Genomic DNA, 115343 nt, shown 5'->3' on the forward strand with positions numbered 1-115343 from the left:
AGGAGGTGGTGCTCCATGGTGTCCACCGGCGAGGAGGCCGGGGCCAGGGAGTGGGTGACCGGGTCGGTGAGGAAGCGGCGGACGAGCTTGTCCACGTCGCCGTCGAGGGTGGCGGAGAACAGCAGGCGCTGGCAGTCGGCGGGGGTCTGCGCGAGCAGGGCGCTGACGACCGGGAAGAAGCCGAGGTCGCACATGTGGTCGGCCTCGTCCAGGACGGTCACCTGGACCTCGTCCAGGACGCACTCGCCCTGCTGGACGAGGTCGGTGAGCCGGCCCGGGGTGGCGACGACGATCTCGACGCCGCGGCGCAGCGCCTCGATCTGGCGGCCCATGGACATGCCGCCGACGACGGTCTTCATCCGCAGCGACAGGCCGCGGCCGAGCGGCTCCAGCGCGTCGGTCACCTGCATGGCCAGCTCGCGGGTCGGCACCAGGATGACGGCGAGGGGGCGGCCGGGGCGGGCCTTGACACCGGCGACGCGGACCATCGTGGGCAGGCCGAAGGCGAGGGTCTTGCCGGAGCCGGTCTGGCCGCGGCCGAGGACGTCGCTGCCGGCGAGGATGTCGGGGATGGTGGCGCGCTGGATGGGGAAGGGCGCCTCGATGCCCCGTCGGGCCAGGCCGGAGACCAGCGGCCGGGGCAGCCCCAGCAGGGTGAACTCGGACGGGCCGGCGGGGGCGCCGGGCTCGCCCTGGGTCTCGGTGATCTCGGGCATGGCGGCGTCGAGCATGGTCACGAAGAGTCGTGCCTTTCGATAGAAGGACGCGGCACGTCACTTCTGCGAAAGGACGAGCCTGGAACACGCGGCCCTCGGAAGGCCGCGGTCGAACTACGCCCACGTGGGGGGGCGGTGATGCGGTGCGAGTCGAGGCGCACCGCGGGGGCGGGTCTCGGACACCCGCGCGCAGTCGAACCACGGACTGGCGTACCTGGCCGTCGCAGTGCCAGGTCGATGACGGGGGCGCCTCGCACGAAAAAGGCGGGCGCCTACCCGACTATGGAGCCAACGCCCCGTGCCGGATGTTCATTCCCGGCACGGGGCATCCTCTCACACGATTCACACGATCCGGCCGCGACCCGGCACCCGGTGGGTGCGGGCCGCGGCCGGCGGGAGGGTCAGACGTTGAAGCCGAGCATGCGCAGCTGCTCGCGCCCCTCGTCGGTGATCTTGTCGGGGCCCCACGGCGGGAGCCAGACCCAGTTGATCTTCACGTCCGAGACCATGCCGTCCAGGGCCGAGTGGGCCTGGTCCTCGATGACGTCGGTCAGCGGGCAGGCCGCGCTGGTCAGCGTCATGTCGATGGTGGCGATCGGCGCGGCGCCGGTCTCGGCGGGGTCGAGGTTGACCCCGTAGACCAGGCCGAGGTCGACGACGTTGATGCCGAGCTCGGGGTCGACGACGTCCTTGAGGGCCTCCATGACCTCGTCAAGGGTGGTCTCCCCGTCGTACGACGCCGAGGTGGGCGTCTCCACAGGCTTGCTCACTTGGAACTCCTCATGACCGCGTCCTTGTAGGCCATCCAGGCCAGCAGGGCGCACTTCACCCGGGCGGGGTACTTGGAGACGCCGGCGAACGCCACGGCGTCGCCCAGCACCTCCTCGTCGCCCTCGATCTGTCCCCTGCTCTGCATGAGCCGGGTGAACTCCTCCACCACGGCGAGCGTCTCGTCCACGGTGGAGCCCTCGGTCAGCTCGTACAGCACCGAGGCGGCGGCCTGGCTGATGGAGCAGCCCTGGCCGTCGTAGGAGACGTCCTCGACCTTGCCGCCGTCGCCGAGCTTCACCCGCATGGTGATCTCGTCGCCGCACGTCGGGTTCACGTGGTGGACCTCGGCGTCGTACGGATCGCGCAGCCCCCGGCCCTGGGGGTGCTTGTAGTGCTCCAGGATCAGCTCCTGGTACATCGACTCGGCGATCATCTCAACTGCTCCGGCATTGCTAGGCGAACACCTTCCGCACGTGGTGGAGGCCGCGGACCAGGGCGTCGATCTCGGCCGGGACGGTGTAGAGGTAGAAGGAGGCCCGCGTGGTGGCGGGAATCCCGAACCTCAGGTGCAGCGGGCGGGCGCAGTGGTGTCCGACCCGCACGGCCACACCGAAGTCGTCATCGAGGATCTGCCCGACATCGTGCGGGTGAATCCCCTCCAGGGTGAAGGACACCGTGCCGCCGCGCATGTCGAGGTCACGCGGCCCGACCACCTTCAGCCCCGGGACGTCCGCCAGCGCCTCCAGCGCGTAGGCGGTGAGCTCCCGCTCGTGCCGGGCCACCGCGTCCAGGCCGATCTCCGACAGGTAGTCCACGGCGGCGCCGAGGCCGACGGCCTCGACGATCGGCGGGGTGCCGGCCTCGAACTTGTGCGGCGCGGGCGCGTAGGTCGAGCGGTCCATCCAGACCGCCTCGATCATCTCGCCGCCGCCGAGGAACGGGGGCATGGCGTCCAGCAGCTCGCCCCGGCCCCACAGCACGCCGACGCCGGAGGGGCCGACGACCTTGTGCCCGGTGAAGGCCAGGAAGTCGACGCCGAGCGCGGCGACGTCCACCGCCTGGTGGGGGACCGACTGCGAGGCGTCCAGCATCATCAGCGCGCCGACCTGGCGGACCCGGGCGAGGACCCGCTCGACGGGGTTGACGGTGCCGAGGACGTTCGACTGGTGCACGATCGAGACGATCTTCGTCCGCTCGTTGACCAGCTCCTCCAGGTTCCCGAGGTCCAGGCGGCCCTCGTCGGTGACCCCGAACCAGCGCAGCGTGGCGCCGGTGCGCTGGGCGAGCATCTGCCACGGCACGATGTTGGAGTGGTGCTCCATCTCGGAGATGACGATCTCGTCGCCGGGGCCCATCCGGAACCGGGGGTCGTCGTTGGTGCGGTTGCCGAAGGAGTAGGCCACCAGGTTGAGCGCCTCGGAGGCGTTCTTGGTGAAGACGATCTCCTCGCGGCTCGGCGCGCCGACGAACGCGGCGATCTTGTCGCGGGCGGCCTCGTACGCCTCGGTGGACTCCGCGCCCAGCGCGTGCATGGCCCGGCCGACATTGCTGTAGTGCATGGCCATGTGCTCGCGCATGGCCTCGACGACCCGGGTCGGCTTCTGCGCGGAGTTGGCCGAGTCGAGGTAGACCAGCGGCCGGCCGCCGGGCAGCTCACGGGAGAGGACCGGGAAGTCCTTCCTGATCCTCTCCGCGTCAAAGCCGGTCGTCATCAGGCCGTTGCCTTCGTGTACGCCTCGTAGCCCTCGGCCTCCAGCTTCTCGGCGAGCTCGGGGCCGCCCTGCTCCACGATCCGGCCGCCCGCGAAGACGTGGACGAAGTCCGGCTTCACGTAGCGCAGGATGCGGGTGTAGTGGGTGATGAGCAGCACGCCGGTGTCGCCGCCGGCGCGGAAGCGGTTGATGCCCTCGGAGACCACGCGCAGGGCGTCGACGTCGAGGCCGGAGTCGGTCTCGTCGAGGACGGCGATCTTCGGCTTGAGCAGCTCCAGCTGGAGGATCTCGTGGCGCTTCTTCTCACCGCCGGAGAAGCCCTCGTTCACGTTGCGCTGGGCGAAGGCCGAGTCGATCGACAGGGCGTCCATGCCGGCCTTGAGGTCCTTGGAGAACTGGCGGAGCTTCGGGGCCTCGCCGCGGGCGGCGGTGACCGCCGAGCGCAGGAAGTTGGAGACGCTGACGCCGGGGACCTCGACCGGGTACTGCATGGCGAGGAACAGGCCGGCGCGGGCGCGCTCGTCGACCGACATCTCCAGCAGGTCGGCGCCGTCGAGCAGGACCTGGCCGCCGGTGATGGTGTACTTCGGGTGGCCGGCGATCGCGTAGGCGAGCGTGGACTTGCCGGAACCGTTGGGGCCCATGATGGCGTGGGTCTCGCCGGCTCGCACGGTCAGGTTGACGCCGCGCAGGATCTCCTTGTCCGCGACGGAGACCTTCAGGTCGCGGATCTCGAGCGTGGAGCCCGCGGGGACCCGGGTCGAATCAGACACTTTATGACTCCTTCGAGAGCGAGACGAGGACGTCGTCGCCGTCGATCTTCACTTGGTAGACAGGGACGGGCCTGGTGGCGGGCGGCCCGGTGGGCTTGCCGGTGCGCAGGTCGAAGCACGAGCCGTGCAGCCAGCACTCCAGCGTCTCGTCGTAGACGTCGCCCTCGCTGAGGGCGACCTCGGCGTGGGAGCACACGTCGTGCAGCGCGAAGACCTCCTGCCCCTTGCGCACGAGGGCGACCGGGGTGTCCTCCACCTCGACGGCGATCACTCCGCCGTCGGGGATGTCGCCGAGCTTGCAGACCTTTTCGAACGTCACTTCTCCAGCTCCGCCTCAACCTTGGCGAAAACGCGCTCGCGGAGCTCGTCCAGCTCGATCTTCTCCAGGAGCTGGGCGAAGAAGCCGCGGATGACCAGGCGGCGCGCCTCCTCGAAGGGGATGCCGCGGGCCTGGAGGTAGAAGATGTGCTCGTCGTCGAGCCGGCCCGAGGCGCTGGCGTGGCCCGCCCCGGCGACCTCGCCGGTGAGGATCTCCAGGTTGGGCACCGAGTCGGCGCGGGCGCCGTCGGTGAGCAGCAGGTTGCGGTTGAGCTCGTAGGTGTCGGTGCCCTCGGCCTCGACCCGGATGATGACGTCGCCGATCCACACGGCGTGGGCGCCGTCGCCCTGCAGCGCGCCCTTGTAGACGACGTTGCTGCGGCAGTTGGGCTGGGAGTGGTCGACGAGCAGACGGTGCTCCAGGTGCTGGCCGGCGTCCACGAAGTACAGGCCGGTCAGGTCGGCGTCGCCGCCGGGGCCGGTGTAGGCGACCGAGGGCGACAGCCGTACGAGGTCGCCGCCGAGGGTGACCACGAAGCTCCTGAACGTGGCGTCCTTGCCGAGCCGGGCGTGGTGGTGGGAGACGTGCACCGCGTCGTCGGCCCAGTCCTGCAGGCTGACGACCTTGAGGGTGGCCCCCTCGCCGACGGCGAACTCGACGTTGTCGGCGTAGACCGCGCTGCCCCGGTGGTCGAGGACGAGGACGGCCTCGGCCATCGGCTCCACGTTGACGAGGGTGTGGCCGTAGGCGGTCCCGTCGCCGGACCCTGTGACGGTGATCACGGTCGGGACGGAGGCGACGGCCTCGCGCGGGACCGTGATCACGGTCGCCTTCTCGAAGGCGCCGTAGGCCTGGGCGCTGACGCGGTCGGCGGGGACGTAGGCCCGGCCGAGCCGCGGGTCGTCGCGGCCCACGGTCTCGACGGTGACCTCGGGGGCCGCCTCCACGGCGACCACGACGCCCCCGCCGGAGGCGGCGGCGCCGGTGTGCAGGCCCTTCAGGCGCGACAGCGGGGTGAAGCGCCACTCCTCCTCGCGGCCCGTGGGGACCGGGAAGTCCTCGACGTCGTAGGAGGACCTCTCGTGGAGGGTCGTCAGGGGCTTGGTTTCGAGACCCATCAGCCGACGGCCCCTTCCATCTGCAGCTCGATCAGGCGGTTCAGCTCCAGGGCGTACTCCATGGGCAGCTCACGCGCGATCGGCTCGACGAAGCCGCGCACGATCATCGCCATCGCCTCGTCCTCGCCCATGCCGCGGCTCATCAGGTAGAAGAGCTGGTCCTCGGAGACCTTGGAGACGGTGGCCTCGTGGCCCATGGACACGTCGTCCTCGCGCACGTCGACGTACGGGTAGGTGTCGGACCGGCTGATCTGGTCGACCAGCAGGGCGTCGCACTTGACCGTGCTGGCGCTGCCGTGCGCGCCCTCCTCGATCTGCACCAGACCGCGGTAGGAGGTGCGGCCGCCGCCGCGGGCGACGGACTTGGAGATGACGCTGGAGCTGGTGTTGGGCGCCAGGTGCACCATCTTGGAGCCGGCGTCCTGGTGCTGGCCCTCACCGGCGAAGGCGACGCTGAGGGTCTCGCCCTTGGCGTGCTCGCCCATGAGGTACACCGCCGGGTACTTCATGGTGACCTTGGAGCCGATGTTGCCGTCGATCCACTCCATGGTCGCGCCCTCGTAGGCGACGGCGCGCTTGGTGACCAGGTTGTAGACGTTGTTCGACCAGTTCTGGATGGTCGTGTAGCGGCAGCGGGCGCCCTTCTTCACGACGATCTCGACGACCGCGCTGTGCAGCGAGTCGGAGGAGTAGATCGGCGCGGTGCAGCCCTCGACGTAGTGGACGTAGGAGTTCTCGTCCACGATGATCAGGGTCCGCTCGAACTGGCCCATGTTCTCGGTGTTGATCCGGAAGTAGGCCTGCAGCGGGATCTCGACCGTGACGTTCGGCGGCACGTAGATGAACGAGCCGCCCGACCACACGGAGGTGTTGAGCGCGGCGAACTTGTTGTCGCCCACCGGGATGACCGAGCCGAAGTACTCCTTGAAGAGCTCCTCGTGCTCGCGCAGGCCCGTGTCGGTGTCGACGAAGATGACGCCCTTCTCCTCGAGGTCCTCACGGATCTTGTGGTAGACGACCTCGGACTCGTACTGGGCGGCGACGCCGGCGATGAGGCGCTGCTTCTCGGCCTCGGGGATGCCGAGCTTGTCGTAGGTGGCCTTGATGTCCTCGGGGAGCTCGTCCCAGGAGGCGGCCTGCTTCTCGGTGGAGCGCACGAAGTACTTGATGTTGTCGAAGTCGATGCCGGTGAGGTCGGAGCCCCAGGTGGGCAGCGGCTTCTTGCCGAACAGGCGCAGGCCCTTCAGACGCAGGTCCAGCATCCACTCCGGCTCGTTCTTGAGCGCGGAGATGTTGCGGACGACCTCTTCGGACAGGCCACGGCGGGCGGCGGCTCCGGCGGTGTCCGGGTCAGCCCAGCCGAACTTGTAATTCCCGAGGCCTTCCAGCTCCGGGCGGTCGGTGACAGTCACCTTCCGGTCTCCTTGCTCGTTTCGTCGGTGGTTTCTTGACGGGGTGCGGGCCGCTCGGACCCGGCCGCCCGCCGGAGCGCGTCCGGGCCGGGCGTCCTGCGCGGGCTCACGTGCGTGGTGCAGATGCCGTCGCCGTGGGCGATGGTCGCCAGTCGCTGCACCGGCGTGCCGAGGATGTGCGCGAACGCCTCCGTCTCGGCCTCGCACAGCTGGGGGAACTCCGCCGCCACATGGGCCACGGGGCAATGGTGCTGGCACAGTTGCTCGCCCCCGGATCCGGCCCCGCTGGCGGAGGCGGCGTAGCCGTCGTCCGACAGGGCCTCGGCCAGGACGCGCACCCGCTGGTCGGCGGGGACCTCGCGCATCTTGGGCAGCAGGCGGCCGACGAGGCCGGACACCTGCGAACGGGCGAACTCCGCCACCGCCTCCGATCCCATGCGGTCGGCGATGAAACGCAGGGCGTTGCCGGCGAGCCCGTCGTAGGCGTGCTCGAAGGCGCTGCGTCCCGCGTCGGTGATGGCGAACAGCTTCGCCGGCCGCCCGCGTCCGCGCTGACCCCGGGGCCGGGCCGTACGGGGCTCGATCATGCCCTCGGCCAGCAGGGTGTCGAGGTGGCGGCGGACGGCGGCGGGGGTGAGCCCGAGCCGTTCGCCGAGGGCGGCGGCGGTGATGGGTCCGTGTTCCAGGATGAGCCGGGCGACACGCGCGCGCGTGCTGCGCTCGGCGGACACGACGGACTGCCGCGCGGCGGCGGCCTCCCGGGCGTCCTGCATCTCGGTCACGTATTTCACAACATCAGTGTGGCGTAATTCCTTCCCGCCTGACAAACCGCGGCGTGCGGCCCTTCCGGTGCGATTCATCACGCAGGGAAGGCTTACCTAATCAGCGGAAGCCTCGGAAATGGCGCCGGTCGCGCCGCGGCGCAGCACGGTGAAGGCGGCGAGGGCGGCGAGCGCGAAGACGGCGAGCACGGCGGCCATCGGCAGCGCTCCCCCGCCGGCCAGCCCGGTCAGCGGCGCGGCGACCGCGCCGAGCGCGAACTGCAGCACGCCGGTCAGCGCCGAGGCGCTCCCGGCGACCTGCTGCGGCTGCCCGGCCAGGGCGAGCGCCCCGGCGCCGGGCATCACCAGGCCGCCCCCGCACATCATGACGAGCAGACCGGCGGCCAGCGCCGGCAGGGGCAGCCCGGCGAGGGCGGTGACCAGCAGCACGGCGGCGCCCGCGGCGAAGAGGACCAGGCCGATGACGATCAGCCGGGCAGGGGCGACCCTGCGCCCGGCCAGGCGCCCGCCGAGCTGCGCGGTGATGGTCAGCCCGCAGGCGTTCAGCGCGAACAGCAGCGAGTAGGTCTGCGGGGAGGCGCCGTAGACCTCCTGGATCACGAACGGCGAGGCGGAGATGTAGGCGAACATCGCGCCGAAGCCCAGGCCCGCGGTCAGCGCGCTGGACATGAACGACCGGTCGCGCAGCAGGTGCCAGAAGGTGACGAGGGTGTGCCGCAGCCCGCCCTCCTCGCGCCGGTCGGGCGGCAGCGTCTCGCGCACCCCGAACAGGGCCGCCGCCAGCAGGAGCAGCCCCGCGACGGCGAGCGAGACGAACACGCCCCGCCAGGAGGTGTGTTCGAGCAGCTGGGCGCCCGCGATGGGGGCGAGGATCGGCGCGAGGCCGCTGACCAGCATGAGGGTGGCGAAGATGCGGGCGATGGCCGCGCCGTGGTACAGGTCGCGGACGACGGCCCGCACGATCACCAGCGCGGCGCCGCCCGCCACGCCCTGCAGCAGCCGGAACCCGATCAGGCCGTAGACGCCGGGCGAGAACGCGCACAGCAGGGAGGCGACGGCGTAGGCGGCGATCCCGATCAGCAGCGGCGCCCGCCGCCCCCGCACGTCGCTGATCGGGCCGGCGAGGACCTGCCCCACCGAGACCCCGATCAGGCAGGCGGTCAGACTGAGCTGCACCTGGGACTGGCCGGCGTTCATCTCGGCGGCGATGGACGGCAGCGCCGGCAGGTACATGTCGATCGACAGCGGGCCGATCGCGGACAGCGCGCCCAGGATGAGCAGCAGCAGCCCCCGGCGCCGCGTGGCGGGCGCCTCCCCGGGCCCGGCCGGCGCCCCCTCGGGCGCGGCGGGCGCCCGCGCGGTCTCGACGGGCGCCTTCTCCGACTCGGCGGCTGCCGCGGTCATTCTCCAACCCCTTTTCCCTCACGGGCCACGATGGGCCCCTGAGGGCCAGGGGTTTCGAACCGCAATCAGGTCATCCGAATTCCCAAATTTCGGAAATGTGATGGAAAAAGTATCGGGCTCAGCCGGTCGCCTCCCGCGGGCCGACCACGGCGAACAGGGCCGCCTGCGGGTCGGCGACGACCGCCGCCCTGCCCGCCGGCGTCGTCGCGGGCGGCATCTCCAGGGAGCCGCCCAGGTGGACGATCCTCGCCACGGCCTCGCCGACGTCCTCGACGGCGAAGCAGGCCAGCCAGTACGGCGGCGCGCCGGGCGGGAGCGGCCCCCAGGCCGCCGAGGCCCCGGCGACGGGACGGCCGTCCACCCGCCACTCGACGCGGTCGCCGTCCGGCCCGCCGATCGCGTCGGTCCCGTCCGCGCCGCCGGTCCCGCCGTCGCCGCGGCTCCAGCCGAAGACGGACGCGTAGAAGGGGTCGCAACCGCGGGGGTCGGCGGTGACCAGCTCGCTCCAGGCGAACGCGCCCGGCTCGCCGGTCACCTCCGCTCCCCGGTGCAGGCCCGGCTGCCAGGCGGCGAAGACGGCGCCCCACGGGTCCTGGAAGGCCGCGGCGACGCCCTCGTCGAAGACCTCCGCCGGCTCGCAGACGACCCCTCCCCCGGCCGCGCGGACCTTCAGCGCCGTGACGCCCGCGTCGTCGGTGGCCACGTAGGTGTTCCAGACAGAGGGGACGCCGTCGCCCGAACCGGGGCCGACCCCGGCCACGGCCCTGCCGCCGAGTGTGAACCGGCCGTACCCGCCGGACTCCGGACGCGGGTCGAACACCGCCTCCCAGCCGAAGACCTCGCGGTAGAACCGGACCGACAGGGTGACGTCGGCGCTCGACAGCTCCACCCAGCACGGGACACCTGATTTGCAGCCACTCCGCTCGGACACGCCGAACCTCCTCATGTCGTGATTCGGGACAGGCACAGAGTGGCACGCGGCCCGCGGCGGACCCGGCGGCCGATCGGCCGCCTTGGCGGGATCCGCCCGAAGCCTTTACCGGACGCCGGGACGGCTCGCCGCCACGACGGGAACAACCGCAGGTCCGGCAGCGGGAGCATCCGGCGCAGTCCCTAAACTCGTGGTCATGGAGTCCCCAGCCGTCGAGATCATCGATCTGGTCAAGAGATACGGCCGTACCACCGCGATCGACGGCCTCACGCTCACCGCGGGCCGCGGCGCGGTCACCGCCATCCTCGGCCCCAACGGAGCGGGCAAGACCTCGACCATCGAGATCTGCGAGGGGTTCCGGCGGCCCGACGGCGGCACCGTCCGGGTGCTGGGCCTTCCGCCCACGCGGCCGGAGCTGCGCGCCCGGGTCGGGGTGATGCTCCAGGCCGGGGGCGTCCCCCCGGCGGCGCGCTGCGGGGAGTGGCTGCGCCTGATGTCGCGCTTCCACGCCCGCCCCCTGGATCCGGCGGCGCTGCTGGAGCGGCTCGGGATGACCGAGCACGCCCGCACGCCGTACCGCAGGCTGTCGGGCGGGCAGCAGCAGCGCGTGTCGCTGGCCGCGGCCGTCATCGGCCGCCCGGAGCTGGTCTTCCTCGACGAGCCGACCGCGGGCCTGGACCCGCAGGCCCGGCACGCCTGCTGGGACCTCGTCGCCGACCTGCGGACCGCGGGCGTGTCGGTGGTGCTCACCACCCACCACATGGACGAGGCCGAGAGGCTCTCCGACCACGTCGTGATCATCGACCACGGCGGGGTGGTCGCCGAGGGCACCCCGAGCGCCCTCACCGGCGCCGAGCGGCAGCTGCGCTTCCGCGCCCGGCCGGGCCTGTCACTGGACGAGCTGCTGGCCGCCCTGCCCTCCGGCAGCACGGCCAAGGAGTCCCCCTCGGGGCACTACATCGTCGAGGGGCAGGTCGGTCCGGAGCTGCTGGCCACCGTGACCACCTGGTGCGCCGCGGAGGGCGTCACGGCCGCCGACCTCAGCATCGAGCGCCGCACGCTGGAGGACGTCTTCCTGGAGCTGACCGGCCGGGAGCTCCGATGACCACCACGCCCCGCGGCGGACCGACCGGAAGAGCACGGAGAGCACAGTGACCACCCTCGACCTCACCCCGTCGCCCGGCGCCGCCCCGCTGCCGCGGATGGTGCTCGCGCAGGCGGGCGCGGAGATCAAGTCGACCCTCCGCAACGGCGAGCAACTCCTGCTCACCCTGATCATCCCGGTGCTGCTGCTCGTCGGCTTCTCCACCACGTCGCTGGTGAACGTCGGCCGCGGCTCCCGGGTCGCCTTCATCGCCCCCGGTGTGATCGCGCTGGCGGTGATGTCCACCGCCTTCACCGGCCAGGCCATCGCGACCGGCTTCGAGCGCCGGTACGGCGTGCTCAAGCGGCTGGGCGCCAGCCCGCTGTCCCGGGCCGGGCTGATGCTCGCCAAGACGCTCGCGGTGATCGCCGTGGAGGTCGTCCAGGTGGTCGTCATCGGCGCGGTGGCGCTGGCCCTGGGCTGGCGTCCCGCGGGCTCCCCCCTGGCCGCGCTGGTGCTGATCCTGCTCGGCACCGCCGCCTTCAGCGGCCTCGGGCTGCTGATGGCCGGCACCCTGCGCGCCGAGGCCACGCTCGCCGGGGCCAACCTGGTCTACCTGATCCTGCTGGGCTGCGGCGGGGTGATCTTCCCGCTGACGGCCTTCCCCGCGGCGGTGGAGCCGGTGCTGCGGCTGCTGCCGATCTCCGCGCTGACCGGCGGGCTGCGCTCGGTGCTGACCGACGGCGCGGCGCTCCCGCTGGGCGCCGTCGCGATCCTCGCGGTCTGGGCGGCGGTCTCGCTGGCCCTGGCCTCCCGCACCTTCCGCTGGGAATGACCCCGCCGGCCGGGAACGACCCGGCGGCGCCCCGCCCGGGTGTCCGGGCGGGCGTCCTCCCGTGACCGCCGGTGATCTCACATCCCGGATGCCGCTCGGCCGTCCCGGCCCCGGCGAGTAAGGTCTGCAAGTCGATACGGCACTGACACTAGGGAGTCTCATGACCGCCGAGGGGCTGCCGGGACCCGCGGAACCGTACCGGCGGGGCCTGCCGGGGCCGGGAGCGCTGCTGCGGACCGCCTCCGACGCCATTCCGCCGTCCGGACTGGTGCTGCTGGCCATCCTGTCGGTGCAGCTCGGCGCGGGTTTCGCCAAGGATCTGTTCACGCAGCTGCCGCCGAGCGCGGTGGTGTTCCTGCGCATCGCGATGAGCGCGCTGGTCCTGGGCCTGGTCGCCCGGCCCCGGCTGCGGGGCCTGACCCGGGCGGACGTCGCGGCCGGGGTGGCGTTCGGCGTGATCCTGGGCGTGATGAACCTGTCCTTCTACGAGGCGCTGGCCCGGCTGCCCATGGGCATCGCGGTGGCGATCGAGTTCCTCGGGCCGCTCGGGGTGGCGGTCGCCGCCTCGCGCCACCGTCTGGACCTGCTCTGGGTCCTGCTGGCCGGATCGGGGATCGTGCTGCTGGCCCCGTGGGGCGCGGCGGCCGGGACGAGCTGGGCCGGGATCGCCTTCGCGCTGGTGGCCGCGCTCTGCTGGGCCGGCTACATCGTGCTGTCGGCGGCCGTGGGCCGGCGCTTCCCCGGAACGACCGGCCTGTCCTTCGCGATGATCGTGGCGTTCGTGGTGATCGCGCCGCTGGGGGTCGGGACGGGCGGCGCCGACCTGCTGCGGCCGGAGGTGCTGCTGATCGGGCTCGGGGTGGGCCTGCTGTCGTCGGTCATCCCCTACTCGATCGAGCTGGAGGCGCTGCGCAGGATGCCCAAGCAGGTGTTCGGCATCCTGATGAGCATGGAGCCGGCCGCGGCGGCGCTGATCGGGCTGGTCGTGCTGGGCGAGGTGCTGGAGGCACGCGAGTGGGCCGCCATCGCCTGCGTGGTCGTCGCCAGCGTGGGCGCCACCCGCAGCGCCCGCTGACCCGCGCCCGGCGGACCCCGCGAACGGCGCCGCCGCGCGGCCTTCCAGGAACGTACGGCGCGCGGCCCCGGGCCTAGACGGCCCGGACCTGGTCGGTGCCACCGCGCGGCCTTCCAGGAACGTACGGCGCGCGATCCCGGGCCTAGACGGCGCGGACCTAGTCGGCGCCGCCGGCCCAGATGCCGCGGACGTGGCCGATGTGGCGGCGGATCAGCCGCTCGGTGCCCTCCTGGTCGCCGGCCGCCAGCAGGTCGAGCAGTTCGAGGTGCTCGCGGGCGGAGCCGGCCAGGCCGCCCCGGGCGCTGAGGGCGGGCAGGCCGTACAGGCGGGCGCGGCCGCGCAGGTCGCGCACCACGTCCACCAGGTGCGCGTTGCCGGCCAGCGCCAGCAGCTCCAGGTGGAAGCGGATGTCGGCGTCGACGTAGGCGATCAGGTCGCCGCGGTCGGCCGCGTCGACGATCTTCCGGGCCAGCGGGCGCAGCGGGTCGAACCTCGCGGCGCCGTCCGTACCGCCCGCGGAGGCCAGGCGGGTCACCGTGGGCACCTCGATGAGCAGCCGGATCTCGGTGAGCTCGTCCAGGTCGCGGTCGGACAGCTCGGTGACCCGGAAGCCCTTGTTGCGCACCGCCTCGACCAGGCCCTCCTTGGCGAGGTCGAGCATCGCCTCGCGCACCGGGGTGGCCGAGACGCCGAACTGGGCGGCCAGCACGGGCGCCGAGTACACGACGCCGGGCCGCATCTCGCCGGTGATCAGGGCGGCCCGCAGGGCGTGCGCCACCTGCTCCCGCAGGCTCTGCCGCTCACCCACCGCCGGCAGGTCGAGCCGGTCGTCCGCCGAAGGAGCCATCCTCCCGCCTCTCATCTCGTCGTCCGGGCCCGCAGCCACGCCTCGTAGGCGGCTCCCGCCACCACCAGGTCCTCCCACGCCATGCCCACGCTCTTGAACACCCGCGGCCCCGGGCCGGGGGACACGGCACCGGTGACCAGGTCCGCGAGGTTCCCGGCGAGATGACCGGAAGTGATCGTACCGTTCCGTATCGGGATGACCAGATCTCCCGCCTCGGCGAGGGCGGCGCGGCGCGCCTCGACGACCACGGTGGACCGCGCGACGAGGTCATCGTCGATCTCCCGGGCGTCCGGCTCGTGGGAGCCGACCGCGATCACGGTCACGCCGTCGCGGATCATCCTACCGTCGAACAACGGGGTCCTGGAGGTGGTACAGCAGGCCACGAGGCCGGCCTGTCCGGGATCGGCCAGGGCGGGCGCCGTTCCGGGCGGTGCTCCGTACCCGGCGGCGGGCGCCGTGGCGGGCAGGGTGTCCGCCCGCAGGCCCGCGGCGGCGCAGCGGGCGGCGAACTCCTCCGCCCGCGCCGGGTCCCGGGCGACCACGCTGACCCTCCGCAGCGGCCGGACCGCGCGCAGCGCCTCCACGTGCCCCCACGCCTGCGGCCCGGTGCCGAACACCGTCAGGTGCCCGGCGTCCTCGGCGGCCAGGTGCCGTACGGCCAGCGCCGAGACGGCCGGGGTGCGCAGCGCGGTGAGCGCGGCGCCGTCCAGCACGGCCAGCGGGACGAGGGTCTCGCCGTCCATCAGCAGGTAGGTGCCGCAGATCCGGGGCAGGCCGCGGGCAGGGTTGCCCGGCGCGACGCCGGCCACCTTGATCCCGGTGAAGCGGCCCCAGGCGGCGGGCATCAGCAGCAGCTGCCCGGCGGGGACCTCCACGACGGGCCGCTGCGGGCCGTCCTCGGGGTCGAGCCCGGCGAGCAGCGCCTCCTCCAGCACCCGGACGGCCGTGGCCATCGGCACCAGCTCGCGCAGCGCCGGCCCGTCCAGGTAGGGGGGCGCGCTCATCGGAGCGTGAACCCGGTGCCCAGCGGGTCGCGCGGGTCCAGGGTGAAGCGGTGCTCGCCGGTGCGGTAGGCCATGCCCTCGATCTCGGGGATCACGCCCGCCTCCGTCTCCTCGGCCACCCGCGCCCGGAAGGAGGCCCCCACGACGCCGTCGTGGACGAGCGTGCCGGTGAAGCCGTCGGCGTGCAGCAGCGCCAGCCGGGCGGCGGTGCCCGAGCCGCAGGGCGAGCGGTCCACCTCTCCGTCGGCGAAGACCGTCACGTTGCGCTGGTGGCCGGGGCCCAGCTCGTCGTAGAAGATGACGCCGTAGATCCCCGACAGCCGCTCGTCCTCCGGGTGCCGGGCGGCGGGGTGGCCGGCCAGGGCGGCCTTGACGGCCCGGCCGAGCGCGATCAGCGCGGTCAGGTGCTCGGGGGCCGCGGCGAGGCCGAACGCGGCGGCCGGGACGGAGGCGTAGATGGCCCCGCCGTAGGAGACGTCGGCGGTCACCCCGGCCAGGCCGGGAAGACCCGGGACGGACGAGGCGGGGCCGGCCGCGGCGGCGAGCGGGCCCAGCTCGACGTCCCGGGCGAGCACGTAGGAGGGGACGTTGCGGAAGGTGACGGCCTCGACGCGGCCCGCCGAGCGGCGCACCCGGGCCGTCACCCGGCCGGAGGGGACGTCCACCACGACGTCGGTCTCCCCGTCCGGGGCGGTCTCCACCAGGCCGGTGTCGGCGGCGTGGACGCCGAGCGCGATGGTGCCGTGGCCGCAGGCGGTGGAGTAGCCGTCCTTGTGCCAGAACAGCACGCCGAGGTGGGCTCCGTCGTCGTCGGGCGGGACGAGGAAGCAGCCGTACATGTCGGCGTGGCCGCGCGGCTCGTGGCAGAGCAGCCGCCGCACGGCGTCGATCTCCGGGGCCCGCGCCGCCTCGCGGCGTTCGAGGACCGTGCCGCCGGGGATGTCCGGCGTTCCGGCGGTGACGATCCGGAACGGCTCGCCGCCGGTGTGGTAGTCCACGGTGTGGATCTGCATGTTCTCCCGTTCTGTCGTTCCCGCCCGGCGGGGCCGCCCCGCGGACGCGGGACGGCCCCGTCTCGTGAGGGTCCTCTCGTGAGGCGCGGCCCCTCCGCCGCCCCTCTGCGGCGCCGTGCCCGCCGGACGCCGTCAGACGCCGCCCAGGTACGCCTCGACCACGCGGGGGTCGTCGCGCAGCTCGGCGGCCGGGCCGTCCAGCACGCGCTCACCGTTCTCGATCACGTAGCCGCGGTGGGCGATGCCGAGCGCGGCGGTGGCGTTCTGCTCGACGAGCAGCACCGCGGTTCCCTCGGCGTTGATCTGGGCGATCAGCTCCATCACCGAGGCCACCACCAGCGGGGCCAGTCCCATGGACGGCTCGTCGAGCAGCAGCATCCTGGGTCCGGTGACCAGGGCCCGGCCGATGGCGAGCATCTGCTGCTCGCCGCCGGACAGCGTGCCGCCCTGCTGGGTGCGCCGCTCCGCCAGCCGGGGCAGCAGCTCGTAGGCCCGGTCGATCCGCCTGCGCACCTCGGCCTGGTCGCGGACGAGGTAGCCGCCGAGCTGGAGGTTCTCGTGGACGGTGAGGGTGCTGAAGACCCGGCGGCCCTCGGGGACGTGGACCAGGCCCAGGGCGGTGACGCGGTGCGGCCTGCCGCCGGTGACGTCGTGGCCGTCGAAGACGACCGTGCCGCCGCTGGGCCGTACCAGCCCGGAGGCCGCCGCCAGCGTGGTGGTCTTGCCGGCGCCGTTGTTGCCGAGCAGGGCGACGATCTCGCCCGGCCCGACGGTGAGCGACAGCCCCCGCAGGGCGTGCACGCCGCCGTAGTGGACGTCGAGTCCGCTGATCTCAAGCATGGGTGTCGCTCCCGAGGTAGGCCTCGATGACGGCCGGGTCGCGGCGCACGTCCTCCGGGCGGCCGTCGGCGATCTCCTTGCCGAAGTTGAGCACGACCACGCGCTCGGAGACCTCCATGACCAGGCCCATGTCGTGCTCGATGAGGACGATGGCCACGCCCAGCGCCTGGATGCGGCGGATCAGGTCGAGCAGCTCGGTCTTCTCGCCGTGGTTGAGGCCGGCGGCGGGCTCGTCGAGCAGCAGCAGGTCGGGGCGGCGGGCCAGCGCCCGGGCGATCTCGACGCGGCGCTGCTCGCCGTAGGGCAGGTGGCGGGCCTCGCCGTACCGGTCGCCGCGCAGGCCGACGAAGTCGAGCCAGTGGTGGGCCTGCTCGGTGCACTCGCGCTCGGAGCGGCGGTAGCGGGGGGTGTGCAGCAGCGCGTCCAGGACGTTCTGCCGCAGCCACAGGTGGGCGCCGGCCCGCACGTTGTCCAGGACCGACAGCTCACCGAACAGGCGCAGGTTCTGGAAGGTCCGGGCGACGCCGAGCGCGGCGACGGCCGACGGCCGCAGGCCGCGCAGGCTCCGGCCGCGCAGCATGATCTGCCCCGCGGTGGGGCGGTAGAAGCCGGTGACGCAGTTGAAGGCCGACGTCTTGCCGGCGCCGTTGGGCCCGATGACCGAGACGACCTCCGCCTCGTTCACCGAGAACGTCAGCCCGTCGATGGCCAGCAGCCCGCCGAAGGACAGGCGCAGGTCCGAAACGCTCAGCAGGGTCGTCACGGGACCTCCTTGGACCGGGCGGGCCACAACCCCTGCGGGCGCAGCAGCATGACGGCGATGAGCAGGACTCCGAACAGGAAGAACCGGTAGTCGGCCAGGTCGCGGAGGATCTCCGGCAGGATGCTGATCACGATGGCGCCGATGACGACGCCGGGGATCGATCCCATGCCGCCCAGGACGACGGCCATCAGCACCAGGGCCGACTGCAGGAAGGTGAAGCTGCCCGGGGAGATCGCCGACAGGTGGGCGGCGAACAGCACCCCGGCCAGGCCGCCCCAGACGGCGCCGGCGATGTAGGCCGCGAGCTTGACGCGGTAGGTGTGCACGCCCATGGCCTCGGCGGCGTCCTCGTCCTCGCGGACGAACCGCCAGGCCCTGCCGATGCGGGAGCGGCCCAGCCGGGCGGCGCCGAGGACGGCCAGCGCGACGACGACCACGGTCAGGTAGTAGAACGCCACCGGGCTCCCGGCCAGGCCGGGGATGCCGTAGATGCCCGAGGGGCCGCCGGTGACGTCCAGGTTGTTGGCGGTGATCCGGATGATCTCGCCGAAGCCGAGGGTGACGATGGCGAGGTAGTCGCTGCGCAGCCGCAGGGTGGGCGCGCCGATGACGATGCCCGCCACGACCGTGACGACGATGACGGCGGGCACGGTGGCCACCAGCGGCAGGTCCAGGCGGGTGGCCAGCACGCCGCTGGTGTAGGCGCCGACCGCGAAGAACGCGACGTAGCCGAGGTCGAGCAGGCCGCAGTAGCCGACCACGATGTTCAGCCCGGCGGCGAGCATCACGAAGATGGCCGCGCTGGTCATGACCGACAGCGCGTACGGCGTGGCGTTGACGAACGGCGCGAGCAGCGCGACGAGCAGGCCGGCCAGTCCGGCCCAGCGGTTCTGCAGCAGCCGGGAGGCGCGGGTGGGGGGCCGGCCGGCGCCGCGTCGGCGGACCTCGGCGGTTTTCCGGACGGGGCCCGCGGTCGTGCTCTCGGCCGCGTCCGCCGCCGTGCCGCGGACCGTGTCCTCGGGGGCGCCTTCGGGGGTGGTGTCGGGGACGCGGGTCACACTCGCTCCGTCACGCGTTCGCCGAGCAGGCCGGTGGGCCGCACGGTCAGGAACAGGATCAGCACTCCGAAGGCGAAGACGTCGCGCCACTCGCCGCCCAGCCAGAACGTGCCGAACGACTCCAGCAGGCCGAGCACCAGGCCGCCGAGCATCGTGCCGGGGATGTTGCCGATGCCGCCGATGACGGCCGCGGTGAACGCCTTGAGCCCGATCAGGAACCCCATCAGGAAGTCGATCTTGCCGTAGTAGGCGCCCGCCATCACCCCGGCGGCCCCGGCGAGGGCCGAGCCGATGAAGAAGGTCCGGGAGATGACGGCGTTGACGTCGATGCCCATCAGCGAGCTGGTGGTCGGGTCCAGGGCGATGGCCCGCATGGCGCGGCCCTCGCGGGTCCGGGTGACCAGCAGGTTCAGCCCGATCATGAGGACCACGGCCACCCCGACCAGGACGAGCTGCGCGACTGTCAGCCTGGCCCCGGCGACCTCCAGCGAGGAGCCGCCGAGCCGCAGCGGGTAGACCCGCGGGTCGGCCCCGGCGGCGGCGCGCATGCCGTACTCCAGGGCGAAGGACGCGCCGACGGCGGTGATCAGCAGGGAGAGGCGGGGGGCGCGGCGCAGCGGCCGGTAGGCGATCCGCTCCAGCGCCACCCCGGCCAGGCCGGTGACGGCCATGGTCACCACCAGTACGGCCAGCAGCACGGGCAGCGCCATCGAGGAGGACACGCCGCCGACCGCGCCGAGGATGGCGAAGCCGGCGAACGCGCCGAGCATGTACAGGTCGCCATGGGCGAAGTTGAGCAGCTTGATGATCCCGTAGACCATGCTGTAGCCCAGCGCCACCAGGGCGTAGAACGAGCCGACGAACAACCCGTTCCAGATGAGCTGCGTCATTTCAGGGAGTCCTGCAGGGTGATCTTTCCGTCCTTGACGACCAGGATCTGGAATCCGCCGTTGGACAGGGTGTGCTCGGGGGTGAACTTCAGCGGCCCGGAGAACATCTGGAACCCGTCGATCGCCTCCAGCGCCGCGATGACCTTGGCGCCGTCGGTGCCGCCCGCCTTGCCGACCGCCTCGGCGGCCAGCCGTACGGCGTCGTAGGCCTGGTTGGAGTAGGGGCCGGGCTCGGTGCCGAACTTCTTCTTGTACGCCTCGATCCAGCCCTCGGCGCCCTCCAGGGTGTCGGGGGTCTGGGTCATGGTGGCGTAGACGCCCTCGGCGGCCTCGGGGCCGGCGATCTCGACGAGCTTGGGCGAGACCGAGCCGTCGCCGACCATGATGGAGCCCTTGTAGCCGGCCTGGCGGAGCTGGCGGGCGATCAGGCCGCCCTCCTGGAAGTAGCCGGTCCAGTAGACGAAGTCGGGCTTCTTGGCCAGCACGTTGGTGATGTTGGCGCTGTAGTCGCTCTCCTTGGGGGTGACCGCCTCGATGAGCGCGGTGTCGGCGCTGCCGGGAGCGTCCAGCAGGGCCTGGGTGCGCAGCGCGATGTCCTTGGAGTAGCTGGTGTTGTCGTGCATCAGCGCGACGCTCTTGGCGCCCTGCTTGGTCATCCACTTCTCGGCGGCGGCGGCCTGCTGGGTGCCGGTGCCGTTGATGAGGAAGACGTGCTTGAGCTTCTGGTCGACCAGCTCCTGGGAGTTGGCCGCCGGAATGATCATCGGTATGTTCGCCTTGCCGAAGATCGGAAGGGTGGGCAGGGTCGCGCCGGAGCAGTATCCTCCGACCGAGACGTCCACCCCCTCGGTGACCAGCTTGTTGGCTCCGGCCGCCGCGGACTGGGCGTCGCAGGCGTCGTCGGCGGTCTTGAGCTGCAGCTTGCGGCCGAGGACCCCGCCCTTGGCGTTGATCTCGTCCACGGCGAGCTGGGCCGCGTTGCTCATATATGGGCCGATCGCTGCCTCGCTGCCCGACTGGGGGATCAGCATTCCGAGGACGATCGGCTCGTTCGTCTTGGCGGTGTCGCCTCCGTCGCCGCCGCCGAGCAGCCCCTGGCCACATCCGGTGGCGAGCAGGGCCACGGCGGCCAGCGAGGCGATGGAGGTAAGGGGGGTGGCACGCATGTGCGGCTCCTCACGGCTAGTGATGTGTGACATTGCACTAGCGCGTGCCCTGGGCCGTCAAGGACCGAAACAAGACCGTTAGCCTTCTCGTCCCGAACCTTCACCTGCCCGCCCGCGCCCACCCGGATCGGGCGGGCGCGGGCAGGCCGGGTCAGAGCAGGAAGCCCGCGGGGAACGGGTCGCGCGGGTCGAGGAAGTACTGCGCGGTCCCGGTGACCCACGCCCGCCCGGTGATGGCCGGGACCACCGCGGGCCGGCCCGCCACCTCCGTCTCCGCGACGAGCCGCCCGACGAACCGGGTGCCGATGAACGACTCGTTGACGAAGTCGGTGTCCAGGCCCAGCTCGCCCCTGGCGTGCAGCTGCGCCATCCGGGCGCTCGTGCCGGTGCCGCACGGCGAGCGGTCGAACCAGCCGGGATGGATGGCCATCGCGTGCCGCGAGCGGCGGGCGTCGGAGCCGGGGGCGGTGAAGTGCACGTGGTGGCAGCCCCGGATGCCGTCGTCCAGCGGGTGGACCGGCTCGTCCTCCTCGTTGACCGCCTTCATGATCGCCAGCCCCGCGCCGAGGATGCGGTCCTTGGCGGCGCGGTCGAACGGCAGGCCGACCGACTCGATCGGCACGATCGCGTAGAAGTTGCCGCCGTAGGCCAGGTCGTAGCGGACCTCGCCCAGGCCGGGCACCTCGACCACCCTGTCCAGACCGACGCTGAAGGAGGGCACGTTGACGATGGTGACCGCGACGGCGGCGCCGTCCTCGACGCGCACCTCGGCGACGACCAGCCCGGCGGGGGTGTCGAGCCGGATGGTGGTGACCGGCTCGACGACCTCGACCATCCCGGTCTCCACCAGCACGGTCGCCACGCCGATGGTGCCGTGGCCGCACATCGGCAGGCAGCCGGAGACCTCGATGTAGAGCACGCCGTAGTCGGCGTCGGGCCGGGTGGGCGGTTGCAGGATGGCCCCGCTCATGGCCGAGTGGCCGCGCGGCTCGTACATCAGCAGGGTCCTGACGTGGTCCATCTCGGCCAGGAAGTGCTCGCGGCGCTCGGCCATGGTGGCCCCGGGGATGACCCTCACTCCCCCGGTGACGACCCGGGTGGGCATGCCCTCGGTGTGGGAGTCCACCGCGTGGAAGACCCGTTTCGTTCTCATCTCCCCCTCCTCGGGGACGTTCGTATCCCCCTCGGGGAAGCTGGGTTCTCCCTCGGGGGCGTTCGGTTTCCCCCTCGGGGACGCTCGGCTCCTCTAGGGGCGCTCGGTTCCCTCCTCGGGGCGTTCGGCGGACGCTCGGGACCCGCTAGCGCAGGCCCTCCGCCAGGACCTTCTCGGTCACCGCGCGCACCGCGGCCTCCTGCTCGGGGGTCAGCGGCGTGCGCGGCGGGCGGCAGGGGCCGCCCGGCCGGCCGGCCAGGTCCATGGACAGCTTGATGGCCTGGACGAACTCGGTCTTGGAGTCCCAGCGCAGCAGCGGGTGCAGCGAACGGTACAGCGGCAGCGCGGTGGCCAGGTCACCGGCCGCCGCCGCGGCGTACAGGGCCGCGCACGAGTGGGGCAGCGCGTTGGGGTAGCCGGCCACCCAGCCGACCGCGCCGGCCAGCAGCAGCTCCACCAGCACGTCGTCGGAGCCGACCAGCAGGTCCAGGCCGGGGGCCAGCTCGGCCAGCTCGTAGGCCCGGCGCACGTCTCCGGTGAACTCCTTGACGCCCACGATCAGCCCCTCCTCGTGGAGCCGGGCCAGCAGCCGGGGGGTGAGGTCCACCTTGGTGTCGAGGGGGTTGTTGTAGGCCACGATCGGCACGCCCGCCCTGGCGACCTCGCGGTAGTGCTCGAACACCGCCCGCTCGTCGGCCCGGTAGGCGTTGGGCGGCAGCAGCATGACCGCCCCGCAGCCGGCGTCGCGGGCCTGCTCGGCCCAGCGGCGCGCCTCCAGGGCGCCGTAGGCGGCGATGCCGGGCATGACGCGGTCGCCGCCGACCGCCTCGACCGCGGTCTCCACGACCCTGGCCCGCTCATCGGCGGTCAGCGTCTGGTACTCGCCCAGCGATCCGTTCGGCACCACGCCGTCGCAGCCGCCGTCGACCAGCCAGCGGCAGTGCTCGGCGTAGCGGGCGAAGTCGGGCGCCAGGTCGTCGCCGCCGAGCGGCAGCGCGGTGGCCACCATCACTCCGCGCCAGGGCTTCTCACGGGTCATCACGGTCATCCTTCCGAAGGGGGTGTTCCAGGCCGGCGAGGTCGCCGAGCCGGACGGGCTGAGCGATCGGGCGCCGCGGCGCGGCGGGGTCCTCGCCCGCCAGGCACGCCACGGCGTAGCCGCACATGCGGCCCTGGCACCAGCCCATGCCGGGCCGGGCCAGAAGCTTGACGGAGCGCGCGTCGGTGGCGCCCAGGCTGCGCGCCTCGCGCACGGCCGACAGCGGCACCTCCTCGCAGCGGCAGACCAGGGTGTCGTCGCGCAGCCAGTCGCGCCAGCCGGGCCGTACCGGGTAGGCCTCGTGCAGCGCCCGCGCGAAGGCCGCGAGCCGGTCCACGCGCCGCGCCAGGGCGGGCAGCGGCGGGACGCGGCGGCCCCGGTCGGCGGCGACGGTACGGCCGGCCAGGCGGCCCTCGGCCTCGGCCAGCTCCGCGCCGCCGACGCCGGTGGTCTCCCCCGCCGCGTAGACGCCGGGCACGCTGGTGCGCCGGCCCGCGTCCACCGCGACGACGGGGGTGCCGTCGGCGTCGCGGCGGGTCGCGCAGCCGAGCTGGACGGGCAGCTCCAGCTGGGGGACGAACCCGTAGCCGCAGGCGAGGGTGTCGCACTCGACCGTCCTCGTCGCGACCGGCCGCCAGTCCGCGTCGAGCCGGGCCACGGTGACGTGGGTCAGCGTGTCCTCGCCGTGCGCGGCGACGACCGCGTGGCGGCCTCGGTAGGGCACCCGGTGGCGGGCCAGGACGGCGGCGTAGCCGGCGGCCTCGGCGGCCTTGCCCGCGGCGAGCAGCGGGTGCCGGGCCAGGCCGAACCGGCCGCCCGCCTCGTAGACGCCGCGCACGTCGGCGCCGGCCCTGGCCAGCCCGGCGGCGACCGGCAGCAGGAAGGGGCCCGTCCCGGAGACCACGACCCTGCGGCCCGCCACGACCAGGGAGCCCTTGAGCAGTGCCTGGGCCCCGCCCGCGGTGAGCACGCCGGGCAGGTCCCAGCCGGGGAACGGCAGCGGCCGGTCGTGCGCGCCGGTAGCGATCAGCAGGGCGCGGGCGCGGACCGCGCGGGGCCGCTCCTCGCGGTCTCCGGCCAGGCACCGCACGGTCACCGTGGCGCCCGCCGTGCCGTCCACGGTGTCGCCGGCGGTGCCCGCCGCGTCCCCGCCGGTCCGCTCGACCGCCCAGACGCGGTGGCCGAGCAGGATCTCGGCGCGCGACCGCAGCGCCTCCCACTGCCGCATGAACCGCTCCAGGCCGTGGTGCAGCGCCCCGGGGCGCAGGGCGTGGAAGGAGTCGGGCAGGTGGCGGTGGTACTGCCCGCCGGGCCGGGACGCGGCGTCGATCACCACGACGTCCAGCCCGGCGAGGGACGCCTCCAGCGCGCCGGCGACCCCGGCGGGACCCGCGCCGATGACGGCCAGGTCGTACACGCGCGTCACCGGCCGCTCACCTCCGGGCCGGAGTCCGCCGCGGACGTGCGGACCCGGTCGCCCGGACGGGCCTCGGTCACGCAGGCCCGCAGGGCGGGGACGTCGTTGACGGTGACCAGGCAGTCGAAGCAGACCCCGATCCCGCAGAACAGTCCCCGGGGACGGCCCCCGAACCGGGTGGAGCGCCAGGAGCGGACGCCCGCGGCGTGCAGCGCGGCGCCGACGCTCTGGCCGGGGACGACGGGGACGGGCCTGCCGTCCACGCTGATCTCGAACGCGGGGTCGGGACGCGCCCCCACGAGCTCGTACGGTGGCCGCATCAGCCCTCCTTGGCGGGTGTGCCGGTGCCGGAACGGTCCGGGTCGAAGCGGTCCGGGCGGAAGGGGTCCAGGTCCAGGCCGGGCCGGGCGCCGGTCAGGGCCTGGGCGATCAGGTGCCCGGTGGCCGGGGCCAGGCCGATGCCGGCGCCCTCGTGGCCGCAGGCGTGGTACAGCCCCGGGGCCCTGGGGTCCTCGCCGATCACCGGGAGGTGGTCGGGGCAGTAGGGGCGGAACCCGCAGTAGGCGCGGATCACCCGGCGCGCGGCCAGTGCGGGGAACAGTTCGACGGCCTGGCGGGCGAGCCGTTCCAGGACCGGGATCGAGACCGTGCGGTCGAAGCCGACCCGCTCGCGGCTGGCGCCGATGAGGACCGGTCCGGAGGGGGTGCCCTCGACCACGGCCGAGGTCTCCAGGCCCGCCGAGTCGCTGGCGACGTTGGTGACGTAGGCGGCGGTGTAGACCTTGTGCAGCACGAGCGGCTCGTCCAGCGGCTCGGTGACCAGGATGAACCCGCGCCGCGGCAGGATCGGCAGGTGCACCCCGGCCAGCGCGGCGACCTCGCCGCCCCAGGTCCCGGCGGCGTTGACGACGGCCCCGGCGGGGATGTCGCCGCGGTCGGTCCGCACGCCGGTGACGCGCTCGCCGTCGCGGAGGAACCCGGTGACCGTGACGCCGGTGCGCAGGCTCAGCGTGCCGCGCCCGGCGCCCTGAACGCCCTGGGCGCCCTCCCGGAGCAGCGTGGCCGCGGCCAGCATGGGCTGGACCTGGGCGTCCTGGGGATAGAACACGCCCCCGGCGAAGCCCTGGGCCAGGTGGGGCTCGTAGTCGGTGAGCCGCCCGGCGTCGACCACGGTGTGCTCGACGCCCTGCCCCGCAGCCAGCGCGGTGAGGGCGGCCAGCACCTCGTCGTCCTCGGCGACGACCAGGCCGCCCTTGGGCTCGTACTCGAACCCGCCGAGCCCGGCCAGCTCGCGCCACAGCCCGGCGGACAGCACGGCCAGGTCGAGCTCGGGGCCGGGCTCCTTGTCGGAGACCAGCACGTTGCCCTCCCCGGCACCGGTCGTGCCGCCGGCCACCGGCCCGCGGTCGAGCACGACCACGTCGAGTCCGGCCCGCGCCGCGTAGTGGGCGCAGGCGGCGCCCACCACCCCGGCGCCGATCACGACGACATCCGGCACGGCCCACCTCGTTTCCTCGCCCGGCTCGCCGGTACTATGTCACATACCTCAAGGGCGATCAATGCCTTCACGTCCCGATTCCACCCCATGGCCGCCCTGGCATCGCGCGGCCTCCGGTCCGGCTCCCCTCGGCTTCCACCCCGCCGCCCCGGCCTCCGGCGGCCCGGGGGCGAAGGCGGGACCATCCACCGCGCCGCCTAGCATGTGAGCCGTGAACCACCTTTTCGACCAGGCTCGTCGCCGTGCCGTGGACCTGTGGCTGTCCGTGTGGTCGCCCACGACCGCCACCATGCGCCGCTGGGCGCTGGCCGCGGTGGTGGCCAACGCCGGCATCACCGTGACCGGCGCGGCAGTGCGGGTCACCAAGTCGGGTCTCGGCTGCCCGACCTGGCCCCGGTGCACCCCCGAGAGCCTGCTGCCGACCGCCCACTCCGGCATCTCGGCCGCCAACATGGCCGTCGAGTTCGGCAACCGGCTGCTGGCCTTCGTGGTCCTGGCCGCCGGCCTGGGCTGCCTGATCGCCGCGGCGCGGCTCGCGCCCCGCCGCCGGGTCCTCATCGGCCTGGCGCTGGCGCAGCCGGCCGGCGTGGTCGCGCAGTCCGTCTGGGGCGGCCTCGTCGTGCGCAGCGCGCTCAACCCGGTCACGGTGAGCGTGCACTTCCTGCTCTCCATCGCCCTGCTCGCCGCCTGCGTCGCCCTCTACGTCCGCGCCGGGGAGGGCGACGGCGCCCCCGAGTCGCTGGTCCACCGTGACATCCGGATCCTCGGCCACGCACTGGTCGCCGCGGTGGCGGTGCTGCTGGTGGTGGGCGTCGTGGTGACCGGCACCGGCCCCCACTCCGGCGACGAGATCGCCACCCGGTTCCCGTTCGACATCCAGGCGGTGGTCCGGCTGCACGCCGACATCGTCTACGTCGTCCTCGGGCTCACCCTCGCCCTGCTGCTCACCCTGCGGGTGAGCGGCGCCCCGGCCCACGCGCGGCGCGCGGCGCTGGTGCTGCTGGGCGTGGAGCTGGCCCAGGGGGTCGTGGGATACGTCCAGTACTTCCTGGCCGTGCCCGCCGTACTGGTCGGCGTGCACGTGTTCGGCGCGACGCTGGTGTGGATCTTCACGCTGCGCGCGGTGTACGCGCTGCGGGCCCGGCCGACGCTCGCCGTCCCCTCCGCCGGGCGGGAGAGGCTCGACCCCGTCCCGGCGTGACCGGGGGCCGTGACGGAGACCACGACCGGGGACCTGAGCGGACCGGCCACGTCCCGGCGTGAGCGGTGACGTGGCGGCGACCGCCGCCGGACCGGAGCGGACCGGCCATATCCCGGCATGATCGGGACAATCGGCGCACGCATCGGGACAATGGGCGTATGCAGCAGTCCCGCAGACTCCTCCGGCGTTCCTACCTGGCCGCCGTCCTGCTGAGCATGCTGGCGCTCGCCCCGATGACCTGGGCGTGGCTGGTCAGCTCCGGGCACCGGGCGGTCGCCGACACCTCCCCCGACTGGCTGTCGGAGGTCCCGCGGGCGCCGGTGGCGCTGGTGCTGGGCGCCAGGGTCAACGGCCGGACCCCCACCCCCATGCTCGCCCGCCGCCTCGACGTCTCCGCCGAGCTGTACCGGGCGGGCAGGGTCCGGGCGATCCTGCTGTCGGGCGACAACGGCCGCCCCGGCTACGACGAGCCGACCGTGATGCGCGACTACCTCCTCGCCCGCGGCGTCCCCGGCCGCGCTCTCGTCCTCGACCACGCCGGCTTCGACACCTGGGACTCGTGCGTGCGGGCCCGCGAGGTCTTCGGGGCCACCCGGGTGACCGTGGTGAGCCAGGTCTTCCACCTGCCCCGGGCCGTCGCGCTGTGCCGGGCGGCGGGGCTTTCGACCTTCGGCGTCGGCGACGACTCCTCGCGGCGGTGGGCCTCCACCACCTACGCCTACGCCGTCCGCGAGTTCGGCGCCTCGGCCAAGGCCCTGCTGGACGCGGCGCTGCGCTCCTCCCCCGTCTTCCCCGGGCCGCGCGAGACGACCCTGGACACCGCGCTCCGGGCCGCCGGCGCGCCCTGAGCGGGCCTGACCGGCGCGCGGGAGGACGGCGCGGAGAGTTCCCGTCCAGGTCGCCCGTACGGACGGCTCAGCGGCCGGGCGGGGACGTCCGCGCGGGCGCCGGGAAGGAGGCGCGGGCGCCGGCGATGCACCGCAGCAGCGCCTGCTGCTCCTCGTCGAACGTCCGCTCGTCGATCACGCCGCGCCGGGCCCGCTCGTGCAGCAGCCCCAGCTCGGTCGCGGCGAGCTGGAAGTCGCTCATCGCCCGCAGCCCGGCCCGGCCGCCGTGGTTCCTGGCCCAGTCGCGCGCCTCGCGGCGGGCCGGCAGCGACGACAGCATGAAGACGTCGTACGGGCCCACCAGGCCGGTCGGCTGGTAGGCGGGCAGGTAGGTCTGGATCAGGCCGACGATGCGCTTGCGGTCGCGGAAGACGATCACGATGAGCACCACCAGCACGACCATCAGCAGCAGGTAGGCCACGGCCAGGCCGGCGATGCCGGCGTAGGTGGTGAAACCGTTCCAGATGCCGTGCAGCAGCATCGCCCCGGCCCAGCCCGCCAGGACCACCCAGGTCCTGCCCGGACCGCGGCGCAGCGCGGCGTAGGCCACCGCGACGCCGATCATCGAGGTGAACAGCGGGTGGGCGAACGGCGACAGCACGCCCCGCAGCACGACCGTCACCGCCAGACCGTGCGCGCCGGCCTCCGACAGGGCGGCGATGTAGTAGCTGACGTTCTCGCTCATCGCGAAGCCCAGGCCGACCATGCTCGCGTAGATGACGCCGTCGGTGGGCCCGTCCAGCTCGGCCCGGCGGAACCGCAGCAGGCCCAGCAGCACCAGGCCCTTCATCGTCTCCTCGACCACCGGCGCGCCGAAGGTGGCCGCGACGGCGCGGGCCGCGCCCGGGCCCAGCTGGGCGGCGTTCTCGATGTAGAGCAGGTTGAAGGAGTTGATCAGGCCGGCGACCAGCACCGCCACGCCCGCGCCCCAGGCGAAGGCGAAGACGAGGTTGCTGCGCGGCTCGGGCTCCATGCGGTCCAGCGCCAGCACGGCCGCCAGCAGCACCGGCACGGGCGCCAGGGCCAGGGCGAGCGCGATGAAGAAGTACACCGGGTCGCCGTTGAGCACGTCGAAGGAGAACGACGCCAGCGCGCACAGCCCGGTCACGACGAGCCCCGAGATCAGCGCGACGGACGGGCGGTCCCTCAGCACCCACCGGGGGTCACGGCTCGCCATGTGGCAACCGTAACGGAACAACCACGACGTGTCCCAATCCCGCCCCCTCCGGGGGCCGCCCTGGCCGCGAGCGGTCATCTCCCCGGCTTCGTACGGTCACCCGGAGGCGGCCCCCGCCCCGGCTCCGTACGGTCCCGCCCCGTGCGGTCCCGCCCCGAACGGCCCGGCGCGGGCGGGCCGGATCAGACGAGCATCGAGTCGATGGCGACGGTGAGGAAGAGCAGCGCCAGGTAGGCGTTGGACCAGTGGAAGAAGCGCATCGGGCGCAGGTCCACCCCGGTCTTGCCGGCCTTGACCCGGCCGAGGAGGCGGTAGACCTCCCACAGGCAGGCGCCGCCGAGGACGGCCGCCACGGCGGGGTAGAGCAGGGTGGTGTGGGCCACCGGCCACAGCAGCAGCGAGCACAGCACCGTGGCCCAGGTGTAGGCCAGGCTCTCCAGCACCACGCGGCGCTCGGTGGCGACCACCGGCAGCATCGGGACGTTCGCCGCGGCGTAGTCCTCCCGGTAGCGCATGGCGAGGGTCCAGGTGTGCGGGGGCGTCCAGAAGAACACCACCCCGAACAGGACCACGGGGGCCCAGCCGACGTCGCCGGTGATGCCCGCCCAGCCGATCAGCACCGGCATGCAGCCGGCGATGCCGCCCCAGACGACGTTCTGCGGGGTGCGGCGCTTCAGGAGCATCGAGTAGACGAACACGTAGAACAGGTTCGCGGCCAGGGAGAGACCCGCCGCGAGCCAATTCACCGCAAAGCCCAGGCCAAGAGTGGACAGGACGCCGAGGACGACGCCGAAGACCAGCGCGTTGCGCGGCGGGACCTGCTCGCGGGCCAGCGGCCGGCGTCGGGTGCGGCGCATCGCCGCGTCGATGTCGCGGTCGATGTAGCAGTTCAGCGCGTTGGCGCTGCCCGCCGACAGGGTGCCGAAGACCAGGGTCGAGACGGCCGTCCACAGCGGGGGAAGGCCCCGCGCGGCCATGAACATCACCGGCAGCGTCGTGATCAGCAGCAGTTCGATGATCCGCGGCTTGGTGAGGGCGACGTATGCCTTCACGACGGCGCCGAACGAGCGCGGAGCGGCGGACGCCGCCGCGCCCGCGCGAAGCGGGGCCGTCGTCGGTTGCTTGTCGGTCAGCACCATCTAAGGCGCTTCCAGCACGTGCGGGGTCAACGCGTAACCTCTGATTAGAGCGGATCCGTGAATGCGGGCACCAGCCAGCCTTGAGGTCTCAACTGTAGTTGCTGAGAGGGGCGGTCCCGGCACAGGGTGCGGAAAGCGGCGTGAGCGGACGGCCGCGGGGAGTCCCCCGGGAGTCGTCCGCGCTGGTGAGCGCCCGGCGGAGCCGCCGCCGATCGGCCTGCGCGACGCTGAGGAGGCCGACCCGTTAGGGTCCGGTGTGGGCGGGAAAAGCCAAACCGGCGCCACCATCACACGACTAGATCCGGAGATCGAGCACTTGAGCAGCGAACTCGTGCCAACCCTTGAATGGAACGACCTCGACCGCAGGGCGGTCGACGTCGTACGGGCTCTGGCGATGGACGCGGTAGAGAAAGCGGGGTCGGGCCACCCCGGCACCGCCATGAGCCTGGCCCCCGCCGCCTACCTCCTGTTCCAGAAGGCGATGCGGCACGACCCCTCCGACCCGACGTGGGTGGGGCGCGACCGGTTCGTCCTCTCGGCCGGTCACTCCAGCCTCACCCTGTACATCCAGCTCTTCCTGTCGGGCTACGGCCTGAGCCTCGACGACCTGAAGTCGCTGCGGCAGTGGAACAGCCTCACCCCGGGTCACCCCGAGTACGGCCACACCGCCGGCGTGGAGACCACCACCGGCCCGCTGGGCCAGGGCATCGGCAACGCCGTGGGCATGGCCATGGCCGCCCGCCGCGAGCGGGGCCTGTTCGACCCCGACGCCCCCGAGGGCACCAGCCCGTTCGACCACATGATCTGGTGCATCGCCTCCGAGGGCGACATCGAGGAGGGCGTCAGCCACGAGGTCAGCGCCATCGCCGCCCACCAGAAGCTGGGCAACCTCGTCGTCGTCTTCGACAGCAACCACATCTCGATCGAGGACGACACCCAGATCGCGCTGAGCGAGGACATCGCCAAGCGTTACGAGGCCTACGGCTGGCACGTCCAGACCGTCGACTGGACCGGCGACGGCGAGTACAGCGAGAACGTCGAGGCGCTGAACCAGGCCCTGGAGGCCGCCCGCGCCGAGACCGGCAGGCCGTCGTTCATCCGCCTGCGCACCATCATCGGCTGGCCCGCGCCCAACAAGCAGAACACCGGCAAGGCCCACGGGTCGGCCCTGGGCGCCGCGGAGATCTCCGCCACCAAGCAGATCATGGGGATGGACCCGGAGAAGAGCTTCGACGTCCCCGCGGAGGTGCTGGAGCACACCCGCAAGGTCGTCGAGCGCGGCCGGGCGGCCCGCCAGGAGTGGGAGAAGGCCTACGCGAACTGGCGGGAGGCCAACCCCGAGCGGGCGGCGGAGTTCGATCGGATCAGCCACCGGCGGCTGCCGGCCGGCTGGACCGAGGCGCTGCCGACGTTCGAGCCCGGCGCGTCCGTCGCCACCCGCAAGGCCTCCGGCGAGGTGCTCAACAGCCTCGCGCCGGTCCTGCCGGAGCTGTGGGGCGGCTCGGCCGACCTCGCCGAGTCCAACAACACCACGATGAAGGGCGAGCCGTCCTTCATCCCCGAGGAGTACCAGACCAAGGAGTTCCCCGGCAGCCGCTACGGCCGGACGCTGCACTTCGGCATCCGCGAGCACGGCATGGGAGCGATCCTCAACGGCATCGCGCTGCACGGCGGCACCCGCCCCTACGGTGGCACGTTCCTGGTCTTCAGCGACTACATGCGGCCCTCGGTACGGCTCGCCGCGCTGATGAAGCTGCCGGTCACCTACGTGTGGACGCACGACTCCATCGGCCTGGGCGAGGACGGCCCCACCCACCAGCCGATCGAGCAGCTGTGGGCGCTGCGCGGCATCCCGGGCCTGGACATCGTCCGCCCGGCCGACGCCAACGAGACGGCCGCCGCGTGGCGCGCCGTGCTGGAGCACACCGACCGCCCGGCCGGTCTCGCGCTGACCCGGCAGAACCTCCCGGTCTACGAGGGCACCCGCGACCACGACAAGGTCGCCAAGGGCGCCTACGTGCTGGAGGAGGCCTCCACCGGCCAGCCCGCGGTGATCCTCATCGCCACCGGCTCGGAGGTCGAGCTGGCCGTCGGCGCCCGGAAGCTGCTGGAGGAGGAGGGCATCCCGGCCCGCGTGGTGTCCATGCCGTGCGTCGAGTGGTTCCAGGAGCAGGACACCGCCTACAAGCAGCTGGTGCTGCCCCCGTCGGTCCGCGCCCGCGTCGCGGTGGAGGCGGGAATCACGCTGGGCTGGCGGCAGTTCGTGGGAGATGAAGGGGAAGTCGTGGGACTGGAGCACTTCGGTGCCTCGGCCCCCTACAAGACCCTGTACGAGCAGTTCGGCCTGACCGCCGAGCGCGTGGCCGCCGCCGCCAAGGCGAGCCTCGCCCGGACCGGGGCCGACAAGGGCGAGACGACGGGAAACTGATCATGAGCGAGATCCTGAAGAAGCTCTCCGACCAGGGCGTGTCCATCTGGCTGGACGACATCAGCCGCGAGCGGCTGCGCACCGGCAACCTGAAGGGGCTCATCCGCGAGAAGCACGTGGTCGGCGTCACCTCCAACCCGACGATCTTCGCCTCGGCGCTGAGCAAGGGCGACGCCTACGACGCCCAGATCCGCGACCTCGCCGTGCGGGGGGTGGACCTGGAGGAGGCGGTGCGCGCGATCACCACCTACGACATCCGCTGGGCCGCCGACGTGCTGCGGCCGGTCTTCGACGCCACCGACGGCGTGGACGGCCGGGTCTCCATCGAGGTGGACCCGCGCCTGGCCAAGGACACGGCCAAGACGATCGCCGAGGCACGCGCCCTGTGGTGGCTGGTCGACCGCCCCAACACGATGATCAAGATTCCGGCCACGGTCGAGGGGCTCCCCGCGATCACCAAGGCCCTGTCCGAGGGCATCAGCGTCAACGTCACGCTGATCTTCTCCCTGGAGCGCTACCGCGCGGTGATGGACGCCTGGCTGACCGGCCTGGAGCAGGCCAAGGAGAAGGGCCTGGACCTCTCGGGCATCGACTCGGTGGCCTCCTTCTTCGTCAGCCGGGTCGACACCGAGATCGACAAGCGGCTGGAGAAGATCGGCACGCCCGAGGCCAAGGCCCTCAAGGGCAAGGCGGCGATCGCCAACGCCCGCCTGGCCTTCGCCGCCTACGAGGACGTGGTCAACTCCCCGCGCTGGCAGGCCCTCAAGGAGGCCGGCGCCCGCCCGCAGCGTCCGCTGTGGGCCTCCACCGGCACCAAGGACCCCAGCTACCCCGACACCCTCTACGTCGACCAGCTGGTCACGTCCGGCACGGTCAACACGATGCCGGAGAAGACCCTCGACGCCGCGGCCGACCACGGCCGGATCGAGGGCGACACGATCCGCCCCCTCTACGAGGACGCCTGGAACACCATGGCGGCGCTCAAGGAGGCCGGCGTCGACTACGACGACGTGGTCGCCGTGCTGGAGCGGGAGGGCGTGGACAAGTTCGAGGCGTCCTGGAAGGAACTCCTGGCCACGGTCGAGTCCGAGCTGCGGAAGGCGTGAGGCACATGACGGCATCCGTGACGATCGGCAACGAGCGGCTGGCCGAGCAGGCCGCCGAGGCCGTCAAGGACCTCGTCGCCGCGGGCTTCCACGTGGCGCTGTCGAACGGCGACCCCGGCCTGTGGGGCCCGGACGCGCAGGCCGAGGCGGCCGTCCGCCTCGGCTGGCTCGACCTGCCGCGGAACAGCAGGGAACTGCTGCCGGAGATCGGCAAACTGGTCGAGCGGGCCCGCGCCCAGGGCCTGGACCACGTGGTCCTGGCCGGCATGGGCGGCTCCTCGCTGGCGCCCGAGGTCATCACGACCACCGCGGACGTCCCGCTGACCGTGCTCGACACCACCGACCCCGGCCAGGTGCGCCGCGCGCTGGCCGACCGGCTGGAGCGCACGATCGTGGTGGTGGCCAGCAAGAGCGGCGGCACCGTCGAGACCGACAGCCACCGCAGGATCTACGAGCAGGCGTTCCGCGAGGCGGGCATCGACCCCGCCGAGCGGATCGTCGTGGTCACCGACCCGGGATCGCCGCTGGAGCAGGCCGCCATCGAGGCGGGCTACCCGGTCATCCTGGCCGACCCCAACGTCGGCGGCCGCTACAGCGCCCTGTCGGCGTTCGGCCTGGTGCCCAGCGCGCTGGCCGGGGCCGACATCGAGAAGCTCCTCGACGACGCCGAGGCCGTGCGCCCGCTGCTCGCCCAGGCCGAGGGCAACCCGGGCCTGACGCTCGGCGCCGCCCTGGGCGCGGCCGCGGCCGCCGGACGCGACAAGCTCGTCCTGGAGGACAGCCTCGCGGAGATCAACGGCCTGCCCGACTGGATCGAGCAGCTGATCGCCGAGTCCACCGGCAAGCAGGGCCGGGGCATCCTTCCGGTCGTCGGCGCCGACCCCAACGACACCGACGACGAGCTGGTCGCCGGGATCGAGTCCGGCGGCGACGTGACCGTCAGCGGCCCGCTGGGCGCGCAGTTCCTGATCTGGGAGTACGCCACGGCCGTCGCCGGCCGCGTCCTCGGCATCGACCCCTTCAACCAGCCGAACGTGGCCGAGTCGAAGGAGAACACCGCCAAGATCCTCGACCGCGCCGAGCCGCCGGTCGGCACGCCGGTCCTGGTGGACGGCCCGGTGGAGGTCTACGGCGAGGTGCCCGGCTCCTCGGCTCCCAAGGACCTGCCGGAGGTGCTCACCCGGCTGCTGGAGGCCATCCCCGAGCGGGGCTACCTCTCGGTCATGGCCTACCTCGACCGGGAGGCCGCGTTCGACGCCCCGCACGCCGAGGGCGCCTCGTTCGAGGAGATGACCGACGCCTGGAGCGCGGCCGACCCGGCCACGCTGCGCGGGCTGCTGGCCGTCCGCACCGACCGGCCGGTGACCTTCGGCTGGGGTCCCCGGTTCCTGCACTCCACCGGCCAGTACCACAAGGGCGGCCCCCAGAACGGCGTCTTCCTCCAGCTCACCGGGGCGAACGAGGCCGACGTCGAGGTGCCGGGCAAGCCGTACACCCTGGGCAGGCTCCAGCTCGCGCAGGCCCTGGGCGACCTGGGCGCGCTGGCCGACCGCGGCCGGCCCGTGGTGCGGCTGCACCTGACCGACCGGGCCGCCGGGGTCGCACGCCTGCTCGAGGCAGCGCGGGAGGTCTGAATGAGCAAGCAGAAAGCGGGGAAGGCCGCCGAGGCGGCCGTTCCCGACGGCACGGGCGACGGGCAGGTCACGCCCGCCGAGCCGCGCGCCGAGACGCCGAAGGGCGACGACCGCCGTACCGAGGACCTGCACACCTCCGACTCGGTGGCCGTCGCCTCGGCGGGGGCCACCGCGGGCACCACCGACGCGGTGGTGGCGGCCAACCCGCTGCGCGACCCGCGCGACAAGCGCCTGCCGCGGGTGGCCGGGCCGTGCGTGCTGGTGCTGTTCGGCGTGACCGGTGACCTGGCGCGCAAGAAGCTGCTGCCGGCGATCTACGACCTGGCGAACCGGGGGCTGCTGCCGCCGGGCTTCTCGCTGGTCGGGTTCGCCCGCCGCGACTGGGAGGACCAGGACTTCGCGCGGCTGGCCCACGACGCCGTCAAGGAGCACGCGCGCACGCCGTTCCGCGAGGAGGTCTGGAAGCAGCTGGCGGAAGGCATCTTCTTCTGCCCCGGCGAGTTCACCGACGACGGCGCGTTCGACGCGCTGGCCATGATGCTCAAGGAGATCGACGAGACCCGGGGCACCGGCGGCAACTACGGTTTCTACCTGTCGGTGCCGCCGAAGTTCTTCCCAGTCGTGATCGAGCAGCTCAAGCGGACGAACCTCGCCGACGGGCCCCCCGGGTCGTGGCGGCGGGTGGTGATCGAGAAGCCGTTCGGGCACGACCTGAAGAGCGCCCGGGAGCTGAACGCCGTCACCAGCGCGGTCTTCCCCGAGAGCTCGGTGTTCCGCATCGACCACTACCTCGGCAAGGAGACCGTCCAGAACATCCTGGCGCTGCGCTTCGCCAACAACCTGTTCGAGCCGATCTGGAACCGCGGTTACGTCGACCACGTCCAGATCACGATGGCCGAGGACATCGGCATCGGCGGCCGGGCGGGTTACTACGACGGCATCGGCGCGGCCCGTGACGTCATCCAGAACCACCTGCTCCAGCTGCTGGCGCTGGTGGGCATGGAGGATCCCACGTCCTTCGACGCCGACGCGCTGCGCCGCGAGAAGGAGAAGGTCCTCAAGGCCGTACGGCTGCCGCAGGACCTGACCCTGGGCACCGCGCGCGGCCGCTACGCCTCCGGCTGGCAGGGCGGCGAGCCGGTCGTCGGCTACACCGACGAGACCGGCATCCCGCCGGGCTCCACGACGGAGACCTACGCCGCCGTCAAGCTGGAGATCGCCAACCGCCGCTGGGCGGGCGTGCCGTTCTACCTGCGCACCGGCAAGCGGCTGAGCCGCCGGGTGACGGAGGTCGCCGTGGTGTTCCAGCGCGCGCCGCACCTGCCGTTCAGCAAGGACGAGACCGAGATCCTGGGGCAGAACGCCCTGGTCATCCGGGTCCAGCCGGACGAGGGCATCACGGTGCGGTTCGGTTCCAAGGTGCCGGGCACGGCCATGGAGGTCCGGGACGTCTCGATGGACTTCGCCTACGGCGAGTCGTTCATGGAGTCCTCCCCCGAGGCCTACGAGCGGCTGCTGCTGGACGTGCTGATCGGCGACCCGCCGCTCTTCCCGCACCAGCGCGAGGTCGAGCTGTCGTGGAAGATCCTCGACCCGATCGAGGAGTTCTGGGCGTCGCAGGGCCCGCCGGAGGAGTACCCCTCCGGGACGTGGGGCCCGGCGTCGGCCGACGAGATGATGGCCCGTGACGGTCGCGCGTGGAGGAGGCTGTAGATGGCGAACTTCATGCTCAGCGGCACGACCGCGTCGAAGATCTCCGCCCAGCTCACCCAGCTGCGGCACCAGATGGGCACGCCCGCGCTCGGCATGGTGCTGACCCTGGTGGTCGTCTGCGACGAGAGCAACCAGTACGACGCGGTCCGCGCGGCGACCGACGCGGCCCGGGAGCACCCCTCCCGGATACTGGTCGTCATCGCCCGCGACGCGTCCGAGCCGAACCGGCTCGACGCCGAGATCCGGCTCGGGGAGTCCACCCCCGGCGAGGTGATCCTGCTGCGCCTGTACGGCGAGCTGACCCGGCACGCCGACTCGGTGGTCAGCCCCCTGCTGCTCACCGACACCCCGGTGGTGGCGTGGTGGCCGGGCCACTGCCCGGAGTCGCCGTCCAAGGACCCCATCGGAGTGCTGGCCCAGCGCCGCATCGTCGACGCGCACGCCGCGCCCGACCCGGTCGCGGCGATCACCTCCCGCGCCGAGGGCTACCTCCCGGGTGACACCGACCTCGCCTGGACCCGGTTGACGTCGTGGCGGAGCCTGCTGGCCGCCGCGTTCGACCAGCAGGTCAGCAAGGTCACCGGGGGCACGGTCGAGGCGGCGTCCCGGCACGCCAGCGCCCCGCTGCTGGCGGCCTGGCTCGGCGAGCGCCTCGGCGTCCCGATCAGGGTGGCCGACTCCCAGGGTCCCGGCCTGACCGCGGTCCGGCTGGAGACCCCCGGCGGGGAGATCGCCGTCCTGCGCGAGGACGCCCGGGTGGCCACCCTGCAGCGGCCCGGCCAGCCGGACCGGCAGGTCGCGCTGACCCGCCGCCCATTGTCGGAGCTGCTGGCCGAGGAGCTGCGCCGGCTGGATCCCGACGAGATCTACGAGGCGGCGGTCCGGCGGATCGCCCACGGCGGCCCGGAGGCCTGACGCGGCGGGCGCCCGGCGTTCCCGGGCGCCCGCCGCCGGCCGGTTCCCGCGCGGGGGTGTTCCGCGCCGGGCCCGGTTCCGTGCGAAAGCGCCCCGCGGCACGTCGCGGGGCGCTTTCGCGTCACGGGCCCTTCGGTGGGAACCTGCTGTCGCACGTCCTCATCGCCCGCCGTACCGACTTCGATGTGAAATGAGAGGTTCCGTGAGCGTTCCCACCGTGATCGTCCATCGTGACGCCGACATGCTCGCCAAGGCCGTCGCCGCGAGGGTGATCACCCGTACCGTCGACGCCCAGTCGGCCAAGGGGTCGGCGTCCCTGGTGCTGACCGGCGGCACGGTCGGCACCGCGACGCTGGCCGAGATCGCCGCCAGTCCGGCCCGTGACGCCGTCGACTGGCGCAACCTGGACGTCTGGTGGGGCGACGAGCGCTTCCTGCCCGACGGCGACCCCGAGCGCAACGAGACCGGCGCCCGGCGGGCCCTGCTCGACCACGTCGACGTCGATCCGGCCCGCGTCCACCCGATGCGCGGCCCCGACTCGGGGATGACCGTCGAGGAGTCGGCCGAGGCCTACGCCGAGGAGCTGCGCCGCGCCGCCCGCCCGGAGGACCACGGGCCGGCGCCGTCGTTCGACGCCATGATGCTGGGCATGGGCCCCGACGGCCACGTGGCCTCGCTGTTCCCCGGGATGCCGGCGCTGTACGACGAGCGGCCCGTGGTGGCGGTGCACGGCTCCCCCAAGCCGCCGCCCGTCCGCGTCTCGCTGACCCTGCCGGTCATCCGGAACTCCCGCGAGGTGTGGGTGGTCGTCGCCGGTGAGGACAAGGCGGGAGCCGTACGGCTGGCCCTGTCGGAGTCGGGGCCGATGCAGGTCCCGGCGGCCGGGGCCCGGGGCCGGCAGCGGACGCTGTTCCTGCTGGACCGCGCCGCCGCCTCCAAGATCCCCTCCTCCCTGAGCCGCATCTCCTCCCCCTGATCCGCCTCCCCTTTCGACCGCCTCCCCCGGCCGGGCGCGCGAACCGTCCGGCCGGGCACGGGGCCGAGGCGCCTCCCCTTCCACTCCGCTATCGCGAAGCACCCTGGTGTGACGCTTCCAGTCCTTCCGCGAGAACCATCTCCCCGTCGTCCCCATCGAGGTACGGCGAACCGGCCTGGGCGGCGGTCACGGCGTCGATCTCGGTGAGGAGGGCCTGCTTGCCGGCCGGGTCGAGGTAGGAGGCGACGACGGCGTTGCGGGCCAGCCCGGCGAGCGCCTCCCGGTCGAGACCGAGGACCTCGGCGGCGGCCCGGTACTCGCCGCGGAGGGTGGTGGCGAACATGGGCGGGTCGTCGCTGTTGAGGGTGACGAACAGGCCCTCGCAGAGCATGCGGGGCAGCGGGTGTTCCCTCAGATCGGCGATCTGGCCGGTACGGAGGTTGGAGGTGGGGCAGACCTCCAGCGGGATGCGGGCCTCGCGCAGGTGGGCGACCAGGCGGGGGTCGCCCAGGCAGCCGATGCCGTGGCCGATCCGCTCGGCGCGCAGCCCCTCGACGGCCTCCCAGACGGTCTCGGGGCCGGTCATCTCCCCCGCGTGCGGGACGCTGTGCAGCCCGGCGGCGACGGCGGCGCGGAAGGCGTCGCGGAACGCCTCGCGGTGCATGGGGCGCACGTGCTCGGTTCCACCGAGGCCGAAACCTACCAGCGCCTGGGGAGGTTCGCCCAGTGCGTGGTCCAGTGTGACGCGGGCGCCCTCGGCCCCGCACTCGCCGGGGATGTCGAAGACGTAGGCGACGCGGACGCCGTGGTCGTCGAGGGCGGCGCGGGCGGCCAGGTCCAGCGCCTCGGTGACCTCCCGCATCGGCATGCCCACGACGTGGTGGGAGTAGGGGGTGACCGTCAGCTCGACGTAGCGGGCGTTCTGCGCGGCGAGGTCCCGGGCGAGGCCGGTCACGAGGGCGGCCACGTCCTCGGGTTCGCGCACCAGGGCGTTGACCGCCTCGTACACCTCGGCGAAGTGCCCGAAGTCCCGGAACCGGTAGAACTCCCGCAACCCCTCCTCGGTGGTGGGCACCCGGCTGCCGGGGTGGCGGCGCGACAGTTCCAGCACGGTGGGGACCGACGCGGAGCCGACGAGGTGGACGTGCAGTTCGGCCTTGGGCAGCGCGTCGATGAAGGCGTCGATCGTCATGGCGGAGACCCTATGCACCTCTCTTTCCTCAGCGGTAGCAGTTACCGGTTAATCTGACATTAAAAAGTCAGATTCATTCTGTCGGTGGCACGGGCTTGACTGGGCGGGCACCGATCCCGGGGTCCCGGCGCCTCACGGGCGCCGGCGGGACGACCAGGTCACGAAGGCAGGAAGCATGGCGACATACGTGTTGATCCCCGGCGCCGGATCCGACGCGTGGTTCTGGCACCGGGTGACCCCGCTGCTGCGGGCGCGCGGCCACGACGTGGTGGCGGTGGCGCTGCCCTGCGAGGACGACGCGGCCGGGCTGGCCGAGTACGCCGACGCGGTCGTGACGGCCGTCGGCGACCGTACCGACCTGGTGCTGGTGGCCCACTCCCTGGGAGGCTTCACCGCGCCGCTGGTGTGTGAGCGGCTGCCGGTCGACCTGCTGGTGCTGCTCACCGCGATGATCCCGGCGCCCGGCGAGCCGCCCGGCGACTGGTGGGCCGGCACCGGTCACGCCCAGGCCGTGCGCGAGCTGAACGAGCGCCACGGCCGTCCGGCCGACGCCCCGCTGGACCTGGCCTTCGCCTTCCTGAACGGCGTCCCGCCGGAGATCGCGGCCCAGGTGGAGGAACACTCGCTGAACCAGTCCGGCACCCCGCTCCTGAAGCCGTGGCCGCTGCCGGCGTGGCCGGACGTGCCGACCCGGTTCCTCATCTGCCGCGACGACCGCTTCTTCCCCGCCGGCTTCCAGCGGCGCGTCGTCCGCGAGCGACTCGGCATCGTCCCCGACGAGATGGACGGCGGCCATCTCGCCCCGCTGAGCCACCCGGAGGAGCTCGTCGAGCGCCTGGAGGGGTTCCGGGCCGCGCTGTGACCACAGGCCGTGCTTCGACCACGAGGCGCGGGCGCGTCGGACGGCGCCCACGGCCCCGCCCCGTACGAGCACGACGCGTACGGGGCGGCGCGCGGCGGTGCGGGGTACGACCCCTTCCGGGCCGGTCCCCTGAGAGCTCCCGGCCCGGAAAGGGGCGAGCGTGCGGGTCAGGCCGCGGGCACCGCCCGGGACTTCCCGGGCTCCCCGGGCTCCGCGGGCTCCCTGGGCTCCGCGGACGCCGTGGAAGAGGCCGGCGGAGGGGCGGACGGGAGGGTCGCCGCGGTGGCGCCGACCGCGAGCCTGGCCTCCACCACGCCGGGGTCGTCGGTGAGGGTCAGGGTCGCGCCCAGCGAGACCAGGAGCCCGCGCATGCGCGTGTTGCCGGCCAGCATGTTCGCCCGGACCTCGGCGAAGCCCAGGTCGCGGGCCTCGGCGAGGAGGATCCTGGCCAGCGCCGAGCCCAGCCCCCGGCCCTGCCAGCGGTCCTCGACGAGCAGGGCCATCTCGGCGATGCCCGGGTCGGGGGTGAACATCAGACCGGCCAGCGCGATCGCCTGGCCGTCGTGCCCGGCGACCAGCGAGTGGCCGTGCGCGCGGTCGCAGAGCCGGTCGAAGACGCGGTCCGGCAGCGTGGGCACGGGGGTGAAGTAGCGGAACCGGCGCGACTCCGGCGAGCAGCGGTCGTGCAGGTCGCGGACGGCCTCGCGGTAGAGCGGGGTGACCGGGCGCACCTGCGTCTCGGTGCCGTCGGTCAGCCTGGCGGTCCGCACCGCGCCGGCCGGCCGGGGGCGGACCGGCTGGGCGAGCCGTACGAAGGAGGCGGCGCGGGCGGCCTCGGTCAGCGTGAAGGGCAGCCCGGCACGGCGCAGCCGTACGGCGCGGCGCGGCGCGACCGGCACGGTGAGCTGCGTGGGGTCGGGCAGCTCGCTCATGTCGGCGCCGTAGACCCAGCGGGAGTCGTCGGCGCGCAGCAGCTCGCCCAGCAGCGCGGGCAGCCGCCAGGGCTCGGCGCGCAGCCGGGAGGCGAGCAGGAGCGCACGGGTGGGCTCGTCGGTCAGCTCGTGGGCGGTGGCCGGGACGACCTGCACCCGGCGGCCTCCGGCGGCCTCCAGCGCCTGGCGCACGGTCTCCGGCCCGGCGGGGATGTCGGCCATGAACTCGTCCACGGTGCCGTCCGCGTCGGACTGGACGCTCAGGCCCAGGATGTTGCCGCCCCGCTCGGCGAGCGCGGTGGCCAGCGAGGCGAGCCGCCCGGGCCGCTCATCGACGGTAGTACGAATCCTCAGAAAACCCATCAAAGCTCCCTCCATCGCCATCAGCTTGGCGGAGCCCTGTTACGGCCTCGCTACACCGGGGTGAGCCCGCCGTTACGTCTTGAGGGAGTTGTGGATGATGCGGTTGTACAACGGTTTCCGTGGGGCGATGCGCGCCCCATGACGGATATAGCAGGATATGTGGCCATGAGCACGCGAGTTCCCCTGTCTGGGGACTTTGTCAACGGGGATGTCTCCTTCTGGTACCGCTCCCTCGGCATCCCCACGGCAGGAGAACCCCTCGACGGCGACCGCGAGGCCGACGTCGTGATCGTCGGGGCCGGCTACACCGGCCTGTGGACCGCCTACTACCTCAAGCGGGCCGATCCCGGCCTGCGCGTCACCGTGCTGGAGAAGGAGTTCACCGGCTACGGCGCCTCGGGCCGCAACGGCGGCTGGCTGGTCGGCGAGCTGGCCGGCACCCCCGAGCGGTACGCCCGGACGCACGGTGTGGACGCCGCCAGGCGGCTCCAGCGGGAGATGTTCTCCTCGATCGACGAGGTCATCGCCGTGGCCGACAAGGAGGGCATCGACGCCGACATCGTCAAGGGCGGCGTCACCACGGTCGCCACCAACGCCGCCCAGGACCGGCGGCTGCGCGCGCTGCTCGACCACGAGCGCCACTGGGGCTGGACCGAGGAGGACGTCCGGCTGCTGGACCCGGCCGAGCGGGAGAGCCGCCTGCGGGTGGACGGCGCGATCAGCGCGATCTGGAGCCCGCACTGCGCGCGGATCCAGCCCGCGAAGCTGGTCCTCGGCCTGGCCCAGGTCGTGCGCGACCTCGGGGTGGAGATCTTCGAGCGCACCCCGGTCACCGAGATCGCCCCGCACGAGGCCCGCACGCCGTACGGCACGGTCCGCGCCCGCTACGTCGTCCGCGCCACCGAGGGCTTCACCGCCGGGCTGCGGCAGTACCACCGGGCCTGGCTGCCGATGAACAGCTCGATGATCGTCACCGAGCCGCTGGGCGACCTGTGGGACGCGATCGGCTGGGAGGGCTGCGAGCTGCTCGGCGACATGGCCCACTACTACATGTACGCCCAGCGCACCGCCGACGGCCGCATCGCGTTCGGCGGGCGCGGCAAGCCGTACCTGTACGGCTCGCGGGTGGACGACCGGGGCCACACCCACGCCTGGACGATCGAGGCGCTGTGGGAGCTGCTGACCGGCATGTTCCCGGCCGTACGGGAGTCGAAGGTGGCGCACGCCTGGTCCGGCGTGCTGGGCGTGCCGCGCGACTGGTGCGCCACGGTGCACGTCGACCACGAGACCGGCATCGGCTGGGCGGGCGGCTACACCGGCCACGGGGTCACCACCACCAACCTCGCCGGCCGTACCCTGCGCGACCTGATCCTGCGCGAGGACACCGAGCTGACGGCGCTGCCGTGGGTGGACAGGAAGGTCCGCGGCTGGGAGGTGGAGCCGCTGCGCTGGATCGGCGTGCACGCGATGTACGACCTGTACCGCCGCGCCGACGCCAGGGAGAAGGCCGGTCTCGGCCGCACCTCGGCGCTGGCGCGCGTCGCCGACGCCATCACCGGCCGCTAGGTTCGGTTCCGTCGCCGGCATCGGATTCGGGTTCGGGTTCGGTGCCCAGCCGCCTGGACGCCTGGGCACCGGGAGCCTCCCGGGACATCGAGGAGAAGGAGAACCATGCCCCACCTGCCCGGTCTCGCCGCCCGCACCCCGGCGGCGGCCGAGTGAACGAGATCCTCTTCCGCGGCGGGCGCGCCTTCCTGCCCGGCGGCGCCTTCGCCGAGGCCGTACTGGTCCGCGGCGACCGCGTCGCCGCCGTGGGCGCCGAGACCGACGTCGCGCGCCAGGCCGGCCCCGGCTGCGAGACCGTCGACCTGGACGGCGGCCTGCTGACCCCCGGCTTCACCGACGCCCACATCCACCCGGTGCAGGCCGGGCTGGAGCGGGCCAAGTGCGACCTCGCGGAGGTGTACGGCCTGCCGGAGTACCTGGAGAGGATCGCCGGCTACGCCGCCGCGCACCCGGACCGGGTCTGGATCGAGGGCGGCGGCTGGGACATGTCGGCCTTCCCCGGCGGCCTGCCGCACCGCTCCCAGCTCGACTTCCTCGACCGCCCGGCCTACCTGGTCCAGCGCGACCACCACGCCGCCTGGGTGAACGGCCGCGCCCTGGAACTGGCCGGGATCACCCGCGACACCCCCGACCCCGCCGACGGCCGGATCGAGCGCGACGCCGACGGGGAGCCCACCGGGGTGCTGCACGAGGGCGCGATGGAGCTCGTCGGCCCGCTCACCCCGCGGCCCAGCACGGCCGACCAGGTCGCGGCCCTGCTGGACGCCCAGCGCTACCTGTTCTCCCTGGGCGTCACCGCCTGGCAGGACGCCATCGTCGGCCCCTTCGCCGGCTCCGACGACCAGCTCCCCGCCTACCTTGAGGCGGCCTCCGCGGGCAGGCTCACCGCCCGGGTGGTGGGCGCGCTGTGGTGGGACCGGGCGCGCGGCGCCGAGCAGATCCCCGAACTGCTGGAGCGCCGCCGCTCGGCCGAGGGCCTGGAGCGGTTCCGCGCCACCTCGGTGAAGATCATGCAGGACGGCATCGCCGAGAACTTCACCGCCGCGGTGATCGAGCCCTACTGCCGCTGCGGCGGCACGGGCGGCGGGACGGGCCTGTCGTACGTGGACCCGGAGCTGCTGAAGGGCCACGTCGCCGAACTGGACCGGCACGGCTTCCAGGTGCACTTCCACGCGATCGGCGAGCGGGCCGTACGCGAGGCGCTGGACAGCCTCACCGGGACCGATCCGGCGAACCGGCACCACGTCGCGCACCTGCAGATCATCGAACCGTCGGACGTCCCGCGCTTCGCGAAGCTGGGTGTGACGGCCAACCTGCAGCCGCTGTGGGCCACCCACCACGCCCAGATGGACGAGCTGACGATCCCGTTCCTGGGCGAGGAGCGCTCGTCGTGGCAGTACCCCTTCGCCGACCTGCTGCGGACCGGCGCCCGGTTCTGCGCGGGCAGCGACTGGCCGGTCTCCAGCGCCGACCCGATCCAGGGCATGCACGTCGCGGTCAACCGCACCGAGCCGCCGAGCTCGGTGCACGCCGGCTACCCGACGGCGCAGACCCCGTTCCTGCCCGGCCAGTCCCTGGACCTGGCGACCGCGCTGACCGCCTACACCGCGGGCTCGGCGTGGATCAACGGCGACGACGACGCCGGGACGATCGCCGCAGGCAACCGCGCCGACCTGGTCGTCCTGGACCGCGACCCGTTCACCGAACCCGCCGCCGACATCTGGCGGGCGAGGGTCGCCATGACCTTCGTCCGCGGCGAACAGGTCCACGGCCGCTGACGCCACCGGCGCGGCCCAGCCGCGCCACCCCGGCCGCCGGCGGCGCGGCGATCGACGCCAGGAGCGCGGCGACGCACGCGGTCCAGTACGGCAGGTACTGGGTGCTGTGGTCGTAGTCCCGGGAGCCGACCGTCACGTACACCGACCAGATGAGCAGCGGCCCCGCCACACCCGCCGTCACCGCCGATCCCGTGCTCGCATCCCGCCGCGCCGTCCAGGCGGCGACCACGACGGCCAGGACGGTCGAGACGATCAACATGCTCAGGGCTCCGTCCGCCAGGGAGCCCGGGAGGCCGCCCATCACCTCGACGGCGGTGAACAGCAGGATGAAGCAGAGCAGCCCGCGCCGCGTCCCGGCGTGCCGGAGCGCGGCGGCGCCCGCCGCCGCGCCGATGCCCGCGCCCGCGAGGGACGCGGTCAGCGCCACGACCGGGGGATCGTCGACCGCGCCGAGCGCCTGGAGGTACTGCAGCGGCCCGGCCGTCACCGCGCAGCCGAGCCACGCGGCCGACGGCAGCGCCAGGAACCGGTCACGGCCGCCGGGCATCCTGCCCGCGATCACCGAAGCCGCCACGACCGCGGCGGCGGGATACCAGACGGCGCGGGTCAGGTCGCGGTACCAGCCGGGGCCGTCCCACTCGTGATACCGCTCCCACAGCGTCCTTCCCAGTGCCTCGGCCGCGACGAGCTGACCGCAGGCGAGCACCGCGGCGATGAGCGCGGCGGCCACCAACGCGGGTACGGCCGGCCCCACCCCGCGGGCCTCGGTGCGCGGCGGCCCTCCGGCCGCGACCAGGTAGGCGAGCACGGCCCCGATCACCCAGCCAGGCCAGCCCGGCCAGCCGGCCATCACGTCGGCGAAGTCCCCACCGTCGGAGGCGTCCGTGACGCTCTCTCCGACCATGACGGCCGCGACGCTGCCGTACAGGGTCGCGACGGCGGCCTTCGCCGGGTCCCCGCGAAGGAGGCCCCCCGCCACCAGGCCGGTCGGTATCCCCGCGAGCTCAAGCCGGCCGATCGCGGCGAGGAGCATGGACACGCACGGCCCGGCGGCCAGCACCCCGGCCACCGCGAGCACGGCTCTTCCCGTCTTCGGCATCGGCCCATGAAAACAGAAGGACCATGATCCTTCCACCCGTATGCCGCGAACCGTCCAGCGCGATCCCGGCCGCACCGGTGGCGCGGGCCGCGCCGTACGGTTCCTCCGGCCGTACGGCGCGGCGCCCCGCCGCCCCGGCGGGCTCAGGCGCCCCTCCGGCGCCCCGGCCGGGTCACCGCCTCAGGTACGTCCGGCCTTCTGTGCCACGTGCTCCAGCCGGGCGCGGTACTCCTCCCACCACGACCGGTCGCCCGGCGGCAGGTTGCTGCCGTCCTGCCGCAGTCCGGCGGCCCCGTCGATGAGCTCCCGGACGATGTCGGCGTGCCCGGCGTGCCGGTCGGTCTCGGCGATCATGTGGATCAGGATCCGGTGCAGGGTCACCTCGTTCCGCCCGTCGGGCCACCACGGCACCCGGCCGGCCGCGTCCAGCTCCAGCGCCTCGATCGTCGCGTCCGAATGCGCCCACACCCGGCGGTACAGCGCGACGATCTCATCACGCGACTCCTCGGCGGTCGCCCACATGTCCGCGTTGGCTTCGGCCTCTTCCTCCATCCACGGCAGCGGTTCGGGGAACGGCCTGCCGAAGACGTCACCGAAGTATCCGGCCTCGGTGCCGGCCACATGCTTGACCAGCCCGAGAAGATTGGTCCCGGTGGGGGTCATCGGCCGGCGGAGGTCGTACTCCGACAGTCCGTCGAGCTTCCAGAGCAGGGCCTCGCGGGCGACCTTCAGGTAACGGTGAAGATCCGACTTCGGATCCGATGCAGTCATGCCGGACATCCTGCCACCCTGTGTCGCGGGCCGGTCCGCCGCTTCCGCGGCACGCCTCCTGGGTAGATCCCGGGGATGGGGGACATCATCGTCAGACGGGTGTACGACGACGGCGGGCAGGTCGAGGGGACGGCGTTCCTGGTGGACGGGATGTGGCCGCGCGGCGTGCGCAAGGAGGACCTGGAGCGGGTTCACTGGGTCCGCGACCTCGCGCCCTCGGCGGAGCTGCGGCGCTGGTTCGGGCACCGCCCGGAGCGGTTCGCGGAGTTCCGCCGCCGCTACCGCGAGGAGCTGGACGGCGAGGCGGACGCCGTCCGCCCGCTGCTGGAGGCCGCGCGCCACGGGCCGGTCACGCTGCTGTACGCGGCCAAGGACACCGAGCACAACAACGCCGTGGTGCTGCGGGAGTATCTGCGCGACCGGCTCGCCGGGCAGGACGGCTGACCCTCCCCGTCGCCTCCGGGGCCCTCAGGCCTCTTCGGGGCCGCCGATGGCATCACCATCGCATGAGCGGTACCGGCCGGAAACCGGCCACGATGGGCCGGAAACGCGACCGGTACGGTGCGGTCATGCATCGAAGCCGCGTCTACGCCCTTCTGATCGACGCTCCCGAGGCCGAGGCCGCCGACGCGGCGGCCTTCTGGTCGGCCGCGCTCGGCGTGCGGACGGAACTCCTCCCCTCCGAGCCGCAGTTCGTCACGCTGCACGAGGCCCTGCCCGGACTGATCACCGCCGTCCAGTCGGTCGACGACGCGCCCCGCTTCCACCTCGACATCGAGACCGACGACGTCGAGGCCGAGACCGCGCGCCTGGTCGGGCTCGGCGCCACACAGGTGTCGCGGTGGCAGGAGTGCCGCGTGCTGCGGGTGCCCGGCGGGCACCTGGTCTGCGTCCTGCCCGTGGAGAGCGACCGGGAGGTCTTCGAGGCCCAGGCCAAGGTCTGGCCCTGATCCCGCCTCCCCGCCCGCGGAGCCGGTCGGCCGGCCGGGCCCACGCCTGGCTGAACGGCGGAGAACCGGCGGAGGTCAGTGCGCGACGGTGATCACGATCTTGCCGACCTGGGCGTTCGACTCCAGGTACCGGTGGGCCTCGACGATCTCGCTCAGGTCGAAGGTGCGGTCCACCACGGCCCGGAAAGCGCCCGAACGCAGCCCGGAGGTCACGAACGCCGCCGCCCGGCGCAGCCGTTCGGGCCGGCCGGCCGTCTCGATCATGGTGTACGTGCGCATGTTCAGCGCGGGCATGCCGAGCTCGATGCCCGGGTAGGGGGTGGGCTCGCCGCTCAGCGCGCCGTACACCAGGAGCGTGCCGTCGTCGGCCACCACCCTGGCCAGGTCCCGCACGCCGGGGCCGGCGACGGCGTCGAAGACGAACTCGGCGCCCCGGCCACCGGTCGCCGCCAGCACCCGCTCGGCCACGTCCTCCGATCCGGTGACGATCACCTCCGCCGCGCCCTCCTTCAGCAGCGCCTCCTTCTTGGCGGCGGTGCGGGTGAGGGCGATCGGCGTGGCACCGACGCGGTCGGCGACGTGGATCGCGGCCAGTCCCACACTGCTGGAGGCCGCGTTCAACACGACCGTGTCCCCCGGCCGCATCCCGCCGACCTCCACCAGTGCGCCGTAGGCCGTCAGGTACGGCATCCACACCGCCGCGCCCTCGACGGCGCCGATCCCCTCGGGGCGGTGCAGCACCGACGCCGCGGGCACGATCGCCCGTTCGGCGTAGACCCCGTGGCCGTTCTGCGAGAACCCGGGCACGGTGCTGACCGGCTGCCCGGGCCGGAACCCCTCGACGCCCTCACCGACCGCCTCCACCACGCCCGCGGCCTCGGTGCCCAGCCGGGCGGGGAACCGCTTCACCGGCTCGATGTAGTGGCCGGTGCGGAACAGCACCTCGGCCCGGTTCAGTCCGATCGCGTCCACGCGGATCCGGACCTCGCCCGGACCCGGCTCACCGACCTCCACGTCCTCCAGCCTCATCACCTCGGGGCCGCCGAGCTCGTGGAACAGCACCGTCTTCGCCATCATGTCGTTCTTCCTCCGCAAGAGATGATGATCGACTCAAGCACGTAAGTACGATGGTTGTCAAACTACGATGATCATCGTACTAAGAGGCCTCGGCGCCGAACGCGCCCCTCGACGCCCCGGCGTGCCGGCAACCGCGTTCCAACGGGTTCCCAACGCTCCCGGCGACCCGGCGGCCCGGCGGAACGTCCCCCGCCGGGCCCGACGTGCCGTACGGCGGGCCATCCCCACGAGGGCCTGCCGTACAGCGGGCGGACGTGCCGTACGGCGGGCGCGGCGGTCAGGCGTCCACGGTCACCGGCGCCCCGAACCACCGGGCCAGGGCGGCACGGAGGGCCTCGCGCTCGGCGGAGTCCGGGCGGGGCGACGACGAGGCCCAGGCGACGTAGCAGTCGGGCCGCAGCAGCAGGGCCGTGATCTCGCCGGACCCGCCTTCACCGCCGGGTTCCCTGCTGTCGCCAGGGCCACCCGGGGCGTTCGTGGTCGCCGGGTCCAGGAGGCGCGCGGCGACGGCCTTGACCCGGCCGTCCCACCCGGCCGCCTCCCCGGCGAGGGACGCGTCCCCGGTCAGGTCCAGCAGCAGCGGCCGGGCGTCCGCGGTCAGCTCGGCGAGCCGTACCGGACCGGCGCCGTCGCCGGTGTCGAGTGACAGGTCGGGCGCCCACCGGCCCACCAGGGGGTGGGCGTCGCCCGCGCCCATGTCGTAGCGGACGTCCGCCCCGGCCATGGTGCCGGCGATGTGCCGGACGACGTTCCGGTCGCCGAGCAGCTCGGTGAACAGCCGGCGCAGTGCGGTGACCTCCTCACCCGGGGCGATCAGCGCGGACTGCGCCTGGGTGTGCATGACGACCCGCTCGGCCGCCGGCCGCCGTTCGGCCTCGTAGCCGTCCAGCAGGCCGGGCGGGGCCCAGCCGCGGACCTCGGCGGCGAGCTTCCAGCCGAGGTTGACCACATCCTGCAGGCCCAGGTTGAGTCCGGGGCCGCCGATCGCCGAGTGCACGTGGGCCGCGTCGCCGGCCAGCAGCACCCTGCCGTCCCGGAACCGGTCGGCCAGCCGGGTGTTGCCACCGGCCAGGCGGCGCATCAGATGCGGGCCGGGCCCCGTGTCCGGGCCGAGGGGGAGGTGGGCCCCGAGGACCCGGCGGACGCTCTCCCGCAGCTCCTCCAGGGTCAGCGGCGGCCGCCCGTCGTCCTCGGCGGCGCCGGGCTCCCACTCCATGGTGGTCACCAGGGTCGAGCGGCCGGGGAAGGGCGCGAAGACGAACAGCCCGCGCTCAGTGCGGTGATGCATGAACGGCGGGACGAACCCGTGGCCGGGCACGTTCAGCCCGCCGGTGGCCGGGTCCACCAGCTCCGGCGGCACGGTGACGGACGCGGTGCGGGAGACCGTGGAGTCCCGTGTCACGCCGGGGAAGCCGATCCCCGCCAGCTTCCGGATCACGCTGCGCCCGCCGTCGGCCCCGACGAGATAGCGGGCCCGCAGCCGGTAGGGGCCGTCGGGCCCGGCGACGTCGGCGACGACCTCCTCGGCGTCCTGCGACAGACCGGCGAGCTCGTGTCCCCGGCGGATCTCGACGCCCAGCTCGACGGCGCGCTCCTCCAGGACCTGCTCGATGCGCAGCTGCGGCGTCTGCAGGACGTAGAGCGGGTTGTCGTCCAGCGTGCTCAGGTCGAGCGGAAGCGCGCCGAACACGAACGCGGGCACCGGGCGGGGCGGCTCGGAGCCGCCGCCGAGCCGCCCGTACAGGCCCCGGCGGTCGAGCATCCGCACCACCTGGCCGACCAGGCCGTTGGCGCGGTTCTCGGTGGTACGTGCGGGCAGCCGCTCCAGGACGATCGGCCGCACTCCGGCCAGGCTCAGCTCGCAGGCCAGCATCAGCCCGTTGGGGCCGGCTCCGGCGATGACCACGTCTGCGGACATGGTGGTTCCTCCTCTGTGGGATGGGGGACTCGGGTCCCGGAGGTCCGGGCCCCGAACGAAGGGGACATGGAGAGTACGTTCCGTCACTCACATATGACGCACGGTGTGCGAAGGCGGCCATGACGGACCACCCGGGCGGCGGGCCGGTGGGCGCGCCCGGGTACGGGGCCCGGCGGGATCGGGCCTCCCAGGCCGGATTCTCAGGGGCGGGGCCGATCAGGGCCGGCGGGTCCGGGTACGGGACCCGGTGGGGATCGAGCCCCTCAGGCAGGGCTCTCGGGGGCCGGGCCGATCAGGCCTCTCAGGCGGGACTCTCAGGGGCCGGGCCGATCAGGGCCGGCGGGTCCGGGAGACTCGGAGGACCGACGAGGACCGACGAGGGCCGGAAGGCGGAAGGATCGTTCTCAGACCCGGGGACCGGTGGCCTCCTCCCGGTCCGGCACCGGCAGCCCCGCGGCGAGCTGGCCGAGCGCGTCGCGGAGCATCGGCCCGAACGGCACGGGCGGGTCGGCCCGCAGCCAGCGCTCCATGACCAGGCTGACGGCCGCGCCGACCGCGCCGGACACCAGCCGCGGATACAGGTCGCGGACGACGTCGGTGCCGGTGCGCTCGGCGATCGCCGCGGCGAGCTCCGCCTCGGCGGCCGCGTTCGCCTTGAACATCTCGCCCTGTAGCGAGGGCTCGCTGATCATCAGGCTGACGCCGGCGATCCACCGCCGGTCGGGCGCCCGTCCCCCGTCGACCGCGTCACCGGCCGCGTCACCGGGCGAGAACTGGGTCTGCACCGCGTTGCGGATCGCCTCCCACAGCGGCTCGGACTCCGGCCGGGCGCGCAGTTCCTCCGCGATCCGGCGGGCGCGGTCGAGGTGCCGGGCGGCGATCGCCTCACCCTTGCCGGAGAAGTAGTTGTTGAAGGTACGGGGGGAGACCCCGACCTCGGCGGCGATGTCCTCCACCCGGACGGCGTCCAGCCCGCGCTCGACGACCAGGCGGATGGTCGCCCAGCTCAGCGCGGCACGGGTCTCCTGCTTCTTGCGCTCCCGAAGTCCCGGCCGTTCGGGTTTCCCGGTGTCCATGGGATCACCGTACACATATTTGCGCATCAGGAAAAGATGCGTGACACGAAAGTTTTTCGGGCGTCGGCGTGGCCGGGCTCTGAACCCCGGGCGAGGGCGCGACCACCGCGGCGTGGCCGGCTCCGAACCCCGGGCGGGCGTACGGCGGGACGCGAGGGGCCCCCGCGGAAGCTCTCCGCGGGGGCCCCTCATGTCTGCCGGAGCAGTGGATCAGTACATCGGGCGGGAGGAGGAACGCAGCCGCTCCAGCGCCTCGGCCAGGATCTGGGCCCCGTCCTTGTCGCTGCGACGCTCCTTGACGTACGCGAGATGCGTCTTGTACGGCTCGTTGCGCGGCGGCGCGGGCGGGTTGCTCTCGTCCTGGCCGGCCGGGAGGCCGCACCGCGGGCAGTCCCAGAACTCCGGTATGGGGGCGTCGCTGGCGAAGCTGGGACGCGTCTCATGCATGTTCGCGCACCAGAACGGGACCCTTACACGGGGAGCCGCCTCGCCACGCTCCGCCTCTCCCATCGGGCCGGCTCCGACACGGCTGCCACGGATCGCGTTGCCACTACCCACGGATGAACTCCTCGCTCGATGGCCCCCCGCCGCTCCGGGTGGGCGCGGGGGGCTGAACCACTGTCACGCTTGGCGAAAGCCAGGGCGCCTGAAAGCCCGGGTCAGGGCTTGAGAAGAAGGCCCAGCGCGATGATGCAGACGAACCAGACCACACCGGTGATGATGGTGAGCCGGTCAAGGTTGCGCTCGACCACGGAGGACCCTCCGAACGATGACGAGAAGCCGCCACCGAACAGATCCGACAGACCCCCGCCCTTGCCCTTGTGGAGCAGGACGAGCAGGATCATCAGCAAGCTCGCCAGAATGAGGGCGATGGAGATTCCGATTGTCACCGTTGACCTGTTCCCTATTTACGCGCGGCCCGCGTCCGGGCACGACCCTTGTGTGACGCCTGAGGCGTGACGATTCAAACTTGCTCTAAGAGGGTACGACCTCCTGTCAAGTCGTACCCCCCGAACGTCCCGGTCAGCCCGACATTTCACCAAAACGGCAGATTTTCACGAACTCCACCGGGTCGAGGCTGGCGCCGCCGACCAGGGCGCCGTCCACGTCGGGCTGCGCCATGATGCCGACGATGTTGTCGGCCTTGACCGATCCTCCGTAAAGGATACGGACGGCGGCGGCCACATCGGCGTCATACAGCTCGGCGAGTCGGGAGCGCAGCGCCCCGCAGACCTCCTGGGCGTCCTGCGGGGTGGCCACCTCGCCGGTGCCGATCGCCCACACCGGCTCGTAGGCCAGCACGATCGACGCGGCCTGCTCGGCCGTGACCTTGCGCAGCGCCCCGTCGAGCTGGGCGACGCTGTGGGCCACCTGGCCGCCGGACCGGCGGACCTCCAGGTTCTCCCCCACGCACAGGATCGGCGTGAGCGAGTGCCGGTAGGCCGCGTGGACCTTGGCGTTGACCACGTCGTCGTCCTCGCGGTGGTACTGCCGCCGCTCGGAGTGCCCGATCACCACGAAGGTGCAGCCGAGCTTGGCGAGCATCGCCCCGGAGACCTCCCCGGTGTACGCGCCGCCGTCGTGCTCGGACAGGTCCTGCGCGCCGTACACCAGGCGCAGCTTGTCACCGTCCACCAGCGTCTGGACGCTGCGCAGGTCGGTGAACGGCGGAAGGACCGCCACCTCGACCCGGTTGAGGTCCTTGTCGTTCAGCGCGAACGCCAGCTTCTGGGTGTGGGCGATGGCCTCCAGGTGGTTGAGGTTCATCTTCCAGTTGCCGGCGATGAGGGGCTTGCGTGCCGTGCTCATCTGTCACCCGCCGTTCCTCGTCCGCTCCGCGGAGCGCTTCTCACATGCCTGGCGTCGGAAGCGGGCGCGCCGGGACGGCGCGCCCGCTCACCGCGTCGGTTCACTCCCCGGCCTCCAGGGCGACGAGCCCGGGCAGGGTCTTGCCCTCAAGGTATTCGAGGCTGGCCCCGCCGCCGGTGGAGATGTGCGAGAACCCGTCCTCGGGGAGTCCGAGCCTGCGCACGGCCGCGGCCGAGTCTCCACCGCCGACGACGGTGAACGCCTCCGATGCGACCAACGCCTCGGCGACCGCGCGGGTTCCCCCGGAGAACGCCTCGAACTCGAAGACGCCCATCGGGCCGTTCCAGAACACCGTCCGCGCGTCGGCCAGCTTCTCCGCGAACAGCTCGCGGGTGCGCGGGCCGATGTCGAGGCCCTGGCGGTCGGCCGGGATCGTGGTGGCGTCGACCACCTCGTACTCGGCGTCCTCGGCGAAGTCGACGGCCGCCAGCACGTCGACCGGCAGGACGAGCTCCACGCCGCGCTTGGCCGCCTCGTCGAGGAAGCCGCGCACGGTGTCGAGCTGGTCCTCCTGGAGCAGCGACCGCCCCACCTCGCGGCCCTGGGCGGCCAGGAAGGTGTAGGCCATGCCGCCGCCGATGAGGAGCCGGTCGACCTTGGTCAGAAGATTGCCGATCACGCCGAGCTTGTCGGAGACCTTCGCGCCGCCGAGGACCACGACGTACGGCCGGGCCGTCTCCTCGGTCAGCTTCCGCAGGACCTCGACCTCGGCGAGCACGAGCCGGCCCGCCGCGTGCGGCAGCAGCTTCGGCACGTCGTAGACGCTGGCGTGCTTGCGGTGCACCGCGCCGAAGCCGTCGCCGACGTAGAGGTCGGCGAAGGCCGCGAGCCTCTCGGCGAACGCGGCGCGCTCGGCGTCGTCCTTGGACTCCTCGCCCCGCTCGAACCGCAGGTTCTCCAGCAGCGCCACCTGGCCCTCGCCGAGCCCCTCTACGACGGACCGGGCCGAGTCGCCCACCACGTCGGTGGCGAAGGCGACGTCGGCGCCCAGCAGCTCACCGAGGCGCCGGGCCACCGGCGCCAGGGAGTACTTCGGGTTCGGCTCGCCCTTGGGCCGGCCGAGGTGGGCGCAGACCACCACCCGGGCGCCCTTGTCGGTGAGCTCCCGGATCGTCGGGACGGAGGCGCGGATGCGGCCGTCGTCGGTGATGACGTCCCCGTCCAGGGGAACGTTGAGGTCGGCGCGCACCAGGACGCGCCGGCCCTTCACGTCGAATGCGGAGAGGTCCTTCATCAGAGGGCTCGGCCGACCTTCTCGACGAGGTCGACGAGACGGTTGGAGTAGCCCCACTCGTTGTCGTACCAGCCGACGACCTTGACCTGGTTGCCGATCACCTTGGTCAGGCCGGCGTCGAAGATGCACGACGCCGGGTCGGTGACGATGTCGCTGGAGACGATCGGGTCCTCGGTGTAGGTCAGGTAGCCCTTGAGCGGGCCCTCCGCGGCGGCCTTGAGGGCGGCGTTGACCTCCTCGACGGTGGTCTCGCGGCCGACCTCGACGGTCAGGTCGGTGGCCGAGCCGGTGGGCACCGGCACGCGCAGCGCGTAGCCGTCGAGCTTGCCCTTCAGCTCGGGCAGCACCAGGCCGATGGCCTTGGCGGCGCCGGTGGAGGTCGGCACGACGTTCAGCGCGGCGGCGCGGGCGCGGCGCAGGTCCTTGTGCGGGCCGTCCTGCAGGTTCTGGTCCTGCGTGTAGGCGTGGATGGTGGTCATCAGACCCTTCTCGATGCCGAAGGTGTCGTTGATGACCTTGGCCATCGGGGCCAGGCAGTTGGTCGTGCAGGAGGCGTTGGAGATGATCGTGTGCTTGGCCGGGTCGTAGAGGTCGTCGTTGACGCCCATCACGACCGTGACGTCCTCGTTCTTGGCCGGAGCCGAGATGATGACCTTCTTGGCGCCGTTGTCGGCGTGCACCCGGGCCTTGTTGGCGTCGGTGAACAGGCCGGTGGACTCGATGACGACGTCCACGCCCAGGTCGCCCCAGGGGAGCTTGGCCGGGTCGCGCTCGGCGAAGACCTTGATGGCCTTGCCGTCCACGATGATCTCGTCGGCGGTGCTCTTCACCTCGTACGGCAGGCGGCCGAGGATGCTGTCGTACTTGAGCAGGTGGGCGAGCGTGGCGTTGTCGGTCAGGTCGTTGACCGCAACGATCTCGATGTCCTTGCCGCTGGCAGCGACCGCACGCCAGAAGTTGCGGCCGATGCGGCCGAATCCGTTGACGCCTACGCGGATGCTCACGGTACCGATCTCCTCGTACGTCGGTGCGCCGGCCCCGGGGGACCGACGGCTTGTGGCGGGCTGAAAACCTCACCACGAACCCTATAGGACCCAAATTGGTTTAGACCACTGGTGGGGTGGGGTGTGTTCGGCATGCCCGGTGACCTGCCGCGACGCCCCCCGGCGACGCTCAGGGCGCGAGCATGTCGACGGTGAGGTTGGCCTCGGTGTTGGGGATGCCGATGTCCTGGGCGCGCTTGTCGGCCATGGCGAGCAGGCGGCGGATGCGCCCGGCGATGGCGTCCTTGGTCAGCGGCGGGTCGGCGAGCTGGCCCAGCTCCTCCAGGGACGCCTGCTTGTGCTCCACCCGCAGCCGCCCGGCCACCACCAGGTGCTCGGGGGCCTCCTCGCCGAGGATCTCCAGGGCCCGCTGGACCCGGGCGCCGGCCGCGACCGCGGCGCGGGCCGAGCGGCGCAGGTTGGCGTCGTCGAAGTTGGCCAGGCGGTTGGCCGTCGCCCGCACCTCGCGGCGCATCCGGCGGTCCTCCCACAGCAGCACGCTGTCGTGGGCGCCCAGCCGGGTCAGCAGGGCGCTGATCGCGTCGCCGTCGCGGACCACCACCCGGTCGACGCCGCGCACCTCGCGCGCCTTGGCGTGGATCTTCAACCGGCGGGCGGAGCCGACCAGCGCGAGTGCCGCCTCCGGCCCGGGGCAGGTGACCTCCAGCGACATGGAGCGGCCCGGCTCGGTGAGGGAGCCGTGCGCCAGGAACGCCCCGCGCCAGGCTGCCTCGGCGTCGCACGTCGCCCCCGCCACCACCTGCCGGGGCAGGCCGCGGACCGGGCGGCCGTGGTTGTCGATCAAACCGGTCTGGCGGGCCAGCGCCTCACCGTCGCGGTACACCCGCACCACGTAGCGGGCGCCCTTGCGCAGTCCCGCGGGGGCGAGGACGAGCACCTCGGCCCGGTGCCCGAACACCTCGGCGATGTCCTTGATGAGCCGCCGCGCCGTGACGTTGGTGTCCAGCTCGGCCTCGATCACGATCCGCCCGCCGACCAGGTGCAGGCCGCTCGCGAAGCGAAGGAGCGTCGACACCTCGGCCTTGCGGCAGCACGGCTTCAGGACCGGTAGCCGGCTCAGCTCGTCCTTCACCACTCCTGTCATCGCCGCCATATCGTTCGTCCTCCCCCATCAGACCTCGTGCGGCCCGGAACGACCGGGCACACAGAAGTTTCTCGCACTCACGGGCACCGCTGACCAGGATCAACGCTTCCCACGGAAAATCTCGTCCAGGACGGAGGCAAGACGTTGCGCATCGTGCCGCGGGGAGCCGTCGGGGGACGCGACGTCCGCCAGCACCAGCCGCCCGCCGAGCACGGCCGCGGCCTTCTCCAGCTCCTCGCGGTCGTCGGCCACCCCGGCGTCGGCGAGCACCACGTCGGTCTCCAGGGCCGGAGCGTGCTGGCGGAGCACCTCCAGGTGCTTCTGGGGGGAGAACCCGTCCGTCTCGCCGGGCTGCGGGGCGAGGTTCAGCGCGACCAGGCGGCGCGCCCGGGTGGTGTGCAGCGCCTCGGCCAGCTCGGGCACCTTCAGGTGGGGCAGCACGCTGGTGAACCACGACCCGGGGCCGAAGACCACCCAGTCGGCGTCCAGGACCGCCTGGACCGCCTCGGGACTGGCCGGAGGGTCGGCCGGGACCAGCGAGACGGCCCGGACCCGGCCGGGGGTGAGGGCGCAGGCCACCTGCCCGCGCACGGTGCTCACCACGCCGTCCAGCTCGACCTCCGCGACGATGTCGAGCGGCACCGACGACATCGGCAGCACCCGGCCGTGCGCGCCGAGCAGCCGCCCGACCCAGTCGAGGCCGGCGACCGTGTCGCCGAGCCGCTCCCACAGCGCCACGATCAGCAGGTTGCCGAGCGCGTGCCCGTGCAGCTCGCCCTCACTGCGGAAACGGTGCTGGACGACCTCGCTCCAGGTACGGCCCCACTCGTCGTCGCCGCACAGGGCGGCCAGCGCCATCCGCAGGTCGCCCGGGGGCAGCACGCCCAGTTCGCGGCGGAGCCGCCCGCTCGACCCGCCGTCGTCGGCCACCGTGACCACGGCCGTGAGCCCGGAGGTGACCCGGCGCAGCGCCGACAGCGAGGCGTACAGCCCGTGGCCGCCGCCCAGCGCGACGACCTTGAGATCCTCGATCACTCCCGGCCCACATCCCGGTGGCTCACCTGAACGTCCAGGCCGCCGCGGTCACGCAGCCGCGCCCCGATCTGCTCGGCCATGGCGACGCTGCGGTGCTTGCCGCCGGTGCAGCCCACCGCGAGCGTGGCGTAGCCCTTGCCCTCGCGGGTGTAGCCGGCCGCGATGATGCCGACCACCTCCTCGTAGGCGTCGAGCAGCTCCTTGGCGCCCGGCTGGCCGAGGACGTAGTCGCGCACCGCCGGGTCCAGGCCGTTCATCGGGCGCAGCTCGGGCACCCAGTGCGGGTTGGGCAGGAACCGGCAGTCGACGACCAGGTCGGCGTCGACCGGCAGGCCGTACTTGTAGCCGAAGGAGACGACGTTGACCCGCAGTCCCGGGCGGTCCTCGCCGCCGAAGAAGGCGACGATCTTGCCGCGCAGCTCGTGGACGTTGAGGTTGGAGGTGTCGATGACCAGGTCGGCGTTGGCCCGCACCTCCCGCAGGATGCCCCGCTCGCGGGCGATCCCGTCGACCAGCCGGCCGTCCCCCTGCAGGGGGTGCGGGCGGCGGACGTTCTCGAACCTGCGCACCAGCTCCTCGTCGCTGGCCTCCAGGAACACCACCCGTACGGCGACGCCCCGCCCGTCGAGCTCCCCGATCGCGGCGTTGAGGTCGGTGGTGAAGGCCAGGCTGCGCACGTCCACCACGGCCGCCACCTTGTCGGCGGCCAGCTTGACCCGGCCGGCCTCCTCCGCCATGGCGAACAGCAGCCCGGGCGGCAGGTTGTCGATGACGAACCAGCCCAGGTCCTCCAGGGCCTTGGCGGCGGTGCTCCGTCCCGCCCCGGACATGCCGGTGACGATGACGAACGCGGTCTGACCGCCGTCGGCCCGCCGCTGGTCCGGCCGTCCGCCGGTCGCGCCCGGCGCCTCACCCGCGCCGCGGTCGCCGCCCGCGGTCGGCTCGTCGTTCGGGGCCTGTTCCTCGCTCATGAGCTCTCATCCTTCAACGCCGACACGATCGTCTCGGCCGTGGCGGGGCCGATCCCGGGAACCTCGCAGATCTGGGCGGCGGTCGCCTCCCGCAGCCGCTTCACCGATCCGAAGTGCTTGATCAGGGCCTGCCTGCGGGCCGGCCCGAGCCCCGGCACCCCGTCCAGGGCGCTTTCCCTGACGCTCCTGGACCGCTTGGAACGATGGTAGGTGATGGCGAAGCGGTGGGCCTCGTCGCGCACCCGCTGCAGCAGGTAAAGGGCCTCGCTCGCCCGGGGGAGGATCACCGGCAGCTCCTCGTCCGGGAGCCAGACCTCCTCCAGCCGCTTGGCCAGGCCGCAGACCGCCACGTCGTCCACGCCCAGCTCGTCCAGCGCCCGCCGGGCGGCGGCGGCCTGTGCCGGGCCGCCGTCCACGACGACGAGGTTGGGCGGGTAGGCGAACTTGCGCGGCCTGCCGGTCTCGGGGTCGATGCCCGGCCCGGCGCCCGCCCCGGGATCGATCCCCGGCTCGGCGCCCGCCTCGGGATCGGCACCCGGCTCGGCGCCCATCTCGACGTCGAGCTCCCCGGTGGCCGAGCGCTCCTCCAGGTACCGCTTGAACCGCCGCGAGATCACCTCGTGGATCGAGGCGACGTCTCCCCCGGTGGTGCGGACGGAGAACCTGCGGTACTCGCTCTTGCGGGCCAGGCCGTCCTCGAAGACCACCATGGAGGCCACCACGTCCGTGCCCTGCATGTGGGAGACGTCGTAGCACTCGATGCGCAGCGGCGCCTGGTCGAGGCCGAGGGCGTCGGCGACCTCCTGCAGCGCTCTGCTGCGCGACGTCAGGTCACTGGCCCGCTTGAGCTTGTGCTGCCGGAGCGCCTCCGCCGCGTTGCGCTCGACGGTCGTCAGCAGGTCCCTCTTGTCGCCGCGCTGCGGGACGCGGATCTCCACCCGGCCCCCGCGGTGCTCGCCGAGCAGCTCGGCGATCGCGTCGGCGTCCGACGGCAGGGTCGGCACCAGCACCTCCCGGGGGACCGCCTCGGCGGCCGCGTCGCCGTAGATCTGCAGCAGGAACCGCTCGACCAGCTCGCCGGGGCCGGTCTCCTCGACCTTGTCCACCACCCAGCCGCGCTGGCCCCTGATACGGCCGCCGCGGACGTAGAAGACCTGGACGGCCGCCTCCAGCGGGTCCTCGGCCAGCGCGACCACGTCGCAGTCGGTGTTGTCGCCCAGCACGACGGCCTGCTTCTCCATGGCCCGCCGCAGGGCCTGGATGTCGTCGCGCAGCCGGGCGGCCCGTTCGTACTCCTGCTCGGCGGCGGCCCGGGCCATCTCGCGCTCCAGCCGTCTGACGAACCGGCCGGTGTTGCCCGCCATGAAGTCGCAGAAGTCCTCGGCCAGGGTCCGGTGGTCCTCGGGGCTGATCCGGCCCACGCAGGGCGCCGAGCACTTGTCGATGTAACCCAGCAGGCAGGGCCGGCCGACCTGCCCGGCCCGCCGGAACACCCCCGTCGAGCAGCTCCGGATCGGGAACACCCGCAGCAGCAGGTCGACCGTCTCCCGGATCGCCCAGGCGTGGGAGTAGGGGCCGAAGTAGCGGGTGCCCTTGCGCTTGGCCCCCCGCAGGACCTGCACGCGGGGGAACTCCTCCCCCATGGTGACCGCGAGGTAGGGGTAGGACTTGTCGTCGCGGTACTTGACGTTGAACCGCGGGTCGTACTCCTTGATCCAGGAGTATTCGAGCTGGAGCGCCTCCACCTCGGTGCCGACGACCGTCCAGTCGACGCCGGCGGCCGTGGTGAGCATGGTCTGGGTGCGCGGGTGCAGCCCGGCGAAGTCGGCGAAGTAGGAGTTCAGCCGCTGGCGGAGGTTCTTGGCCTTGCCGACGTAGATCACCCGGTCGCCGGGGTCCCTGAACCGGTAGACGCCGGGGGACTCGGGGATCGACCCCGGACTCGGCCGGAAGCTCGCCGGACCGCCTGCAGATCTCGCCACACCAAGAGCCTATCGGCCCGCACCGACAGGTTTCCTTCCCGCGAGCCCTCCCGGGCCGGGACTCCCGCGACCCGGCCCGGAAGTCCCGGTGAAGACCTTCGGGGTCTCAGCCGAGGACGATGGAGTCGCCCTCGACCTTTATCTCCTTGGCCTCCAGGGGCTTCGTGGCCGGACCCCGGGTCACGGCCCCGTCGGCGATGGCGAACTTGCTGCCGTGGCACGGGCAGTTGATCGTGCCGTCGGAGACGCTCTGCACCTGGCACCCCTGGTGGGTGCAGATGGAGCTGAACGCCTTGAAGTCCCCCGCCGCGGGCTGGGTGACCACGACCTTGCGGTCCGGGAAGACGGCGCCGCCGCCCACGGGGATGTCGGCGGTCTTGGCCAGCGCCCCCTGTCCCTGCTGCGCGCCGGGGCCGTTGGACCCGCCGGCCGTCTGGTCGCCGGTCACGGTGGCCGTCTGGTCGCCGTCCCCGCCGCAGGCGGTCAGCACCGCCGCCACGCCGGCGCCTCCGGCTCCCAGCAGCACCGCACGGCGTGTCGCGTCCGTCATCGTCACTCTCCCCAGATCGTCGTCAGGTGCGAACTCCCCGATGTGGATCAGCATGCCGTACCCGGTGTCAAAAATCTGTGAAGCTTCAACTTCTGCCGTGCTCCATATCGGGGCGCGGCGGGTCAGACGAGGACGATGCCACTGCCCTCGACCTTCAGCGGGAACTCGGCGAGGGGGGCCTCCGCCGGGCCCCGGAGGAGCTTGCCGGAGTCGGCGGCGAACTGGCTGCCGTGGCAGGGGCAGTTGATCTTGCCGTCCGCGACGCCGCCGACCGCGCAGCCCCGGTGCGGGCAGCTGGCGCTGAACGCCTTGAACACCCCGGAGGAGGGCTGGGTGATCAGGATCTTCCACTGGGAGATGACGAGGCCGCCGCCCACGGGGACGTCGGAGGTCTGCGCGACCACCTTCCCCTTGACGCCGGGCGGCACGATCGCCGGGCCGGGATCCTCCGCGGCGCATCCGGCGAGCGCCGCCCCGCAGGCCACGACGGCGGTGGCGCCGATGACGTGCCTGCGCGTGGGCATGGCGGAACCTTCACTGCTGCTCATTGGGCCCTTCCTCGTCTTCCCCGTGCCGGAGGCGGCGACCCGTTCAGGGGGCGGTCCTCGCCACCGGCTCACACCATCGGCCTGTGCCGCCGATCCGTGCCGTCGGCCACGGCCGCCGGTCCGCGCACGCGGGCCGCGCCGGACCGGGCTGTCGCACCAAGGGTATTGGCGCCGCGGCCCGGTCCGGCATCCGGCCTCAGGTGCCGAGGATCTTGCGCAGGAAGCGGCCGGTGTGGCTGTCGTCCACCAGCGCGACCTCCTCGGGGGTGCCGGTGGCGACCACGGTGCCGCCCCGCGAGCCGCCCTCGGGGCCCATGTCGATCACCCAGTCGGCGGTCTTGATGACGTCGAGGTTGTGCTCGATGACGATGACCGTGTTGCCCCCGTCGACGAGCTTGCCGAGCACGCCCAGCAGCCGCCGGATGTCCTCGAAGTGCAGACCGGTGGTCGGCTCGTCCAGCACGTAGACCGTCCGGCCGGTGGAGCGGCGCTGCAGCTCCGAGGCGAGCTTCACGCGCTGCGCCTCTCCCCCGGACAGGGTCGTGGCCGGCTGGCCGAGCCGGACGTAGCCCAGGCCGACGTCGTTGAGCGTCTTGAGGTACCGCTTGATCGAGGGGATGGAGTCGAAGAACTCCAGCGCCTCCTCGATGGGCATGTCGAGCACCTCGGAGATGGTCTTGCCCTTGTAGTGGACCTCCAGGGTCTCCCGGTTGTACCGCGCGCCGTGGCAGACCTCGCACGGCACGTAGACGTCCGGCAGGAAGTTCATCTCGATCTTGATGGTGCCGTCGCCCGAGCACGCCTCGCAGCGGCCGCCCTTGACGTTGAAGCTGAACCGGCCCTTCTGGTATCCCCGGATCTTCGCCTCGGTGGTCTGCGCGAACAGGTCGCGCACCTTGTCGAAGACGCCGGTGTAGGTCGCCGGGTTGGACCGCGGGGTGCGGCCGATGGGCGACTGGTCGACGTGCACCACCTTGTCGACGAGGTCCATCCCGTTGATCCGCGAGTGGCGGCCGGGGACGGTGCGCGCGCCGTTGAGCTCCTTGGCCAGGGCGTTGTAGAGGATGTCGTTGACCATCGTCGACTTGCCGGAGCCGGAGACGCCGGTGACGGCGGTGAACACGCCCAGCGGGAACTCCACGTCCACGCCCTTGAGGTTGTGCTCGCGGGCGCCCTTCACGGTGAGCTGGCGCTTCCTGTCGCGCTTGCGGCGCGCCGCCGGAACCGTGATGGTCTTGCGGCCGGACAGGTAGGCGCCGGTCAGCGACCCCTCGCTGGCCAGCAGCTCCGGCACCGGACCGGAGACGACGACCTGGCCGCCGTGCTCGCCGGCGCCGGGGCCGATGTCCACCACCCAGTCCGCGGCGGCGATGGTGTCCTCGTCGTGCTCGACCACGATGAGGGTGTTGCCCATGTCCCGGAGCCGGATCAGGGTCTCCAGCAGCCGCTGGTTGTCGCGCTGGTGCAGCCCGATGGACGGCTCGTCCAGCACGTACAGCACGCCGACCAGGCCGGAGCCGATCTGGGTGGCCAGGCGGATGCGCTGGGCCTCGCCGCCGGCGAGGGTGCCGGCCGCGCGGTCCATGGTGAGGTAGTCGAGGCCCACGTCGAGCAGGAAGCCCATCCGGGCGTTGATCTCCTTGACCACCCGCTCGGCGATCTGCATGTCGCGCTCGGACAGCTCCAGGCCGGCCAGGAACGCCGCGCAGTCGGCGATCGACATGGCCGACACCTCGGCGATCGAGCGGCCGTTCACCGTGACGGCCAGCGAGACGGGCTTGAGCCGGGCGCCCTTGCACGCGGGGCAGGGGATCTCCCGCATGTAGCCTTCGAACTTCTCCCGCATGCCGTCGCTCTCGGCCTCGGCGTGGCGGCGCTGCACCCAGGAGATCGCGCCCTCGAAGGTGGTGTAGTAGGAGCGCTCGCGGCCGTAGCGGTTGCGGTAGCGGACGTGGACCTGCTCGTCGTGGCCGTGCAGCAGCGCCTTCTGCGCCTTGCGCGGGAGCCGCTCCCAGGGGGTGTCGAGCTTGAAGCCCATCGCCAGGCCGAGCGCCTCCACCAGGCGGACGAAGTAGTCGCTGGTGTGCCCGCCGGCCCAGGGCGAGATCGCGCCCTCGGCCAGCGTCTTCTCCGGGTCGGGCACGACGAGGTCGGGGTCGACCTCCATCCGCACCCCGAGGCCGGTGCACTCCGGGCAGGCGCCGAAGGGCGAGTTGAAGGAGAACGAGCGGGGCTCCAGCTCCTCGAACGAAAGGTCGTCGTAGGGGCAGTAGAGATGCTCGGAGTAGAAGCGCTCGCGGTTCGGGTCGTCCTCGGGGAGGTCGACGAACTCCAGCGTGATGGTGCCGCCCGACAGCTGCAGGGCCGTCTCGACCGAGCCGGTGAGGCGGCTGCGCGCGCTCTCCTTCACCGCGAGCCGGTCGACGATCACCTCGATGTCGTGCTTCTCCTGCTTCTTCAGCGTCGGCGGCTCGTCCAGCCGGACGACCGTGCCGTCGACCCTGGCCCGGGCGAAGCCCTTGGCCTGGAGCTGGCTGAACAGCTCGGCGTACTCGCCCTTGCGGCCGCGGACGACCGGGGCCAGCACCTGGAAGCGGGTGCCCTCGGGCAGCTCCATCACCCGGTCGACGATCTGCTCGGGGCTCTGCCTGGCGATGGGGCGCCCGCAGCTCGGGCAGTGCGGCTTGCCCACCCGCGCCCACAGCAGCCGCAGGTAGTCGTAGACCTCGGTGATGGTGCCGACCGTCGAGCGGGGGTTGCGGCTCGTCGACTTCTGGTCGATCGACACCGCGGGCGACAGGCCCTCGATGAAGTCGACGTCGGGCTTGTCCATCTGCCCGAGGAACTGGCGGGCGTAGGCCGACAGCGATTCGACATAGCGACGCTGACCCTCGGCGAAGATGGTGTCGAAGGCCAGGCTGGACTTGCCCGATCCGGACAGTCCGGTGAAGACGATCAGAGAGTCTCGCGGCAGGTCCAGCGAGACGTCCTTGAGGTTGTGTTCACGTGCGCCACGCACGATGAGGCGGTCAGCCACAGTAGTCCCGACGTCGATGTGGAAGGTTGAGAAGCGGTCGCGGGAAGACTAGCGACGGGGTCCGACAATTTCGCGGAGCGTCGTGCGGGGGATCAGGTTTCCCGTCCGCTTCAAGGTTACGGCCTTCCGCGCGTGCCGCGGGGCCTCCTGATGTCCAACCACGAAGACACGATCGTTTATGCCCTGGCCCGGCGGCCCGCCCAGGTGATGGAGTGTGTGGCATGAACGTCATAGACAGGCTCCTGGCCGAGCTGGACGGCTCCATGGGGCGGCTGCTCTCCACCGTCGCCGGGCTGCCCGACGACGACGTCGCGGAGCCCTCCCGCCTGCCCGGCTGGAGCCGGGGACACGTGCTCGCCCACATATCGCGCAACGCCGACAGCCACGTCAACCTGCTGACCTGGGCCAGGACCGGCGTCGAGACGCCGCAGTACCCCGACGCCGAGACGCGCGAGGCCGGGATCCGGGCGGGGGCCGCGCGGCCCGTCAAGGAGCAGCTGGCCGACCTGGAGGACAGCGCCGCACGGCTGGCGGAGGCGGCGCGGGCCATGCCCGCCGACGGGTGGCGGGCGACGGTCGGCGGCATGCGCGGGCCCGGCCACCCCGCCTGGTACGTCCTCGTCCGGCGGCTGCGGGAGGTCGAGATCCACCACGTGGACCTGGGCGCCGGCTACCGGTGCGCCGACTGGCCGGAGGCGTTCGTCCGCCGGGAGCTGTACGACGCGATGGTGTCGTGGCCGCACGGGCACGGCACGGTCAGCGAGATCGTGGTGGAGGAGGTCAAGGACGGCGACAAGCACCGCCAGGTCTGGCGGGGGCTGGGCTCGGGGCCGGTCGTCCAGGGCGACGCCTGGAGCCTGCTGGGATGGTTGACCGGGCGCGCCTCGGGAACGGGCCTGAGGATAATGCCGGAGGGGACCGCGGGGAACCGGCCCGCCTCGGTGGACGTCGGGCCGCTGCCCGCGCCGCCACCCTGGCTGACCCTGCCCGCGCCCCCGAACCTGCCCGACGCCCCGCCCGAGGAGTACCCGCCGACGACCCCCTCCTGAAAGACGGGGCGCGGAGACGCGCCGGGTTTCCTCCCGGCCCCGAAGGACCGGGTTTCCCACCCTGGAGGTAACTGATGACCTATACCGGTGACGTGCGGGTCGGCGGTCCCGCCGACGTCCGCGAGCTGAGCGCCCTGACGATCTCCAAACTGGCCGTCGGGCCGTACGACAACAACGCGTATCTGGTGCGTTGCAACGAGACCGGCGACGGCGTGCTCATCGACGCCGCCGCGGACGCCGACCGGCTGCTGGCGCTCATCGGCGACCGGCCGATCAGCAAGATCGTGACCACCCACCGGCATCACGACCACTGGCAGGCGCTGGAGCGGGTGGCCGGGGTGACGGGGGCGGCGGTGGTCGCCCATCCGCTCGACGCGCCGGAACTGCCGGTTCCGGTGGAGCAGGAGGTGGAGCACGGCGACGGCGTCACCGTCGGCGTGGTGTCCCTGGACGTGATCCACCTGCGCGGCCACACGCCCGGCTCGATCGCGCTGCACTACCCCGGGCACCTGTTCACCGGCGACTCGCTGTTCCCCGGCGGCGTCGGCAACACCGAGAAGGACCCGAAGCGGTTCGAGCAGCTCTTCACGGACGTGTCGGAGCGGATCTTCAACCGGCTGCCCGACGACACCTGGGTCTACCCGGGCCACGGCAAGGACACCACGCTGGGCGCCGAGCGCCCGTCCCTGCCGGAGTGGCGGGCCCGCGGCTGGTGAGCCTCCGGCGGGTCCGCGCGCCGTACGGCCGGCGCCCGGACCCGCCGCGCGGGACGGTCGCGCACCGTCCGTGAACGGCTGCGCGGGCGCACGGCCCGCCGGGCGGGAGCCCGCGGGGAGCCGTGCGCCCGGCCGTCAGCCGACGCGCTCGGCTTCCTTGCGCTCCTTGCGCTTGGCCCGCTTGAACATCAGCACGCGCAGCGGGATGGCGGCCACGATGGCGATCTGCATGACGGCCCCGACCTTGATCAGCGAATCGCCCCCGGACAGCCCGGCGGCCCATATGGTCAGGCAGGCGACGTTGATCATCATCCAGGCCAGCACGACGGCCGCCAGGTTGCCCTTGGGCTTGGGGTACTCGATCCGGCTGACCATGAGGTAGGCCACGCCCAGGATGGGCACCACCGCCAGCTTCGACGGCGGGAACAGAAGGACGATCGACACCACCGTCATCGCGCCCATGGGGATGGGCAGACCCATGAAGTCGCCGCTCTTGGTCTTGACGCAGGCGAACCTGGCGAGCCGGATGACGCCGGCCAGCAGCACCGACGCCGCGGCCACCATCACCAGCGGGAACGGGGTGGCGGGATTGAAACCCGCCCAGATGACGACCATGAACGCCGGGGCGAAACCGAAGCTGATGACGTCGGCGAGGTTGTCCAGCTCCGCGCCCATGGCCGAGGCGCGGAACTTGCGGGCCACCAGGCCGTCGAACAGGTCGCAGGTGGCGCCGATCAGCAGCAGCACGACGGCGGTGCCGAAGAACCGGGGGTCGGCCTCGAACGGCTTGCCCTCCTGCAGCGCGCGGATGGCCGACCAGGCCAGCACGCACACGGCCAGGAAGCCGCACAGCGCGTTGCCGAGCGACAGGGAGTCGGCGGCCGAGAGCCGGAACGCCTTGCCGACGGGGCCGCGCGGCTCGTCGTCCGTCTCGTCGAGCGGCCAGCCGGCGTCAGCCGTGGTCAAGACCGGTCACCCCCGCGACGGTCTTCTGTCCGACCGACACGGCGGGGGCGATCCCCTCGGGCAGGTAGACGTCCACCCGCGAGCCCAGCCGGATGAGGCCGATCCGCTCGCCCCGCACGACCTTGGCGCCCGCCGCCAGGTAGGGCACGATGCGCCGGGCGACGGCACCGGCGATCTGGACCAGCTCGATGTCGCCGAGTTCGGTGTCCAGGTGCCACACGACGCGCTCGTTGGAGTCACTGTCCTTGTTGAAAGCGGGCAGGAACCCGCCGGGGACGTGCTCGACGGAGGTGACCGTGCCGGCCAGCGGCGCGCGGTTGACGTGCACGTTGAGCGGGCTCATGAAGATGGCCACCCGCGTGCGGCCGTCGGGCCACGGGTCGATGCTCTGCACCACGCCGTCCGCGGGGGACAGGACGCGCGCCGTGCCCGGCACGCGGTCTGGGTCGCGGAAGAACCAGAGCATCCCGCCGGTGAGCGCGGTCAGCGGGAGGGCCGCCAGGGCCCAGCGCCGGTCACGGCGGCTGAGCAGCGAGGTCGCCGTGGCGGCGGCCACGGTCGGGAGAAGCCACGGGGAAACGCCACGAGCCAGTCTGATCCGGCCGGGCTGAGGGCTTGCTGAATCGTGGGACACGGGGAACCTTTGTGATGTATTGCGGCGTTAGACCGGTATGTCTACCTGCTTGAGGCAGGATGCTACCCATCTCATAACCCTTATACGGCGGAACCAGACAAGAAACCGCCTCGGACGCCGATCCTCTAGCCCTGTTCGGCACCCGCGGGGGTGGTCACTTCCCTGTTCTTGCTCTCGTCGCGGCGGGCTTTCACCAGGCTGGCGACGGTGGTGACCGTCATGGTGACGCCGATGACCGCCAGCGAGAGCCAGATCGGCACCTCCGGTGCCCAGGAGACGCCGCTGGAGTGCAGCGCCTCGAGAATCAGCTTAACCCCGATGAAACCAAGGATGAACGCCAGACCGTAGCTGATGTAGACGAGCTTCTGCAGCAGTCCGCCCAGCAGGAAGTAGAGCTGGCGCAGGCCCATCAGTGCGAACACGTTGGCGGTGAAGACGATGAAGGCGTCGGTGGTGAGACCGAAGATCGCCGGGATCGAGTCGAGCGCGAACAGCAGGTCGGTGGTGCCGATGGCGACCATCACGATCAGCATCGGGGTGACCATGCGCTTGCCGCCGATCTTGACGAAGACCCGGGAGCCCACGTAGTCGTCGGTGTGCGGCAGCGCCCGGCGGGCCCAGCGCAGGACCGCGTTCTCGTTGAAGTCGTCCTCGTCCTCGCCGTGCTGGCGGATGAGCTGGACGGCGGTGTAGATGAGGAAGAGGCCGAAGACGTAGAACAGCCAGCTGAAGCTCGACAGCGCGGCGGCGCCCACGGCGATGAAGACGCCTCGCATGACCAGCGCCATCAGGATGCCGACCAGCAGCACCTTGTGCTGGTGGACCTTGGGCACTGCGAAGCGGGTCATGATGATGTAGAAGATGAACAGGTTGTCGACGCTCAGGCTGTACTCGGTGATGTAGCCGGCGACGAACTGCGCCGCGGAGGTCGCCCCGCTGGTGATCCACAGCACGACGGCGAAGATGACGGCGAGCGTGACGTAGAAGCCGACCCACGCCCCCGCCTGCTTCATGGAGAACTCGCGGGGCTCGCCCCGGTCGACGATCCACAGATCGAGGGCGAGGACCACGAAAAGGCCGCCGATGACGGCGATCCAAGCCCAGACAGGAACGATCACGGTTGGTAACCTCCGGCGGCGCGCACGACTGACTGCCGGAGGTCTCTCCCGCCCGCGGAAGAACGCGGACCGACAGCCCCGGGGGCCCCATGGAGCGGGGCGGCACCGTGATGACGAGACTGTCGCGAAGGGATACTCCCCCCCTAACCAAGCCAGTATAGGTGGGTGGCTTGGAACCGCCTAATTCAACGATCAGGCGTGGTCGGTTGTTCCAACCCTCCGCCTCCCCCGGACAGCGTCCGGTAAACCGCCAGCACGGCCTCCAACGCCTCCCGGCGGCCGGGCAGCGCGCGCCCCCTCAGGACCGCCGCCCGCCCCAGGTCCCGGGCGAGCCCGTCGTCGGCCAGCACCCGGGCCACCGCCTCGCGCATGGCGCCCGCGTCGCCGTACGGCACCAGCAGCCCGGCCTCCCCCACCATGGCGGGCAGGCCGCCCACGGCGGTGGCCACGACGGGCACCCCGGCCCGCAGCGCCTCCTGGACGGTGAGCGGCTGCCCCTCCCATCGGCTCGGCACCAGCAGCGCCCTGGCGACGGTGAGGAGGTCCGCGACGTCGCCGCGGTCGCCCAGCAGCCGCACCGGCAGCCCCTCGCGGTCGATCCGCTCCCGCAGCGGCCCGCGCAGCGGCCCCTCACCGGCCACCAGGAAAACCGGCCCCCGCTCCTCCCCCGCTGCCGGGGACTCCGGTCCCCGCTCCTCTCCCGCGCCGGGAGCGAAGGCGGCGGCGACGTCGAGCAGCGTCTCCAGGCCCTTCTGCTGGGCGAGTCTGGCGACCGTCAGCAGGACCGGGCGCTCGCCCACGCCGAGCTCCGCCCGCATCCGCGCGGGCGGGCGCCCGGACGGGGCCAGCGGGGGCGCCGGGACCACCGCGGCCGCGACGTGCCTCGCCCCGAGCCGGCGCATCCGCTCTCCCAGGTCGGCGGAGACCACCAGGACGCGGTCGGCCCGGCGGGCCACGATCCGCTCCAGAGCGGCGTGAACCGCGCCGATCGCGCCGCCGGTGGTGGCGGCGTTGTGCAGCGTCACCACCAGGGGCGTGCCGGTCCCGGCCAGCGCGAGCGCGGCCAGCGCCCCGGCGCGCAGCCCGTGGGCGTGCACGACGTCGGCGCCGCGCAGCGCCCGCAGCCGGCGCAGCGCCTGGAGGTCCCCCGGGGACGGGGCCGGTCCGAGATCGGCACGGGCGCGAACCGCGCCCCGAGGCGGCCGAACCCGAAGCTCTCCCCGGTGGCCGGCGGGCCCGCCACGACCACCCGCACTCCCCGCTCCGCCAGCCCGCCGGCCAGCATCGCGACGTGCCGCCCGACCCCGCCCGCGCTGGTCCCCAGCACGAACGCCACCCGCGCCGCCTCAGCCATCGGAACATCCCCCTCCCGTGACGCCGCCCGCGCCGTCTCGGCCATCGGAGCGTCTCCCTCCTGTGGCGGACATCCCCTTGTCTCCGCCGGGGCCGCCGGACCCGGTGATCCTGCCCAGCCCGCCGAACCTGCCGAGCAGCGCCCGGGCGTCCGGCCCGTCGACCACCACGGCCACGACCGCGAACGCCGCCGCACCCGCCAGGGCGGCCACCACCCCGGCGACCACGCTCGTCCACGTCGACGTGCCCGTCAGGGCGTCCGCGACGACCAGCCCGGCGCCGTAGGCGGCGGCCCCGCCGAGCACCGCGGCGAGCAGTGCCCGCCCCGTCCCGGCCAGCGCCCCGGCCCCCGCGCCCCGGCGTACGGCCAGCGCCAGCAGCGCCCCGCCGGCCGTCACACCGGCGGTGCTGCCCAGCGCCAGCCGTCCCACCACCTGCGAGGGGTCGTCCGCGGCGGCGCGGGCCAGCACGACCTGCGCGGCCAGCGCGACCGCCCACCCGGCGACCGAGGCGAGCGCCGCCGCCCTTCCCTCGCCGCGGGCGTACAGCACCCGCGCGAGGTGGAACATCAGGCCGTAGCCCACCAGGCCGAGCGCGAAGAACGCGACCGCGCGGGCCATCGCCGGGGGGTCGCCGCCCTCGGTGCCCGCCACGAAGACCCGCGCCACGGGCGTGGCGACCGCCGCCATCACCCCGGCCGACAGCCCCGTCACCAGCAGCACCACCCGCGTGGTGGACGACGCGAGGTCGTCGAACCCGGTCCGGTCGCCGTCGGCCGCCCGGGTGGACAGCAGCGGGAACGAACTGGTGGCCACCGGCACCACGAACACCGCGAAGGGCAGCTGGAACAGCGCCCAGGCGTAGGTGTAGACGCCCACCACGCCCTCCCCGCCGAGGTCGTTGGCCAGCCGGACCACGACCGTCAGCGTGACCTGCTGGGCGACCAGCACGGCCAGGTTCGCGACCGCCAGGCGCCGGGCGCGGGCCGCCACCCCGGGCGGGAACGACAGTGAGGGCCGCAGCCGCAGCCCGAGCCGCGCCGCCGGGCCGAGCACGGTCAGCACCATCGCCGCGGCCGCGACGGTCGCGCCCACGGACAGCGTCAGGCTCCCGGCCGGGGTCAGGCGCGACAGGTCACCGGCGGCGTCGCCGTTCACCGCCTCGAACGCCACGAGGGAGGCGACCACGACCAGGCTGGAGACCAGCGGCGCCAGTGCGGGCCCCATGAACCGCCGGTGGGCCTGCAGCGCGCCGTACAGGACCACGGCGAGCCCGAAGAAGATCATGCGGGGGGCGAAGACGACGAGCATGTCCGTCCCGGCCGTGACGACCTGCGACAGGTCGCACTCCCTGGCGTCGCCGCTCAGCAGCGAGACGATCGGCCCGGCCAGGACCGCGATGAGCAGGGTCAGCGGCACCAGGACCAGCATCGTCCAGGTGAGCAGCGCCGAGGTGATCCGGCCGGCCTCCTCCCGGGCAGCGGGATCGTCGCCGGACCGGGAGGCGGCCGAGGCCAGCACCGGGACCACCATCCCGGCCAGCGCGCCACCGGCCACCAGCTCGAAGACGATGTTGGGGACGTAGTTGGCGGTGTTGTAGACGGTGCTCAGGCAGGAGTTGGCGACGGTGTGCGACTGGACCCAGTACCGGCCGAACCCGATGATCCGGGCGGCCATGGTGACGATCCCGATGAGGAGCGCCGCGCCCGCGACGCCCTGCCCGATCTTCCTTCGCATCAGCCGGCGGGCGCCTGCTCCGGGGGACGGCGGCCGAGCATGTCGATGCGGTTGAGCACCGGGTTGCCGGCGATGACCTTGGTGAAGCTGACCTTCTCCGAGGCGGCGGTCAGCGCGGCCACGGTGCCGAGCGCGGCCAGACGACCGGGACGCCCCAGGGTGACGGCGGCGGCCAGGCCGAGCAGCGCGCCCAGCGCGTTGGCCCCGGCGTCGCCCAGCATCGCCCGCTCGCCCAGGTCCTCGGGCAGCAGGGCGGCCGAGGCGCCGAGCGGCAGCGCGGCCAGGGCCGCGGCCACCGGGTCGCCGCGGCGCAGGCCCGCGGCGAGCAGCGGCGCGCCGGCGAGCAGGCCGACCTTGATGGCGCGGCCCGGGCGCAGGTCGAACAGGTTGGCCAGGTTGGCGGCACCCGCGACCAGCATGCCGTCGATCACCGCGTCGGCGGGCCGACGCGCGGTCAGCGCGGCCGCGGCCAGCCCGGTCAGGCCGATCCCGGCGATCTTCACCGCGCCGCTGGTGACCTCGCCCTTGGCCAGCGCGCCCAGGTGGCCCCGGAACCCCTTGGAGGCCGTCACGCCGTACAGGTCGTCGTAGGCGCCCAGGCCGCCGGCGCCGGCCGCGGCCAGCAGCGCGGCCGCGCGGACCCGGGCGGGCAGGCCGGGGACCGCCGCGGCGGCGACACCCGCGCCCGCGACGAACGCCGGGCCCTCCAGAAGCGTGATGGGCTCGCCCCGGTGGTTGGTGCGGCTCCAGGTCTCGGCGTCGCCGACCGGCGGCCTGCGGGTGAAGGCCGCGTACGCGGCGCGGGCCGCGGCCGCGCCGAGGAGCGCGCCGGCCAGGGCGGCGGTGAGAGCGCGACGAGCCATCGGGTCATCCTCCGGAGGTGGCCGTGGGGGCCGGCGACGCGCTGGGCTCGACACCCGAGACGCCCGGGCCGATGCCGTACTGGCCGGTGGCCCCGGACAGTTGCTCCCGCAGAGCGTAGACCACCACGACCCGCCCCATGGGCTTATCGGCGTTGTCGACGGTGGAGACCTTCTCGGCGGCGGCGGTGTCGTCACGCAGCGCCGCGACGACGCCACCCGTCGTGGCGGAGGACGGCCCGCCGGCCACGACGACGCCCCGGCCGGTCTCGTCCAGGCCCAGCGCCATCGACACGAGCGCGTTCGCCTGCTGGGCCGCGCCCTCCCCGGTGTACGGCTCGGCCGGGGCGATCAGCACGGCCAGGGCGGCGCGCTTGGCCGGCTCGCCGGTGACGGTGAGCAGCCCGCCGGCCTCGAAGGCGTCCAGGACCCCGGCGGCCACCGGGTTCTCCTTGCCGATCTGGGCCGGGTCGTCGGTCACGATCGCGTCGGCGAGCGCGGTCGCCACCTTCCGGTACGGCGTGGCGTCCGCGGGGAAGGTCATGTCGGCCGGCTTGGCCTCGTCGGCGAGCTTCTCGATGAGGGGCGCCTGGGCCGCGTCGACGTAGCTCTCGTCGAGGACGACCCGGCCGGTCACCGTGGCCCCCGCCTTGACGAGGAGGTCCTGGACCCCTTCGCGCACGGCGTTCGTGACGCCGGGGGCCTCGACGATGACGACGCTCTCCGTGGCGAGGGCGTTCTGCACCAGGCGGGGGGCCGCGTCGGTGACGAAGGCGTCGTTGGCCGCCTCGCGCTTCTGCACGGCCTCCAGCTGGTCGCGGTAGTCCTCGTTGCTCACTCGGAGCTGGTTGGCGAAGATCTCCGTCGCCTTGATGGCGGGGTCCTCCAGGAAGCTGGTGCCGAGCACGATGCCGACCGACAGCGCCAGGAAGATCGCGACGATGGAGACGAGGTGATAGCGGAAATCGATCACGAGAAGAGCCCGACCAACCAGAAGATGAAGCCGTTCCAGATGTCGCGGACGCTGTCCAGCCAGATCTTGCCCACCGGGGAGACGATGATCGCCACCCCCATGGTGATCAGCGTGGTGGCCACGAGCAGGAGCAGTGACGAGGTGGAGATCCGGCTGCGGTACAGCCGGCTGACGCCCTTGGCGTCGACGAGCTTGCTGCCCACCCGCAGGCGGGTGAGGAAGGTGCTGGCCATGCCGGCGCGTCCCTTGTCGAGGAACTCCACCAGCGTCGCGTGGGTGCCGACGGCGACGATCAGGTCGGCGCCCTTGTCGTCGGCGAGCAGCATGGCGATGTCCTCGCTGGTGCCGACGGCGGGGAAGACGACGGCGTCGCGGCCGAGCCGCTGGATCCGCTCCAGGCCCGGCGCGCGGCCGTCCCGGTAGGCGTGCACGACCAGCTCGGCGCCGCAGGTGAGGGCCTTGTCCGAGACCGAGTCGAAGTCGCCGACGATGACGTCGGGGAGGTAACCGGCCTCGATGAGCGCGTCGGCTCCGCCGTCCACCCCGATCATGACGGGGCGGTACTCACGGATGTAGGGGCGCAGGACGGCGATGTCCTCCTTGTAGTGGTAACCGCGCACCACGATGAGGACGTGCCTGCCGTCCATGGAGGTGTGGACGTCGTCGGGCACGCCGACGCCGTCGATGAGGAGGTCGCGCTCACGCTGGATGTACTCCATCGTGTTGGTGGCGAACGCCTCGATCTGCGTGGTCAGCCCGGCCCGCGCCTCGGCCATGGCGGCCTCGACGGACTCGGCCGTCTGCACCTCGCCCTTGCCGACGATCTCGTCGTCGAGGTAGACGACGCCGTCGTGCAGCCGGACCAGGTCACCGTCGGAGATCCGGTCGAACAGCTCGGGGCCGGCGTTGTCGACGAACGGCACGCCGGCCTCGACGATGATCTGCGGGCCGAGATTGGGATAGCGCCCGCTGATGCCCGCGGCGACGTTGATCACGCCCGCCGCGCCGCACGCGACAAGCGCCTCCGCGCTCACCCGGTCGACGTCGACGTGGTCGATGATCGCGATCTCCCCGGGGCGGAGGCGCTTGGTGAGCCTCTTCGTCCGCCGGTCGATCCGCGCCACGGCCGTCACCCCGGGAAGGTCCGAGACCTTCCTGTGGCGGAGGTAACCGGTGAGCCTGCGTCGAGGCCCGTCAATCGGCACCTTCATCGGAACCATCCTGCCAGAGGCGACGACCGGGTGAGCCGGGCAGCCTGATGCCCGCCGGGTTCCTCACTGGGAATCACCGGCGTCCGGTTACTCCCCTGAATAGGCGTGGACAGTCCTCCTCAACCCCTTTTGTCGGCGGCGGCGATCGCCAGCAGTTCCTCGGCGTGCGCGCGGCCCAGCTCGGAGTCCTCCAGCCCGGCGAGCATGCGCGCCAGCTCCCGCGTCCGGCCGTCCCGGTCGAGCGCCACCACGCCGCTGCGCACCACGCTGCCGTCGCCCGCCTTCTCCACCACCAGGTGCTGGTCGGCGAACGCCGCGACCTGCGGCAGGTGTGTGACCACTATCACCTGGGCGGTGCGGGCCAGACGGGCAAGGCGGCGGCCGATCTCCACCGCCGCCTTGCCGCCCACGCCCGCGTCGACCTCGTCGAAGACGAACGTCGGCACCGGGTCGGCACCGGCGAAGACCACCTCGATGGCGAGCATCACCCGGCTCAGCTCACCGCCGGAGGCCCCCTTGTTCAGCGGCAGGGGCGGCGAGGCCGGATGCGGGGACATCCGCAGCTCCACCTCGTCCAGGCCGTGCGGGCCGAACTCGGCGGCGGGCGTGATGACGACCACCACCCGGGCGTGCGGCATGGCCAGCGCGGTGAGCTCCTCGGTCACCGCCTGCCCGAACCGCTCGGCGGCGGCGGTGCGGATCCGGGTCAGCTCGGCCGCGAACCCGGTGAGGCGGCCGGTGAGCTCCTCCTGCTCGCGGGCGAGCTCGGCGATCCGCTCATCGTCCCCCTCCAGCTCGGTGACGCGCCGCGCGGCCTGCTCCGCCCAGGCCAGCACGGCCCGGGTGTCCTCGCCGTACTTGCGCACCAGGTGGGTCAGCACCGCCTGGCGCTCCTGAACCATCGCGAGGCGGGCCGGGTCGGCCTCGACCGACTCGGCGTAGGCGGCCAGCTCGGTGGCGACGTCGGAGATGAGGTAGCCGGCCTCGGCCAGCCGGTCGGCGATCCCGGCCAGCGCCGGATCGAAGTCGCGGACCGCCTCGACGGCCGAGCGGGCCTGCCCGACCAGCGTGACGGCGTCCTGGAGGTCCTGGTCACCGGCCATCGGGTCACCGAGCAGCGCCCGGTGCGCGGTCTCGGCCGCGCTGCGGAGCGAGTCGGCGTGGGAGAGCCGCTCCTCCTCCTCGCGCAGCTCGGTCTCCTCGCCCGGCCTGGGCTCGGCCCGCCCGACCTCCTCCAGCCCGAACCGGAGCATGTCGGCCTCCTGGGCGCGCTCCCGGGCCCGGGCCGTGATCTCGGCCAGCTCCTCGGTCACCTGCCTGTGGCGCCGGTAGGCCTGCTCGTAGGCGCGCAGCGGCTTGACCAGCTCCTCGCCGGCATAACGGTCGAGGGCCGCGCGCTGGCGGCCGGACTGCAACAGCCGCTGCTGGTCCATCTGGCCGTGGACGGCCACGAGGTCCTCGGCGAGGTAGGTCAGAGTGCCCACCGGCACGGTGCGCCCGCCCAGCCAGGCCCGGCTGCGGCCCTCGGCCGAGACGGTGCGCGAGATGATCAGCTCGCCGCCCTCGACGTCTCCCCCGAGATCCTGCACCTGCTGGGCCACCCGGCCCGCCGGGTTCACCACGAGGGTGCCCTCGACGGTCGCCTTGTCGGAGCCCGGACGGACGCGGGCCGGGTCGGCCCGGCCGCCGAACAGCAGCCCCAGACCTGTCACCACCATCGTCTTGCCCGCGCCGGTCTCGCCCGTGAGCACGGTGAATCCCGGCGACAGCGCCAGGACGGCCTCGTCGATCACGCCGAGCCCTTGGATGCGGACCTCCTCGACCCTGGGTCGCACTGGTCCCTCCCGTCACATCGAATTCACCGAACATCAGTGCGGTGCGCGGGCACGATCCTACGCGCTCGGCACCACGATCGCCGGGATGATCTACGACCGCGCCCGGCCGCGCCAGCCCTGCACAGGAAGGCCGAACTTGGCGACCAGCCTGTCGGTGAACGGCGCCCCGGTGTCCTCCAGACCGTGCAGCCGAGCCAGCCGTACCGGCACCTCGGCCCGGCGCACCTCGACCCGTGCCCCGGCGGGCAGGTCGAAGCGGCGGCGGCCGTCGCACCACAGCACGGCTCCGGCGGTCTCCGGCTGGACCTCCAGCGCCAGCCGGGAGCGCGGGGAGACCACCAGCGGCCGGGCGAACAGCGCGTGGGCGCTGATCGGCACCAGCAGCAGCGCCTCCACCTCCGGCCACACCACCGGGCCACCGGCCGAGAAAGCATACGCGGTCGAACCGGTGGGGGTGGCGCAGATGACCCCGTCACACCCCCATCGTGACAGAGGCCGCCCGTCGACCTCGGCGACCACCTCCAGCATCCGGTCGTTCTTCTCCACGGTCGCCTCGTTGAGCGCCCAGGTGTCGGCCAGCAGCCGCCCGTTGAGGCGGGCGGTGACCTCGACGGCCATCCGCTCCTCCACGTCGTAGCGGCCCCGGACCACGCAGTCCACCGCGACCGCCAGGTCCTCCACCTCCGCCTCCGCGAGGAACCCGACGTGCCCGAGGTTGACCCCCAGCAGCGGCACCCCGGCCGGACGGGCGAGCTCGGCGGCCCGCAGCAGGCTGCCGTCGCCGCCGAGCACGATCATCATCTCGGCGTCCTGGACGGCCATGGCGGTGGCCGGCACCACGTCGGCGCCCGCGCACGCGACGGCCTCGGCCTCGGAGCCGAGGACGCGCACCGCCACCCCCGCCTCCAGCAGCCGCCCGATCACCAGCCGGGCGCTCTCGACGGCCGCCTGCCGCCCGGTGTGGGCCGTTACCAGCACGGTGCGCTTGGTTGTCATGTCTCCACTCTTTCGGGGGTGAGCACCGGCGTCTTCGACCCGTCCGCCGGTGAGGCCATGCCGCCGCACGGCCCCGCGCCGGGGGACGACCCCGGTACGGTGAACGGTCCCGTGCCGGCGGGCGGTTCCGGGCCGTGGCGGGATCCCGACCTCGGTGGTCGCGACCGCCCGTGCCGCGGATCCCCGCCGCCCCGCGGCGAAGATCCACGAGCAGACCTTAGCGGGGCCCTTCCGCCACCGCGCGCCCGATCTCCGCCTCGACGTCGGCGACCGGCGGCGCGCCCTCTCCCTTGCCCAGCCAGATGACGTACTCGACGTTGCCGGACGGGCCGGGCAGCGGGCTCGCGGTGACGCCGCGCACGACGAGACCGAGCCCCCGGGCGGCCTCGGCGACATCCTGTACGGCCTGCGCCCGCAGGGCGGGGTCCCGGACGACGCCGCCGGCGCCGACCCGCTCCCTGCCCACCTCGAACTGGGGCTTGACCAGCATCGCGAAGTCGGCCCGCCCGGCGGCGCAGCGGGTAAGGGCCGGCAGCACCAGGCGCAGCGAGATGAAGGACAGGTCGCCCACGACCAGGGTGGGGGCCTCCCCCACCATGTCGGGCGTCAGGTCCCTGACGTTGACCCGCTCCATGACCGTGACCCGCTCGTCGGTCCGCAGCGACCAGGCGAGCTGGCCGTATCCGACGTCCACCGCCAGCACGTGCGCCGCGCCGTTGCGCAGCAGCACGTCGGTGAAGCCCCCGGTCGAGGCCCCGGCGTCCAGGCAGCGCCGTCCGGTGACGGTCAGGCCGCGGGGCCCGAACGCCTCCAGCGCGCCCAGCAGCTTGTGCGCCCCCCGCGAGACGTAGTCGACGCCGCCGGGGGCCTCGGCCACCACGATCGCCGCGGCGGTGTCCACCTGGGTCGCGGCCTTGGCGGCCACCCGGCCGCCGACGGTGACCCGGCCCTCCTCGATCAGCTGGGCCGCCTGCTCCCTGGACCTGGCCAGCCGGCGGCGGACGAGCTCGCTGTCGAGGCGTGCCCGCCGGCTCACCGCTGCCGGTCCGCGGTGTCGTCCGCCGAGGCGAGCACCCCCTCCAGCCCGGCGAACACCTCCTCGAACACGCCCACGTGCGCCGAGACGGGCACCTCGCCGAGCCGGGTCAGCCCGTTCAGCACGGCGTCGACCCGCTCTTCGCCGGTCTCTTCGTCGCCGGTCTCTTCGGGCAGGTAGGTCATCCGTCCCCTCCGGAGGTGTTCTTCGCCGTCCTGTTCGCCGCACGGGCGCGGGACGCCGCGCCCGTGGACGCCTTGACCGTATCGGACGCCGCGGCGCGCGTCGTCCCGGCCGTACGGCCCGCCTTCCCCGCGGTCCTCCCGGCGGCTTTCTGCGCGGCCTTCCCGGCGGCCTTCCCGCTCCTGCCCGCGTCCTCCTCCAGCTTCTCCGCGGTCCCGCCGGCGGTCTTCTCAGTGGTCCCGCCGGTGGTCTTCTCCTCGGTCTTCTCCTTGGTCTTCGCGGTGGCCCTCCCAGCGGCCTTCCCGGTCTTCGCCGCCGCCTTTCCCGCGGTCTTCGCCGTACTCGCCGTGTCCTTCCCCGTCTCCTCAGCCGCCTTCGCGGTCGACCTCCTTGTCTTCGCGGCGGCCTTCCCCGCGGTCTCCTCCGGCTCGCCTGCCTTCCCGGCGGCCTCCTCCGGCTTCTCCTCCGCCTTCGCCTTGCCGGCGGCCTTCGTGGTCTTCGCCGCCCCCGTCTTCGCGGCGGCCTTCCCCGCGGCCTCCTCCGGCTTGCCCGCCTTCGCGGCGGCCTTGGCCGGCTTCTCCGCGGTCTTGGCCGGCTTCTTCGCGGTCTTCGCGGTGGTACGGCTCCGTGTGGCGCGCGGTGTGGCAGAGGTCTCGGATTCGGCCAGCCGGGCCTCCAGCTCGGCCACGCGCGTCCGCAGCCGGTCGATCTCCTCGATCTCTCTCGCGTGCGCCTGGTCGAACGCGTCGACCAGGCGGTTCACCTCGTTCTGAATGATCTCATCGAGCTGGTGCCGGCTCTCCTGCCCCGCCGTGACCAGCTCCCTGGCCATCTCGTCGATCTGGTCGGACGCCTGCGGTGACTCCGCCTCCCTCAGGCCGAACAGGTCACGGACCACCTCCCGCGCCCTGGCCGTCGTCATCTCGGTGAGGCCGGTGGCCCCCTGCAGGTATCCGCGCAGTGCATCGAACACCATGGCGATGCCTCCCCCCTCCGGCGAACCCCCGCACGCCGGATCGCACATTATGTTCATGTGGAACGCTACCGTCCGTACGTCAAAGGATCCGGAAGCGTCCGGAAAGAGAAAGGAGCGTCGCGCGATGGCGACCGTCGACGAGTGCCGGGTGGCACTGCGCAGACTCGGCGAGCAGTTCGACGAGGTTGACCAGGCGAGCCGCGCCAAGCACGTGGTCGAGCGCAGCATCAGCTGCCACATCAGCGATCTCAGCGTCACCTTCTACGGCCGCATCCACCACGGCGGGCTGGGCCCCTTCGAGGAGCGGCCCCCCACCGACGGCAGACCCGCCGACGTGAAACTGACCATCGGCAGTGACGATCTGGTCTCCCTGGTCAACGGGGAGCTGGACATGGGACGCGCGCTGTTCGGCGGCAAAGTGAAGATCGACGCGAGCTTCGGCGACCTCCTCCGGCTGCGCAAGCTCCTCTGACCTCCGGGACCCGCCGCCTCCCCGGTTTCCCCGGCTTCCCGACCCCTCCGAGCCCGCGGGACCCGGGAAGCCCGGCGGGCGGGTCCGCCGACCGGTTCCCCACCCGGACCGGTTCCCACCCGGACCGGTTCCCTCCCGTACCGGCTCCTCACCCGGACCGATTCCTCATCGCCTGTACCGATTCCTCATCGCCTGTACCGGCTCCTCGCCCAGGCCGGCTGCTCACCGCCCGGACCGGCTTCTCACCCACACCGGTTACTCACCGCCCGGACCGGTTCGTCCTGCTCTGGGCGGCCCGTCCTCGCTCCGGGTGACCGGATCACGGACGGCGGACACCTTCCCCGGGTAGCCAGGAGTCCAGTGCGGCCTTCACGGCGTCCTCGTCCGCCCTTCCCTCACCGGCCGCCTCCCATGTCGCGGCGCAGGCCGCGCGGAGACCGTCGATCGCCTCCCCATGGCCGTCGAGGCGCAGCCGACCGCCGTCCCAGCGTGCGCTCCACCCCTCGCAGGCCCACCCGTCCCCGGACCGCAGCGCCGCGGGGTAGGGGCGGTGCAGCGCCGACAGGTCCGCGGCGACATAGGCGGGCCGCCGGTGGGGACCCGCTGTCAGCAGGTCGAGCGGCCCGGTCACGCCGGTCAGCACCAGCAGGGCGTCCACCCCCGCGTTCGTCGCCCCCTCGATGTCGGTGTCGAGCCGGTCACCGACCACCAGGGGCCGCCGGGAACCGGTACGCAGCATCGACTCCCGGTGCAGGGGCGGCTCCGGCTTCCCCGCCACGACGGGCTCCACCCCGGTCGCCGTGGCGATCACCCGGGCCATCGCCCCGTTGCCCGGCAGTTCCCCCCGGCCGGACGGCATCGTGGTGTCGGCGTTGGCCGCCACGAACAGGGCGCCCCGCCGTACGGCCAGCGTGCCCTCGCAGAGCAGGCCGTAGGAGAGATCGGGCGCGATGCCCTGTACGACCGCGGCGGGCTCCTCCGCCGCGGTGCTCACCGGGCGCAGACCGTGCGCGCGCAGGGCACTGCGCAGCCCCATCCCCCCGACCACCAGCACCGCCGAACCGGGCTCGACCCGTTCGGCCACCAGCCGTGCGGCGGCCTGGGCCGAGGTGACGACGTCCTCGGCACGCGCCGGGGCGCCGAGCGCGCTCAGGTGCTCGGCGATCGCCCCGGGAGTGCGTGAGGCGTTGTTGGTGACGTAGGCGAGCCGTACTCCTCCCTCCGCCGCCCGACACAACGCCTCCGGAGCCCCTGGAACGGGGTCGCGGCCCAGATAGACCACGCCGTCGAGATCGAGGAGGAGGGTGTCGTAGGGATCGATGAGCGTGTTGGAATCCACCGCCCTATTCCATCACCCCGTGTGTCACGCCTGACGGGCGCGGAGGGTCGCGCGGACGCTCCGCAGCGCCGACACGTAATGACGCTGGTCGGGGCGCATCGCGACGGCGATGGCCAGGGGCTCCTGCGCCGCCTCCATGTCCCCGGTGCGCCACAGGGCGAGCCCCAGGCCGAAGTAGGCGTAGTCCTCGGCCGGGTTGGCGTCGATGATCCAGCGGAAACTGTCGACGGCGTCGGCGTACTGCCGCGAGTTGAACTGGGCCCGGGCGAGGCCCTCCCTGATGCTGCGAGACTCCGGTTCGGCGTCGGCGGCCCGCTCCAGCAGCGAGGCGGCGGCGGCCGGACTGCCCTCGGCCAGAAGCCTCATTCCGCGTTGAAACCAGTCATAGACGTCCCCGACGGGAGCGCCCGCCTCTGGATCGGGGGAATCAGGCGAATCGCTGCGTCCTTGGACCATATGTGAGGCCTCCTTCATCGACAGATGACGTATCTGACCGATTCCCTGACAACCCGGGCACCACCGCGCCCTCAAGACGGACCCCGAGCCTTACAGACCTTTATGACAACATGCCCTCTATGGCGAATCCTGAACTGCCGGTGCCTGGCGGGCTGGTGCTACGCCCGTTTCGCGGCGTGCGATTCGCGGTCGGCGATCTGGCCGAGGTGATCTCTCCGCCCTATGACCTCATCACCGAGGTCGGCGCACGGGACCTGCTCGACACACACCCCAACAACGTGGTGCGGCTCATCCTTCCCGGCGGCGACCGCCACCGCTACGCCGAAGCCCGCGAGACCCTCCGGACCTGGCTCTCCTCCGGCGTGCTGGTGGCCGACGAGTCACCCGCCGTGTACGTCTACGAGCAGATCGGCCCCGGGATCCTGCAGCGGGGACTCATCGGGGATGTGGGCCTGGCCGGCCCCGAGGAGCAGATCATCCTGCCGCACGAGGACGTCATGCCGGGGCCCGTCGCCGACCGCCTGGCCCTGATGCGCACGACCGAGGCCAACCTTGAGCCCATCTTCCTTCTCTACGATGGCGACGGCGGGGCGGCCACCAGGCTCGTGGACGAGATCGCCACCTCACGGGCGCCCCTGACCGAGGCGACGACCGACGACATGGTGCGGCACCGGCTCTGGGCCATCACCGCCCCCGACGAGATCGCGCTGCTCAACGAGGACCTGCGTCCCCGCAGGGCGCTGATCGCCGACGGGCACCACCGCTACGCCACGTATCTCGCCCTCCAGCGGGAGCACCACGCCGCGGCCGAAGCCGCCGCGCCGGGGCGGCCGCCGAAGCCGGGGGCCCGGGATTTCGGCCTGGCGCTCCTGGTGGACTCCACCGCCTACCCGCCCGATATCAAGGCCATCCACCGGGTGATACCAAGACTGCCGCTCGACGAGGCGCTCGCCCGGGCCGGGGAAGCCTGGAGGATCCGGGAGTACGGATCCCTCCGCGAGGGGCTCGCCGCGCTGGCGGCCGCGGTGGAGCCGGCCTACCTGCTGTCGGCCGGGGGCGCCGCTCACCTCCTCACCGATCCCGGCCGGGAACGGCTGGAGCGGGCCATGCCCGAGGCCCGGTCGGCCCGGTGGAGGTCCCTGAACACCTCGGTCCTCGCCGAGTTCCTGCTCCCCGAGATCTGGGGGATGCCCGACGACGAGCGGTCCGTGCGCGTCGTGCACCACGACGCGGAGGCCGCCGTACGGCTCGCCCGGGAGTCGGGGGGGACCGCCGTGCTCATGAACCCCCTGGAGGTCGACGACGTGCTCGCCGTCGCGTCCCACCGGGAACGGGTGCCGCGCAAGTCCACTTCTTTCGGCCCCAAACCCCGCACGGGACTGGTCCTGCGGATGTTCGATCTCGACTGACCACCGTAAGGCGTCGAAGGCCGGGCGACGGCACGATGACCACGGCGGCGAGCCGATCCTCCCCGAGGTGTCCGCCATTCCACCGGCGTGGTTCGCGGTGCTCATGGCGTTCTCTCCGCCCCGGCCTCGTCTCTCCCGGCCGGTGGCCCGCCGCCGCGGCTCTCACGGGACGGGACGGCTCCGGCCCGCAGCGGTGAACGCTCCCGCCCGGGCCGCACCGGCGATCCCGGCGCGGAACCGCGGGCGGGCGTGGACCCGGGAGGCCGTACGGCGGCCGCGGCCGCCCTCTCCCCGCCCCGATCACCGGCGGGTGCCGCCCCGGGAGCGGGGCCGAGGTGCCTCACCGAGTGAACCTCCACCTCGTAACCCGACGCCTTGGATCCGTCATCGCCCCACCAGCGGCGGCGAAGCGAGCCCGTCACCTCGACCATGTCGCTGGGAAGCCATCCGGCGGCGGCCAAGGCCACTTCCGGGACGAACGACGCGCAGGGGATGGTGTCCACCTGGGTCCGCCGGTCCCGCTGCTGCCGGCGGACGATCAGCCGCCACCTGGTGAGCGCGCTTCCGCTCCGCAGTTTCCTGACGCTCGCCGCCTCGGGCAGGCGGCCCGCCAGGACGACCTCGTTGCGATCCATCGAATCTTCCTCCGATCTCTGCCTCTGCCGATCGGAGACGACTCTTTACGATGTGAGCTGTGCCGGAACGGCCGAACGCCGTTCTGGGGAAGCCGGTTCCAGTTCTGAGGTGACCTGTGGACAACATCACCGCTCTCGGCGGCGAGGTCTATGAGATCGACACGAGAATGGCCGGATACTCCGGCATCACAGCGGGATACCTGATCCTGGGAGACCGTCCCTGCCTGGTCGAGACGGGCACGTCCACCTCCGCCCCGATCGTGCGCGACGCCCTCACCTCCTTGGGCGTGGGGCCCGCGGACCTCGCGACGGTGGTCGTGACGCACATCCACCTGGACCACGCGGGCGGGGTCGGCGACATCGCCCGTTTCTACCCGGAAGCCGAGATCGTGGTCCATGAGAAAGGCGCCCGGCATCTGGCCGACCCCTCGCGACTCATGTCCAGCGCCCGGATGGTCTGGGGCGACAAACTGGACACCCTCTTCGGGGAGCTCTCCCCCACCGAGTCGTCACGCATCCGCGCCCTCGGCGACACGGGGACCATCGACCTGGGCAACGGCCGCACGCTGAGCAGCCACTACTCTCCGGGCCACGCCAAGCACCACGTGGGCCTGATCGACTCCGGCACGGGGGACCTCTACGTCGGCGACGCCGCCGGTGTCTACCTCCCGCAGACGGGAGACCTGCGACCGGCGACCCCGCCCCCGGACTTCGACCTGCAGACCGCGCTCGGCTCGATCGCGTTGTTCGAGTCGCTGGCCCCCCAGCGGCTCCTGTTCAGCCATTACGGACCGGTCGGGAACGTGGCCGAGACACTGGAGCGTTCAGCGGAGGAACTGCGCGTCTGGGTGGACCTGACCCGCCGGGCGCACTCCGAGGGCATGGACCTGGACCACGCGGTGGCCATGGTCAGGGAACGCACCCGGGAGCGGTACGCGGCCCTGAAAGACGACGACGGGACGGCCGAGCAGTTCGAACTGCTCAGCGGCGCCCCGTCCAACGTGGCCGGAATCCTTCACTGGCTGAACCGGGTCCAGCCCTGAGCCGACGCCGCCTCGGGTGAGCCCTCCGGCCCGCCCGAGGCGGCGTGGAACCGCTACTTCTCCTTGTCCTTGTCCTCGTCCTCGTTCGAGTCCCCGAGGACATCGCCGAAGTCCGGCTCGATGAAAGCCGGGCCCACGCCGGCCTCGACCTTCGCCGCGGTCTTCGCGGCATCGGCGTCGGCGGCCCCGGCCGCCTCATCGCCGGCCTCGGCCCCCTCGGCTCCGGCCTTGCCCGCCTCGTCGGCCTCGGTCCCGGCCTTGCCGGCCTCGTCGCCGAGTACGGCCTCGCCCGCGGCCTCAGCAGGCGTCTCTTCTTCGGCGGCAGGTCCCTCCTCCGGCACATCGCCGAAGTTCGGCCCGTCCTCGTCGAGGTCCGCCTCGTCCTCGAGCTGGGCGTCGAGTGTGGCGGCGTCGTCGACCTCGATCTCGTCGAAGTCCTCGTCTTCCTCCAGGTCCTCGATGACGGTGCCCGTCAGCTGCGCGTACCGCTCGGCGGCGTCGGTCTCGCCGTCCTCGTCGAAGGCCATCGCGCGGCCGAACCACTCGACGGCCGGCTCCTCGTGCCCCGCCTCGGCCAGAGCGTCGGCGTAGGCGAAGGCGAGACGCGCCGACCACGGGTGCGGACGCGTGTCGCGCAGCTCCGGGAGACGCTGGAGAGTGATGACGGCGGCGTCGTTCTGGCCGAGGTCCCGGCGGGCGCCCGACTCCACGATGGCGAGTTCGATCTTGCCGACCCGGTCGAGACGCTCGGCCTCCTGGGAACGGACCAGGTCAAGAGCGCGCTCAGGGCGGCCGAGACCACGCTCGCAGTCGGCCATGACCGGAAGGTAGGCGTCGGAGCCGGTCATACGGCGCGCCGCGCGCAGGTCGCTGAGCGCCTCGGCGAAGTGTCCGGAACGGTAGGCCGCGATGCCCACGGCCTCGCGGACCACACCGATGCGGGCGGCGAAACGACGGGCCACCTTGGTGTGCTCGTAAGCGCGCTCGGGCTCATCCTCCTCAAGCGCCCGGCCGGCCGCCACCAGGTGGCAGGAGACCAGGTCTGCGAGATCGAGCGGAAGAGAGCGCAGCTCGTCCCTGACGTCCTTGTCGAGCTCGTCCGGCGTGATGTCGGGAGCGAGCGGGGGAAGCTCCTCCCGCGTCCGGCTCCCGGTCTCCTCGCGCTCCGCGGGCCGGTCGTCACGGCCGTAACGCGTACGGGATCCGCCGCCCTCGGTGCGGAACCCCCCGTCACGATCGCCGGAGGGGCGTGCCCCGCGGTCATCGCGGCCGTAGCGGGGACGGTCGTCGCGGTCGCCGTAGGAGCGGCGCTCACCACGGTCGTCACGGCCGTAGCCGGGGCGGTCGTCGCGGTTGAACGGACGACGCTCACCACGGTCGTCACGGCCCTGACCGGGGCGGTCATCGCGGTTGAACGGACGACGCTCACCGCGGCCGTAGCCGGGGCGCTCGTCCCGATCCCGGGAACCGTACCGGCTACGCGCCTGGTCACGATCACCGTACGTCCGACGCTCCCCACGCTCCTCACGACCCTGACCCGGACGGTCGTCACGATTGAACGGACGACGCTCGCCGCGGTCGTCACGGCCGTAGCCGGGGCGGTCGTCGCGGTTGAACGGACGACGCTCACCGCGGCCGTAGCCGGGGCGCTCGTCCCGATCCCGGGAACCGTACCGGCTACGCGCCTGGTCACGATCACCGTACGTCCGACGCTCCCCACGGTCGTCACGACCCTGACCCGGACGGTCGTCACGATTGAACGGACGGCGCTCGCCGCGGTCGTCACGGCCGTAGCCGGGGCGGTTGTCACGGTTGAACGGACGGCGCTCGCCGCGGTCGTCACGGCCCTGACCGGGGCGGTCATCGCGGTTGAACGGACGACGCTCACCGCGGTCGTCACGGCCGTAGCCGGGGCGGTCATCGCGGTTGAACGGACGACGCTCACCGCGGTCGTCACGGCCGTAGCCGGGGCGGTTGTCACGGTTGAACGGACGACGCTCACCGCGGTCGTCACGGCCCTGACCGGGGCGGTCGTCACGATTGAACGGACGACGCTCACCACGGTCGTCACGGCCCTGACCGGGGCGGTCGTCACGATTGAACGGACGACGCTCACCACGGTCGTCACGGCCATAGCCAGGGCGGTCGTCCCGATCCCGGGAACCGTACCGGCTACGCGCCTGGTCACGATCACCGTACGTCCGACGCTCCCCACGCTCCTCACGACCCTGACCCGGACGGTCATCGCGATTGAACGGACGACGCTCACCACGGTCGTCACGGCCATAGCCAGGGCGGTCGTCCCGATCCCGGGAACCGTACCGGCTACGCGCCTGGTCACGATCACCGTACGTCCGACGCTCCCCACGCTCCTCACGACCCTGACCCGGACGGTCGTCACGATTGAACGGACGACGCTCACCACGGTCCTCGCGGTAGCCACCGGGGCGCTCATTCCGCTCCCGGGAGCCGTAGGAACCGCCTCCACGCCCTTCGCGGCGCTCACCATATCGGGGACCGTCGCCTGAACGTCCCCATTCGCGGCCCCCTCGGCCGCCCTCTCGACCGCCGAACCCGCGGTTCTCGCCTTCGCCGCGCCGGCCCGTGCCGTCACGCCCGTTATCACTGTTCACTTCTGGTCCATTCATTTGCTCACCGGCGAGCGCGCCCTCTTCGTCTGTGGATGGGCGATCGCTGTACGGGCGGTCTTCGGCCACGGGATGCGCCCCGTTCGATATCGCTGCCCCGCCCTATCGTGGTCCAGCGCAACGAAGGCCACCCGCGGTGGGGTGGCCCGGCACCTCCAGCCTAGCAACCGCTCAGGCCTCCTATGCCCCCTGCGCTCAGGTGTCAACACCCAGATGGCGAAAGTGCGGCGACGGCTCGGTCACCGGGGCCGTCTCGCCTCTTCGCCTCGACGACCGCCGAGCCTGCCACTCCGCCAGCCGACGGGCGTACCGGTCCGACGACGCTTGACGTGACAAGCGCCCCGACTGGCCCCGCCGCCCCTTGCCGAATGACACGTCGGCCCTGCAAAGCCTCAGCCCCGCAGAACGCGGACACGGAAAGCGGGCACGCAAAAAAGCGGGGCCCCGGACGACGAACGTCCAGAGCCCCGCTTCGGATTGTCCGGCGGCGACCTACTCTCCCACACCGTCCCCGGTGCAGTACCATCGGCGCTGAAGAGCTTAACTTCCGGGTTCGGAATGTAACCGGGTGTTTCCCCTTCGCCATAACCGCCGTAACACTATGAAACACACAAACACACGCACCCAACCCGAAAACCAGCCGGCTCCGGGGTGCAGACGGTGCCTGCTGCCTCAGAATCACACAGTGGACGCGAGCAAAACCAGTGATCACGCGCTGCTCCGGACCCGGCGAAGAGTACAGAGCGCTGCAGAAAACCACACGAATGCTTTATGGTCAAGTCCTCGGCCTATTAGTACCGGTCAGCTCCACACATTACTGCGCTTCCACCTCCGGCCTATCAACCCAATCGTCTATTGGGAGCCTTACCCCCTCACGGGGTGGGAGACCTCATCTCAAGGCAAGCTTCCCGCTTAGATGCTTTCAGCGGTTATCCCTCCCGAACGTAGCCAACCAGCCGTGCTCCTGGCGGAACAACTGGCACACCAGAGGTTCGTCCGTCCCGGTCCTCTCGTACTAGGGACAGCCCCTTTCAAGTCTCCTGCGCGCGCAGCGGATAGGGACCGAACTGTCTCGCGACGTTCTAAACCCAGCTCGCGTACCGCTTTAATGGGCGAACAGCCCAACCCTTGGGACCTACTCCAGCCCCAGGATGCGACGAGCCGACATCGAGGTGCCAAACCATCCCGTCGATATGGACTCTTGGGGAAGATCAGCCTGTTATCCCCGGGGTACCTTTTAGCCGTTGAGCGACGGCGCTTCCACATGCCACCGCCGGATCACTAGTCCCAGCTTTCGCTCCTGCTCGACCCGCCGGTCTCACAGTCAAGCTCCCTTGTGCACTTACACTCGACACCTGATTGCCAACCAGGCTGAGGGAACCTTTGGGCGCCTCCGTTACCCTTTAGGAGGCAACCGCCCCAGTTAAACTACCCACCAGACACTGTCCCTGATCCGGATCACGGACCCAAGTTAGACGTCCAAAACGACCAGAGTGGTATTTCACCAATGACTCCACCGGAACTAGCGTCCCAGCTTCACCGTCTCCCACCTATCCTACACAAACCGTTCCAAACGCCAATGTCAAGCTGTAGTGAAGGTCCCGGGGTCTTTCCGTCCTGCTGCGCGTAACGAGCATCTTTACTCGTAGTGCAATTTCGCCGGGTCTGCGGTTGAGACAGCGGGGAAGTCGTTACGCCATTCGTGCAGGTCGGAACTTACCCGACAAGGAATTTCGCTACCTTAGGATGGTTATAGTTACCACCGCCGTTTACTGGCGCTTAAGTTCTCACCTTCGCACACCCGAAGGCATGCTAAGCGGTCCCCTTAACGTTCCAGCACCGGGCAGGCGTCAGTCCGTATACATCGTCTTACGACTTCGCACGGACCTGTGTTTTTAGTAAACAGTCGCTTCCCCCTGGCCTCTGCGGCCCCCACCAGCTCCGAGTGCAAGACTCATCACCAGCGAAGGCCCCCCTTCTCCCGAAGTTACGGGGGCAATTTGCCGAGTTCCTTAACCGCAGTTCACCCGATCGCCTTGGTATTCTCTACCTGACCACCTGAGTCGGTTTCGGGTACGGGCCGCCATGACACTCACTAGAGGCTTTTCTCGGCAGCATAGGATCACCCACTTCGCCACAATCGGCTCGGCATCACGTCTCAGGATATACGGACCGCGGATTTACCTACGGTCCTCCCTACACGCTTACCCCAGGAACAACCATCGCCTGGGATGGGCTACCTTCCTGCGTCACCCCATCGCTTACCTACTACCAGATCAGGTCAGGCGTTCAGCCTCACCCCAGACCCGAAGGCCCGGAGGGCTTAAGGACCCTTAGTATCACTGGGTTCAGTATGGGCGCATCACAGCGGGTACGGGAATATCAACCCGTTGTCCATCGACTACGCCTGTCGGCCTCGCCTTAGGTCCCGACTTACCCTGGGCGGATTAGCCTGGCCCAGGAACCCTTGGTCATCCGGCGCAGAAGTTTCTCACTTCTGATTCGCTACTCATGCCTGCATTCTCACTCGCACGGCCTCCACAACTGGATCACTCCGCTGCTTCGCCGGCCGCACGACGCTCCCCTACCCATCCACACCCCTCGACAAAAGCCAGGGTTGATGTGTGAATGCCACGACTTCGGCGGTGTACTTGAGCCCCGCTACATTGTCGGCGCAGAATCACTTGACCAGTGAGCTATTACGCACTCTTTCAAGGGTGGCTGCTTCTAAGCCAACCTCCTGGTTGTCACTGCGACTCCACATCCTTTCCCACTTAGCACACGCTTAGGGGCCTTAGTCGGTGGTCTGGGCTGTTTCCCTCTCGACTACGGAGCTTATCCCCCGCAGTCTCACTGCCACGCTCTCACTTACCGGCATTCGGAGTTTGGCTGACGTCAGTAACCTTGTCGGGCCCATCGGCCATCCAGTGCTCTACCTCCGGCAAGAAACACGCGACGCTGCACCTAAATGCATTTCGGGGAGAACCAGCTATCACGGAGTTTGATTGGCCTTTCACCCCTAAACACAGGTCATCCCCCAGGTTTTCAACCCTGGTGGGTTCGGTCCTCCACGCGGTCTTACCCGCGCTTCAACCTGCCCATGCCTAGATCACTCCGCTTCGGGTCTGCAGCATGCGACTCAAACGCCCTATTCAGACTCGCTTTCGCTACGGCTACCCCACACGGGTTAACCTCGCCACACACCGCAACTCGCAGGCTCATTCTTCAAAAGGCACGCAGTCACATCACGAGCAGGGCGAACCCCGCTCACGCTCCTACGGCTTGTAGGCACACGGTTTCAGGTACTATTTCACGACCCCTCACCGGGGCACTTTTCACCTTTCCCTCACGGTACTAGTGCACTATCGGTCATCAGGGAGTATTTAGGCTTACCAGGTGGTCCTGGCAGATTCACACAGGATTTCTCGGGCCCCGTGCTACTTGGGATCCCCTCCAGCAGTCGACAGGATTTCGCCTACCCGGCTCTCACGGTCTCCGGCGCCCCTTCCCAGAAGCTTCGGCTACCCCATCGATTTCTCACTGCTCGTGGCTCCGGCAGAAACCACAAGAAGGTCCCACAACCCCGAACACGCAACGCCCGCCGGCTTTAACACGCGCCCGGTTTAGCCTCTTCCGCTTTCGCTCACCACTACTCACGGAATCACTATTTGTTTTCTCTTCCTACGGGTACTGAGATGTTTCACTTCCCCGCGTTACCACCAACCGCCCTATACATTCAGGCGGAGGCAACACCACATGACTGGTGCTAGGTTTCCCCATTCGGACATCCCCGGATCAACGTCTGGTTGGCGACTCCCCGGGGCTTAACGCAGCCTCCCACGTCCTTCATCGGCTCCTGATGCCAAGGCATCCACCGTGTGCCCTAAAAAACTTGGCCACAAAGATGCTCGCGTCCACTATGCAAATCTCAAACAACACGCAGCGACCATCACGACCCCACCACCAGACACCCACCCCACAAAGAGGCGAGCCGGTATGACAGGCGGACGGTCCCGCAGAGGGAAAACCAAACCAGCGAGCCCGCCCGAACAGCGGGCCCGCCTGGTCCGTTTCCTCAGGACCCAACAGTGTGTCCGGACCAGCGAAACCCCTCGCAACCGCCGTTCCCACTCCCCCAGGGCGAACCCCGGAGGCGGTACTAGCCGGCCAGCGACTCCGCTGAACCGAATAGCCAGTGCTCCACTAATGAGCGCACCGTGCGCGAGACGTTCGCTCGCGGCCACGGCATGGACCGACCAGGCCACCCAGCGGGTGAACCGGATCAGCCGGTGCTCCTTAGAAAGGAGGTGATCCAGCCGCACCTTCCGGTACGGCTACCTTGTTACGACTTCGTCCCAATCGCCAGCCCCACCTTCGACCGCTCCCCCCCAAAGGGTTGGGCCACGGGCTTCGGGTGTTGCCGACTTTCGTGACGTGACGGGCGGTGTGTACAAGGCCCGGGAACGTATTCACCGCAGCGTTGCTGATCTGCGATTACTAGCGACTCCGACTTCATGGGGTCGAGTTGCAGACCCCAATCCGAACTGAGACCGGCTTTTAGGGATTCGCTCCACCTTGCGGTATCGCAACCCTCTGTACCGGCCATTGTAGCATGTTTGCAGCCCAAGACATAAGGGGCATGATGACTTGACGTCATCCCCACCTTCCTCCGAGTTGACCCCGGCAGTCCCCCATGAGTCCCCACCACCCCGAAGGGCGTGCTGGCAACATGGAGCAAGGGTTGCGCTCGTTGCGGGACTTAACCCAACATCTCACGACACGAGCTGACGACAGCCATGCACCACCTGTCACCCAGTCCGAAGAGGGCTCTGTCTCCAGAGCTTTCCGGGCGATGTCAAGCCTTGGTAAGGTTCTTCGCGTTGCGTCGAATTAAGCAACATGCTCCGCCGCTTGTGCGGGCCCCCGTCAATTCCTTTGAGTTTTAGCCTTGCGGCCGTACTCCCCAGGCGGGGCGCTTAATGCGTTAGCTACGGCGCGGAAACCGTGGAAGGCCCCCACACCTAGCGCCCAACGTTTACGGCGTGGACTACCAGGGTATCTAATCCTGTTCGCTCCCCACGCTTTCGCTCCTCAGCGTCAGGTAAGGCCCAGAGAACCGCCTTCGCCACCGGTGTTCCTCCTGATATCTGCGCATTTCACCGCTACACCAGGAATTCCGTTCTCCCCTGCCTACCTCTAGCCAGCCCGTATCGAATGCAGACCTGGAGTTAAGCCCCAAGCTTTCACATCCGACGCGACAAGCCACCTACGAGCTCTTTACGCCCAATAATTCCGGACAACGCTTGCGCCCTACGTATTACCGCGGCTGCTGGCACGTAGTTAGCCGGCGCTTCTTCTGCAGGTACACGTCAACTTCGTCCCTGCTGAAAGAGGTTTACAACCCGAAGGCCGTCATCCCCCACGCGGCGTCGCTGCGTCAGGCTTCCGCCCATTGCGCAATATTCCCCACTGCTGCCTCCCGTAGGAGTCTGGGCCGTGTCTCAGTCCCAGTGTGGCCGGTCGCCCTCTCAGGCCGGCTACCCGTCGTCGCCTTGGTAGGCCGTTACCCCACCAACAAGCTGATAGGCCGCGAGTCCATCCCCAACCGAAAAAACTTTCCACACGCATCCCATGCGGAAGCGTGTCGTATCCGGTATTAGACCCAGTTTCCCGGGCTTATCCCAGAGTCAGGGGCAGGTTACTCACGTGTTACTCACCCGTTCGCCGCTCGAGTACCCCGAAGGGCCTTTCCGCTCGACTTGCATGTGTTAAGCACGCCGCCAGCGTTCGTCCTGAGCCAGGATCAAACTCTCCAAACAATGTCTACAGAGTTTCTCCCGGCTGAAAGCATCCCCGTCCCGGCAAAGGAGACGAGGTGCATCAACCAAAGGAATCCGTCCTCCCACCGAAGCGGGTGGGACGGGGTTGTGCATCATGCACTGGCTTTTAACACACTGTTGAGTTCTCAAGAAACGGACGCGTTCACCGTCGATCCGGACCCTCAGGCCCGTTTCTCCGGGGCGTTCCATTTCGTGTTACTATCTTAGCTTTTCTCGGATTTCCGTGTCAAATCATTTTCTCAAACGACTTGCTCCGGAGAATCCGGTCGAGCTAGGATTTTGCCACTCTCTTTTGAGAGCAACCCTCCAAACATACCCTGACATTCAGTCCGCGTCAAGAAGCTCGGATGTTCCGAATGATCTTGACAAAGGTTGAACGCTCAAGTTCGTTCTGGTGGGATTCGCCTCGGGGCCCGTCCGCCTCTTGGGCGTCCGGCTCGCTCCCGGGCACTGCAGAAGGTTATGCCGCCCATCCGGCTCCGTCAAATCAATTAACCCGCGGGAGCGGAGGGGGTGCGCCCCTCCCCGTCGCCGGCCCCTCCCCCAGCACGAGAGGCGGAGACGGCGAACGCCCCGGCCGAAGCCGGGGCGTTCGCCGACGCCGACGTCGACCGATGTCAGCCGGCGACGACCTCGACGCCCCCGATGGACCGCTTGCCGCGCCGCAGCACCAGGAAGCGGCCGTGGAGGAGATCGTCCGTCGTGGGTACGTAGGAGTCGTCGGCGACCTTGACGTTGTTGAGGTACGCGCCGCCCTCGTTCACCGCGCGACGGGCCTCGGACTTGGACTTGACCAGGCCGCTCTGGGCGAGCAGGTCCACCAGCGGAGCGCCCAGGGCGGGCACCTCGGCCCGCGGCACCTCGGCCAGGGCCGAACCGAGCGTCCGCTCGTCCAGTTCCTCCAGTGAGCCCTGACCGAACAGCGCCCGGGACGCCGTGACCACCCGCCGCAGCTCATCCGCACCGTGCACGAGCGTGGTGACGTCCTCGGCCAGTGCCCACTGCGCCTCCCGGGCGGCGGGCCGGTCGGCGACCGCCTTCTCCAACTCGGCGATCTCGTCGCGACCCCGGAAGGTGAACACCTTCAGGAAACGGATCACGTCACGGTCGTCGGCGTTCAGCCAGTACTGGTAGAACGCGTACGGCGAGGTCAGCGCCGGGTCGAGCCAGATGGCCCCGCCCGCGGTCTTGCCGAACTTGGTGCCGTCGGCCTTGGTGATCAGCTTCCCGGTCAGGGCGTGGACGTGGGCGCCCTCCACCCGGCGGATCAGGTCGACACCGGCCGTGATGTTGCCCCACTGGTCGCTGCCGCCGAGCTGCAGCGTGCAGCCGTGCCGCCGGTGGAGCTCCAGGTAGTCGTTGGCCTGGAGGATCTGGTAGCTGAACTCGGTGTAGCTGAGCCCTTCCCCGCCGAGGCGCGCGGAGACCGACTCTCGGGCGAGCATGCGGTTCACCGGGAAGTGCTTGCCGATGTCGCGCAGGAAGTCGATAGCCGACATCTGCCCGGTCCAGTCGAGGTTGCTGACCAGCGCCGCGCCGGTGGGCCCCTCGTCGAAGGAAAGGAACCTCTCGACCTGGACGCGGATCCGCGCCACCCACTCGGCGACGACGTCGGTGGAGTTGAGCGAACGCTCGGTGCTGCGGCCACTGGGGTCACCGATGAGGCCGGTGGCGCCGCCGACCAGGCCGATGGGCCGGTGACCCGCCCGCTGGAACCGGGTGAGGATCAGCAGCGTGGCCAGGTTTCCGGCGTGCAGCGAAGGAGCGGTCGGGTCGAAGCCCGCATAAACCGTGATCGGCCCCTCGGCGAGTGCCCTGCGCAGCGCGTCAGCATCGGTGGTCTGCGCGACGACGTCGCGCCATTCGAGCTCATCGAGGATGTCGGTCACGATCCTGGCTTTCCAATGTTCGAAGGGACACGTATCACTTCCGTACAGCCTGCCCGATCACGGCCCCGCTTCGCCACTCGAAACCTCCCCCGCGACCGGCCTGAACTGGGGCGGGCAACATGAAAGGCAGCGAACGGAAACGAATCGGAAGATCCCCGCACCGACATCTCTCCTCAGGATCGGAAGATCCCCGCACCGACGCCTCTCCTCAGGACCGGAAGATCCCCCGCCGGTGCCTTCCCTCAGGAGGCGCGCCGGCGCGGGACGTGCGGCCGGTACGGCGAGACCGTCCGTTCCCCGTCGATCCAGAACCGCCAGGGGACGTCCTTGGCCGCCGACACCCCGGTGCGCGGCCCGGAGCGGATGGTCCCGGCCGCCGGAGGGGCTCCCGCCAGCACGTTGACCGGGCCGGGCGGGCAGGCGTCCACCCCGTCGTGCTCCCGGGTGAAGCCCAGCGTGACCGCCAGCCGGGCCGGTCCCCGGGCCAGGTCGTGCGGGGCGACGGCCCGGCCCGTGCCCGCCGTACGGCGGGCCACGGCGACCTCCGCGCCGGCGACCACCTCCCCGGCGCGCAGGAGCACGCCGGAGCCGATCCCCTCGGGGAGGCAGACGAGGTTGGCGCAGAAGTGCATGCCGTAGGTGAAGTAGACGTACAGGTGGCCCGGCGGCCCGAACATCACCGCGTTGCGCGCCGTACGGCCCCGGTAGGTGTGGGACGCCGGGTCCTCGCCGGGCACGCCGTACGCCTCGACCTCGGTGATGCGCACCGAGACCGGTCCGTGCGCGATCACCCTTCCCAGCAGGTCGGGGGCGACCTCGGGGCCGGGACGGTCGAAGAAGTCCCGGGTCAGCGGGACCGACCCGGCCTGGGCGAAGTCTCCCACGGGCATCAGGCCCCGCTCGCCCAGGCGGCCTGGGCGTCGACGGTCTCGCGCAGCGCGGCGAGCTGGTCGCGGACCCGGTCCGGCGCGGTGCCGCCGTGCGCCTTGCGGGCGGCCAGCGCGCCGGGCACCGAGAGCACCTCGCGGGAGTCGGGCGTCAGGTGCGGGGAGACCTTGGCGAGCTCCTCGTCGGTGAGCTCCCCGAAGTCCTTGTCGTTGACCTGGCACCAGACCACCAGGTGGCCGACCGCCTCGTGCGCCTCGCGGAACGGCACCCCCTTGCGGACCAGCAGCTCGGCCAGGTCGGTGGCCAGGGCGAACCCGTCGGGGGCGGAGGACTCCAGCTTGGCGGTGTTGACGCGCATGGTGGAGACCAGGCCGGCCATGGCGGGCAGGACCAGCAGGAGGGTGTCGACGGAGTCGAAGACCGGCTCCTTGTCCTCCTGCAGGTCGCGGTTGTAGGTCAGCGGCAGGCCCTTGAGCGTGGTCAGCAGGGCGGTGAGGTTGCCGATGAGCCGGCCGCTCTTGCCGCGGGCGAGTTCGGCGACGTCGGGGTTCTTCTTCTGCGGCATGATCGACGAGCCGGTGGAGTAGGCGTCGTCCATCTCGATCCAGCGGAACTCCTGGGAGGCCCACAGGACGATCTCCTCGCCCAGCCGCGACAGGTGCACACCGATCATCGCCGCGTCGAAGAGGAACTCGGCGGCGAAGTCGCGGTCGGCGACGGCGTCCATCGAGTTGGGCGCGGCGGAGTCGAAGCCGAGCTCGCGGGCCACCGCCTGCGGGTCGAGCGGCAGCGACGAGCCGGCCAGCGCGCCCGAGCCCAGGGGCGAGACGGCCGCGCGCCGGTCCCAGTCGCGCAGCCGGTCGATGTCGCGGGCGAAGGCGTGCACGTGGGCCAGGAGCTGGTGGCCGAAGGAGACGGGCTGGGCGTGCTGCAGGTGGGTCATGCCGGGGGCCGCCGTCTCGGCGTGCTCCTCGGCCTGGCTCATCAGCGCGGTCTCCAGCTCGACCAGGCGGGACACGATGTTCCTGACGTGGTCGCGGAGGTAGAGCCTCAGGTCGGTGGCGATCTGGTCGTTGCGGCTGCGGCCGGCGCGCAGCTTGCCGCCGAGCGTGCCGAGGCGTTCCAGCAGGCCGCGCTCCAGCGCGGTGTGGACGTCCTCGTCGGCCACGGTGGGCCGGAACTCGCCCGCCTTGCAGGCGCGTTCGAGGTCGTCCAGCGCGCCGATCATGCGCTCCAGTTCCTCGGCCGTCAGCAGCCCGGCGCGGTGCAGCACCCGGGCGTGCGCCCGGGAGGCCATCAGGTCGTACGGCACCAGCCGCCAGTCGAAGTGCACGCTCACCGAGAGCCTGGTCAGCGCGTCGGCCGGGCCTCCTTCGAACCTGCCGCCCCACAGCCGCATCGGCTTGCCACCATCAGTCACCGTTGTTCTCCTCCCCTTCCACTCCGCGACCTTAGCCCAACCTGGGCATTCGGATGTTCCGGGTCGCGGCGGCCCTCCGGGGAAGCGCCCGCGGCCCGGCGACGGCCCCGGCGCCGGGGCCCCCGGCGGGGAGCGGCGCGGCGGCGGAGGCGTCGAGGTCGCCGGAGAAGGCGGGCACGACCCGGTCAGGCGTGATCAAGTGTTCTTCATGGTCTTCCGGCGCGGGTGATCCCGCGCCGGGACACGTGTCGTGGATCTTTCCGTCCACCGCGGTCACCCGTCGCGGCGCACCGTCTAGCCACGGCGGTCGGCATGTCGGAGCAGGGCCTCGGCGACCGCGGTGCCGCCCGTCGGGTCGCGGCTGATGACGAGGATGGTGTCGTCTCCGGCGACCGTGCCGAGGATGGACTCCCAGTCGGCGTGGTCGATGGCCGAGGCGAGGAACTGCGCGGCGCCCGGCGGCGTGCGGACGATCACCAGGTTGGCGGACGCGTCGGCGGAGACGAGCAGTTCCTCGGCGATTCGGCTCAGCCGGGCGGCCGGGGTCTCGCCCGTCCCGACCCGGGCCAGCGGGATCCGGCCGCCGCCCTCACCGGGCAGGGCGTAGACCAGGGAGCCGTCCTCGGCGCGCAGCTTGAGCGCGCCCAGCTCGTCGAGGTCTCTGGAGAGGGTGGCCTGGGTGACTTCGACACCGCTCTCCAGCAGCAGCTTGGCCAGCTCAGGCTGGGAGCGGATCGGCCGGCGCTGCAGCAGTTCGGTGATCCGCGCCTGGCGGGCGGCCTTCGTCATGGGGATCTTCATGTGACCTCCTCCGCCCGGATCGTAGCGGGGGCGGCGGCCTCGCCGTTCCCGGCGACGTCCTCGCCGTTCCCACCGGCGGTGAGCAGCCAGTGCAGCAGGGCCTTCTGGGCGTGCAGCCGGTTCTCGGCCTGGTCCCATACCAGGCTACGCGGGCCGTCGATGACGTCGGCGGCCACCTCCAGCCCCCGGTAGGCGGGCAGGCAGTGCAGGAAGATCGCGTGCGGGGCGGCCAGGTCCATCAGGCGGGCGCCGACCTGGAAGGGCATCAGGTCGGCGACCCGCTGCTCCTTGCCGTCCTGCCCCATGGAGACCCAGGTGTCGGTGGTGACGACGTCGGCGCCGGCCGCGGCGTCGGCGGGGTCGGTGAGCACGGCGGCGGACCCGCCGGTGGCGGCGGCGATCTCCTGGGCGCGGCGCAGGACCTCCGGGTCGGGGTGGTAGCCGGACGGGGCGCCGATCCGCACGTGCATCCCGGCGACGGCTCCGCCGAGGAGGTAGGAGTGGGCCATGTTGTTCGCGCCGTCGCCGAGGTAGGCGAGGGTGAGGCCGGCGGTGGCGCCGAAGCGCTCCCGGACGGTCTGCAGGTCGGCGAGGATCTGGCAAGGGTGGAACTCGTCGGTGAGGGCGTTGACCACCGGCACCGAGGACCAGGTGGCCATCGTCTCGATCCGCTCCTGACCGCCGGTCCGCCACACGATGGCGGCGACCTGACGTTCCAGGACCCGGGCGGTGTCCTCGACGGGCTCGCCCCGGCCCAGCTGGGAGGCCGCGGCGTCGATGACCAGGGGCAGGCCGCCCAGCTCGCCGACGCCGGTGGCGAAGGAGAGCCGGGTGCGGGTGGATGGCTTGTCGAACAGCACGGCGACGGTCTTCGGGCCGGCGAGGGGGCGGTAGCCGTAGCGGTCCTTCTTCATCGCCGCGGCGAGCTGGAGCACCTCGGTCTGCTCGGCGGGCGTCAGGTCGTCGTCGCGGAGGAAATGCCTGGTCATTCTGCTGCCTCGTCAAGGATGGCGGGGAGGGCCGCCACGAAGGCGGCGGCCTGCCCGGGGGTGATCACCAGCGGGGGCGCGAGCCGTACGGCGCCGGGCTGGACGGCGTTGACCAGGAAGCCGGCCCGCTGGGCCGCGGCCTGGACCTGGGCCGCGCGGTCGGCGGTCAGCACGAGCGCCAGCCACAGGCCCCGGCCGCGGACGCCCGCGAGCAGGGGGTGGCCGATCGCGGCGATGCCGCCGGCGAGCTGAGCGCCGACCGTCTGGACGTGCTCCAGCAGGCCGTCGGCGTCGATGGTGTCGAGTACGGCGAGCGCGGCGGCGGCCGAGACGGGGTTGCCGCCGAAGGTGGAGCCGTGGTCGCCCTTGGCGAAGATCGTCCCAGCGGGGCCGACGCCGACGCAGGCGCCGACCGGCATGCCGCCGCCGAGGCCCTTGGCCAGGGTGAGCACGTCGGGCAGGATGCCCTCGTGCTGGTGGGCGAACCAGTGGCCGGTGCGGCCGATCGCCGACTGGACCTCGTCGGCGACCAGGAGCGCGCCGGTCGCGTCACAGATGCGCCGGGCGGCCCTGAAGTAGCCGGCGGGCGGGGGGACGACGCCGGCCTCGCCCAGGGTGGGCTCCAGGAAGACGGCGGCGCACTCGGCGGTGACGGCGTCCCGCAGCGCGTCGGCGTCGCCGTACGGGACGAACCTGACGTCCGTCGGGAACGGGCCGAACTGGTCGCGGATGGCGCGTTTGCCGGTCAGCGACAGCGCGCCGAGGGTCCGGCCGTGGAAGGCGTTCTCGGCGGCCACCACGTAGGTGCGGCCGGTGCTCCTGCCGTACTTGAGGGCCATCTTGAGAGCGGCCTCGTTGGCCTCGGTGCCGGAGTTGGTGAGGAAGACCCTGGCCGGGACCCCGAGCAGGCCGATCAGCCGTTCGGCGAGCAGCACCGCGGGCTCGTTGATGAACAGGTTGCTGGTGTGGGCGAGGACGGCGACCTGGCGGGACACCGCCTCCACCAGCGCCGGGTGGGCGTGGCCGAGGGAGCTGACCGCGACGCCGCCGATCAGGTCGAGGTACTCGCCGCCGTCGGCGTCCCAGACCCGGGCGCCCTCACCGCGGGCCAGAGCGACCGGCGGCACGCCGTAGGTGGGCATGAAGGCGGTCTCGAAGCGCTTCGCGAGGTCGTCCCCGGCAGGCCGGCCGTTGGTGTTCACTGCTCGCTCCCGTTCAGGCTCGTGGCGGTGGGCCGCGCGGCGCCGGGTACGGTCGGCGCGGCGTCGGGCAGCACCATGGTGCCGACCCCCTCGTCGGTGAAGATCTCCAGCAGTACGGCGTGCGGCACCCTGCCGTCGAGGACGTGCGCCTGGGGGACGCCTCCGTCGACGGCGGTCAGGCACGCCTCCATCTTGGGCACCATGCCGCTGGACAGGTCGGGCAGCAGTTCCCGCAGTTCCGAGGCCGACAGCCGGTCGATGACCTTTCCGTCCCGGGTCTCGGGGTCCCAGTCGCGGTAGAGGCCCTCGACGTCGGTGAGGACGATCAGCTTGGCGGCGCCGAGCGCCACGGCCAGGGCCGCGGCGGCGGTGTCGGCGTTGACGTTGTAGACGGTGCCGTCCTCGCCGCGCGCGACGGACGAGATCACCGGGATGCGCCCGTCGTCCAGAAGCGCCCGCACCGCGCCGGGCTCGACGGCGACGATGTCGCCGACCTGGCCGATGTCCACCGGGGTCCCGTCGACGACGGCGTGCTTGCGCGCCGCGGTGAACAGGTGGGCGTCCTCGCCGGACATGCCGACGGCGAACGGCCCATGCCGGTTGATCAGGCCGACGACGTCGCGGTTGACCTGGCCGACCAGGACCATCCGGACGACCCGCATGGCCTCGGGGCTGGTGACGCGGAGCCCGGCGGTGAAGGTGGACTCGATGCCGAGCAGGTCGAGGTGGGCGTTGATCTGCGGGCCGCCGCCGTGCACGACGACCGGCCTGAGCCCGGCGTAGCGCAGGAAGACCACGTCGGCGGCGAACTTCTCCCGCAGGTGCTCCTCGGTCATGGCGTTGCCGCCGTACTTGATGACGACGGTCGCGCCGTGGAAGCGGGCGAGCCACGGCAGGGCCTCGATCAGGGTGTGCGCCTTGGCCGGCGCGTCGCCGGTCGTCATGAGGAGTACGCCGAGTTCTCGTGGACGTAGGCGGCGGTGAGGTCGGTGGTGTGGACCGTGGCCGAGTGCGGGCCCGCCGACAGGTCGATGGTGATCGTCACGTCGCGGGGGCGCAGGTCCACCTTGGCGCGGTCGTCGCCGGCAGCGCCGCCCCGGCAGATCCAGACGCCGTTGATGGCGACGTTGATCCGGTCGGGCTCGAAGGCGGCGGCGGTGGTGCCGACGGCCGACAGCACGCGGCCCCAGTTGGGGTCCTCGCCGTGGATGGCGCACTTGAGCAGGTTGGAACGGCAGACCGCGCGGGCGACGGCGAGCGCGTCGTCCTCGGAGGCGGCGCCGACGACCTCGACGGCGATCGCCTTGGTGGCGCCCTCGGCGTCGATGAGGAGCTGGCGGGCGAGGTCGGCGCAGACGCCCTGGACCAGGCGGCCGAACTCCGCGAGGTCGGGGGTGACGCCGGATGCTCCGCTGGCCAGCAGCAGGACGGTGTCGTTGGTGGACATGCAGCCGTCGGTGTCGAGCCGGTCGAAGGTGAGCCGGGTCGCCTCGCGGAGCGTCGCGTCGAGCTGCTCGGCGGGCAGGTCGGCGTCGGTGGTGATCACGCAGAGCATGGTGGCCAGGCCCGGGGCGAGCATGCCCGCGCCCTTGGCCATGCCGCCGACCATGTAGCCGCCCTCGCCCCGCTTGAAGGAGATCTTCGAGACGGTGTCGGTGGTGCGGATGGCGTCGGCGGCGGCCAGGCCGCCGTCCCTGCTGACCTGGGAGACGGCGAGGTCGACCCCGGCCAGCAGGGCGTCCATCGGCAGCCGCTCGCCGATCAGGCCGGTGGAGCAGACGGCGACCTCTCCGGCGGAGTCGCCGAGCGCGGCGGCGACCTTCTCGGCGGTGGCGTGGGTGTCCTGGAAGCCGAGCGGGCCGGTGCAGGCGTTGGCGCCTCCGGAGTTGAGGACGACGGCGTGGACCCGGCCGCCGGTCAGCACCTGCCGGGACCACAGCACCGGCGCGGCCTGGACGCGGTTGGCGGTGAAGACGCCCGCCGCGGCGCGGGAGGGGCCGTCGTTGACGATCAGCGCCAGGTCGCGGGCGCCGCCCGACTTGATTCCGGCGGCGACGCCGGCGGCGCGGAAGCCGAGGGGTGCGGTCACGCTCATGGGGCGACTCCGTTGAGAGGAAGGCCGGTCTCTTCGGGCAGGCCGAGGGCGAGGTTGGCGCTCTGGATCGCGCCGCCCGCGGTGCCCTTGGTGAGGTTGTCGATGGCGACGACGGCGACGACGCGCCCGGCGCGCTCGTCCAGGGCGACCTGCAGGGCGGCCGTGTTGGCGCCCAGGGTCATCGAGGTTGCGGGCCACTGGCCCTCGGGCAGCAGCCGCAGGAACGGCTCGTCCTTGACGGCCGCCTCGTAGGTCTCGCGCAGCTCCCGCGGGGTGACGCCGGGTTTCGCCGGCGCGGTGCAGGTGGCGAGGATGCCGCGGCTCATCGGGGCGAGCACGGGGGTGAAGGAGACCCGCACCGGCGCGCCGGCCAGCGGCGAGAGGTTCTGTTCCATCTCGGGGGTGTGCCGGTGGACTCCTCCGGCGGCGTAGGCGGTCGCCGAGCCCATCACCTCGCTGCCCAGGAGGTTGGGCTTGGGCGACCGGCCCGCGCCGCTGGTGCCGCTGGCGGCCACCACGACGAGGTCGGGTTCGGCGAGGCCCGCGGCGAAGGCGGGGAACATCGCCAGGGTGACGGCGGTCGGGTAGCAGCCGGGGACGGCGATCCTGGTGGCCGTGCGGAGCGGGTCGCGGTGACCCGGCAGCTCGGGCAGGCCGTAGGGCCAGGTGCCGGCGTGGGCGCCGCCGTAGAAGTGCTCCCAGGCGGCGGGGTCGGCGAGTCGGAAGTCCGCGCCGCAGTCGACGACGAGCGTGCCGTCGCCGAGCCCGGCGGCGACGGCGGCGGACTGGCCGTGCGGCAGGGCCAGGAAGACCACGTCGTGGCCGGCGAGGGTGCCGGGGGTGGTGTCGAGGAGGACGCGGTCGGCCAGCGGGGCCAGGTGGGGGTGGTGGGCGCCGAGCGCGCTGCCGGCACTGGAGGCGGCGGTGAGCGCGCCGATCTCTATTTCCGGGTGCGACAGCAGCAGGCGCAGGATCTCACCCCCGGCGTAGCCGCTGGCACCGGCGATGGCCGCTTTCATCCGCCCCCCGCTCTCTGCATGTTCATGCACTGTAGCTCATGGATTTACTAGAGAGATTATGCATCTTCCGTAATCGTCATGCAAGCGGGGCTGGCGGGCGCGCCACTCCAAGAACGTCTTGACCAGGAGGAACACGGCCCCCTCGACGCATGGGCATGCGCCGCGCGTTTCGGCACTGTTGCACGTACCTACCGGTCGGTATCGTGGCGGGTCCGGTTCCCTTCGCCCCCGGGAGATGTGAACGCATGACTGTCGCCCATGACGAGGTCCAGGCCCGGCTCACCGGTCCGGGACAGCTGTTCGAGATGGTGGATGTGCCCGGCCACGGCGGCGCCGTCAGGACCTGGAAGCACGCCCCCGCCCACTTCCGCGCGTTGCTGGAGGGCAGCAGGCTCCACGGCGAGCAGGTCTTCCTCATCTACGAGGACGAGAGCCTCACCTACGAGGAGCACTTCCGCCGGGCCGCCACGCTGGCGCACCGCCTGGTCGCGGAGTACGGCGTGGCCAAGGGCGACCGGGTGGCCATCGCCATGCGCAACTACCCCGAATGGGTCGTCGCCTTCTCCGCGGCGCTGGCCGCCGGGGCGGTCGCCGTGCCGCTCAACGCCTGGTGGACCGCCCAGGAGCTGGAGTTCGGCGTGTCGGACTCCGGCGCGAAGGTGGTGATCGCCGACGCCGAGCGCGCCGCGCGGCTCGCGGGCCGCGCGCCGCTGATCGTGGTCCGCGGCGAGGCGCCCGAGGGGGCGCGCCCGTTCGAGGAGGTGCTGGGCGAGGTCGCGGCGGACGTGACGCTGCCGGAGGTGGAGGTGTCCCCGGAGGACCCGGCGACCATCTTCTACACCTCCGGCACGACCGGCCGTCCCAAGGGCGCCCTCGGCAGCCACCGCAACCTCGGCCAGTCGCCGATGACGGTGGCCTACGGCATGATGCGCAGCCTCGCCAGGGCCGGCAAGGACCCGGCCGAGGCCGCCGGCAGGCGCCGCGTCACCCTGCTGACGGTGCCGCTCTTCCACGTCACCGGCTGCTTCGCGGTCATGACCACCACCATGTTCACCGGCGGCGGCCTGGTGCTGATGTACAGGTGGGACGCCGGGCGGGCCCTGGAGCTGATCGAGCGCGAGCGGATCACCACGCTCAGCGGGGTGCCCACCAACGTGTGGCAGCTCCTGGCCCATCCCGACCTGGGCAAGTACGACATCTCCAGCCTCACCTCACTGGGCTACGGCGGCGCCCCCGCCCCGCCCAAGCTGCTGGAACGCATCACCGAGCGGCTGCCCAGCCGCGCCCCCTCCAACGGGTACGGCATGACCGAGACCACCGCGCTGGCGATCTACAACAGCGGCCCGGACTACCTCGCCAAACCCGACAGCATCGGCCTGCCGATGCCCGTGGTCGAGGTGAGGATCGCCGACCCGCTGGGCCGGGAGCTGCCGGCCGGCGAGGTCGGGGAGCTGTGCCTGCGCGGCCCCAACGTCATCCTCGGCTACTGGAACCGCCCCGAGGCCACCGCCGAGACCTTCGTCGACGGCTGGCTGCACACCGGCGACATGGCCCGGGTGGACGCCGAGGGGTTCGTCTACATCGTGGACCGGGCCAAGGACATGGTGATCCGCGGCGGCGAGAACGTCTACTGCGCCGAGGTAGAGGCCGCGCTGTTCGAGCACCCCGCGGTGGACGACGTCGCGGTGATCGGCGTCCCCCATGAAGAGCTGGGCGAGGAGGTCGGCGCGGTGGTGCGGCTGTCGTCCCCGGCGACCCCCGAGGAGCTGCAGGCGTTCCTGCGCGAGCGCATCGCGGCGTTCAAGATCCCCGTTCGGTTCTGGGTCCGCGACGACGAACTGCCCCGCAACCCCGGCGGCAAGATCCTCAAGACCCACCTGCGCAGGGAGGTCCTCGGCGCCTGACGCCGCCCGGCGGTGACCCGCGCGAAAACGGTTTGCCGGGGCGCGGGTCACCGCCGAAACTGGGTTCCCGTGCCCGAGACTCCCGACCGACCGCTCAGAACGCTGCTCCGCCGCCTCAGTATGGACCTGGGGCCCCTGCGTGACTCCCGTGACTTCCGGCTGCTCTTCGGCTCGGGGGCGGTCACGATGTTCGGCAGCTTCCTCACCCTGGTCGCGGTGCCGCTGCAGATGAAGGCGCTCACCGGCTCCTACCTGGCGGTCGGTCTGGTCAGCGTGGCCGAGTTCGTGCCGATGGTGGTGTGCGGCCTGTGGGGCGGGGCGATCGCGGACGCGCTGAACCGGCGGAAGATCATCCTCTACACCGAGGCGGGGCTCTGCGTCACGGTGCTGGCATTGATGGTCAACGCGATGCTGCCCGCCCCGCACCCCTGGGTGCTGTACGTGGTCGGCGCGCTCTCGGCGGGCCTCGGCAGCCTGCAGCGCCCCAGCCTGGAGTCGCTGACGCCCCGCGTGGTCAGGCACGACCAGCTCACCGCGGCCGCCGCGCTGAGCAGCTTCCGCTGGAACCTCGGTGCCATCGTCGCCCCCGGGCTCAGCGGCCTGCTCGTCACCTGGTCCGGATTCGCCGTCGCCTACGGCATCAACGTGGCGACCTACCTGGGCTCGCTGGTCCTGCTCTGGCCGGTGAGGACTCCCCCGCGGTCCGAGGACGCTCCCCAGGCGTCGATCAGGGCGCTGGTGGAGGGCGTCCGCTACGCCGTGGGCCGCCCGGACCTGATGGGCACCTACCTGGTGGACGTCGCCGCGATGATCTTCGCCTTCTCCACCGCGCTGTACCCGTTCCTCGCCGACGAGCTCGGCGTTCCCGAGCTGCAGGGCCTGTTCTTCTCCGCCTCGGCGGTCGGATCGCTGATCGCCTCCGTCACCTCCGGGTGGACCGGCCACGTCCACCGGCACGGCCTGGGGGTCGTCGCCGCGGCGATCGTGTGGGGAGCCGCGGTGGCGCTGGCGGCCGTCATGCCGACCGTCTGGGGCATCTTCGCCTGTCTGGCCCTGGCCGGCGCGGCCGACATGATCAGCGGCGTCTTCCGGTCCACCATCTGGAACCAGACCATCCCCGACGAGTTCCGCGGCCGGCTGGCCGGCATCGAGCTGCTCTCCTACACCAGCGGTCCGATGCTCGGCAACGCCAGGGCGAGCCTGATGGGCCAGCTCGGCGGGACCCGCTTCTCCCTGGGGGCGGGCGGCCTGCTCTGCGTCGGCGCGGTCGTCGCGATGGCCGGGCTGCTGCCCGGGTTCCGGAGATACGACGCCCGCACCGACGAGCACGCGCTCCGGGAGCGGGCCCGCCGGGAGGCCCTCAGCGGAACCTGACGTCGCGGCGGGCGACTCCCCTCACCGAACGGAGTCCCGCTGCTACGGTGGAGACATGACGGTCGACGTTCGGAGCCCTGAGACGGGGAGCCCCAAGATGACGGATTCGTCGCTGCCCGACTGGGCGTTCCCTCCCCCCGGAGGGTTCACCGCAGAAGACCTCGATCGCATTCCGCAGTTGCCCGAACACACAGAGTTGATTGATGGAAGTCTGGTGTTCGTGAGTCCTCAGGCTTCCTTCCACATGCGGGCCATCACTCTTCTCGAGTCCGGCCTGCGTCAACACGCCCCACGGGAGTTCCGCGTGCGGCGTGAGATGAGCGTCGTCCTGGGCGCGGAGCAGCGGCCGGAGCCGGACATCAGCGTCATCCGGGCCTCGGCCGAGCAGAGCCCCGAGCAGACCTTCTACCGGGGTGAGGACGTCGTGCTCGTGGCCGAGGTGGTCTCACCCGAGTCCAAGGAGCGCGACCGCAAGCGCAAGCCGTCGCTGTACGCCGAGGCCGGCATCCGGCACTTCTGGCTCGTGGAGAACGACGCGGGCCGGCCCGTCGTCCACACCTACGAGCTCGACCACGTCACCGGCGCGTACGTCGTCACCGGCGTCCACCACGACCGGCTCAAGCTGTCGTCGCCCTTCGAGGTCGACATCGACCTGACGGAGATCGACGGCATCTGAGAGCCCGCCCGGCCTCGGGCCGGCCGGGACCCGCTCAGCCCGTCTCGCGCCAGCCGCCGTACTCGTCGGCGAGCGTGTCCAGGCGGGCCAGTTCGTCCGCGGTCAGGCCGTCGGCCGCGACCTCGACGACCACGACCCACTGGGCGTCCTCGGCGTCGTCCTCGCCGGCCAGGGTCTCCCGGACGACGGCGGGCGTGCCCGCCCGCGGCAGCCCCTCCTCGACGAGCTCCGCGACCTCCTCGGCGTCGTCGCGGTCGGCGAACACCAGCAGCTGCCTCATCGTCCCTCCCGAACCGGATGGATCGGATCCGAATCCGAAGACGGGGTCCCGGCGGAAGGCTCCGCCGGGACCCCGGACACGCGGATCAGGCGCCGCGGAGCCGCGCCCCGGTGCGCTCGGCCGCCAGCGCCACGGCGGCGTCGCGGGCGGCGGTGGCCTCCTCGGCGGTCAGCGTCCGGTCCGCCGCCCGGAACCGCAGCGTGTAGGCGAGGGACTTGTTGCCCTCGCCGGCCTGGGCACCGGTGTAGACATCGAACAGGCGGACCGACTCCAGCAGGTCGCCCGCGCCCTCGCGCAGCGCCGCCTCCACCTCGGCCACCGGGGTGGCGGAGGCGACGACGAGCGCGACGTCCTGGGTGGCGACCGGGTAGGCGGAGATCGACGGCACCTGGACCGGGCCGGCCGACAGCGGCTCCAGCCGGGTGAGCTCCAGCTCCATCGCGGCGGTGCGCGGCGGCAGGCCGTACGCCTCGATGACGCGCGGGTGCAGCTCTCCGGCGTGGCCGACGAGGACGTCCCCGGCGTACAGGGCGGCGCAGCGGCCCGGGTGCCAGGGCTCGTGCCGGTCGGCGCGCACGCTCAGCTCGACCCCGGCCTCGCGGGCCACCACGCGGGCCGCCTCGATGGCGTCGGCCCAGCTCGCGGCGCGCCCGCCGCCCCACCAGCCGGACCGCTCGAGCTCCCCGGCCAGCACCACGGCGACCCGGACCGGCTGGGCGGGCAGCGCGGACTCGATCGAGGCGAGCTCCTCGGCGGTGGGCCTGCGGTCCACACCGAGGACCGGCGCGGTCGCCGGGGCCTCCCGGTCCGGCCGGTAGACCAGGCCCGTCTCGAACAGCATGAGGTCGGCGAAGCCCCGGCCCGTGTTGCGCACCAGCGTCCTGAGCAGCCCCGGCAGCAGGGTGGTCCGCATCAGCGGCTCGTCCTCGCTGAGCGGGTTGGCCAGCCGTACGGCCAGGCGACGCTCGTCGTCCGCGGGCAGCTGCAGGGCGTCCAGGTCGCGCTCCCCCATGAAGGGGTAGGCGAGGATCTCGACGTATCCCGCGCCGGCCAGCGCCCGGCCGACCCTGCGGCGCAGCCGCTGGCCCTCGGTGAGGCCGGCGCCCGCCGGGGCGGCCGGCAGGACCGAGGGCAGCTTCTCGTAGCCCTCCAGCCGGATGACCTCCTCGGCGAGGTCGTTGGGGTCGGTCAGGTCGGGCCGCCAGGAGGGCGGGGTGACCGTCAGCATGTCGTCGCCGGTGACGGCGAGCCTGGCGGCGATCCCGCCGGCCGGGGCGGCGCCGCCGGCCTGGACCGTGCAGCCCACCTGCTCCAGGCGGCGGACGACCGTCTCGCGGTCGTAGGGGATCCCGGCGACCCGGCCGGGGTGGCCGCTCGGCATGGCGACGCGGACCGGCTCGACCTCGGCCTCGGCGTGGGTGACGCCCGGCTGGATGGTGCCGCCGCCCAGCTCGGCCAGCAGCCGCGCCGCCTTCCAGGAGGCGTACAGCGGCAGCTCGCGGTCGACGCCCCGCTCGAAGCGCTTGGACGCCTCGCTGACGAGGTTGTGGCGGCGCGACATCCGCGCGACGCCGCTGGGCGAGAAGTGCGCGGCCTCGATCACGATGTCGGTGGTCTCGCCGGAGATCTCGGTCTTCAGGCCGCCCATCGTCCCGGCCATGGAGATCACCCCAGAGCCGTCGGTGATCAGGACGTCCTCGGGGTGGAGCGCGCGGACGACGTGGTCGAGGGTCTCCAGGGTCTCCCCCGGCTCGGCCCGGCGCACCACGATCTCACCGGTCAGCGTCGCCGCGTCGAAGGCGTGCAGCGGCTGGCCGAGCTCCAGCATCACGTAGTTGGTGACGTCGACGGCCAGCGAGACCGGGCGCACGCCGGAGCGGGCCAGGCGCACCCGCAGCCACAGCGGGCTCTCCGCCGCCGGGTCGAAGCCGCGGACCTCGCGCAGCACGAAGCGGTCGCAGGCGGACGGATCGGCGATGGAGGCCGGGTGGGCGGGGCCGGAGCCGTCGGGCGGGGTGACGTCGGCCGGGTCGCGGAACGGCACGCCGAAGGCGGTCGCGGCCTCCCGCGCCACGCCCCGGACGGACAGCGCGTAGCCGACGTCGGGGGTGATCTCCAGCTCGATCACGTCGTCGCGCAGGCCGAGCAGCTCGACCACGTCGACGCCGATCGGGGTGCCGGGCGACAGCACGAGGATGCCGGGCGAGGACTCGGCCACGCCGAGCTCGGCCTCCGAGCAGATCATGCCGTCGGAGAGGCGGCCGTAGGTCTTGCGGGAGGCGATCTCGAAGCCCCCGGGCAGCACCGCGCCGGGCAGCGCGACCGGGACGCGGTCGCCGGCCTGGAAGTTGGTCGCGCCGCACACGATCTCGCGCGGCGCGGCCTCCCCCACCTCGACCTGGCAGTGCCGGATGGGCTTCTTGAAGCCGGAGAGCTCCTCGATGGCGAGCACCTCGCCGACCACGACGTTCTTGATGTCGTGGCCGTAGGAGGTGATCGCCTCCAGCTTGAGGCCGGCGCGGGTGAGCGCGTCGGCGACCTCGTGGGCGGTGACGGCGGGGAGATCGACATACTCCCGCAGCCATGAGAGCGGGATCTTCATCAGACCTCCATACCGAACGGGAGCGTGAAGCGGACGTCTCCCTCGACCATGTCGCGCATGTCCTCGACGTTGTGGCGGAACATCAGCGTGCGCTCGATGCCCATGCCGAAAGCGAAACCGCTGTAGCGGGCCGGGTCGACGCCGCAGGCGACGAGGACCCGCGGGTTGACCATGCCGCAGCCGCCCCACTCGATCCAGCCCTCCGACTTGCAGGTGCGGCAGGGCGGGTTGCCGGGCGTCGCCGAGGCGCCACGGCAGACGAAGCACTTGAGGTCCATCTCGGCGGACGGCTCGGTGAACGGGAAGTAGTTGGGCCGGAACCGGGTGGTGATGCCCTCGCCGAACATGACCTCGGCGAACCGGTCGAGGGTGCCCTTGAGATGGGCCATGGTCAGGCCCTCGTCGATCGCCAGCCCCTCGACCTGGTGGAAGACCGGGGTGTGGGTCGCGTCGAGCTCGTCGGTGCGGAACACCTTGCCGGGCGAGACCACGTAGACCGGCAGGCTCCGGCCGAGCAGCGCCCGGATCTGCACCGGCGAGGTCTGGGTGCGCAGCACCTTGCCGGATTCGACGGACTCGACGAAGAACGTGTCGTGCTCCGAGCGGGCCGGGTGGTCGGGCGAGATGTTCAGCGCGTCGAAGTTGAACCACTCGCCTTCCAGCTCGGGCCCCTCGGCCACCTCGTAGCCCATCGCGACGAACGCGTCGGCGACGCGTTCCTGCAGCGTGGTCAGCGGGTGGCGGGCGCCGCGCGGGGCGCGGTCCCAGGGAAGGGTGACGTCGACGGTCTCCTCGACGAGGACCCGCTCGTCACGCTCGGCCTCCAGCTGGGCCTGGCGCTCGGCGAGGGCCTCGGCGACGGCCTTGCGCGCGCCGCCGATCCGCTTGCCGGCGTCGGCGCGGGCCGCCGGGGGCAACGCGCCGATCTCGCGGTTGGCCAGGGCGATGGGTGAGCGGTCTCCGGCGTGCGCGAGCCGTACCTGCTTGAGTTCGTCGAGGTCGCGCGCCGCCTTGATGGCGTCGAGCGCGTCGTCCCGCATGCGCGCGAGCTCGTCGGCGTGCAGCGGTGTCACCTCGACCGGGTCGTAGTTAGACAAGGGAGCTCCGAATCCAGGGCTTAGGCGGCCATGAGTCTAGTCGGGAGAGCCCACCGGGCCTGCATCGACGCTCAGGCGAAGTCAGGGGTGCCGGTGGGCACGGTAAATCGGAACTCGGCGCCGCCCTCGGGGCCCCGCCGCACGGAGATGGTGCCGCCGTGCGCCTCGATCAGGCCCTTGACGATGAACAGGCCGAGCCCGGTGCCTCCCCGGCGGCGGGCGTTACCCCGCCAGAACTGCCGGAAAACGCGCGTGACCAGCTCGGGCGGGATGCCCTCACCCTGGTCGCGGACGGACACTGTGACTCCCCAGTCGTTCGGTTCGATGGTTATTGTCACCGTACCGCGACCGTGGCGCACCGCGTTTTCCAGCAGGTTGGCCAGAACCTGGTCGATTTTGTCCTGATCGAGCCAGGTCTCGGGGAGTTCGCCGCGGACCTCCAGCCGGAAGCGGTCCTCCGGTTCCCCCGCGGCCACCCGCCCGGCGATGATCTTCCGGGCCCTGGCCGGGACGTCGACCACCTGGCGGTGGATCTCCAGGCGGCCCGACTCGATGCGGGAGACGTCGAGCAGTTCGGTGATCAGCCGGGTCACCCGGTCGGCGTCGGCGTTGACCGTCTCCAGCATGACGAGCTTCTGGTCGTCGGTGAAGCGGGTCCACTTGGCCAGCAGCGTCGCGGTGAAGCCCTTGACGCTGGTCAGCGGGGAACGCAGCTCGTGGGCGACCGTGGAGACCAGGTCGGCGCGGCTGCGTTCCAGCCGGGCGCGGGCGCCCGCGTCGCGCAGGGTGATCACCACCCGGACGACCGGTCCGCCCCGCTCGGGCCGGCGCACCAGACGGGCGGCCACGAGCATCTCCTGCCCGCCCGGGACGCGCAGCGGCAGCTCCGGCTGGCGGGCCCGGCTGGGCAGGCCGCCGTAGGGGTCGAACCACTTCCACCAGTCGCGCCCGTCGTGGTCCCGGAAGGAGAACACGTCCCGCAGGTGCCGTCCGACGGCCCGGTCGCGGGTGACGCCGGTGAGGCGGGTGGCGGCGCGGTTGACGGCCAGCACGTGGCCGTCCCGGTCGGTCACGACGAGGCCGTCGGGGAGGTCGTCCACGTCGATCACACAGGCGGAGTCAGCGCTCCGTTCGTCGGTGTGTTCGCCGTGCACGACCCCGCCTCCTCGACGCTACACCGCCGACAATAGCGGGTTTCCCGCGTCCTACGGCAGCCTCGGAACGCTGCTCCGGGAACCGGCCCGCTGAGATCGGGCAGATGCGTACAGACAGACCGCGGCGGCGGTCGCGAGGTTGAGGCTCTCGGCCCCGCCGTAGATCGGGACGCGGACGACGTCGTCGGCCAGTTCCAGGATCTCCTCCGGCAGCCCCCACGCCTCGTTGCCGAAGATCCAGGCGGTCGGCCCGGACAGGTCGACGTCGTCGAGGGTGTGCTCGCCGGCGCCGTCGGCCGCCAGGACCCGCAGGCCCCGCTCCTTCAGCCGCCCCACGGCCCGCGCCACGGGGGTCCCCGTGACCACCGGGAGGTGGAACAGGCTGCCGGCGCTGGCCCGGACGCACTTGCCGTTGTAGGGGTCGACCGAGGCGTCGGTGAAGACGACCGCGTCGGCGCCGGCGGCGTCGGCGGTGCGCAGTACGGTGCCGGCGTTGCCCGGGTCGCGGACGTGCGCCAGGACGGCCACCAGCCGGGCGTCGGCCGTGACGGCGTCGTCCAGGGGGACGTGCACGAACCGGCAGACGGCCAGCAGGCCCTGCGGGGTGACGGTCTGGGCGAGCTCGGCCATGACCTCGCCGCTGGCGCGCTGCGGCGGCACGCCGGCCGCCGCGGCGGCGGCGACGATGTCGGCGTGCCGGACCTCGGCCTCGGCG

100 protein-coding genes, 3 rRNA genes and 1 pseudogene (2 of these 104 running past the window's edge) are annotated in these 115343 nt (G+C 72.2%); 25 read left to right on the top strand and 79 right to left on the bottom strand.

Features of this window, described 5'->3' with window-relative positions:
* The 11 genes from ACQP10_RS23815 to ACQP10_RS23865 form a co-directional block, all read right to left on the bottom strand.
* A protein-coding gene (locus ACQP10_RS23815) for a DEAD/DEAH box helicase (RefSeq protein WP_346023219.1) crosses the window boundary here: on the bottom strand, positions 1-731 show its 5' portion. The gene continues 880 nt to the left of window position 1, outside the view; the window shows 731 of its 1611 coding nt (coding positions 1-731); it begins with the start codon at positions 729-731; the stop codon falls past the left edge of the window.
* A 386-nt stretch (positions 732-1117) separates the two neighbouring features.
* Complete coding sequence (locus ACQP10_RS23820) at positions 1118-1486, bottom strand: metal-sulfur cluster assembly factor (protein WP_189249169.1); 369 nt, start codon at positions 1484-1486, stop codon at positions 1118-1120.
* Positions 1483-1920 carry a Fe-S cluster assembly sulfur transfer protein SufU gene (gene sufU / locus ACQP10_RS23825; RefSeq protein ID WP_179828003.1) on the bottom strand — a complete coding sequence of 146 codons (438 nt, stop codon included), beginning with the start codon at positions 1918-1920 and terminating at the stop codon, positions 1483-1485. The genes ACQP10_RS23820 and sufU overlap by 4 nt, the downstream gene beginning before the upstream one ends.
* 19 nt (positions 1921-1939) lie before the next feature.
* The gene (locus ACQP10_RS23830) at positions 1940-3199 is read right to left on the bottom strand and encodes a cysteine desulfurase (RefSeq protein ID WP_346022529.1); all 1260 of its coding nucleotides are present in this window, start codon (positions 3197-3199) and stop codon (positions 1940-1942) included.
* Positions 3199-3972 (bottom strand): Fe-S cluster assembly ATPase SufC, encoded by a 774-nt coding sequence (sufC, locus tag ACQP10_RS23835; protein WP_179827999.1) that lies wholly within the window; start codon positions 3970-3972, stop codon positions 3199-3201. The genes ACQP10_RS23830 and sufC overlap by 1 nt, the downstream gene beginning before the upstream one ends.
* A 1-nt stretch (position 3973) precedes the next feature.
* A complete protein-coding gene (locus tag ACQP10_RS23840; RefSeq protein WP_179827998.1) occupies positions 3974-4291 on the bottom strand; it encodes a Rieske (2Fe-2S) protein in 318 nt (105 codons plus the stop codon).
* Positions 4288-5409 (bottom strand): Fe-S cluster assembly protein SufD, encoded by a 1122-nt coding sequence (gene sufD / locus ACQP10_RS23845; protein WP_179827997.1) that lies wholly within the window; start codon positions 5407-5409, stop codon positions 4288-4290. The genes ACQP10_RS23840 and sufD overlap by 4 nt, the downstream gene beginning before the upstream one ends.
* Complete coding sequence (gene sufB, locus ACQP10_RS23850; RefSeq protein WP_179827996.1) at positions 5409-6821, bottom strand: Fe-S cluster assembly protein SufB; 1413 nt, start codon at positions 6819-6821, stop codon at positions 5409-5411. Before sufB ends, sufD begins: the two co-directional genes overlap by 1 nt.
* The gene (locus ACQP10_RS23855; protein WP_346023220.1) at positions 6818-7594 is read right to left on the bottom strand and encodes a helix-turn-helix transcriptional regulator; all 777 of its coding nucleotides are present in this window, start codon (positions 7592-7594) and stop codon (positions 6818-6820) included. The genes sufB and ACQP10_RS23855 overlap by 4 nt, the downstream gene beginning before the upstream one ends.
* Positions 7595-7699: 105 nt before the next feature.
* Positions 7700-9007: a multidrug effflux MFS transporter gene (locus tag ACQP10_RS23860; RefSeq protein ID WP_346022530.1), complete on the bottom strand. Its 1308-nt coding sequence runs from the start codon at positions 9005-9007 to the stop codon at positions 7700-7702.
* Between the two features lie 118 nt (positions 9008-9125).
* Positions 9126-9938, bottom strand: coding sequence for a VOC family protein (locus ACQP10_RS23865; protein ID WP_346022531.1), 813 nt, complete (start codon positions 9936-9938; stop codon positions 9126-9128).
* Positions 9939-10134: 196 nt separating this feature from the next.
* Here ACQP10_RS23865 and ACQP10_RS23870 point away from each other — a divergent pair, with 196 nt between their 5' ends.
* From ACQP10_RS23870 to ACQP10_RS23880, 3 genes are all read left to right on the top strand, one after another.
* Positions 10135-11043 (top strand): ABC transporter ATP-binding protein, encoded by a 909-nt coding sequence (locus ACQP10_RS23870; RefSeq protein WP_362757075.1) that lies wholly within the window; start codon positions 10135-10137, stop codon positions 11041-11043.
* A 46-nt stretch (positions 11044-11089) separates the two neighbouring features.
* Positions 11090-11857 carry an ABC transporter permease gene (locus tag ACQP10_RS23875; RefSeq protein ID WP_346022532.1) on the top strand — a complete coding sequence of 256 codons (768 nt, stop codon included), beginning with the start codon at positions 11090-11092 and terminating at the stop codon, positions 11855-11857.
* 160 nt (positions 11858-12017) lie between these two features.
* The gene (locus tag ACQP10_RS23880) at positions 12018-12932 is read left to right on the top strand and encodes an EamA family transporter (protein ID WP_346022533.1); all 915 of its coding nucleotides are present in this window, start codon (positions 12018-12020) and stop codon (positions 12930-12932) included.
* 157 nt (positions 12933-13089) lie between these two features.
* Here ACQP10_RS23880 and ACQP10_RS23885 read toward each other — a convergent pair whose 3' ends face one another.
* The 13 genes from ACQP10_RS23885 to ACQP10_RS23945 form a co-directional block, all read right to left on the bottom strand.
* Positions 13090-13779 carry a GntR family transcriptional regulator gene (locus ACQP10_RS23885; RefSeq protein ID WP_433539736.1) on the bottom strand — a complete coding sequence of 230 codons (690 nt, stop codon included), beginning with the start codon at positions 13777-13779 and terminating at the stop codon, positions 13090-13092.
* Positions 13780-13790: 11 nt separating this feature from the next.
* Positions 13791-14783 (bottom strand): ornithine cyclodeaminase family protein, encoded by a 993-nt coding sequence (locus ACQP10_RS23890; RefSeq protein WP_433539737.1) that lies wholly within the window; start codon positions 14781-14783, stop codon positions 13791-13793.
* Complete coding sequence (locus ACQP10_RS23895) at positions 14780-15796, bottom strand: proline racemase family protein (RefSeq protein ID WP_433539738.1); 1017 nt, start codon at positions 15794-15796, stop codon at positions 14780-14782. The genes ACQP10_RS23890 and ACQP10_RS23895 overlap by 4 nt, the downstream gene beginning before the upstream one ends.
* A gap of 132 nt (positions 15797-15928) precedes the next feature.
* Positions 15929-16636, bottom strand: a complete 708-nt coding sequence (locus tag ACQP10_RS23900; RefSeq protein ID WP_399501324.1) for an ABC transporter ATP-binding protein — start codon at positions 16634-16636, stop codon at positions 15929-15931.
* Positions 16629-17399, bottom strand: a complete 771-nt coding sequence (locus ACQP10_RS23905; RefSeq protein ID WP_179827981.1) for an ABC transporter ATP-binding protein — start codon at positions 17397-17399, stop codon at positions 16629-16631. The genes ACQP10_RS23900 and ACQP10_RS23905 overlap by 8 nt, the downstream gene beginning before the upstream one ends.
* Positions 17396-18457: a branched-chain amino acid ABC transporter permease gene (locus tag ACQP10_RS23910; protein WP_399501323.1), complete on the bottom strand. Its 1062-nt coding sequence runs from the start codon at positions 18455-18457 to the stop codon at positions 17396-17398. The genes ACQP10_RS23905 and ACQP10_RS23910 overlap by 4 nt, the downstream gene beginning before the upstream one ends.
* Positions 18454-19347, bottom strand: coding sequence for a branched-chain amino acid ABC transporter permease (locus tag ACQP10_RS23915; protein WP_179827979.1), 894 nt, complete (start codon positions 19345-19347; stop codon positions 18454-18456). The genes ACQP10_RS23910 and ACQP10_RS23915 overlap by 4 nt, the downstream gene beginning before the upstream one ends.
* Positions 19344-20513: a branched-chain amino acid ABC transporter substrate-binding protein gene (locus ACQP10_RS23920; RefSeq protein WP_433539739.1), complete on the bottom strand. Its 1170-nt coding sequence runs from the start codon at positions 20511-20513 to the stop codon at positions 19344-19346. Before ACQP10_RS23920 ends, ACQP10_RS23915 begins: the two co-directional genes overlap by 4 nt.
* A gap of 151 nt (positions 20514-20664) precedes the next feature.
* Positions 20665-21666, bottom strand: coding sequence for a proline racemase family protein (locus tag ACQP10_RS23925; protein ID WP_399501322.1), 1002 nt, complete (start codon positions 21664-21666; stop codon positions 20665-20667).
* A gap of 145 nt (positions 21667-21811) precedes the next feature.
* Positions 21812-22705, bottom strand: coding sequence for a dihydrodipicolinate synthase family protein (locus ACQP10_RS23930; RefSeq protein WP_346022541.1), 894 nt, complete (start codon positions 22703-22705; stop codon positions 21812-21814).
* A complete protein-coding gene (locus tag ACQP10_RS23935) occupies positions 22695-24131 on the bottom strand; it encodes an FAD-dependent oxidoreductase (RefSeq protein ID WP_433539740.1) in 1437 nt (478 codons plus the stop codon). Before ACQP10_RS23935 ends, ACQP10_RS23930 begins: the two co-directional genes overlap by 11 nt.
* Positions 24128-24442, bottom strand: coding sequence for a (2Fe-2S)-binding protein (locus tag ACQP10_RS23940; RefSeq protein WP_179827970.1), 315 nt, complete (start codon positions 24440-24442; stop codon positions 24128-24130). The genes ACQP10_RS23935 and ACQP10_RS23940 overlap by 4 nt, the downstream gene beginning before the upstream one ends.
* Positions 24442-25620: an NAD(P)/FAD-dependent oxidoreductase gene (locus ACQP10_RS23945; protein ID WP_433539741.1), complete on the bottom strand. Its 1179-nt coding sequence runs from the start codon at positions 25618-25620 to the stop codon at positions 24442-24444. The genes ACQP10_RS23940 and ACQP10_RS23945 overlap by 1 nt, the downstream gene beginning before the upstream one ends.
* Before the next feature lie 211 nt (positions 25621-25831).
* Here ACQP10_RS23945 and ACQP10_RS23950 point away from each other — a divergent pair, with 211 nt between their 5' ends.
* Entirely contained in the window at positions 25832-26821 is a 990-nt protein-coding gene (locus tag ACQP10_RS23950; protein WP_433539742.1) for a COX15/CtaA family protein, read from the top strand.
* A 158-nt stretch (positions 26822-26979) separates the two neighbouring features.
* Complete coding sequence (locus ACQP10_RS23955; protein WP_433539743.1) at positions 26980-27669, top strand: SanA/YdcF family protein; 690 nt, start codon at positions 26980-26982, stop codon at positions 27667-27669.
* 67 nt (positions 27670-27736) lie between these two features.
* Here the strand turns inward: ACQP10_RS23955 and ACQP10_RS23960 are convergent, their stop codons facing one another.
* Together ACQP10_RS23960 and ACQP10_RS23965 are read right to left on the bottom strand one after the other, a co-directional pair.
* Positions 27737-28885 carry a PrsW family intramembrane metalloprotease gene (locus tag ACQP10_RS23960; protein ID WP_346022546.1) on the bottom strand — a complete coding sequence of 383 codons (1149 nt, stop codon included), beginning with the start codon at positions 28883-28885 and terminating at the stop codon, positions 27737-27739.
* 182 nt (positions 28886-29067) lie between these two features.
* Complete coding sequence (locus ACQP10_RS23965) at positions 29068-30024, bottom strand: heme o synthase (RefSeq protein ID WP_389999455.1); 957 nt, start codon at positions 30022-30024, stop codon at positions 29068-29070.
* Between the two features lie 394 nt (positions 30025-30418).
* Between ACQP10_RS23965 and tkt the strand changes: the two genes are divergently transcribed.
* From tkt to pgl, 6 genes are all read left to right on the top strand, one after another.
* Positions 30419-32452, top strand: a complete 2034-nt coding sequence (gene tkt / locus ACQP10_RS23970) for a transketolase (protein WP_433541938.1) — start codon at positions 30419-30421, stop codon at positions 32450-32452.
* Between the two features lie 2 nt (positions 32453-32454).
* Positions 32455-33558 carry a transaldolase gene (gene tal, locus ACQP10_RS23975; RefSeq protein WP_179827959.1) on the top strand — a complete coding sequence of 368 codons (1104 nt, stop codon included), beginning with the start codon at positions 32455-32457 and terminating at the stop codon, positions 33556-33558.
* 5 nt (positions 33559-33563) lie between these two features.
* Positions 33564-35192: a glucose-6-phosphate isomerase gene (locus tag ACQP10_RS23980; protein ID WP_346022548.1), complete on the top strand. Its 1629-nt coding sequence runs from the start codon at positions 33564-33566 to the stop codon at positions 35190-35192.
* Complete coding sequence (zwf, locus tag ACQP10_RS23985) at positions 35193-36905, top strand: glucose-6-phosphate dehydrogenase (RefSeq protein WP_346022549.1); 1713 nt, start codon at positions 35193-35195, stop codon at positions 36903-36905.
* Positions 36906-37820: a glucose-6-phosphate dehydrogenase assembly protein OpcA gene (locus tag ACQP10_RS23990; protein WP_346022550.1), complete on the top strand. Its 915-nt coding sequence runs from the start codon at positions 36906-36908 to the stop codon at positions 37818-37820. It abuts the gene before it with no gap.
* A gap of 202 nt (positions 37821-38022) precedes the next feature.
* Positions 38023-38796 (top strand): 6-phosphogluconolactonase, encoded by a 774-nt coding sequence (gene pgl, locus ACQP10_RS23995; RefSeq protein WP_433539744.1) that lies wholly within the window; start codon positions 38023-38025, stop codon positions 38794-38796.
* Positions 38797-38884: 88 nt separating this feature from the next.
* Here the strand turns inward: pgl and add are convergent, their stop codons facing one another.
* Complete coding sequence (add, locus tag ACQP10_RS24000) at positions 38885-39988, bottom strand: adenosine deaminase (protein WP_433539745.1); 1104 nt, start codon at positions 39986-39988, stop codon at positions 38885-38887.
* A 175-nt stretch (positions 39989-40163) separates the two neighbouring features.
* Between add and ACQP10_RS24005 the strand changes: the two genes are divergently transcribed.
* On the top strand, positions 40164-40850 hold the full coding sequence (locus tag ACQP10_RS24005) for an alpha/beta fold hydrolase (protein WP_346022552.1): 687 nt from the start codon (positions 40164-40166) through the stop codon (positions 40848-40850).
* Between the two features lie 167 nt (positions 40851-41017).
* Here ACQP10_RS24005 and ACQP10_RS24010 read toward each other — a convergent pair whose 3' ends face one another.
* Positions 41018-42145, bottom strand: a complete 1128-nt coding sequence (locus ACQP10_RS24010; RefSeq protein ID WP_433539746.1) for a GNAT family N-acetyltransferase — start codon at positions 42143-42145, stop codon at positions 41018-41020.
* Between the two features lie 165 nt (positions 42146-42310).
* Between ACQP10_RS24010 and ACQP10_RS24015 the strand changes: the two genes are divergently transcribed.
* Together ACQP10_RS24015 and ACQP10_RS24020 are read left to right on the top strand one after the other, a co-directional pair.
* A complete protein-coding gene (locus ACQP10_RS24015; RefSeq protein ID WP_346022554.1) occupies positions 42311-43711 on the top strand; it encodes an NAD(P)/FAD-dependent oxidoreductase in 1401 nt (466 codons plus the stop codon).
* 152 nt (positions 43712-43863) lie between these two features.
* Positions 43864-45489 (top strand): amidohydrolase, encoded by a 1626-nt coding sequence (locus ACQP10_RS24020; protein ID WP_346022555.1) that lies wholly within the window; start codon positions 43864-43866, stop codon positions 45487-45489.
* Here ACQP10_RS24020 and ACQP10_RS24025 read toward each other — a convergent pair.
* Both ACQP10_RS24025 and ACQP10_RS24030 read right to left on the bottom strand, forming a co-directional pair.
* Positions 45410-46588, bottom strand: a complete 1179-nt coding sequence (locus ACQP10_RS24025) for a hypothetical protein (RefSeq protein ID WP_433539747.1) — start codon at positions 46586-46588, stop codon at positions 45410-45412. The genes ACQP10_RS24020 and ACQP10_RS24025 overlap by 80 nt on opposite strands.
* A gap of 180 nt (positions 46589-46768) precedes the next feature.
* Positions 46769-47359: a DinB family protein gene (locus tag ACQP10_RS24030; RefSeq protein WP_346022557.1), complete on the bottom strand. Its 591-nt coding sequence runs from the start codon at positions 47357-47359 to the stop codon at positions 46769-46771.
* Positions 47360-47434: 75 nt separating this feature from the next.
* Here ACQP10_RS24030 and ACQP10_RS24035 point away from each other — a divergent pair, with 75 nt between their 5' ends.
* A complete protein-coding gene (locus ACQP10_RS24035; protein WP_346022558.1) occupies positions 47435-47803 on the top strand; it encodes a DUF488 domain-containing protein in 369 nt (122 codons plus the stop codon).
* Positions 47804-47928: 125 nt separating this feature from the next.
* Complete coding sequence (locus ACQP10_RS24040) at positions 47929-48309, top strand: VOC family protein (protein ID WP_346022559.1); 381 nt, start codon at positions 47929-47931, stop codon at positions 48307-48309.
* A 75-nt stretch (positions 48310-48384) separates the two neighbouring features.
* Here the strand turns inward: ACQP10_RS24040 and ACQP10_RS24045 are convergent, their stop codons facing one another.
* The 15 genes from ACQP10_RS24045 to uvrA all read right to left on the bottom strand — a co-directional run bounded on the left by ACQP10_RS24045 (position 48385) and on the right by uvrA (position 65754).
* On the bottom strand, positions 48385-49386 hold the full coding sequence (locus ACQP10_RS24045) for a zinc-dependent alcohol dehydrogenase family protein (RefSeq protein ID WP_346022560.1): 1002 nt from the start codon (positions 49384-49386) through the stop codon (positions 48385-48387).
* Positions 49387-49663: 277 nt separating this feature from the next.
* Positions 49664-51304: an FAD-dependent monooxygenase gene (locus ACQP10_RS24050; RefSeq protein ID WP_433539748.1), complete on the bottom strand. Its 1641-nt coding sequence runs from the start codon at positions 51302-51304 to the stop codon at positions 49664-49666.
* A gap of 404 nt (positions 51305-51708) precedes the next feature.
* Positions 51709-52407, bottom strand: coding sequence for a TetR family transcriptional regulator (locus ACQP10_RS24055; protein WP_346022562.1), 699 nt, complete (start codon positions 52405-52407; stop codon positions 51709-51711).
* A gap of 183 nt (positions 52408-52590) precedes the next feature.
* Positions 52591-52938 (bottom strand): RNA polymerase-binding protein RbpA, encoded by a 348-nt coding sequence (locus tag ACQP10_RS24060; protein WP_179827933.1) that lies wholly within the window; start codon positions 52936-52938, stop codon positions 52591-52593.
* A 101-nt stretch (positions 52939-53039) separates the two neighbouring features.
* Positions 53040-53270: a preprotein translocase subunit SecG gene (gene secG / locus ACQP10_RS24065; protein WP_179827931.1), complete on the bottom strand. Its 231-nt coding sequence runs from the start codon at positions 53268-53270 to the stop codon at positions 53040-53042.
* A gap of 133 nt (positions 53271-53403) precedes the next feature.
* A complete protein-coding gene (tpiA, locus tag ACQP10_RS24070; RefSeq protein ID WP_179827929.1) occupies positions 53404-54189 on the bottom strand; it encodes a triose-phosphate isomerase in 786 nt (261 codons plus the stop codon).
* A 100-nt stretch (positions 54190-54289) separates the two neighbouring features.
* A complete protein-coding gene (locus tag ACQP10_RS24075; protein WP_433539749.1) occupies positions 54290-55483 on the bottom strand; it encodes a phosphoglycerate kinase in 1194 nt (397 codons plus the stop codon).
* Positions 55483-56487: a type I glyceraldehyde-3-phosphate dehydrogenase gene (gap, locus tag ACQP10_RS24080; protein WP_179827924.1), complete on the bottom strand. Its 1005-nt coding sequence runs from the start codon at positions 56485-56487 to the stop codon at positions 55483-55485. Before gap ends, ACQP10_RS24075 begins: the two co-directional genes overlap by 1 nt.
* 169 nt (positions 56488-56656) lie before the next feature.
* A complete protein-coding gene (whiA, locus tag ACQP10_RS24085; RefSeq protein ID WP_179827915.1) occupies positions 56657-57640 on the bottom strand; it encodes a DNA-binding protein WhiA in 984 nt (327 codons plus the stop codon).
* Positions 57641-57730: 90 nt separating this feature from the next.
* Positions 57731-58666: a gluconeogenesis factor YvcK family protein gene (locus ACQP10_RS24090; RefSeq protein WP_179827913.1), complete on the bottom strand. Its 936-nt coding sequence runs from the start codon at positions 58664-58666 to the stop codon at positions 57731-57733.
* On the bottom strand, positions 58663-59637 hold the full coding sequence (rapZ, locus tag ACQP10_RS24095; protein WP_179827911.1) for an RNase adapter RapZ: 975 nt from the start codon (positions 59635-59637) through the stop codon (positions 58663-58665). Before rapZ ends, ACQP10_RS24090 begins: the two co-directional genes overlap by 4 nt.
* Positions 59634-61619, bottom strand: a complete 1986-nt coding sequence (uvrC, locus tag ACQP10_RS24100) for an excinuclease ABC subunit UvrC (protein WP_346022564.1) — start codon at positions 61617-61619, stop codon at positions 59634-59636. The genes rapZ and uvrC overlap by 4 nt, the downstream gene beginning before the upstream one ends.
* A 106-nt stretch (positions 61620-61725) precedes the next feature.
* The gene (locus ACQP10_RS24105) at positions 61726-62169 is read right to left on the bottom strand and encodes a Rieske (2Fe-2S) protein (RefSeq protein WP_346022565.1); all 444 of its coding nucleotides are present in this window, start codon (positions 62167-62169) and stop codon (positions 61726-61728) included.
* A gap of 122 nt (positions 62170-62291) precedes the next feature.
* Positions 62292-62717, bottom strand: a complete 426-nt coding sequence (locus tag ACQP10_RS24110) for a Rieske (2Fe-2S) protein (protein ID WP_179827906.1) — start codon at positions 62715-62717, stop codon at positions 62292-62294.
* Positions 62718-62913: 196 nt separating this feature from the next.
* The gene (gene uvrA, locus ACQP10_RS24115) at positions 62914-65754 is read right to left on the bottom strand and encodes an excinuclease ABC subunit UvrA (RefSeq protein ID WP_189249222.1); all 2841 of its coding nucleotides are present in this window, start codon (positions 65752-65754) and stop codon (positions 62914-62916) included.
* 221 nt (positions 65755-65975) lie between these two features.
* Between uvrA and ACQP10_RS24120 the strand changes: the two genes are divergently transcribed.
* Both ACQP10_RS24120 and ACQP10_RS24125 read left to right on the top strand, forming a co-directional pair.
* The gene (locus tag ACQP10_RS24120) at positions 65976-66803 is read left to right on the top strand and encodes a maleylpyruvate isomerase family mycothiol-dependent enzyme (RefSeq protein ID WP_346022567.1); all 828 of its coding nucleotides are present in this window, start codon (positions 65976-65978) and stop codon (positions 66801-66803) included.
* A 74-nt stretch (positions 66804-66877) separates the two neighbouring features.
* A complete protein-coding gene (locus tag ACQP10_RS24125; RefSeq protein ID WP_346022568.1) occupies positions 66878-67519 on the top strand; it encodes an MBL fold metallo-hydrolase in 642 nt (213 codons plus the stop codon).
* A gap of 135 nt (positions 67520-67654) precedes the next feature.
* Here ACQP10_RS24125 and pssA read toward each other — a convergent pair whose 3' ends face one another.
* The 13 genes and pseudogenes from pssA to ACQP10_RS24190 all read right to left on the bottom strand — a co-directional run bounded on the left by pssA (position 67655) and on the right by ACQP10_RS24190 (position 81396).
* Positions 67655-68485 carry a CDP-diacylglycerol--serine O-phosphatidyltransferase gene (gene pssA, locus ACQP10_RS24130; protein ID WP_179827897.1) on the bottom strand — a complete coding sequence of 277 codons (831 nt, stop codon included), beginning with the start codon at positions 68483-68485 and terminating at the stop codon, positions 67655-67657.
* The gene (locus ACQP10_RS24135) at positions 68472-69119 is read right to left on the bottom strand and encodes a phosphatidylserine decarboxylase (protein ID WP_179827895.1); all 648 of its coding nucleotides are present in this window, start codon (positions 69117-69119) and stop codon (positions 68472-68474) included. Before ACQP10_RS24135 ends, pssA begins: the two co-directional genes overlap by 14 nt.
* Before the next feature lie 125 nt (positions 69120-69244).
* Complete coding sequence (locus tag ACQP10_RS24140) at positions 69245-70237, bottom strand: TerC family protein (protein ID WP_433539750.1); 993 nt, start codon at positions 70235-70237, stop codon at positions 69245-69247.
* Between the two features lie 185 nt (positions 70238-70422).
* Positions 70423-71409 (bottom strand): annotated as a pseudogene (locus tag ACQP10_RS24145) (glycosyltransferase family 4 protein); the annotation flags it as partial.
* Positions 71410-71583: 174 nt separating this feature from the next.
* The gene (murJ, locus tag ACQP10_RS24150) at positions 71584-73326 is read right to left on the bottom strand and encodes a murein biosynthesis integral membrane protein MurJ (protein WP_433539751.1); all 1743 of its coding nucleotides are present in this window, start codon (positions 73324-73326) and stop codon (positions 71584-71586) included.
* Positions 73326-74189, bottom strand: coding sequence for a hypothetical protein (locus tag ACQP10_RS24155; protein WP_179827890.1), 864 nt, complete (start codon positions 74187-74189; stop codon positions 73326-73328). The genes murJ and ACQP10_RS24155 overlap by 1 nt, the downstream gene beginning before the upstream one ends.
* Positions 74190-74193: 4 nt before the next feature.
* Positions 74194-75159 carry a copper transporter gene (locus ACQP10_RS24160; protein ID WP_433539752.1) on the bottom strand — a complete coding sequence of 322 codons (966 nt, stop codon included), beginning with the start codon at positions 75157-75159 and terminating at the stop codon, positions 74194-74196.
* A complete protein-coding gene (gene steA / locus ACQP10_RS24165; RefSeq protein ID WP_346022574.1) occupies positions 75156-76370 on the bottom strand; it encodes a putative cytokinetic ring protein SteA in 1215 nt (404 codons plus the stop codon). The genes ACQP10_RS24160 and steA overlap by 4 nt, the downstream gene beginning before the upstream one ends.
* A gap of 119 nt (positions 76371-76489) precedes the next feature.
* Positions 76490-78205, bottom strand: a complete 1716-nt coding sequence (gene recN / locus ACQP10_RS24170; RefSeq protein WP_399501305.1) for a DNA repair protein RecN — start codon at positions 78203-78205, stop codon at positions 76490-76492.
* 90 nt (positions 78206-78295) lie between these two features.
* Positions 78296-79201, bottom strand: coding sequence for an NAD kinase (locus tag ACQP10_RS24175; RefSeq protein ID WP_179827881.1), 906 nt, complete (start codon positions 79199-79201; stop codon positions 78296-78298).
* Between the two features lie 217 nt (positions 79202-79418).
* Positions 79419-80237 (bottom strand): TlyA family RNA methyltransferase, encoded by an 819-nt coding sequence (locus ACQP10_RS24180; RefSeq protein ID WP_179827879.1) that lies wholly within the window; start codon positions 80235-80237, stop codon positions 79419-79421.
* Positions 80234-80422 carry a hypothetical protein gene (locus ACQP10_RS24185; protein WP_346022576.1) on the bottom strand — a complete coding sequence of 63 codons (189 nt, stop codon included), beginning with the start codon at positions 80420-80422 and terminating at the stop codon, positions 80234-80236. The genes ACQP10_RS24180 and ACQP10_RS24185 overlap by 4 nt, the downstream gene beginning before the upstream one ends.
* On the bottom strand, positions 80419-81396 hold the full coding sequence (locus tag ACQP10_RS24190) for a hypothetical protein (protein WP_433539753.1): 978 nt from the start codon (positions 81394-81396) through the stop codon (positions 80419-80421). Before ACQP10_RS24190 ends, ACQP10_RS24185 begins: the two co-directional genes overlap by 4 nt.
* 124 nt (positions 81397-81520) lie before the next feature.
* Between ACQP10_RS24190 and ACQP10_RS24195 the strand changes: the two genes are divergently transcribed.
* Entirely contained in the window at positions 81521-81868 is a 348-nt protein-coding gene (locus ACQP10_RS24195; protein WP_179827872.1) for an SCP2 sterol-binding domain-containing protein, read from the top strand.
* A gap of 319 nt (positions 81869-82187) precedes the next feature.
* Here the strand turns inward: ACQP10_RS24195 and ACQP10_RS24200 are convergent, their stop codons facing one another.
* Positions 82188-83207: an HAD-IIA family hydrolase gene (locus tag ACQP10_RS24200; RefSeq protein ID WP_433539754.1), complete on the bottom strand. Its 1020-nt coding sequence runs from the start codon at positions 83205-83207 to the stop codon at positions 82188-82190.
* Positions 83208-83231: 24 nt separating this feature from the next.
* On the bottom strand, positions 83232-83681 hold the full coding sequence (locus tag ACQP10_RS24205) for a tetratricopeptide repeat protein (protein WP_346022579.1): 450 nt from the start codon (positions 83679-83681) through the stop codon (positions 83232-83234).
* 101 nt (positions 83682-83782) lie between these two features.
* Here ACQP10_RS24205 and ACQP10_RS24210 point away from each other — a divergent pair, with 101 nt between their 5' ends.
* Positions 83783-85072 (top strand): DUF1015 family protein, encoded by a 1290-nt coding sequence (locus tag ACQP10_RS24210; protein WP_399501301.1) that lies wholly within the window; start codon positions 83783-83785, stop codon positions 85070-85072.
* Positions 85073-85173: 101 nt separating this feature from the next.
* Here the strand turns inward: ACQP10_RS24210 and ACQP10_RS24215 are convergent, their stop codons facing one another.
* Positions 85174-85707: a single-stranded DNA-binding protein gene (locus ACQP10_RS24215; protein WP_433539755.1), complete on the bottom strand. Its 534-nt coding sequence runs from the start codon at positions 85705-85707 to the stop codon at positions 85174-85176.
* A 116-nt stretch (positions 85708-85823) separates the two neighbouring features.
* Here ACQP10_RS24215 and ACQP10_RS24220 point away from each other — a divergent pair, with 116 nt between their 5' ends.
* Positions 85824-86750 carry an MBL fold metallo-hydrolase gene (locus ACQP10_RS24220; RefSeq protein ID WP_179827855.1) on the top strand — a complete coding sequence of 309 codons (927 nt, stop codon included), beginning with the start codon at positions 85824-85826 and terminating at the stop codon, positions 86748-86750.
* A 53-nt stretch (positions 86751-86803) separates the two neighbouring features.
* Here the strand turns inward: ACQP10_RS24220 and ACQP10_RS24225 are convergent, their stop codons facing one another.
* Positions 86804-87460 carry a hypothetical protein gene (locus tag ACQP10_RS24225; RefSeq protein ID WP_433539756.1) on the bottom strand — a complete coding sequence of 219 codons (657 nt, stop codon included), beginning with the start codon at positions 87458-87460 and terminating at the stop codon, positions 86804-86806.
* On the opposite strand from ACQP10_RS24225, the gene ACQP10_RS24230 reads away from it, so the two are divergent.
* The gene (locus ACQP10_RS24230; RefSeq protein WP_433539757.1) at positions 87368-89278 is read left to right on the top strand and encodes a hypothetical protein; all 1911 of its coding nucleotides are present in this window, start codon (positions 87368-87370) and stop codon (positions 89276-89278) included. The two genes, ACQP10_RS24225 and ACQP10_RS24230, sit on opposite strands and share 93 nt — an antisense overlap.
* Positions 89279-89877: 599 nt before the next feature.
* On the opposite strand, the gene rrf is transcribed toward ACQP10_RS24230, so the two are convergent.
* The 12 genes from rrf to argC form a co-directional block, all read right to left on the bottom strand.
* A 5S ribosomal RNA gene (gene rrf, locus ACQP10_RS24235) occupies positions 89878-89994 on the bottom strand.
* A gap of 175 nt (positions 89995-90169) precedes the next feature.
* A 23S ribosomal RNA gene (locus tag ACQP10_RS24240) occupies positions 90170-93296 on the bottom strand.
* A gap of 402 nt (positions 93297-93698) precedes the next feature.
* Positions 93699-95217 (bottom strand): 16S ribosomal RNA (locus tag ACQP10_RS24245).
* The 16S, 23S and 5S rRNA genes sit together here, the layout of an rRNA operon.
* A gap of 638 nt (positions 95218-95855) precedes the next feature.
* Complete coding sequence (gene tyrS, locus ACQP10_RS24250; RefSeq protein WP_433539758.1) at positions 95856-97127, bottom strand: tyrosine--tRNA ligase; 1272 nt, start codon at positions 97125-97127, stop codon at positions 95856-95858.
* Between the two features lie 242 nt (positions 97128-97369).
* Positions 97370-98017 carry a DNA-3-methyladenine glycosylase gene (locus tag ACQP10_RS24255; protein ID WP_389995935.1) on the bottom strand — a complete coding sequence of 216 codons (648 nt, stop codon included), beginning with the start codon at positions 98015-98017 and terminating at the stop codon, positions 97370-97372.
* Complete coding sequence (gene argH, locus ACQP10_RS24260; RefSeq protein WP_346022586.1) at positions 98017-99435, bottom strand: argininosuccinate lyase; 1419 nt, start codon at positions 99433-99435, stop codon at positions 98017-98019. The genes ACQP10_RS24255 and argH overlap by 1 nt, the downstream gene beginning before the upstream one ends.
* A 294-nt stretch (positions 99436-99729) precedes the next feature.
* A complete protein-coding gene (locus ACQP10_RS24265) occupies positions 99730-100236 on the bottom strand; it encodes an arginine repressor (protein WP_179827852.1) in 507 nt (168 codons plus the stop codon).
* Positions 100233-101225: an ornithine carbamoyltransferase gene (argF, locus tag ACQP10_RS24270; RefSeq protein WP_399499152.1), complete on the bottom strand. Its 993-nt coding sequence runs from the start codon at positions 101223-101225 to the stop codon at positions 100233-100235. The genes ACQP10_RS24265 and argF overlap by 4 nt, the downstream gene beginning before the upstream one ends.
* The gene (locus ACQP10_RS24275) at positions 101222-102367 is read right to left on the bottom strand and encodes an acetylornithine transaminase (protein ID WP_433541939.1); all 1146 of its coding nucleotides are present in this window, start codon (positions 102365-102367) and stop codon (positions 101222-101224) included. The genes argF and ACQP10_RS24275 overlap by 4 nt, the downstream gene beginning before the upstream one ends.
* A 56-nt stretch (positions 102368-102423) precedes the next feature.
* A complete protein-coding gene (gene argB / locus ACQP10_RS24280) occupies positions 102424-103371 on the bottom strand; it encodes an acetylglutamate kinase (RefSeq protein ID WP_346022589.1) in 948 nt (315 codons plus the stop codon).
* Positions 103368-104522 carry a bifunctional glutamate N-acetyltransferase/amino-acid acetyltransferase ArgJ gene (gene argJ / locus ACQP10_RS24285; protein WP_346022590.1) on the bottom strand — a complete coding sequence of 385 codons (1155 nt, stop codon included), beginning with the start codon at positions 104520-104522 and terminating at the stop codon, positions 103368-103370. The genes argB and argJ overlap by 4 nt, the downstream gene beginning before the upstream one ends.
* A complete protein-coding gene (gene argC / locus ACQP10_RS24290; RefSeq protein WP_399499153.1) occupies positions 104519-105541 on the bottom strand; it encodes an N-acetyl-gamma-glutamyl-phosphate reductase in 1023 nt (340 codons plus the stop codon). Before argC ends, argJ begins: the two co-directional genes overlap by 4 nt.
* Positions 105542-105786: 245 nt before the next feature.
* Between argC and ACQP10_RS24295 the strand changes: the two genes are divergently transcribed.
* From ACQP10_RS24295 to ACQP10_RS24305, 3 genes are all read left to right on the top strand, one after another.
* Positions 105787-107445, top strand: a complete 1659-nt coding sequence (locus ACQP10_RS24295; RefSeq protein ID WP_346022592.1) for a class I adenylate-forming enzyme family protein — start codon at positions 105787-105789, stop codon at positions 107443-107445.
* A gap of 69 nt (positions 107446-107514) precedes the next feature.
* Positions 107515-108819, top strand: coding sequence for an MFS transporter (locus ACQP10_RS24300; protein ID WP_399499155.1), 1305 nt, complete (start codon positions 107515-107517; stop codon positions 108817-108819).
* Between the two features lie 97 nt (positions 108820-108916).
* The gene (locus ACQP10_RS24305) at positions 108917-109495 is read left to right on the top strand and encodes a Uma2 family endonuclease (protein WP_346023222.1); all 579 of its coding nucleotides are present in this window, start codon (positions 108917-108919) and stop codon (positions 109493-109495) included.
* A 34-nt stretch (positions 109496-109529) separates the two neighbouring features.
* Here the strand turns inward: ACQP10_RS24305 and ACQP10_RS24310 are convergent, their stop codons facing one another.
* From ACQP10_RS24310 to ACQP10_RS24330, 5 genes are all read right to left on the bottom strand, one after another.
* A complete protein-coding gene (locus tag ACQP10_RS24310) occupies positions 109530-109775 on the bottom strand; it encodes a hypothetical protein (RefSeq protein ID WP_179827845.1) in 246 nt (81 codons plus the stop codon).
* A gap of 85 nt (positions 109776-109860) precedes the next feature.
* On the bottom strand, positions 109861-112377 hold the full coding sequence (gene pheT / locus ACQP10_RS24315; protein WP_399499156.1) for a phenylalanine--tRNA ligase subunit beta: 2517 nt from the start codon (positions 112375-112377) through the stop codon (positions 109861-109863).
* Positions 112377-113474, bottom strand: coding sequence for a phenylalanine--tRNA ligase subunit alpha (gene pheS / locus ACQP10_RS24320; RefSeq protein ID WP_179827843.1), 1098 nt, complete (start codon positions 113472-113474; stop codon positions 112377-112379). Before pheS ends, pheT begins: the two co-directional genes overlap by 1 nt.
* A gap of 71 nt (positions 113475-113545) precedes the next feature.
* The gene (locus tag ACQP10_RS24325; RefSeq protein ID WP_179827842.1) at positions 113546-114628 is read right to left on the bottom strand and encodes a sensor histidine kinase; all 1083 of its coding nucleotides are present in this window, start codon (positions 114626-114628) and stop codon (positions 113546-113548) included.
* 51 nt (positions 114629-114679) lie between these two features.
* A protein-coding gene (locus ACQP10_RS24330) for a TrmH family RNA methyltransferase (RefSeq protein ID WP_433539759.1) crosses the window boundary here: on the bottom strand, positions 114680-115343 show its 3' portion. Its footprint extends 167 nt past the window's final position; the window shows 664 of its 831 coding nt (coding positions 168-831); its start codon lies beyond the right edge, outside the window — the gene reads right to left on this strand; the stop codon is at positions 114680-114682.

The sequence above is a fragment of the Streptosporangium sandarakinum genome (genome assembly GCF_050942225.1).
Taxonomy (GTDB): Bacteria; Actinomycetota; Actinomycetes; order Streptosporangiales; family Streptosporangiaceae; genus Streptosporangium; species Streptosporangium nondiastaticum.

Coding starts and splice junctions, on each gene's coding strand:
- sufD (WP_179827997.1), bottom strand. CDS start 5,409: ATGGGTCTCGAAACCAAGCCCCTGACGACCCTCCACGAGAGGTCCTCC.
- ACQP10_RS23930 (WP_346022541.1), bottom strand. CDS start 22,705: ATGACCCGTGAGAAGCCCTGGCGCGGAGTGATGGTGGCCACCGCGCTG.
- ACQP10_RS24155 (WP_179827890.1), bottom strand. CDS start 74,189: ATGGCTCGTCGCGCTCTCACCGCCGCCCTGGCCGGCGCGCTCCTCGGC.
- ACQP10_RS23965 (WP_389999455.1), bottom strand. CDS start 30,024: ATGGTGCTGACCGACAAGCAACCGACGACGGCCCCGCTTCGCGCGGGC.
- ACQP10_RS24305 (WP_346023222.1), top strand. CDS start 108,917: ATGACGGATTCGTCGCTGCCCGACTGGGCGTTCCCTCCCCCCGGAGGG.
- ACQP10_RS24045 (WP_346022560.1), bottom strand. CDS start 49,386: ATGATGGCGAAGACGGTGCTGTTCCACGAGCTCGGCGGCCCCGAGGTG.
- ACQP10_RS23885 (WP_433539736.1), bottom strand. CDS start 13,779: ATGGCTCCTTCGGCGGACGACCGGCTCGACCTGCCGGCGGTGGGTGAG.
- ACQP10_RS23890 (WP_433539737.1), bottom strand. CDS start 14,783: ATGAGCGCGCCCCCCTACCTGGACGGGCCGGCGCTGCGCGAGCTGGTG.
- ACQP10_RS24210 (WP_399501301.1), top strand. CDS start 83,783: ATGGCGAATCCTGAACTGCCGGTGCCTGGCGGGCTGGTGCTACGCCCG.
- ACQP10_RS24010 (WP_433539746.1), bottom strand. CDS start 42,145: ATGGGTTTTCTGAGGATTCGTACTACCGTCGATGAGCGGCCCGGGCGG.
- ACQP10_RS24215 (WP_433539755.1), bottom strand. CDS start 85,707: ATGGATCGCAACGAGGTCGTCCTGGCGGGCCGCCTGCCCGAGGCGGCG.
- murJ (WP_433539751.1), bottom strand. CDS start 73,326: ATGCGAAGGAAGATCGGGCAGGGCGTCGCGGGCGCGGCGCTCCTCATC.
- argC (WP_399499153.1), bottom strand. CDS start 105,541: ATGAAAGCGGCCATCGCCGGTGCCAGCGGCTACGCCGGGGGTGAGATC.
- ACQP10_RS23920 (WP_433539739.1), bottom strand. CDS start 20,513: ATGCGTGCCACCCCCCTTACCTCCATCGCCTCGCTGGCCGCCGTGGCC.
- ACQP10_RS23940 (WP_179827970.1), bottom strand. CDS start 24,442: ATGCGGCCACCGTACGAGCTCGTGGGGGCGCGTCCCGACCCCGCGTTC.
- ACQP10_RS23870 (WP_362757075.1), top strand. CDS start 10,135: ATGGAGTCCCCAGCCGTCGAGATCATCGATCTGGTCAAGAGATACGGC.
- ACQP10_RS24105 (WP_346022565.1), bottom strand. CDS start 62,169: ATGACGGACGCGACACGCCGTGCGGTGCTGCTGGGAGCCGGAGGCGCC.
- tkt (WP_433541938.1), top strand. CDS start 30,419: ATGGACGCGGTAGAGAAAGCGGGGTCGGGCCACCCCGGCACCGCCATG.
- argB (WP_346022589.1), bottom strand. CDS start 103,371: ATGACGACCGGCGACGCGCCGGCCAAGGCGCACACCCTGATCGAGGCC.
- ACQP10_RS24190 (WP_433539753.1), bottom strand. CDS start 81,396: ATGGTGTTCGATGCACTGCGCGGATACCTGCAGGGGGCCACCGGCCTC.
- ACQP10_RS24040 (WP_346022559.1), top strand. CDS start 47,929: ATGCATCGAAGCCGCGTCTACGCCCTTCTGATCGACGCTCCCGAGGCC.
- rapZ (WP_179827911.1), bottom strand. CDS start 59,637: ATGAGCGAGGAACAGGCCCCGAACGACGAGCCGACCGCGGGCGGCGAC.
- ACQP10_RS24050 (WP_433539748.1), bottom strand. CDS start 51,304: ATGTCCGCAGACGTGGTCATCGCCGGAGCCGGCCCCAACGGGCTGATG.
- ACQP10_RS24295 (WP_346022592.1), top strand. CDS start 105,787: ATGACTGTCGCCCATGACGAGGTCCAGGCCCGGCTCACCGGTCCGGGA.
- add (WP_433539745.1), bottom strand. CDS start 39,988: ATGACGATCGACGCCTTCATCGACGCGCTGCCCAAGGCCGAACTGCAC.
- argF (WP_399499152.1), bottom strand. CDS start 101,225: ATGACCAGGCATTTCCTCCGCGACGACGACCTGACGCCCGCCGAGCAG.
- ACQP10_RS23980 (WP_346022548.1), top strand. CDS start 33,564: ATGACGGCATCCGTGACGATCGGCAACGAGCGGCTGGCCGAGCAGGCC.
- ACQP10_RS24025 (WP_433539747.1), bottom strand. CDS start 46,588: ATGCCGAAGACGGGAAGAGCCGTGCTCGCGGTGGCCGGGGTGCTGGCC.
- ACQP10_RS24030 (WP_346022557.1), bottom strand. CDS start 47,359: ATGACTGCATCGGATCCGAAGTCGGATCTTCACCGTTACCTGAAGGTC.
- ACQP10_RS24255 (WP_389995935.1), bottom strand. CDS start 98,017: ATGCCCGTGGGAGACTTCGCCCAGGCCGGGTCGGTCCCGCTGACCCGG.
- ACQP10_RS24055 (WP_346022562.1), bottom strand. CDS start 52,407: ATGCGCAAATATGTGTACGGTGATCCCATGGACACCGGGAAACCCGAA.
- ACQP10_RS23900 (WP_399501324.1), bottom strand. CDS start 16,636: ATGCTTGAGATCAGCGGACTCGACGTCCACTACGGCGGCGTGCACGCC.
- ACQP10_RS23895 (WP_433539738.1), bottom strand. CDS start 15,796: ATGCAGATCCACACCGTGGACTACCACACCGGCGGCGAGCCGTTCCGG.
- ACQP10_RS23990 (WP_346022550.1), top strand. CDS start 36,906: ATGGCGAACTTCATGCTCAGCGGCACGACCGCGTCGAAGATCTCCGCC.
- ACQP10_RS24015 (WP_346022554.1), top strand. CDS start 42,311: ATGAGCACGCGAGTTCCCCTGTCTGGGGACTTTGTCAACGGGGATGTC.
- ACQP10_RS24265 (WP_179827852.1), bottom strand. CDS start 100,236: ATGAAGATCCCCATGACGAAGGCCGCCCGCCAGGCGCGGATCACCGAA.
- argJ (WP_346022590.1), bottom strand. CDS start 104,522: ATGAGCGTGACCGCACCCCTCGGCTTCCGCGCCGCCGGCGTCGCCGCC.
- ACQP10_RS23855 (WP_346023220.1), bottom strand. CDS start 7,594: ATGCAGGACGCCCGGGAGGCCGCCGCCGCGCGGCAGTCCGTCGTGTCC.
- ACQP10_RS23860 (WP_346022530.1), bottom strand. CDS start 9,007: ATGACCGCGGCAGCCGCCGAGTCGGAGAAGGCGCCCGTCGAGACCGCG.
- zwf (WP_346022549.1), top strand. CDS start 35,193: ATGAGCAAGCAGAAAGCGGGGAAGGCCGCCGAGGCGGCCGTTCCCGAC.
- pheT (WP_399499156.1), bottom strand. CDS start 112,377: ATGAAGATCCCGCTCTCATGGCTGCGGGAGTATGTCGATCTCCCCGCC.
- ACQP10_RS24125 (WP_346022568.1), top strand. CDS start 66,878: ATGACCTATACCGGTGACGTGCGGGTCGGCGGTCCCGCCGACGTCCGC.
- ACQP10_RS23830 (WP_346022529.1), bottom strand. CDS start 3,199: ATGACGACCGGCTTTGACGCGGAGAGGATCAGGAAGGACTTCCCGGTC.
- ACQP10_RS24120 (WP_346022567.1), top strand. CDS start 65,976: ATGAACGTCATAGACAGGCTCCTGGCCGAGCTGGACGGCTCCATGGGG.
- ACQP10_RS24005 (WP_346022552.1), top strand. CDS start 40,164: ATGGCGACATACGTGTTGATCCCCGGCGCCGGATCCGACGCGTGGTTC.
- ACQP10_RS24185 (WP_346022576.1), bottom strand. CDS start 80,422: ATGACCTACCTGCCCGAAGAGACCGGCGACGAAGAGACCGGCGAAGAG.
- ACQP10_RS24275 (WP_433541939.1), bottom strand. CDS start 102,367: ATGCCCACCTACGGCGTGCCGCCGGTCGCTCTGGCCCGCGGTGAGGGC.
- ACQP10_RS24175 (WP_179827881.1), bottom strand. CDS start 79,201: ATGACAACCAAGCGCACCGTGCTGGTAACGGCCCACACCGGGCGGCAG.
- ACQP10_RS23880 (WP_346022533.1), top strand. CDS start 12,018: ATGACCGCCGAGGGGCTGCCGGGACCCGCGGAACCGTACCGGCGGGGC.
- ACQP10_RS24205 (WP_346022579.1), bottom strand. CDS start 83,681: ATGAAGGAGGCCTCACATATGGTCCAAGGACGCAGCGATTCGCCTGAT.
- ACQP10_RS23960 (WP_346022546.1), bottom strand. CDS start 28,885: ATGGCGAGCCGTGACCCCCGGTGGGTGCTGAGGGACCGCCCGTCCGTC.
- steA (WP_346022574.1), bottom strand. CDS start 76,370: ATGAAGGTGCCGATTGACGGGCCTCGACGCAGGCTCACCGGTTACCTC.
- ACQP10_RS24075 (WP_433539749.1), bottom strand. CDS start 55,483: ATGAAGGACCTCTCCGCATTCGACGTGAAGGGCCGGCGCGTCCTGGTG.
- tpiA (WP_179827929.1), bottom strand. CDS start 54,189: ATGAGCACGGCACGCAAGCCCCTCATCGCCGGCAACTGGAAGATGAAC.
- ACQP10_RS23915 (WP_179827979.1), bottom strand. CDS start 19,347: ATGACGCAGCTCATCTGGAACGGGTTGTTCGTCGGCTCGTTCTACGCC.
- ACQP10_RS23955 (WP_433539743.1), top strand. CDS start 26,980: ATGCAGCAGTCCCGCAGACTCCTCCGGCGTTCCTACCTGGCCGCCGTC.
- sufU (WP_179828003.1), bottom strand. CDS start 1,920: ATGATCGCCGAGTCGATGTACCAGGAGCTGATCCTGGAGCACTACAAG.
- ACQP10_RS24035 (WP_346022558.1), top strand. CDS start 47,435: ATGGGGGACATCATCGTCAGACGGGTGTACGACGACGGCGGGCAGGTC.
- ACQP10_RS24195 (WP_179827872.1), top strand. CDS start 81,521: ATGGCGACCGTCGACGAGTGCCGGGTGGCACTGCGCAGACTCGGCGAG.
- ACQP10_RS24310 (WP_179827845.1), bottom strand. CDS start 109,775: ATGAGGCAGCTGCTGGTGTTCGCCGACCGCGACGACGCCGAGGAGGTC.
- whiA (WP_179827915.1), bottom strand. CDS start 57,640: ATGGCGGCGATGACAGGAGTGGTGAAGGACGAGCTGAGCCGGCTACCG.
- ACQP10_RS23925 (WP_399501322.1), bottom strand. CDS start 21,666: ATGAGAACGAAACGGGTCTTCCACGCGGTGGACTCCCACACCGAGGGC.
- tal (WP_179827959.1), top strand. CDS start 32,455: ATGAGCGAGATCCTGAAGAAGCTCTCCGACCAGGGCGTGTCCATCTGG.
- ACQP10_RS24110 (WP_179827906.1), bottom strand. CDS start 62,717: ATGAGCAGCAGTGAAGGTTCCGCCATGCCCACGCGCAGGCACGTCATC.